106 protein-coding genes, 1 tRNA gene and 1 pseudogene (1 of these 108 running past the window's edge) are annotated in these 115,343 nt (G+C 61.0%); 61 read left to right on the forward strand and 47 right to left on the reverse strand.

Features of this window, described 5'->3' with window-relative positions; translation table 11 throughout:
• Positions 1-136: 136 nt before the first annotated feature.
• From NCS00_RS00005 to NCS00_RS00030, 6 genes and pseudogenes are all read right to left on the reverse strand, one after another.
• Positions 137-244: pseudogene (locus tag NCS00_RS00005) on the reverse strand (glutamine amidotransferase); the annotation flags it as partial.
• Positions 245-397: 153 nt separating this feature from the next.
• Positions 398-1,042 (reverse strand): MarR family winged helix-turn-helix transcriptional regulator, encoded by a 645-nt coding sequence (locus NCS00_RS00010; RefSeq protein ID WP_008352413.1) that lies wholly within the window; start codon positions 1,040-1,042, stop codon positions 398-400.
• Between the two features lie 734 nt (positions 1,043-1,776).
• A complete protein-coding gene (locus NCS00_RS00015) occupies positions 1,777-2,889 on the reverse strand; it encodes a YbdK family carboxylate-amine ligase (protein WP_008352412.1) in 1,113 nt (370 codons plus the stop codon).
• 40 nt (positions 2,890-2,929) lie between these two features.
• The gene (locus NCS00_RS00020; protein ID WP_008352411.1) at positions 2,930-4,132 is read right to left on the reverse strand and encodes a cation:proton antiporter; all 1,203 of its coding nucleotides are present in this window, start codon (positions 4,130-4,132) and stop codon (positions 2,930-2,932) included.
• 802 nt (positions 4,133-4,934) lie between these two features.
• Complete coding sequence (mnmC, locus tag NCS00_RS00025) at positions 4,935-6,746, reverse strand: bifunctional tRNA (5-methylaminomethyl-2-thiouridine)(34)-methyltransferase MnmC2/FAD-dependent 5-carboxymethylaminomethyl-2-thiouridine(34) oxidoreductase MnmC1 (protein WP_250438572.1); 1,812 nt, start codon at positions 6,744-6,746, stop codon at positions 4,935-4,937.
• 18 nt (positions 6,747-6,764) lie between these two features.
• Entirely contained in the window at positions 6,765-7,799 is a 1,035-nt protein-coding gene (locus tag NCS00_RS00030) for a VTT domain-containing protein (RefSeq protein WP_250438574.1), read from the reverse strand.
• 298 nt (positions 7,800-8,097) lie between these two features.
• On the opposite strand from NCS00_RS00030, the gene NCS00_RS00035 reads away from it, so the two are divergent.
• A complete protein-coding gene (locus NCS00_RS00035) occupies positions 8,098-8,376 on the forward strand; it encodes an HU family DNA-binding protein (protein WP_008352404.1) in 279 nt (92 codons plus the stop codon).
• A gap of 80 nt (positions 8,377-8,456) precedes the next feature.
• Here the strand turns inward: NCS00_RS00035 and NCS00_RS00040 are convergent, their stop codons facing one another.
• A complete protein-coding gene (locus NCS00_RS00040) occupies positions 8,457-9,713 on the reverse strand; it encodes a GTP-binding protein (protein ID WP_250438577.1) in 1,257 nt (418 codons plus the stop codon).
• Between the two features lie 139 nt (positions 9,714-9,852).
• Positions 9,853-10,296 (reverse strand): lytic transglycosylase domain-containing protein, encoded by a 444-nt coding sequence (locus NCS00_RS00045; RefSeq protein WP_033536472.1) that lies wholly within the window; start codon positions 10,294-10,296, stop codon positions 9,853-9,855.
• A gap of 603 nt (positions 10,297-10,899) precedes the next feature.
• Here NCS00_RS00045 and gspD point away from each other — a divergent pair.
• From gspD to NCS00_RS00105, 12 genes are all read left to right on the forward strand, one after another.
• Entirely contained in the window at positions 10,900-13,287 is a 2,388-nt protein-coding gene (gene gspD, locus NCS00_RS00050) for a type II secretion system secretin GspD (RefSeq protein WP_008352397.1), read from the forward strand.
• Positions 13,284-14,771 carry a type II secretion system ATPase GspE gene (gspE, locus tag NCS00_RS00055; protein ID WP_008352395.1) on the forward strand — a complete coding sequence of 496 codons (1,488 nt, stop codon included), beginning with the start codon at positions 13,284-13,286 and terminating at the stop codon, positions 14,769-14,771. Before gspD ends, gspE begins: the two co-directional genes overlap by 4 nt.
• Positions 14,772-14,775: 4 nt before the next feature.
• Positions 14,776-15,993, forward strand: a complete 1,218-nt coding sequence (gene gspF, locus NCS00_RS00060; protein WP_008352392.1) for a type II secretion system inner membrane protein GspF — start codon at positions 14,776-14,778, stop codon at positions 15,991-15,993.
• Complete coding sequence (locus tag NCS00_RS00065; protein WP_175979674.1) at positions 15,993-16,406, forward strand: general secretion pathway protein GspC; 414 nt, start codon at positions 15,993-15,995, stop codon at positions 16,404-16,406. The genes gspF and NCS00_RS00065 overlap by 1 nt, the downstream gene beginning before the upstream one ends.
• 152 nt (positions 16,407-16,558) lie before the next feature.
• The gene (gspG, locus tag NCS00_RS00070) at positions 16,559-17,029 is read left to right on the forward strand and encodes a type II secretion system major pseudopilin GspG (protein ID WP_008352390.1); all 471 of its coding nucleotides are present in this window, start codon (positions 16,559-16,561) and stop codon (positions 17,027-17,029) included.
• 16 nt (positions 17,030-17,045) lie between these two features.
• Positions 17,046-17,519 (forward strand): GspH/FimT family pseudopilin, encoded by a 474-nt coding sequence (locus NCS00_RS00075; RefSeq protein ID WP_008352389.1) that lies wholly within the window; start codon positions 17,046-17,048, stop codon positions 17,517-17,519.
• The gene (gene gspI / locus NCS00_RS00080) at positions 17,519-17,905 is read left to right on the forward strand and encodes a type II secretion system minor pseudopilin GspI (RefSeq protein WP_008352388.1); all 387 of its coding nucleotides are present in this window, start codon (positions 17,519-17,521) and stop codon (positions 17,903-17,905) included. The genes NCS00_RS00075 and gspI overlap by 1 nt, the downstream gene beginning before the upstream one ends.
• A complete protein-coding gene (locus NCS00_RS00085) occupies positions 17,883-18,557 on the forward strand; it encodes a PulJ/GspJ family protein (protein ID WP_075583517.1) in 675 nt (224 codons plus the stop codon). The genes gspI and NCS00_RS00085 overlap by 23 nt, the downstream gene beginning before the upstream one ends.
• On the forward strand, positions 18,554-19,675 hold the full coding sequence (gspK, locus tag NCS00_RS00090) for a type II secretion system minor pseudopilin GspK (RefSeq protein WP_250435367.1): 1,122 nt from the start codon (positions 18,554-18,556) through the stop codon (positions 19,673-19,675). The genes NCS00_RS00085 and gspK overlap by 4 nt, the downstream gene beginning before the upstream one ends.
• A 36-nt stretch (positions 19,676-19,711) precedes the next feature.
• Positions 19,712-21,058, forward strand: coding sequence for a type II secretion system protein GspL (gene gspL / locus NCS00_RS00095; protein WP_008352385.1), 1,347 nt, complete (start codon positions 19,712-19,714; stop codon positions 21,056-21,058).
• The gene (locus tag NCS00_RS00100) at positions 21,055-21,558 is read left to right on the forward strand and encodes a type II secretion system protein M (RefSeq protein ID WP_008352384.1); all 504 of its coding nucleotides are present in this window, start codon (positions 21,055-21,057) and stop codon (positions 21,556-21,558) included. The genes gspL and NCS00_RS00100 overlap by 4 nt, the downstream gene beginning before the upstream one ends.
• On the forward strand, positions 21,555-22,334 hold the full coding sequence (locus tag NCS00_RS00105) for a type II secretion system protein N (protein WP_008352383.1): 780 nt from the start codon (positions 21,555-21,557) through the stop codon (positions 22,332-22,334). Before NCS00_RS00100 ends, NCS00_RS00105 begins: the two co-directional genes overlap by 4 nt.
• Here the strand turns inward: NCS00_RS00105 and NCS00_RS00110 are convergent, their stop codons facing one another.
• Positions 22,335-23,867 carry an efflux transporter outer membrane subunit gene (locus tag NCS00_RS00110; RefSeq protein WP_034472334.1) on the reverse strand — a complete coding sequence of 511 codons (1,533 nt, stop codon included), beginning with the start codon at positions 23,865-23,867 and terminating at the stop codon, positions 22,335-22,337. It lies immediately after the preceding gene.
• Positions 23,868-24,053: 186 nt separating this feature from the next.
• A complete protein-coding gene (locus NCS00_RS00115; protein ID WP_008352380.1) occupies positions 24,054-24,329 on the reverse strand; it encodes a hypothetical protein in 276 nt (91 codons plus the stop codon).
• A 206-nt stretch (positions 24,330-24,535) separates the two neighbouring features.
• On the opposite strand from NCS00_RS00115, the gene NCS00_RS00120 reads away from it, so the two are divergent.
• A complete protein-coding gene (locus tag NCS00_RS00120) occupies positions 24,536-25,030 on the forward strand; it encodes a MarR family winged helix-turn-helix transcriptional regulator (RefSeq protein ID WP_250438579.1) in 495 nt (164 codons plus the stop codon).
• Between the two features lie 119 nt (positions 25,031-25,149).
• Positions 25,150-26,712 carry a DHA2 family efflux MFS transporter permease subunit gene (locus tag NCS00_RS00125; RefSeq protein ID WP_033536461.1) on the forward strand — a complete coding sequence of 521 codons (1,563 nt, stop codon included), beginning with the start codon at positions 25,150-25,152 and terminating at the stop codon, positions 26,710-26,712.
• 1 nt (position 26,713) lies between these two features.
• Here NCS00_RS00125 and NCS00_RS00130 read toward each other — a convergent pair whose 3' ends face one another.
• From NCS00_RS00130 to NCS00_RS00185, 12 genes are all read right to left on the reverse strand, one after another.
• Entirely contained in the window at positions 26,714-27,265 is a 552-nt protein-coding gene (locus tag NCS00_RS00130) for a hypothetical protein (RefSeq protein WP_008352375.1), read from the reverse strand.
• Between the two features lie 133 nt (positions 27,266-27,398).
• Positions 27,399-29,018 (reverse strand): glutamate--cysteine ligase, encoded by a 1,620-nt coding sequence (gshA, locus tag NCS00_RS00135; RefSeq protein ID WP_175979677.1) that lies wholly within the window; start codon positions 29,016-29,018, stop codon positions 27,399-27,401.
• 251 nt (positions 29,019-29,269) lie between these two features.
• Positions 29,270-30,352, reverse strand: a complete 1,083-nt coding sequence (gene ada, locus NCS00_RS00140; protein ID WP_008352371.1) for a bifunctional DNA-binding transcriptional regulator/O6-methylguanine-DNA methyltransferase Ada — start codon at positions 30,350-30,352, stop codon at positions 29,270-29,272.
• Positions 30,353-30,687: 335 nt separating this feature from the next.
• A complete protein-coding gene (gene hslU / locus NCS00_RS00145; RefSeq protein WP_008352370.1) occupies positions 30,688-32,040 on the reverse strand; it encodes an ATP-dependent protease ATPase subunit HslU in 1,353 nt (450 codons plus the stop codon).
• Between the two features lie 12 nt (positions 32,041-32,052).
• Positions 32,053-32,589: an ATP-dependent protease subunit HslV gene (gene hslV / locus NCS00_RS00150; protein ID WP_008352368.1), complete on the reverse strand. Its 537-nt coding sequence runs from the start codon at positions 32,587-32,589 to the stop codon at positions 32,053-32,055.
• A 356-nt stretch (positions 32,590-32,945) separates the two neighbouring features.
• On the reverse strand, positions 32,946-33,362 hold the full coding sequence (gene dksA / locus NCS00_RS00155) for an RNA polymerase-binding protein DksA (RefSeq protein ID WP_008352366.1): 417 nt from the start codon (positions 33,360-33,362) through the stop codon (positions 32,946-32,948).
• Between the two features lie 568 nt (positions 33,363-33,930).
• A complete protein-coding gene (locus NCS00_RS00160; RefSeq protein ID WP_008352364.1) occupies positions 33,931-35,004 on the reverse strand; it encodes a CobW family GTP-binding protein in 1,074 nt (357 codons plus the stop codon).
• Between the two features lie 110 nt (positions 35,005-35,114).
• On the reverse strand, positions 35,115-36,314 hold the full coding sequence (locus tag NCS00_RS00165; protein ID WP_008352362.1) for a class I SAM-dependent rRNA methyltransferase: 1,200 nt from the start codon (positions 36,312-36,314) through the stop codon (positions 35,115-35,117).
• A gap of 35 nt (positions 36,315-36,349) precedes the next feature.
• The gene (xerC, locus tag NCS00_RS00170) at positions 36,350-37,276 is read right to left on the reverse strand and encodes a tyrosine recombinase XerC (protein ID WP_239294365.1); all 927 of its coding nucleotides are present in this window, start codon (positions 37,274-37,276) and stop codon (positions 36,350-36,352) included.
• Positions 37,277-37,278: 2 nt separating this feature from the next.
• The gene (locus NCS00_RS00175; RefSeq protein ID WP_008352358.1) at positions 37,279-37,998 is read right to left on the reverse strand and encodes a DUF484 family protein; all 720 of its coding nucleotides are present in this window, start codon (positions 37,996-37,998) and stop codon (positions 37,279-37,281) included.
• 15 nt (positions 37,999-38,013) lie between these two features.
• Positions 38,014-38,895 (reverse strand): diaminopimelate epimerase, encoded by an 882-nt coding sequence (gene dapF, locus NCS00_RS00180; RefSeq protein ID WP_008352356.1) that lies wholly within the window; start codon positions 38,893-38,895, stop codon positions 38,014-38,016.
• A gap of 50 nt (positions 38,896-38,945) precedes the next feature.
• Positions 38,946-39,830 carry a lipid A biosynthesis lauroyl acyltransferase gene (locus NCS00_RS00185; RefSeq protein ID WP_008352354.1) on the reverse strand — a complete coding sequence of 295 codons (885 nt, stop codon included), beginning with the start codon at positions 39,828-39,830 and terminating at the stop codon, positions 38,946-38,948.
• Between the two features lie 254 nt (positions 39,831-40,084).
• Between NCS00_RS00185 and metK the strand changes: the two genes are divergently transcribed.
• Entirely contained in the window at positions 40,085-41,272 is a 1,188-nt protein-coding gene (metK, locus tag NCS00_RS00190) for a methionine adenosyltransferase (protein ID WP_008352353.1), read from the forward strand.
• A 124-nt stretch (positions 41,273-41,396) separates the two neighbouring features.
• Positions 41,397-42,512 (forward strand): alkene reductase, encoded by a 1,116-nt coding sequence (locus NCS00_RS00195; RefSeq protein WP_250435376.1) that lies wholly within the window; start codon positions 41,397-41,399, stop codon positions 42,510-42,512.
• A gap of 13 nt (positions 42,513-42,525) precedes the next feature.
• On the opposite strand, the gene NCS00_RS00200 is transcribed toward NCS00_RS00195, so the two are convergent.
• Positions 42,526-42,876, reverse strand: a complete 351-nt coding sequence (locus NCS00_RS00200; RefSeq protein WP_174447735.1) for a hypothetical protein — start codon at positions 42,874-42,876, stop codon at positions 42,526-42,528.
• A gap of 317 nt (positions 42,877-43,193) precedes the next feature.
• Between NCS00_RS00200 and NCS00_RS00205 the strand changes: the two genes are divergently transcribed.
• The gene (locus NCS00_RS00205; RefSeq protein ID WP_008352350.1) at positions 43,194-43,970 is read left to right on the forward strand and encodes a phytanoyl-CoA dioxygenase family protein; all 777 of its coding nucleotides are present in this window, start codon (positions 43,194-43,196) and stop codon (positions 43,968-43,970) included.
• Between the two features lie 20 nt (positions 43,971-43,990).
• Here the strand turns inward: NCS00_RS00205 and NCS00_RS00210 are convergent, their stop codons facing one another.
• Both NCS00_RS00210 and NCS00_RS00215 read right to left on the reverse strand, forming a co-directional pair.
• On the reverse strand, positions 43,991-44,194 hold the full coding sequence (locus NCS00_RS00210) for a DUF3185 family protein (RefSeq protein WP_008352349.1): 204 nt from the start codon (positions 44,192-44,194) through the stop codon (positions 43,991-43,993).
• 60 nt (positions 44,195-44,254) lie between these two features.
• Positions 44,255-44,998, reverse strand: a complete 744-nt coding sequence (locus tag NCS00_RS00215) for a mechanosensitive ion channel family protein (RefSeq protein WP_250438587.1) — start codon at positions 44,996-44,998, stop codon at positions 44,255-44,257.
• A gap of 288 nt (positions 44,999-45,286) precedes the next feature.
• On the opposite strand from NCS00_RS00215, the gene mgrA reads away from it, so the two are divergent.
• The 13 genes from mgrA to NCS00_RS00280 all read left to right on the forward strand — a co-directional run bounded on the left by mgrA (position 45,287) and on the right by NCS00_RS00280 (position 59,974).
• Positions 45,287-46,330, forward strand: coding sequence for an L-glyceraldehyde 3-phosphate reductase (gene mgrA / locus NCS00_RS00220; protein ID WP_008352347.1), 1,044 nt, complete (start codon positions 45,287-45,289; stop codon positions 46,328-46,330).
• A 498-nt stretch (positions 46,331-46,828) separates the two neighbouring features.
• Positions 46,829-47,599 (forward strand): ferredoxin--NADP reductase, encoded by a 771-nt coding sequence (locus NCS00_RS00225; protein ID WP_008352345.1) that lies wholly within the window; start codon positions 46,829-46,831, stop codon positions 47,597-47,599.
• A gap of 344 nt (positions 47,600-47,943) precedes the next feature.
• On the forward strand, positions 47,944-48,807 hold the full coding sequence (locus NCS00_RS00230) for a sensor histidine kinase (protein ID WP_250435379.1): 864 nt from the start codon (positions 47,944-47,946) through the stop codon (positions 48,805-48,807).
• A gap of 10 nt (positions 48,808-48,817) precedes the next feature.
• On the forward strand, positions 48,818-49,471 hold the full coding sequence (rqpR, locus tag NCS00_RS00235; protein ID WP_008352341.1) for a response regulator transcription factor RqpR: 654 nt from the start codon (positions 48,818-48,820) through the stop codon (positions 49,469-49,471).
• Between the two features lie 157 nt (positions 49,472-49,628).
• A complete protein-coding gene (gene bcaP, locus NCS00_RS00240) occupies positions 49,629-51,050 on the forward strand; it encodes a branched-chain amino acid transporter BcaP (RefSeq protein WP_008352338.1) in 1,422 nt (473 codons plus the stop codon).
• Positions 51,051-51,276: 226 nt separating this feature from the next.
• Entirely contained in the window at positions 51,277-51,753 is a 477-nt protein-coding gene (locus NCS00_RS00245; RefSeq protein ID WP_008352336.1) for a (2Fe-2S)-binding protein, read from the forward strand.
• Between the two features lie 57 nt (positions 51,754-51,810).
• Complete coding sequence (locus NCS00_RS00250; RefSeq protein WP_250438595.1) at positions 51,811-54,192, forward strand: xanthine dehydrogenase family protein molybdopterin-binding subunit; 2,382 nt, start codon at positions 51,811-51,813, stop codon at positions 54,190-54,192.
• Between the two features lie 12 nt (positions 54,193-54,204).
• Positions 54,205-55,005, forward strand: coding sequence for an FAD binding domain-containing protein (locus NCS00_RS00255; RefSeq protein ID WP_008352333.1), 801 nt, complete (start codon positions 54,205-54,207; stop codon positions 55,003-55,005).
• A 6-nt stretch (positions 55,006-55,011) separates the two neighbouring features.
• Positions 55,012-55,908, forward strand: a complete 897-nt coding sequence (locus NCS00_RS00260; RefSeq protein WP_008352332.1) for an AAA family ATPase — start codon at positions 55,012-55,014, stop codon at positions 55,906-55,908.
• Positions 55,905-57,098, forward strand: coding sequence for a vWA domain-containing protein (locus tag NCS00_RS00265; protein WP_241814029.1), 1,194 nt, complete (start codon positions 55,905-55,907; stop codon positions 57,096-57,098). Before NCS00_RS00260 ends, NCS00_RS00265 begins: the two co-directional genes overlap by 4 nt.
• On the forward strand, positions 57,089-57,634 hold the full coding sequence (locus NCS00_RS00270) for an SRPBCC family protein (RefSeq protein WP_008352328.1): 546 nt from the start codon (positions 57,089-57,091) through the stop codon (positions 57,632-57,634). The genes NCS00_RS00265 and NCS00_RS00270 overlap by 10 nt, the downstream gene beginning before the upstream one ends.
• The gene (locus tag NCS00_RS00275; protein WP_175979682.1) at positions 57,607-58,626 is read left to right on the forward strand and encodes an XdhC family protein; all 1,020 of its coding nucleotides are present in this window, start codon (positions 57,607-57,609) and stop codon (positions 58,624-58,626) included. Before NCS00_RS00270 ends, NCS00_RS00275 begins: the two co-directional genes overlap by 28 nt.
• Positions 58,627-58,753: 127 nt before the next feature.
• Entirely contained in the window at positions 58,754-59,974 is a 1,221-nt protein-coding gene (locus tag NCS00_RS00280) for a PepSY-associated TM helix domain-containing protein (protein WP_250438605.1), read from the forward strand.
• A gap of 17 nt (positions 59,975-59,991) precedes the next feature.
• Here NCS00_RS00280 and NCS00_RS00285 read toward each other — a convergent pair whose 3' ends face one another.
• The 3 genes from NCS00_RS00285 to NCS00_RS00295 all read right to left on the reverse strand — a co-directional run bounded on the left by NCS00_RS00285 (position 59,992) and on the right by NCS00_RS00295 (position 62,175).
• Positions 59,992-60,720, reverse strand: coding sequence for a PepSY-associated TM helix domain-containing protein (locus NCS00_RS00285; protein WP_250438608.1), 729 nt, complete (start codon positions 60,718-60,720; stop codon positions 59,992-59,994).
• Between the two features lie 176 nt (positions 60,721-60,896).
• Complete coding sequence (locus tag NCS00_RS00290; RefSeq protein ID WP_250438610.1) at positions 60,897-61,928, reverse strand: serine/threonine protein kinase; 1,032 nt, start codon at positions 61,926-61,928, stop codon at positions 60,897-60,899.
• Positions 61,929-61,962: 34 nt separating this feature from the next.
• The gene (locus NCS00_RS00295; protein WP_008352308.1) at positions 61,963-62,175 is read right to left on the reverse strand and encodes a hypothetical protein; all 213 of its coding nucleotides are present in this window, start codon (positions 62,173-62,175) and stop codon (positions 61,963-61,965) included.
• Between the two features lie 324 nt (positions 62,176-62,499).
• Between NCS00_RS00295 and NCS00_RS00300 the strand changes: the two genes are divergently transcribed.
• Positions 62,500-63,726, forward strand: coding sequence for an MFS transporter (locus NCS00_RS00300; protein ID WP_250438612.1), 1,227 nt, complete (start codon positions 62,500-62,502; stop codon positions 63,724-63,726).
• Between the two features lie 226 nt (positions 63,727-63,952).
• Positions 63,953-64,138 (forward strand): hypothetical protein, encoded by a 186-nt coding sequence (locus NCS00_RS00305; RefSeq protein WP_008352305.1) that lies wholly within the window; start codon positions 63,953-63,955, stop codon positions 64,136-64,138.
• Between the two features lie 41 nt (positions 64,139-64,179).
• Here NCS00_RS00305 and NCS00_RS00310 read toward each other — a convergent pair whose 3' ends face one another.
• Entirely contained in the window at positions 64,180-64,884 is a 705-nt protein-coding gene (locus NCS00_RS00310) for a dienelactone hydrolase family protein (protein WP_008352303.1), read from the reverse strand.
• 539 nt (positions 64,885-65,423) lie between these two features.
• Here NCS00_RS00310 and NCS00_RS00315 point away from each other — a divergent pair.
• On the forward strand, positions 65,424-66,569 hold the full coding sequence (locus tag NCS00_RS00315) for a branched-chain amino acid ABC transporter substrate-binding protein (RefSeq protein ID WP_008352302.1): 1,146 nt from the start codon (positions 65,424-65,426) through the stop codon (positions 66,567-66,569).
• Positions 66,570-66,630: 61 nt separating this feature from the next.
• Here NCS00_RS00315 and NCS00_RS00320 read toward each other — a convergent pair whose 3' ends face one another.
• The gene (locus NCS00_RS00320) at positions 66,631-67,854 is read right to left on the reverse strand and encodes an MFS transporter (RefSeq protein ID WP_250438614.1); all 1,224 of its coding nucleotides are present in this window, start codon (positions 67,852-67,854) and stop codon (positions 66,631-66,633) included.
• A gap of 156 nt (positions 67,855-68,010) precedes the next feature.
• On the opposite strand from NCS00_RS00320, the gene NCS00_RS00325 reads away from it, so the two are divergent.
• Both NCS00_RS00325 and NCS00_RS00330 read left to right on the forward strand, forming a co-directional pair.
• Positions 68,011-68,682 (forward strand): HugZ family pyridoxamine 5'-phosphate oxidase, encoded by a 672-nt coding sequence (locus NCS00_RS00325; RefSeq protein WP_250438615.1) that lies wholly within the window; start codon positions 68,011-68,013, stop codon positions 68,680-68,682.
• 369 nt (positions 68,683-69,051) lie between these two features.
• Entirely contained in the window at positions 69,052-69,354 is a 303-nt protein-coding gene (locus tag NCS00_RS00330; RefSeq protein ID WP_008352299.1) for an H-NS histone family protein, read from the forward strand.
• A 503-nt stretch (positions 69,355-69,857) separates the two neighbouring features.
• Here the strand turns inward: NCS00_RS00330 and NCS00_RS00335 are convergent.
• The 3 genes from NCS00_RS00335 to NCS00_RS00345 all read right to left on the reverse strand — a co-directional run bounded on the left by NCS00_RS00335 (position 69,858) and on the right by NCS00_RS00345 (position 71,701).
• The gene (locus NCS00_RS00335; protein WP_008352298.1) at positions 69,858-70,316 is read right to left on the reverse strand and encodes an Lrp/AsnC family transcriptional regulator; all 459 of its coding nucleotides are present in this window, start codon (positions 70,314-70,316) and stop codon (positions 69,858-69,860) included.
• Positions 70,317-70,421: 105 nt separating this feature from the next.
• On the reverse strand, positions 70,422-71,048 hold the full coding sequence (locus NCS00_RS00340) for a 3'-5' exonuclease family protein (protein WP_175979687.1): 627 nt from the start codon (positions 71,046-71,048) through the stop codon (positions 70,422-70,424).
• Positions 71,045-71,701 (reverse strand): MBL fold metallo-hydrolase, encoded by a 657-nt coding sequence (locus tag NCS00_RS00345; RefSeq protein ID WP_250435385.1) that lies wholly within the window; start codon positions 71,699-71,701, stop codon positions 71,045-71,047. Before NCS00_RS00345 ends, NCS00_RS00340 begins: the two co-directional genes overlap by 4 nt.
• Before the next feature lie 665 nt (positions 71,702-72,366).
• Here NCS00_RS00345 and NCS00_RS00350 point away from each other — a divergent pair.
• Positions 72,367-72,975, forward strand: a complete 609-nt coding sequence (locus NCS00_RS00350; protein ID WP_033536464.1) for a septal ring lytic transglycosylase RlpA family protein — start codon at positions 72,367-72,369, stop codon at positions 72,973-72,975.
• Positions 72,976-73,028: 53 nt separating this feature from the next.
• Here NCS00_RS00350 and rsmI read toward each other — a convergent pair whose 3' ends face one another.
• The gene (gene rsmI, locus NCS00_RS00355) at positions 73,029-73,910 is read right to left on the reverse strand and encodes a 16S rRNA (cytidine(1402)-2'-O)-methyltransferase (RefSeq protein ID WP_175979689.1); all 882 of its coding nucleotides are present in this window, start codon (positions 73,908-73,910) and stop codon (positions 73,029-73,031) included.
• Between rsmI and NCS00_RS00360 the strand changes: the two genes are divergently transcribed.
• The 7 genes from NCS00_RS00360 to NCS00_RS00390 all read left to right on the forward strand — a co-directional run bounded on the left by NCS00_RS00360 (position 73,909) and on the right by NCS00_RS00390 (position 78,555).
• Entirely contained in the window at positions 73,909-74,343 is a 435-nt protein-coding gene (locus NCS00_RS00360; protein ID WP_250438621.1) for a YraN family protein, read from the forward strand. The genes rsmI and NCS00_RS00360 overlap by 2 nt on opposite strands.
• A gap of 102 nt (positions 74,344-74,445) precedes the next feature.
• Positions 74,446-75,033 carry a phosphoheptose isomerase gene (locus NCS00_RS00365; protein ID WP_175979691.1) on the forward strand — a complete coding sequence of 196 codons (588 nt, stop codon included), beginning with the start codon at positions 74,446-74,448 and terminating at the stop codon, positions 75,031-75,033.
• Positions 75,034-75,056: 23 nt separating this feature from the next.
• A complete protein-coding gene (locus NCS00_RS00370; protein WP_008352287.1) occupies positions 75,057-75,857 on the forward strand; it encodes a BON domain-containing protein in 801 nt (266 codons plus the stop codon).
• Complete coding sequence (locus NCS00_RS00375; protein ID WP_008352285.1) at positions 75,854-76,198, forward strand: c-type cytochrome; 345 nt, start codon at positions 75,854-75,856, stop codon at positions 76,196-76,198. The genes NCS00_RS00370 and NCS00_RS00375 overlap by 4 nt, the downstream gene beginning before the upstream one ends.
• 67 nt (positions 76,199-76,265) lie before the next feature.
• Positions 76,266-76,341, forward strand: a tRNA-Ala gene (locus NCS00_RS00380).
• A gap of 382 nt (positions 76,342-76,723) precedes the next feature.
• On the forward strand, positions 76,724-77,932 hold the full coding sequence (locus tag NCS00_RS00385; RefSeq protein WP_250438630.1) for a tyrosine-type recombinase/integrase: 1,209 nt from the start codon (positions 76,724-76,726) through the stop codon (positions 77,930-77,932).
• Between the two features lie 29 nt (positions 77,933-77,961).
• A complete protein-coding gene (locus tag NCS00_RS00390) occupies positions 77,962-78,555 on the forward strand; it encodes a hypothetical protein (RefSeq protein ID WP_250438632.1) in 594 nt (197 codons plus the stop codon).
• A 377-nt stretch (positions 78,556-78,932) separates the two neighbouring features.
• Here the strand turns inward: NCS00_RS00390 and NCS00_RS00395 are convergent, their stop codons facing one another.
• Complete coding sequence (locus NCS00_RS00395; RefSeq protein WP_250438634.1) at positions 78,933-79,361, reverse strand: PRC-barrel domain-containing protein; 429 nt, start codon at positions 79,359-79,361, stop codon at positions 78,933-78,935.
• Between the two features lie 448 nt (positions 79,362-79,809).
• On the opposite strand from NCS00_RS00395, the gene NCS00_RS00400 reads away from it, so the two are divergent.
• From NCS00_RS00400 to NCS00_RS00435, 8 genes are all read left to right on the forward strand, one after another.
• Positions 79,810-80,013, forward strand: a complete 204-nt coding sequence (locus tag NCS00_RS00400; RefSeq protein ID WP_250438636.1) for a helix-turn-helix transcriptional regulator — start codon at positions 79,810-79,812, stop codon at positions 80,011-80,013.
• A 902-nt stretch (positions 80,014-80,915) separates the two neighbouring features.
• Positions 80,916-81,095 carry a hypothetical protein gene (locus tag NCS00_RS00405; protein ID WP_250438638.1) on the forward strand — a complete coding sequence of 60 codons (180 nt, stop codon included), beginning with the start codon at positions 80,916-80,918 and terminating at the stop codon, positions 81,093-81,095.
• Complete coding sequence (locus NCS00_RS00410; protein ID WP_250438640.1) at positions 81,088-81,375, forward strand: hypothetical protein; 288 nt, start codon at positions 81,088-81,090, stop codon at positions 81,373-81,375. Before NCS00_RS00405 ends, NCS00_RS00410 begins: the two co-directional genes overlap by 8 nt.
• Complete coding sequence (locus tag NCS00_RS00415; protein ID WP_250438642.1) at positions 81,368-81,601, forward strand: hypothetical protein; 234 nt, start codon at positions 81,368-81,370, stop codon at positions 81,599-81,601. Before NCS00_RS00410 ends, NCS00_RS00415 begins: the two co-directional genes overlap by 8 nt.
• A gap of 2 nt (positions 81,602-81,603) precedes the next feature.
• Entirely contained in the window at positions 81,604-81,828 is a 225-nt protein-coding gene (locus NCS00_RS00420; RefSeq protein ID WP_250438645.1) for a transcriptional coactivator p15/PC4 family protein, read from the forward strand.
• Positions 81,825-82,160 (forward strand): hypothetical protein, encoded by a 336-nt coding sequence (locus NCS00_RS00425; RefSeq protein WP_250438647.1) that lies wholly within the window; start codon positions 81,825-81,827, stop codon positions 82,158-82,160. Before NCS00_RS00420 ends, NCS00_RS00425 begins: the two co-directional genes overlap by 4 nt.
• Positions 82,157-84,871: a DUF927 domain-containing protein gene (locus tag NCS00_RS00430; protein WP_250438649.1), complete on the forward strand. Its 2,715-nt coding sequence runs from the start codon at positions 82,157-82,159 to the stop codon at positions 84,869-84,871. Before NCS00_RS00425 ends, NCS00_RS00430 begins: the two co-directional genes overlap by 4 nt.
• 507 nt (positions 84,872-85,378) lie before the next feature.
• Complete coding sequence (locus NCS00_RS00435; protein WP_250438652.1) at positions 85,379-86,044, forward strand: LuxR C-terminal-related transcriptional regulator; 666 nt, start codon at positions 85,379-85,381, stop codon at positions 86,042-86,044.
• Positions 86,045-86,361: 317 nt separating this feature from the next.
• Here the strand turns inward: NCS00_RS00435 and NCS00_RS00440 are convergent, their stop codons facing one another.
• Positions 86,362-87,690, reverse strand: coding sequence for an NAD(P)/FAD-dependent oxidoreductase (locus NCS00_RS00440; RefSeq protein ID WP_250438653.1), 1,329 nt, complete (start codon positions 87,688-87,690; stop codon positions 86,362-86,364).
• 1,487 nt (positions 87,691-89,177) lie between these two features.
• Here NCS00_RS00440 and NCS00_RS00445 point away from each other — a divergent pair.
• The 6 genes from NCS00_RS00445 to NCS00_RS00465 all read left to right on the forward strand — a co-directional run bounded on the left by NCS00_RS00445 (position 89,178) and on the right by NCS00_RS00465 (position 97,338).
• The gene (locus tag NCS00_RS00445) at positions 89,178-91,085 is read left to right on the forward strand and encodes a YadA-like family protein (RefSeq protein ID WP_250438688.1); all 1,908 of its coding nucleotides are present in this window, start codon (positions 89,178-89,180) and stop codon (positions 91,083-91,085) included.
• 212 nt (positions 91,086-91,297) lie between these two features.
• Positions 91,298-92,251, forward strand: coding sequence for a DUF535 family protein (locus NCS00_RS33445; protein ID WP_350029716.1), 954 nt, complete (start codon positions 91,298-91,300; stop codon positions 92,249-92,251).
• 595 nt (positions 92,252-92,846) lie between these two features.
• Positions 92,847-93,914: an efflux RND transporter periplasmic adaptor subunit gene (locus NCS00_RS00450; RefSeq protein ID WP_250438689.1), complete on the forward strand. Its 1,068-nt coding sequence runs from the start codon at positions 92,847-92,849 to the stop codon at positions 93,912-93,914.
• A gap of 1 nt (position 93,915) precedes the next feature.
• The gene (locus NCS00_RS00455) at positions 93,916-94,557 is read left to right on the forward strand and encodes an ABC transporter ATP-binding protein (RefSeq protein WP_250438692.1); all 642 of its coding nucleotides are present in this window, start codon (positions 93,916-93,918) and stop codon (positions 94,555-94,557) included.
• Positions 94,533-95,930, forward strand: coding sequence for an ABC transporter permease (locus tag NCS00_RS00460; protein WP_250438695.1), 1,398 nt, complete (start codon positions 94,533-94,535; stop codon positions 95,928-95,930). Before NCS00_RS00455 ends, NCS00_RS00460 begins: the two co-directional genes overlap by 25 nt.
• A 10-nt stretch (positions 95,931-95,940) precedes the next feature.
• Positions 95,941-97,338 carry a TolC family protein gene (locus tag NCS00_RS00465; protein WP_250438706.1) on the forward strand — a complete coding sequence of 466 codons (1,398 nt, stop codon included), beginning with the start codon at positions 95,941-95,943 and terminating at the stop codon, positions 97,336-97,338.
• A gap of 678 nt (positions 97,339-98,016) precedes the next feature.
• Here NCS00_RS00465 and NCS00_RS00470 read toward each other — a convergent pair.
• Genes NCS00_RS00470 through NCS00_RS00495 form a run of 6 tightly spaced genes read right to left on the reverse strand, consistent with a single transcriptional unit; the run spans position 98,017 to position 105,138 of the window.
• Complete coding sequence (locus NCS00_RS00470; RefSeq protein ID WP_250438708.1) at positions 98,017-98,619, reverse strand: LysE family translocator; 603 nt, start codon at positions 98,617-98,619, stop codon at positions 98,017-98,019.
• A 30-nt stretch (positions 98,620-98,649) separates the two neighbouring features.
• On the reverse strand, positions 98,650-99,261 hold the full coding sequence (locus tag NCS00_RS00475) for a cupin domain-containing protein (protein WP_250438709.1): 612 nt from the start codon (positions 99,259-99,261) through the stop codon (positions 98,650-98,652).
• Positions 99,258-100,907, reverse strand: a complete 1,650-nt coding sequence (locus NCS00_RS00480; protein ID WP_250438712.1) for a B12-binding domain-containing radical SAM protein — start codon at positions 100,905-100,907, stop codon at positions 99,258-99,260. Before NCS00_RS00480 ends, NCS00_RS00475 begins: the two co-directional genes overlap by 4 nt.
• A 27-nt stretch (positions 100,908-100,934) precedes the next feature.
• A complete protein-coding gene (locus tag NCS00_RS00485; protein ID WP_250438714.1) occupies positions 100,935-103,130 on the reverse strand; it encodes a radical SAM protein in 2,196 nt (731 codons plus the stop codon).
• Positions 103,127-104,260: a radical SAM protein gene (locus NCS00_RS00490; protein ID WP_284508097.1), complete on the reverse strand. Its 1,134-nt coding sequence runs from the start codon at positions 104,258-104,260 to the stop codon at positions 103,127-103,129. The genes NCS00_RS00485 and NCS00_RS00490 overlap by 4 nt, the downstream gene beginning before the upstream one ends.
• A gap of 17 nt (positions 104,261-104,277) precedes the next feature.
• Complete coding sequence (locus NCS00_RS00495) at positions 104,278-105,138, reverse strand: phytanoyl-CoA dioxygenase family protein (protein WP_350029714.1); 861 nt, start codon at positions 105,136-105,138, stop codon at positions 104,278-104,280.
• A 914-nt stretch (positions 105,139-106,052) separates the two neighbouring features.
• Here NCS00_RS00495 and NCS00_RS33450 point away from each other — a divergent pair.
• Both NCS00_RS33450 and NCS00_RS00500 read left to right on the forward strand, forming a co-directional pair.
• Positions 106,053-106,406, forward strand: a complete 354-nt coding sequence (locus NCS00_RS33450; RefSeq protein ID WP_350029717.1) for a 2OG-Fe(II) oxygenase — start codon at positions 106,053-106,055, stop codon at positions 106,404-106,406.
• Positions 106,357-107,334, forward strand: a complete 978-nt coding sequence (locus NCS00_RS00500; protein WP_250438719.1) for a class I SAM-dependent methyltransferase — start codon at positions 106,357-106,359, stop codon at positions 107,332-107,334. Before NCS00_RS33450 ends, NCS00_RS00500 begins: the two co-directional genes overlap by 50 nt.
• A 40-nt stretch (positions 107,335-107,374) precedes the next feature.
• On the opposite strand, the gene NCS00_RS00505 is transcribed toward NCS00_RS00500, so the two are convergent.
• From NCS00_RS00505 to NCS00_RS00525, 5 genes are all read right to left on the reverse strand, one after another.
• Complete coding sequence (locus NCS00_RS00505) at positions 107,375-108,133, reverse strand: class I SAM-dependent methyltransferase (protein ID WP_250438721.1); 759 nt, start codon at positions 108,131-108,133, stop codon at positions 107,375-107,377.
• Positions 108,126-109,007, reverse strand: coding sequence for a TauD/TfdA family dioxygenase (locus tag NCS00_RS00510; protein WP_250438723.1), 882 nt, complete (start codon positions 109,005-109,007; stop codon positions 108,126-108,128). The genes NCS00_RS00505 and NCS00_RS00510 overlap by 8 nt, the downstream gene beginning before the upstream one ends.
• 1,073 nt (positions 109,008-110,080) lie before the next feature.
• Complete coding sequence (locus NCS00_RS00515; protein ID WP_250438725.1) at positions 110,081-110,416, reverse strand: HU family DNA-binding protein; 336 nt, start codon at positions 110,414-110,416, stop codon at positions 110,081-110,083.
• 1,081 nt (positions 110,417-111,497) lie between these two features.
• A complete protein-coding gene (locus tag NCS00_RS00520; protein WP_250438727.1) occupies positions 111,498-112,688 on the reverse strand; it encodes a hypothetical protein in 1,191 nt (396 codons plus the stop codon).
• 26 nt (positions 112,689-112,714) lie between these two features.
• Positions 112,715-113,740: an NHL repeat-containing protein gene (locus tag NCS00_RS00525; protein WP_250438737.1), complete on the reverse strand. Its 1,026-nt coding sequence runs from the start codon at positions 113,738-113,740 to the stop codon at positions 112,715-112,717.
• 610 nt (positions 113,741-114,350) lie between these two features.
• Between NCS00_RS00525 and NCS00_RS00535 the strand changes: the two genes are divergently transcribed.
• Positions 114,351-115,343, forward strand: partial view of a phage major capsid protein gene (locus tag NCS00_RS00535; protein WP_250438740.1) — the beginning only. The gene runs 1,023 nt beyond the window's last position; only the first 993 of its 2,016 coding nucleotides appear in the window; it begins with the start codon at positions 114,351-114,353; the stop codon falls past the right edge of the window.

A 115,343-nucleotide genomic window follows, 5' to 3' on the forward strand; every position in this document is an offset into this window, starting at 1 on the left:
CGGCGGTGGGTTTAGCGACTACCTAGCGCGGCGGCTGTTGTTGTTTATTGGTGTCTTAAAACAACCCGGGGACGGCGGGGCGTCGACCGGAACCGGGGGGGGGGGGGGGGGGGGGGGCCCCCCCCCCCCCCCCGCGCCCGACGTCCAGATACCGCACCGGCAGGCCGCGATCGCCGAGCACGAGTTCGAGGCTGCCCAGATCTTCGAAATAGACGTGGCGAATCGCCAGGACTTCATGTTTCATCGGCGGCTTTCCGTAGGTCGAGCGCGTGTGGCCCGGAACGAAGTTGTGACGAGCCGCGCCTCGCGGTGAGGCGCGACGGGCACAGTCTAACCGACTCGCCGCGGCCCCACAGCGCCGGATGACGCCGAATGGCTTGTACGCCGTCCGCCCGGATCAGGCGACCTGGGCGAAGACCTTCCAGCTTTTCTTCTGCGTGGCGACGTCGGCTTCTTCGTATACCGAACAGTCGAGACGCAGATCGGTGTCCGCCATGTCGATCTGAAGAAGCGAGCAGTGATGCGGCGTCTTCTTGGGATTCTTGCTCGCTTCGAAGTGCGAGCAGGACAGACACATGCGGTGCGCCGGAATCTGCTGTTGCGATTCGAGCTGACGGATGGTCTTGAGCAGCGTGCGGTAGAACGCAACCTGCTCGTCCTCGCGCAGCGTGCCGACCGCCTTCGCGAGGAAGTCCGGCCATTGCAGCGCCTTCTTCGCGGCCGTGCGGCCACGCGCGGTCAGACGAACCGCGAGCGCGCGGCCATCGTCGAGCGCGCGGCGCTTTTCGACGAGACCCTTGCCTTCGAGCGTGCTCACCGCATCGCTCGTCGTGGCGGCGGTCAACGCCGTTTCACGCGCGATCTCGCCGAGGCGCATCGGCCCCTTGCGCTGCATCAGCAGAACGAGAATTTCACCCTGGGTCGGCGTCAGCCCCGCGCCTTCCGCCCATTCCCATGCCTGGCTGCGCATCGCGGTGCTCAGCCTCAGCAGGCCGTGGGTCACCCGCCCCGTCGCCTGCTCTCCGTAAACGCCTTCACTCATAGTCTTTCGCTTGTTGTTCCGCTTATGTGTTTGACGGCACGTTCGCGCCGACCGCCGCGAACACCTCGTCCGAAACGCCGTCCGCAGAAGAGTACTCCGAACCCCTTGCGAACTGCACTTCGTTCTCGGTCCCCGCCGTCTCAAAATTCAGGCGTGCCAAGCCAATTAGCGGTGCCTGATTGGGGACATTGCAACCCTCTTCGTTTTGCGCCTTCTTATGGTCCTGCTCGTGGCGCTGTTTTCCTGCCGACTATAACGCTACGCCAGCAAAGTCGCCATTCTAAGCGACCTAGAACAAACGTACACCTTAATTATCCACGCAGAACTGTGGATAACCCGTGGAAAAACGTCTTCTTTGTTTGTGGACGTATTCTTGATAACACTGCCGGCGCGTCGCACGCCCTTCGGTTGTCCAGAATTTCGTATCGCGACGAGCGCATGATCCACATGGTTATCATCGCGCTAGCACGTTGACTCTGAACCTCTTTTTGACGTTTTCCACAGCGACGCGCGGGGCTTGTTAACTACTATTACGGATGTATACGGATTCTTCGAAGTAAACCTTAGCGACGTCGAATCGGTTCTTTTTCAAACGTTGCCGTGAGCGCGTTATTCCCGTTGCTCGTCAAGCACATGTTTCATTCGGCTCAAAAACAAAGGCCGCTTCGGAATAGTTCGAAGCGGCCTTTCGTCATGATTCGCTGAATTGCATCAGCGTAAGCGTAAGCGCTGCGTTATCGACGCCATTGCAGACATTGCTGTCTGACTGCCTCGTGCAGCGACTTCTCCTTGTCGACCACGCCGCGCAGCCACGTCGCGTCGTTCACGCCGCGCGCGATGTCCGCGACTTCCGCCAGCGCGGCCTGCGAGCCGAGCGCTTCGGCGTGCGGCGCGAGCACGTCGAGCGTTGCCAGAATGTCCTCGCCGATGGTCTGCCGCTCGCCCGTCTGCGGATGGATGCAGGTGCCTTCCAGCCCGAAGCGGCACGCCTCGAAACGGTTGAACGTGTAGACCAGATAGTCGTCCTCCCGCGGCGTCAGCGGCTTGTCCAGCAGCAGATAGCGCGAGAGCGTCTGGATGTAGCAGGCGATCGCCGCGGCACGGTCGACGGACAACGGCGTGTCCATCACGCGCACTTCGATCGTGCCGAAGCCGGGCTTCGGCCGGATGTCCCAATAGAAGTCCTTCATGCTATTGACGACGCCCGTGTTGACCATCTTCGAGAAATATTCCTCGAAGCCGTCCCAGGTCAGCACGAAGGGCGCGCGTCCCGACAGCGGAAAAGCGAATACCGAGTTCAGACGCGCCGAGTGAAAGCCCGTATCGACGCCCTGAATGTAAGGCGACGACGCCGAAAGCGCGATGAAATGCGGGATGTAGCGCGACATCGCATGCAGCAGGAAGAGCGCGCTGTTCGGATCGGGACAGCCGATATGTACGTGCTGCCCGAACACCGTGAACTGTTTGGCAAGGTATCCGTACAGCTCGGAAATGTACTGAAAGCGCGGCGCGTCATAGATCTGGCGATCGCTCCATTGCTGGAACGCATGCGTGCCGCCGCCCGCAAGCCCGACGTTCAGCTGGTCCGCCGCGGCGACGAGCACGTCGCGGATCTTGCGCAGATCGGTCACGGCCTGCTCGTGCGTCGTGCAGATGCCGGTCGACAGCTCGATCATGCTTTCGGTGATTTCGGGCGTGATGTTGCCCGGAATCTTTTCGTCCTTGATGAGACGCATGAGGTCCGACGCGGCGCGCGTCAGATCGTAGTCATGCGTGTTGACGACCTGGATCTCCAGCTCGACGCCGAACGTGAACGGTTCGGAGTTGATGAAAGGTTCGAGTGCCATGGCGCCTCTTGAATGAACAATGCTTGAAGAGTACGGGCGCTTACTCGCGCCGCTCGCCCACCGCCGACAGGCTACGGTACACGACGAAAGGCGAGACGATCTGCAACACGACGATCGAGCACATGACGATCGCGCGCAACGTCGGGTCGTAGTCCGGATAGAGCACGTACATGTCGTCGACGAGCAGATACGCGAGCGCGGACATCGGCGTGAGCGCGACGCCGAGCGCCGCGCCCTGCTTCCAGTTGAGGCCGCTCGGTTTCGCGAAAATCAGCACGCCGACCAGCTTGCCGACGAAACGCGCAACGATCAGCCCGACCGCCGCAACGCCGCCGAGCGCGATGTCGCGCCAGTGAAACGATGTCAGCGTCAGCGCGAACAGGATCACGGTGAGCAGCCATCCGGCGGAACCGAAATGCGACGGCCACAGTTGCGGGCGTTCATCGGCGTTCTTCACGATGATGCCCGCGGCGAGCAGCGCGAGAATCGTCGACAGCTTGAAGATGTGCGCGATCGCGATCGCCAGCAGCACGAGCCCGAAGAGCGCGACGAACGAATGCTCGTCGTTCGCGGGCAGGCGCCGCACGAGCATGTTGCACGCGCGCGCGAGCAGGAACGCGAGCACGAGCGAACCGATCAGCAGATAAAGCGGCTGCAGGATCGTCGCAAACGCATTGCCGTAGATTTCCTGATGCAGCACGCCGGCCGCGAGCTTCTCGACGACCACCGCGTACATGCTGTTCAGCGCCGTCAGCGTCAGGAGGCGCTGCGTGACCTGGCCTTCCGCGCGCAATTCGGTCTTCAACTGGATGACCATCGCGGGCGACGTGGCCATCGCGATGGATGCGATCACGACCGAAGGCATCGTCGGCACGTTGAGGAGCGTCAGCGCGATCAGCACGAGGCCGAACGTGAGCGTCGATTCGGCGATGCTCGACAGAATCAGATACGGATTGCGGCGAATCCAGCGCAAGTCGAGCCGTCCGCCCAGTTCGAAGAGCAAGAGCCCGAGCGCGACATCGAGCAGCGGCCGCGACAGTCCGCCCGCGCTCGCGTCGATGACGCCGAGGCCCGCGTTGCCAGCAATCAGCCCGATCACAGCGAAACCCGTGATGCGCGGCAAGCGCCACGCGCGCCACAGCAACTCGCCGGCGAGGCCCGCCGTGACGAGCGCGAGGCCGGCCCAGAGAATCGCGTCGGGTTCGAGCGGCCAGGCGGGCAAAAATGAAAATGCCGAATTCATCGTATGGGATTCTCCTTCGGTGCTGCAGCAGAGCGTGCACGTTCCGTTGCGTGACTCGCATCGGCGGCGCGCGCTCGCGGACGAGGCGCATCCGCCCGGCTACGCGAGCGTTGGTTCATTCAGGCGAATCGAAATGCGAACGAACACGGCGTCACGGCGGAACCGTGCACGAATTAGACGACGCGTCCGGCTGACCACGAGACGCCTTGCATGCCCTCAATGTCGCACCGGACATCTCCGATCCGTGTGACATGAGTGGCGCATGCGGCGCCCGCTCGGATGCCGGGCCGAACGCAGCAAACGACGGTTGCGGCTTCGTTGATCAGATTCTTGGCTCGCAACCATCGTTCCATTGAAGCGGACGCCATCTTGGAGAGGGCGCAACGCAGGAAGAAGCGCGATTGTGCCATACCTCGCGTCGCCCGGCAGAAAGTCCAAGCTCATGATTCTTATGAAGTAAAAGCGACTGCCAGGCTCGACGCGAATGGCAAACCTGACCGGCTACCGGCTTGCCCGGCGACCGGACTTCCACGTTTACGGCCGGCCGATGAACTCGCCGTCAGGTGTTTACAGGTTTACTGTATATAAACGTAGTAGTGGTTAACAAAGCAACGCCTTTTCTGTGGATAACATGGGTTTTGTCTTTTCATTCAATCATTTGGAGAAAGCAGAAGCGGGCCGTAAACATGTTGGCGCCGCGCGGTGAACGCGGAACAACTTTTGGCCGCGTAAACCGGACGCCTCAGTTGTCCCGTTTACGTGCACAACGCGTTCACACGACTTTCACACGCAATTCGACGGCTTATCCACAACTTGCCGGGGATATCTCGCCGTGCCTCAACGCCTTCAGCAAAAAGCGGGCTGGATCGATGGCTTCGGCCAGTTCGCGCTCGATGGGCCAGGGTTCACCTTCGACGAGCGAAGCGATCAGCTCGGCCGCGAGCGTCGCCCAGACGAGTCCGCGCGAGCCGAACGCAAACGCGCCATAGAGACCCGGGATGCGCGGCAGATCGAGCGGCCACGCGCCCGACAGTTCACGCGCATCGCGGCGCGCGGCGTGTTCGTCGGCGAGCTGGCCGATCATCGGCATGCGGTCGCTCGTCACGCAGCGAAACGCGACGCGACCCGCGCGTACTGTGCCCGGCATCAGCGCGAGGTCCGGCAACATGCCCGCCACGCGCCCGATGTTCTCCCGATGTCCGGCCTCGCGGATCGCGCGATCGGGATCGTCGATGTCATACGTCGCGCCGACGAGCGTGCCACCCGCGCCGAGCGGCACCGCGTAGCCTTCGCCAATCACCGGCATGCGCAGAGGATCGAGCGCGCAGCTATCGAGCACGGTGAGTTGGCCGCGCACGCTGCGCGTCGGTTCGCCGTACAGGCCAGCGAGCCGCGCCGCATCGTGCGCGTTCGCAAGCACGATGACCGGCGCGCTCGCGATCTCACCGCCGCTCGCGTCGAGCGCGCGCCAGATGCGGCCATCGTGTTCGATGCGCGTCACTTCGGTATTCATGCGCGCCGTGATCCGCGCCGAAGCGTCATCGATTTGCGCCGCGCACACGGCCGCGGGCGAGATCGCACCGCCGCGTGGAAAGAACCAGCCGCCGCGCGCGACATCGACGCCCGCGATGCGCGATGCATCCGCGCGCGTCATAGCCTGCACGTAGTCGGATGGATACGCGAATCGCGCGATGGCGGCGGCGAGCGCATCGGCGTCGTCGGCCGTATCGGCGATCTGAAGCAGACCCGCGCCGCTGCGATGCAACTCGTGATTCGCGTCTTCCAGCGCGCGCCATCGGCGTAACGCGTAGAGAAATGCCGCGCGCGTGAGGCGTGCGGCGACGCTGTCGTCGCGCCAGACGATCGGATGAAACACGCCCGCCGGATTGCCCGATGCATCGCGCGCGGAGACCGCATGACGATCGATCAGCGTGATGTGCCAGCCGCGCGCGGCGAGCCGCGAACTCACCGCGCAGCCCGCGAGCCCCGCGCCGATGACGATGGCTTCGCGCGAGCTCGCGTCGCAACGCAGCGGCGGTTCATGACGACGCACACGCCAGCGCGGTGCGAAACACGCAACGAGCGGCGCATCCGTTGCGTCGGGCGAGCAGTCGAAACCCGACGATGCCAGCGCGCGCCGCAACGTCGGACGATGCGCCGGAGAGGCGTTCGCGCAAACCGTCGCGCCGTCGCCGGCAAAGCGCGCGAGCGTCTTGCACAGCTTGCGAGGATCGTCCGGCGCATCGAGATGAAACGCGTCGGCGCGCAGCCAGAGTTTCGCGAGCATCTCGTGGACGTCATCGCCGATGGCGAGCGTCAGCACGACGCGCCCATCATCGAACTCGAGGCGATGCACGCCCGGCACGCGCACCGGCCAGGCGCGCGCGAGTTCGGCGGCGAGCGGCGATGGATCGTCGGCCGAAGGCGGTTCGTTCAGCGCATTCGGCTGCGCGATAGCGACGACATGCAGCCGCTCGCAACGCGCTTCGTCGTCGCGCCAGCGTTGCCAGAGCGGAAGGAAGGCGCTGAACGTCGTATCGACGAAAGTGAAGATGCGTTCATGCCGCCAGCGCACGGGCAGATCGTGCGGCGCGAAAAGCAGGGATTCGGTCATGCGAAAGATTGGGAAACATCAAGCCGAAGATGACTTGGCGATGGCCGGCGCCATGCCGTTCGCGGCGTCTTCGATCATCAGCGGTTCGAGCGCGTAGCCCGCCGCGCGCCATGCTTCGAGGCCGCCGAGCAGCGGCGCGACATCGGTGAAGCCGTGCGCCGTCAGCTCTTTGGCGGCGAGCGCGGCCGATACTTCGCTCGGGCAATCGCAGTAGGTCACGAGCTTGCGATCGCGCGATATGCCGGCGAGTTGCGATGCGGCGTCGTCGTGCAAGAGCAGCGCGCCGGGAATCGCGAACGGATCCATCGCGCGACGTTCGCGTCGGCGCACGTCGATGACGAGCGGCGGCGGCTCGCTTTCTAGCAGCGTGCGGAGCATTGCTATATCGATGCGCGCCATGCGCAGCCTGCGCAACAGCGACACGCGCTGCCACCAGCGCACGGCGAGATAAAGCGCGAGCGCGATGACCGCGATCGCGATCACGCCGCCTCCGAACAGGTCGAGCCAGGCGAGCACGCTATCGACGAGATCGGCGAACATCGCGCCGAACGCGACGCCGATGCCGGACCACAAGAGCGCGCCGAGCGCGTCATAGAGAAGGAAGCTGCCGATGCCGATACCGGTCGCGCCCGCGACGGGAATAGCCAACGTCGACAAGCCGGGAATGAACTTCGAGACCGCGAGAATGCGTACGCCGAAGCGGCCGAAGAAGTCGAGGCTGCGGTTCACGCAGGTATCGCGCGAGATCGAAAGCTTGCACATGAAGGCGAGCACGCGGCTGCCGTAGCGGCGCCCGAGCCAAAACCAGAGCGCATCGCCGATGAGCGCCGCGATGCTGGCCGTGGCCACGATGGCCGCGAGCGCCTCCCACACCGCCGATGGAAAGCTCGTTGCAAGCCCCGAACCCGACGCCGAAGCGAAGCTCGCGGAGACCGCGATCGCTCCCGTCAAAACCAATGTGGGCAAGGCTGGGAGCGGCAAGCCGAGGCACTCGAGCAGAACGTTGGCAAAAACCAACGGCAGGCCGTATTCGATGATCAGCTCGCGTAGCATGGTTCGCGCCCTGGTGTTCTACGCCCAAAAAAGCGGCCGGGAGCCTCAAAAATATAAGGGTAAATCTTTGAAACCCTTATCCTGATTGGGTTTGCGCTGCGCTATCATACCAAGCGCCGCGTATAGAGGCGGCGCGAAGGCGACGAAGTGAAGCAATGCCGGTGAGATGCCGCGCAAGAACGCCGAATCGTCGGGGAGGCACGCCAGAAGGCCGTCCCTACTCGACTGCACGGTTTGCGCACGTATAATCGGCGCGTTCGCGCTGTTCGTGTCAACCTAAACTGATAAAGGAACCTTAATGAACAAACAGGAACTGATCGACGCCGTAGCCGCGCAGACCGGCGCCAGCAAGGCTCAAACCGGCGAAACGCTGGACACGTTGCTCGAAGTGATCAAGAAGGCTGTCTCGAAAGGTGACGCAGTGCAGTTGATCGGCTTCGGCAGCTTCGGCTCGGGAAAGCGCGCAGCGCGCACCGGCCGCAATCCGAAGACCGGCGAGTCCATCAAGATTCCGGCCGCGAAGACGGTCAAGTTTACGGCTGGCAAGGCATTCAAGGACGCAGTGAACAAGCGGTAAGCATCTTGCCGATTGTGCGGCTACTCGAAGTAGCCAGATGTACATGACCCGCCCTTCGGCGGGTTTTTTTTCGTCCGGCATCAATGCCGATGATCGTCGCAATCGCAGTCGGGACCGTGGTCGTGCTCATGATCGTGGTCCTCGACTTCCCACGCGGGGAACGGATCGGCGAAGCTTCGCCAGGCGTCGGGACCGCGCGCCCATTCGTCGTCGGTGAGCAGACATGCGTCGAAGCGGTCTTGCCAGACGGCAGGATCGAGATTCAATCCGATCAGCACCAGCTCCTGCCGGCGATCGCCGATGCTGTTGTCATCCGGATCGCCATACCATTCCGCGACGATTTCGGCTTCGAGCTCGGGATCGTCAGTCGGCCATTCGCTGCGATCCTGCGCGGCCCACCATAGTCCCGCCGGTCCATGCCGGACCGTTCCGCCCGCTTGCGACAGCGAGCCGCCTACATCGCTTCGCGTCGCGAGCCAGAAGAAGCCCTTCGCGCGCAGCACGTCGGGCCATTCCTGATGCAACAGATTCCACAGACGCTCGGGATGAAACGGCCGGCGCGCGCGATACACGAAATGGCCCACGCCGAACGCATCGGGTTCGTCGGCCGACGGATGTTCGCCGTTCAGGATCGCGAGCCAGCCGGGCGCGCTCGCGGTCGCATCGAAATCGAAACGGCCGGTGTTCAGCACGTCGCCGATGGGAACGTCGCCCGATTGTGCCCGGACCTGGAGCGCGCGCGGATTGAGACCATGCAGGATGCGCGCGACCTTTTCGATTTCATCCGCGCTGGCGAGATCGATCTTGTTGATGACGATGACATCGCAGAATTCGATCTGTTCGATGAGCGTCTCGACGACCGTCCGATCGTCTTCGTCGTCATGGCCTTCCGGCGACAGACCGCGCTCGGTGAGCGAATCCGCGGACGCGTAATCGCGCAGGAAACTCGCGGCATCGATCACGGTGACGAATGTGTCGAGATGCGCGTGGCCCGCGAGCGTCGCGTCGTCGTCGTCGCCGAACGCGAGATGCTCGGCGATGGTCATCGGCTCGGCGATGCCCGACGTTTCGACGACGATCGCATCGAAGCGCTGCTGCTCCGCGATCCAGCTGATCGCGCTTTCGAGCGCTTGCATCGACCGGCTGCCGAGTGTCAGAAGCAGGCAGCCGTTGGGCAGTTCGGTGGTTTCGCGATCGGCGCCGGAAGCGGCTTTGCTGCACGTCACGGCGCCGATGCGCACGCCTGCGGCGTTCGCGAGCAAGGCATCGACGAGCGTGGTCTTACCCGCGCCGGTGAGTCCCGATAGCACGGTAATGGGCAATGGCATCTGATTCATCGCAATGGAGCGTGACAGGGAACGGAGCGCACGAGCGCGAACCCGCGCTGCCGGTCGGGCGGCGCGGGCGATCGAATAGGGGATTTTGCATCAAATGCACGCCGTGCGCGGCGCACATGCGGAAAAGCGCGGGCGAAGGTCAGCGCGTAGCCTGAAGCAGCTTCCAGCGACGCAGGATCTCGATGATCTGCGCCGAGTACTTGTCGCGCAGCGCAGGTGTTTCGGAATGGTAAGCACCGACCGCCTGCCACGAATTGCCATACTTGTTCATCTTCTGACGCAGATGCCACGCGGCCACATAGACGCTCTTGCACGGCTCCATCAGCGTGCCGCTCGAGATGCCGTACTGGGCGAGCGTGTTGAGATGGATCGAGTTGATCTGCATCAGCCCGTAATCGGTCGAACCATTGGCGTTCTTGTTGATGGCGTCGGGCTTGTTGTGCGATTCCTGCCACGCGATCGCGCGCAGGATGAGCGGATTGACCTTCTGATACTTCGCCGCTTCGTCGAAGCAGTCTGCGTGCGCGGCCGCGGCCGCCATGAGCGGCCCGCATATCGCCAGTGATCGCAATATTCTCTTCATTTTCCTTCTGCTCCATCCGCACACGCGGAACGTCATGCCGCCGTTGCGGCGCCTTGGCGCCAACGCCAACAAATCAACGTCCGCGGCCGGGCGTGCATGGGGAAAACCCACCCTTTCTGTAACCGCCCGGAATGCGGAACCGACCGTATCATACCGGCTGACGAATCCGCCCAAAAGTTGGCTATCAGACATACGCCCGTTTCGCGCTCCGAAACCCGCATGCGCGCGAGGCGCACCGGCCTATTGATCGGACTTGTTCTAAATGTCTGAATAATAAGACTTCTGGACGTTGTACAATTCGGCTCCCGCGTACATCGGCCGAGTCTCGGAATCGTTCAGATACGGTCTATCGGCAAGTTATTCGAAAGCTTGAGAGCGCTGGATTTTGTATCGCACGTGGCAGCCTAGGGCAACGTGATCCGGAACGAATTGGCACAATTCCGTTACACAAAGCTGCTATCGTCATATTTTTTAAAATAACCGCGAGGGGTCGGGCCCGCCCGTTCCACACCGCGGTTGGCGGCGCTCTCGGCTGACGAGCGGGGCTGCCTCAGCCGGCTCCGAAGACCCGGCTCTGACATCAAACCCATGAGAAGACAACCTATGGCACTGCGTCGTCTGGCGACGGCAATGCTGGCGGCGGGACTTATCGTCGCCCAAGCCGCGCACGCGCAGGTGACGTTGAATTTCGTCAACGCGGATATCGACCAGGTCGCGAAAGCGATCGGCGCCGCTACCGGCAAAACGATCATCGTCGATCCCCGCGTCAAGGGGCAACTCAATCTGGTTTCGGAGAATTCGGTTCCCGAGGACCAAGCGCTGAAGACGCTCCAGTCGTCGCTGCGCATGCAGGGCTTCGCGCTCGTGCAGGATCACGGCGTCCTGAAGGTCGTGCCCGAAGCCGACGCCAAGCTGCAGGGCGTGCCCACGTATGTCGGCAATGCGCCGGCGGCGCGCGGCGATCAGGTGATCACGCAGGTCTTTCAGTTGCACAACGAATCGGCGAACAACCTTCTGCCGGTGCTGCGTCCGCTGATCTCGCCGAACAACACGATCGCGGCGTATCCGGCGAACAACACGCTCGTCGTCACCGATTACGCGGACAACGTGCGCCGCATCGCGGGCATCATCGCGGGCGTCGATACGGCGGCGGGCCGCTCCGTCGACATCGTCACGCTGAAGAACGCGAATGCGATCGACGTCGCCGAGCAGATGAACAAGCTGCTCGATCCCGGCGCGATCGGCAGCACGGACGCGACGCTGAAAGTCACCGTCACGCCCGATGCCCGCACCAACTCGCTGATGTTCCGCGCATCGAGCAGCTCGCGCCTCGCCGCGGCGAAGCAACTGGCGCAGAAGCTCGACGCGCCCACGACCCAGCCCGGCAACATGCACGTCGTGGCGCTGCGCAACGCCGACGCGACGCGTCTCGCCAAGACGCTGCGAGGCATGCTCGGCAAGGGCAACAACAGCTCGGACAACACGTCGAACACCAGCTCGAACACGTTCGGTCAGAGCGGCGGCGGTCTCGGCAATTCGTCGATGTCCACCGGAACGTCCGGCACGCCGCCGCTGCCGGGCGGACTCAGCGGCAGTTCGGGCAGCGGCAGCAATCCGATGTCGGGCGGCACCGGCAACAAGGACTCGAGTTTCTCGTCGAATAAGGACAACGATTCCGGCAACGACCAGGGCGGCGGCATGATCCAGGCCGATGCCGCGACGAATTCGCTGATCATCACCGCGGCGGATCCGGTTTATCGGAACCTGCGCACCGTGATCGACCAGCTCGACGCGCGCCGCGCGCAGGTGTACATCGAAGCGCTGATTGTCGAACTTTCCGCGACGAGCGGTTCGAATCTCGGCATTCAGTGGCAGGGCGCGCTGCTTTCCAACAGCGGCAACAACGCGCTCTACGGCAGCTCGAGCTTCGGCGCCGGTAATACGAACATCGTCGATCTGACCTTGCAGGGCAACGCGATCGCGCAGAATCCGTCGTCCCTCACGTCGACGTCCGGCCTGCTCGCGCAAGGCTTGAACATCGGCCTTTTGCACCGCTTCGGCAATCTCTTCGGTCTCGGCGGACTCTTGCAGGCGCTGTCGACATCGGCGGATGCGAACATCCTCTCGACGCCTAACCTCATCACGCTCGACAACGAGGAAGCGAAGATCGTCGTCGGCCAGAACGTGCCGGTCGTGACGGGTTCGTACGCGACGCCGACCGCCAACGCCGCCACGTCGGTCACGGCGTTCAACACGTTCGACCGCCGCGACGTCGGCGTGACCCTGCACGTCAAGCCGCAGATCACCGACGGCGGCGTGCTCAAGATGCAGATCTATCAGGAAGATTCGAGCGTCGATTCCACGACGAAGAACGATCCGGGCGGCGTGACGATCAACACGCGCTCGGTGCAGTCGACGATTCTCGCGGACGACGGCGAAATCGTCGTGCTCGGCGGTTTGATGCAGGATCAGTACAACAACAACAACAGCAAGATTCCGCTGCTCGGCGACATTCCGTTCATCGGCAGCCTGTTCCGCAGCGAAGGCAAGACGCGCACGAAGACCAACCTGATGGTGTTCCTGCGTCCGGTGATCGTGCGCGACCAGGCGACGGCCACGCAGATCGCCAACACGCGTTACGACTATCTGCGTCAGCAGCAATACGGCTCGACGACGGATAACCGCATCATCAAGGATCAGAACGTGCCGGTCATGCCGCCGAAACCGCTCGGTCCTTCCGAAGGCGGTGGACCGCCGGCCCAAAATCTGCTGGACTGGAGCGATACGACGCGCGGTCCCGGCCCGAGCACGACGCTGCCACAGAATCCGGATGCCGGCCCCGCGCCGCAACCGACGCAGACCGCGCCGCAATCGACGCTGCCGCCGCAAAGCACGTATCCGGCGCCGTCGAACGGCGCGACGAACGCGATTCCGGCCAATGGCGCGACCAACGCCATGCCGGGCAATGCCGCAACGGGAGTCCATCCGTGAGCACGGTCAACGATGCAGTCGAGAGCGCGAGCACCGCGGCGTCGCCGCTGGCCGCCCGGCTCGTGCCTTACGGCTTCGCGCGCAGCGGGCAGATTCTGCTCGCGCATCAGCACGCGGACAGCATCGAAGTCTGGATAAGCGAGCGCACGACCGACGCGGCGCTCGCGGAAGTCGCGCGTAATTTCGGCGCGCTGTCGATCATCCGCAAGCCCGCCGACGAGCTCGCCGCGGCAATCAACTCGGCCTACGCGCGCAACGACGGCAGCGCCGCGCAGGTCGTCGGCGAAGTGGAAGGCGAAGTCGATCTGTCGCGCCTGATGCAGGACATTCCGGAAGTCGAAGACTTGCTGGAATCGGAAGACGACGCGCCGATCATCCGCATGATCAACGCGCTGCTCACGCAGGCGGCGCGCGAACAGGCATCGGATATTCACATCGAGCCGTTCGAGAACGCGTCGGTCGTGCGCTTTCGCGTCGACGGCACGCTGCGCGACGTCGTGCGGCCGAAGAAGGCGCTGCACGGCGCGCTGATCTCGCGTATCAAGATCATGGCGCAGCTCGATATCGCCGAAAAACGTTTGCCGCAGGACGGGCGCATCACGTTGCGTGTCGGCGGCCGTCCGGTCGATGTGCGCGTGTCCACGCTGCCGACCGGCCACGGCGAGCGCGCGGTGCTGCGTCTCCTGGAAAAGGACGCGCAACGCCTGAATCTCGAAACGCTCGGCATGGCGCGCGACACGCTCGTCCAGTTCGACAAGCTGATCGGCCGCCCGCACGGCATCGTGCTCGTGACCGGCCCGACCGGCTCCGGCAAGACGACCACGCTGTACGCGTCGATGTCGCGCCTCGAGACGACGACCACCAACATCATGACGGTGGAAGATCCGATCGAATACGACCTGTCGGGCATCGGCCAGACGCAGGTGAACGAACGCATCGGCATGACGTTCGCGCGCGCGTTGCGGTCGATTTTGCGTCAGGATCCGGACATCATCATGATCGGTGAAATCCGCGATCTCGAGACCGCGCAGATCGCGGTGCAGGCTTCGCTCACCGGCCACCTCGTGCTCGCCACTTTGCACACGAACGATGCCGCTTCCGCCGTCACGCGTCTCACCGACATGGGCGTGGAGCCGTATCTGCTCGCGTCGTCGCTGCTCGGCGTTCTGGCGCAGCGGCTCGTGCGCCAGCTCTGTCCGGTGTGCAAGGAAGAGCGCGTCGAGGAAGACGGCACGAAGCATTACCATCCGGTCGGCTGCGACCGATGCGGCCAGTCGGGTTATGTCGGCCGTCGCGGTGTCTATGAGCTGCTGCTGATCGACGACGCGATCCGCCCGCTCATCCATCGCAATGCGGCCGATGCCGAGATTCTCGAGGCGGGCCGCAAGCAAGGCATGCGCACGCTGCGCGAGGACGGCGATCGCTGGCTCGCGGCCGGCGTGACGTCGCTGGAAGAAGTGTTGCGCGTGACGGGCGGAGAATAAGCAGATGCCGGCATTCCGTTTCGAGGCGATCGATCACGCGGGCAAGACGCAAAAAGGCGTGCTCGACGCCGACAGCGCCCGCGCCGCGCGCAGCCAGTTGCGCACGCAAGGGCTGACACCGCTCGTCGTCGAGGCGGCGGGCTCGCGCACGCGCGGCGAGCGCCAGCAGCGCCTGTCGCTCGGGCGGCGGCTGTCGCAGCGCGAACAGGCGATTCTCACGCGTCAGCTCGCGAGTCTTCTGATCGCGGGCTTGCCGCTCGGCGAGACGCTCGCGGTGCTGACCGAGCAATCCGAGCGCGATTACATCCGCGAACTGATGGCCGCGATCCGCGCCGAAGTGCTCGGCGGCCATTCGTTCGCCAACGCGCTCGCGCAGCATCCGAAGGACTTTCCGGAGATTTACCGCGCGCTCGTCGCGGCGGGCGAGCATACCGGCAAGCTCGGCCTCGTGCTGTCGCGTCTCGCGGACTACATCGAACAGCGTAATGCGCTGAAGCAGAAGATCATTCTGGCGTTCACGTATCCGGGCATCGTGACGATCATTGCGTTCGGCATCGTCACGTTCCTGCTGAGTTACGTCGTGCCGCAGGTCGTGAACGTGTTCGCGAGCACGAAGCAGGCGCTGCCCTTCCTGACCGTCATGATGATGGCGCTCTCCGCCTTCGTCCGAAGTTACTGGTGGGCCGTGCTGATCGGCGTCGTGATTTTCGCGTGGCTCGTGAAGACGATTCTCGCGCGGCCCGGGCCGCGCATGTCGTTCGACCGCTGGCTGCTGGGCGCGCCGCTCATCGGCAAGCTGGTGCGCGGCTACAACACCGTGCGCTTCGCCAGCACGCTCGCGATCCTCACCGCCGCCGGCGTGCCGATCCTGCGCGCGCTGCAGGCCGCGGGCGAAACGCTCAGCAACACGGCGATGCGCGAGAACGTCGACGACGCCATCGTGCGCGTGCGCGAAGGCTCGTCGCTGTCGCGCGCGCTCGGCAACACGAAGACGTTTCCGCCGGTGCTGGTTCACCTGATCCGCTCGGGCGAAGCGACCGGCGACGTCACCACGATGCTCGACCGCGCTTCCGAAGGCGAAGCGCGCGAACTCGAACGCCGCACGATGTTCCTCACGAGCCTGCTCGAACCGCTGCTTATCCTTGCGATGGGCGGCGTCGTGCTCGTGATCGTGCTCGCGGTGATGCTGCCGATCATCGAACTGAATAATCTGGTGCAGTGATGAACGCCCTTCAAACTCGCTTACTGACGCTCGCCGCGCTCGCGCTCTTTTGCGTGACGGTGACGTATTGGGTCGTCACGCTGACTTCGCGGCAAACCGCGCCGCTGCCCGCCGCGGCGGCGACGCGCCAGCCGTCGGTCGAGCAGGCTGCGACCATTTTCGGCGGACGGCTGGAGCGTCAGGCCAATTCGGACGTGCATCTGTTCGGCATTCTCGCGCTGCAGGGCGGCGCGGCGGCCATCGTGAGTTACGGCGGCGAGGCGGCGAAAGCCGTGTCGCTGGGCGGTCCGCTCACGCAAGGCGTGAAGCTTTCGGAAGTGCGCGCGCGCTCGATCATCATCGAGCGCAACGGCGTCAAGTCGGAGATTTTCCTGCCGCAGAATCCGCCCGGCCCGACGATCTGGGTGCGCTGAACGCGACGCGATGCCTCGCTTGCGGCCGAATCACGCGACGAAAGCGGATCGATAGAATGACCGGCGGCTTCGGCAAGGCGGAAAGCCGCGCGATTTTTGTAATCACCGGGCAAGACCCGGAAACAATATTTTCAATTCAAGAGGTAGCAGTCATGCAATTGTGGACCCAACGCCGCATGCGAATTCAACAAGCTCAGGCGCAAGGACGCCGCCAGCGCGGCTTCACGCTGATCGAAATCATGGTCGTGATCGCGATTCTCGGCATTCTCGCCGCGCTGATCGTGCCGAAGATCATGAGCCGCCCGGACGAGGCGCGCCGCGTCGCCGCGAAGCAGGACATCGGCACCATCATGCAGGCGATGAAGCTGTATCGCCTCGATAACGGCCGTTATCCGACGCAAGAGCAAGGCCTGCGCGCGCTGATCGAAAAGCCGACGACCGAGCCGGTGCCGAACAACTGGAAAGACGGCGGCTATCTCGAGCGCCTGCCGGCCGATCCGTGGGGCGGCCAGTATCAATATCTGAATCCGGGCGTGCACGGCGAAGTCGACGTGTTCAGCTACGGCGCGGACAACAAGGCCGGCGGCGAAGGCAACGATGCCGACGTCGGCTCCTGGCAGTAAATCGGCGGCTTGAATCGTGAACGGGCATTCGGCGGCGCGGCGTCAGGCAGGCTTCACGCTGCTCGAAATGCTCGTCGTGCTGGTGATCGCGGGCCTGCTCGTGTCGCTCGCGTCGCTGCAACTCACCCGCAACCCGCGCACCGATCTGAAGGAAGAAGCGCAGCGTCTCGCGCTGCTGTTCGAATCGGCGGGCGACGAAGCGCAGGTGCGCGCGCGGCCGATCGCGTGGCAGCCCATCGACGGCGGGTATCGCTTCGACATCCGCACCGAGGACGGCTGGCGTCCGTTGCGCGACGAACTCCTGCGTCAGCGGCGCTGGGAAGGCGGCGTGACCGGCGTATCCATCCAGTTCCTCGATTCGGACAAAACGGCGGGCCGGCTCGTGTTCGGCACGGAGGCCATCGACTCGCCCATGGAAATCACCTTGTTCTCGGCGGTAGGCCGCGTGACGATCGTCGGCAGCGGCAACGGCCGCTATCAGGTGCAGTGATGCGCCAGCGTCGTCATCAACGCGGCTTCACGATGATCGAAGTGCTCGTCGCGCTGGCGATCATCGCGGTGGCGCTCGCCGCCTCGGTGCGCGCGGTCGGCTCGCTCGCGACGGGCGAAGCGGAGCTTCATCGGCGGCTGCTCGCGGGCTGGAGCGCGGACAACGAACTCGCGCAGCTCAGGCTCTCGCATCAGTTTCCGGCGATCGGCTCGCGCACGTTCGACTGCTCGCAGGGCAATCTGAAACTCTCGTGCACGCAGCGCGTGAGCCAGACGCCCAATCCGATTTTCCGGCGCGTCGAGATGCTGGTCACGACGCCGGGCCGCTCCGGCTATCTGGCGCAAATGGTCACGGTGGTGGCGAATGAAACGAACCGCTCGCTCTGACCGCCGCGCCAGTCAGCGCGGTTTCACGCTGCTGGAAATGCTGATCGCCATCGCGATTCTCGCGGTGCTCGCGGTGCTGTCGTGGCGCGGGCTCGATTCGGTGATTCGCGGCCGTGCGACCATCGAGAACGCGATGCAGGACGAGCGCATCGTCGCGCAATTGTTCGACCAGATGCGTATCGACGCGCGCCAGGCCGCAACCGACGACGAAGCCGGCCAGCCCGCCGTGCAGATCGGCAATGGCTCGCTGCAGATCGTGCGCGGCGTCTTCGCGCCCGGTACGGCGCCGCGTCTGCAAGTGGTGCGCTACAGGCTGTCGAACGGGCGGATCGTGCGCTATGCATCGCCGCCGCTGTCGAATGTCGGCGAAGTGCGGCGCGCGTTGCAGTCGGGCGATTCGGGCGACGGCTGGACATCGATTCCGCTGATGGGCGGCGTGGCGTCGCTCGCGACGCGCGTCTACATTCCGGAAAAAGGCTGGACGACGCGCATGGGCGACGTGTTCGCGCAGATCAACCAGAACGACAACAACCTGAAAGTGCCGCAACTGGGCAACGCGCCGCTGGCGCGCGCCGTGTCGGGCGTTCAGGTCGCGGTCGGCGCGCGCACGCTGGCGACGCCGATCACGCGCGTCTTTCTGGTCGGAGAATGAACATGCGCGCTCCGAACCGGAAGAAGCAGCGCGGCGTCGCGATCATCAGCGCGCTGCTCGTCGTATCGCTCACGGCGATTCTCGTCTCGGGCATGCTGTGGCGTCAGCAGGTGCAGATTCGGCGCATCGAGAATCAGCGGCTGCTCGCGCAGGCGCAATGGATTTCGCGCAGCGCGCTCGACTGGACGCGTCTCATCCTGCGCTCGGAAGCCGATACTTCGCCGACGGTCACGTATCTCGGCGGCGTGTGGGGCGTGCCGATCGCGCGGACGAAGCTGTCGGATTTTCTCGGGCAGATCGGTGAAGTGCGCGCGCAGCAAGGCGCGTCGACGTATCTGTCCGGCTCGATCGAGGACGCGCAGGCGAAATTCAACCTGCGCAATCTGGTGTCGACGCCGACGCCCGGCGTGCTGACGATCAACGTCGCGCAGATTCAGGCGTTTCAGCGGCTGCTGACGATGCTCGGCATCAACGGTTCGCTCGCGAAGACGGTCGCGCTGCAGATGCGCGCCGGCCTCGCGCGCTCCGCAACGCGCTTCCAGACGCAAACGGGCAACAGCGCGACCACGGCGAGCGGCCAGAACAACGAATCGACGACGCTCGCGGCGATCGCGCAGGGCGGCGGCGCGGCCGGCGGCGGCAATTTCACCGACGATCCCGGCCTGAAGGACGCGGACAGCAACGCGCCGGTCGCGCCCTTGCAGATGATCACCGTCGATTCGCTGCTCGACGTGCCGGGTTTTTCCGCGGAAGCGGTCGCGAAGCTGAGGCCGTTCGTCACCGTGCTGCCGACGACGACCGCCGTGAACATGAACACCGCGCCCGCCGAAGTGATCGCCGCGCTGATCCCGGGCATGAATCTGTCGCAGGGACAAGCGTTCGTCGCGCGCCGCGAGACGGTGTTCTTTCACGACATCGGCAACGTGCAGCTCGCGCTGACCGGCGCGGGCGTCAAGACGGTCTCGATCGATTCGAACGAGATGGACGTCACGACGAAGTATTTCGTGATCCACGGGCGCGTCGAACACGAGCGCGCGCAACTGGAGCGCACGACGCTCGTGTATCGCGATCCGACGACGCATACGACGCGCATCGTCTACACGCGTGATTCGCTGTAGAACCGATGCGCTGTTATTGATGAGAGGAAGTGGCCTTTGAGCACACTGATCGTTTTGTTACCGCCGCGCGATCCCGCGGTGCGCTCGGAAGAGTGGCATCTGCCGGATCTGCCGTTTCTGCTGCTCGACAAGCGCGGCGAGCCGCAACGCATCGGCCGCGCGGCGATCGGGCTGTTGCCGCGCGCGAGTGCGACCGTGCTGATCGTCGCTGCGCGCGACACGCTTCTGCTCGCCGCTGCCGTGCCGCCACTCAAGGGGCCGCGCTTGCGGCAGGCGCTGCCGAACGTCGTCGAGGATCAGCTGATCCAGGATCCGCAGACGTGCCACATCGCCGTCGATCCGGTCGCCCTCGCCGATGGCAAGCGCGTCGTCGGCGTGATCGATCGCGGCTGGTTCCGCTTCGTGGTCGGCGCGTTTTCGGGCGCGGGACATCGCAATCTGAAGGCCGTGCCCGCGATGCGCTGCCTGCCGGTTCCGGCCGCCGTGCCATTCGATGAAACCGGCGAAGCCGAAGAGATCGAAGCGCCGCCGCAGCCGTTTATCGCGGGGCTGCTCGGTCATGTCGTGTCGACCGCGCCCGCGCTGATCGGCGAAATGGCCGCGCCCTCGCCCGCCGCGCTGGGCGCACCGCGCATCGAGGTGGCGATTGCGCGCGGCGAACGCGCGGCGCTCGGCGAAGGACTCGCCCTGCCCGCCGATTCGATCGAGGCAACGCTCGCCGCGCTCGCCGGCGATCAACCCGTGACGCTTTATTCGCTCGCCGATCTGCCCGGCGACGAACCGCGCCTGTCCGGTTCGCGCAATGCTGCGGCGGCCATCGCCGGCGCGCATCCGATCACGTTCGAGGCGCTCGCGCGCAACGCGCTCGCGTGCCGCTTCGACCTGTGCCAGTTCGAATTCGCCGCGCAACCGTGGCGGCTCGACCGCGCGACGATGCGGCGTCTGCGCGTGCCGATCGCGCTCGTGGCGGCGTCGGTGGTCGTGTCGATCATCGGCATCAACGTGCAATGGCTGCAGCTTGCGCGTCAGCGCGACGCGATCAGCGCGCAGGAAACCGAGCTCCTGCTCAACGCCTTCCCCAAGACGACGACCGTGCTCGATGCGCCCGACCAGATGACGCGCAATCTCGATCGTCTGCGCGTGGCATCGGGCGAGCTGTCGCCGTCGGATTTCCTGTCGCTCGCCGACGGCCTCGCGCGCTCGCTCGGTCCGGTGCCGGTGAACGGCGTCGCGGGGCTCGATTATCGCGAGCGTCGGCTGGAAGTGACCTTCAAGCCGGAGACGAAGGTCGATCCCGATCTTTCGAAGCGCCTCGCCGCGAACGGCCTGAACGGATCGATCGATACGAACACAGGCAAATGGACGATCAGGAGCGGCCAATGAAAGCGGAAATCGGACGTTCCCTGTCGGAATTCTGGGAAGCGCGCACGCCGCGCGAGAAGACCATTCTCATGTGGGGCGGCATCGCGGTCGGGCTCGCGCTCGTCTATCTCGTGCTGTGGGCGCCCGCCTATGAAGGCCGCGCGCGGCTGCGCGAATCGCTGCCGACGATGCAGCGCCAGCTCGCGACGATGACCGCGCAGGCCAACGACGCGCGCTCGCTCGCGCCCGCCGCCGAAGGCGTGATGCCGACCGGCGCCGCGCTGCGCGATGCGCTCGCGAAGTCGCTCGCCGACAACGGCATGCAGCCGACGCAGGTTCAGGTGATCGGCGCGGCGGTGCAGATTCAGTTGAAGAACGCGTCGTTTCCGAACTGGACGGCGTGGCTCGACGACGCCCGCAAGCAGTTCAAGGTGCAGGTCTCGGAGGCGCACGTCACGGCGCTGAAGCCGGATGGCCAGGTCGATCTGACGGCATCGCTGCAACCGGCCGGCACGAAATGAGTTACTGGACGCGACGAATCCGGCTCGCGTTGCCGGCGCTTTTCGTGATCGTGATTTCGGTCGCCGGCACGCTGCTCGCGATGATGCCCGCCGCGTGGATCGTGCCGCAGTTCTCGAAGGCAACGGGCGGCCATGTGAATCTGGTCGATCCGGCGGGCTCGCTGTGGAGCGGCTCGGCCACGCTGATGCTCGCCGCGGGCAGCGACGGCGCGGGCGCGACGCTCTTGCCGGGGCGCATCGAATGGACGACGGCGTTTCTGCCGCTCTTCACCGGCCGCGTTCACATGACCATGCGTCAGACCGAAGCGATGCCCGATGCCGTGATCGTCGACGCCACCACGCGCGGCGCGGTCATCACCGCCGGCCAGATCGCCGTGCCCGCGACGTTGCTCTCGGGCCTCGGCGCGCCGTTCAATACGCTCGATTTCGACGGCAGCGTGCGGCTCTCGTGGACGGAGTTCCGCCTGCTGAACCGCAATGCGTACGGGCAAGTGGTCGTCACGCTCGATGACATGGCTTCGCGCGTCTCGCGCGTGAAGCCGCTCGGTTCGTATCGCGTCGCGTTGCAGGCGCAGGGCGCGTCCGCGACCATCGATCTTTCGACGAGCAAAGGTCCGCTGATGCTCACCGGCAACGGCGCGATCTCACCGGAATCGACGTCGTTCCAAGGCACGGCGACGGCCGCGCCGGACCAGCGGGAAAACCTCGCGGGTCTGCTCAACCTGCTCGGCCGTCACACCGATCCGGACACGGTCGCCCTGACCTTCATGCGTTGATCAGCGGCTGGCGGTTTGCGCCGGACTCGACGCGGGCGCGGGCGCTTGAACCGCGCCCGTTTCGCGATCCATCTGCCCGACATCCCAGCCGCCGCCGAGCGCCTTCACCAGTCCGACCGACGACACCATCCGCTGTCCCGCGATGTTCGCGAGCTTCTGCTGCGCGGTGAATGCAGTCGTCTGCGCGGTCAGCACGCTGATGAACGCGACCGTTCCCGCCTTGTACTGATTGTTGATGATCGCGAGCGCCTGCTGCGCCGATTCCACGGCCTGCTGCTGCACGACGATTTCCTTCTCCAGAATGCGCAGCGACGCGAGATTGTCTTCGACGTCCTGGAACGCGGTCAGCACCGTCTGCCGATACGTCGCGACGTTCTGGTCGTAAGTCGCGCGCGCGGCTTCGGTGCGTGCGGAGCGCAGGCCGCCGTCGAAAATGGTCGCGGCGATGTCCGGCCCGAGCGTCCAGAAGCGCGACGGCGCGCGCAGCAATTGCGACAGCACCGAGCTTTCGAAGCCGCCTTGCGCGGAGAGCGTGAGCGTCGGGAAGTACGCGGCCATTTCGATGCCGATCTGCTCGTTCGCCGCCGCGGCCTTGCGTTCCGCCGACGCGATGTCGGGCCGGCGCTCGAGAATCGCGGATGGCATCTGCACGGGAACGGTCGGCGGCGTGGCGTCGAGCGGAATCGGCGGAATCGAAAACGTGGAAGCGGCCTCGCCGACGAGCACCGCGATCGCATGTTCGTATTGCGCGCGCGCGACGCCGTTATCGATGGCCGATGCCTGCGCCGACTGCAACTGCGTCTGCGCCTGAATCACGTCCGAACGCGCGACGATGCCCTGCGCGTACTGATTCTGCGTGAGCTTGAGCGATTGCTCGTAGGCCGCGACGGTGTCGTCGAGGAGCCTTTGCTGCGCGTCGAGCGAGCGCAACTGGAAATAGGTTTGCGCGAGCGTGGCCTGCGCGGACAGCCGCGCGTTGGCGAGATCGGCGGCGGCGCCTTCCTGGCCGGCCTTTTGCGCGGAGACCGTGCGCGACACGCTGCCCCACAGATCCGGTTCCCACGATGCGTCGAGCGCAAGGCTGAACTGGTTGGTGACGGCACCCGTCTGCCCGAGGCTGGAGCTGCTGGTCGACCGGTTGCCCGCCCCCGTTCCCGAACGCGCCGCCGAAGCCGATGCGCCGATCGTCGGGAAATACGCCGCGCGCGCCTCGCCGACGAGCGCGCGTGCCTGACGATACGCGGCCGCGTATTGCGCGATGGTCTGGTTCGATTGATTCAGGCGCGCTTCGAGATCGTCGAGGCGCTCGTCGCGATAGATGCTCCACCATGCGCCGCGATCGGCCTGGTCGGCGGGCTGGGCGACTTTCCAGCCTTCGGGCGCTTCCTTGTAGCTGGCCGGGACCGCCGTCGTCGGGCGCTGATAATCGGGCCCGACAGCACAGCCGGCGATGAACATCGCGAGCATGGCGGCGAGCGCCGTCGTGGTCAGGCGCGCGGCGGCGGAAGCGGGAAAGGCGGGGCGATACGGCATCTGCTTGTCGGAATTCCTGTCGGCGCCGCGCCGTTCGATATGACGCACGCGGCAAGCCGAAATGGTAACGGAACGCAACGGGCGCTCGTGCGGCGCGCGCGTCAGGCAGACGTTAGCGTAACGGGTTCGCCGTAAGGCGGGTGTTACGCAGCGGGTGGAATCGGTTACGACGCGTTACGGTGACGATTATCGTCCGCTACCGGGACACGGCGAGCAGGGCGCCGAGAGCAACGGTCGCGCCGGCGCTTTCGCGGGCGCGGCCGCCGCCTTGCGACGCTGCCGGTTCTCGAACCATCCCATGCCCAAGACGACGAACGATCCGCCCGGCAGCAGGAACACGATCAGATACAACGCGAGTTTCCACGAACTCAGCTTCGGCGGGACGAAGTGACGGGAGGCGTCGGCGATCTTGCTGCTGATGGGGCCGAAGCGTCGGCGGGCGGTACGGACAAAGCGGGTCATCGAAAGGTCCTTCGGGCGTCGGCGAGCGACGGCGGGCGATCAGAACATGGTCTCGGGCGGCGCATGAAGCGCGTAACTCGTTGCATAGAATAATATTGACTGTGCAACTACTTTTCAAGATACTGCTGATTGCTTTTCGCAATTGTTGCCTTTAGGAGACGCGGCGCAGTGTCACACTTTTGCATCCGCGGTTTGACCGATGTCGCATGAACGGCGAACCGCTTTACGATCCCGCGACGATCCAGCTCGAAACGAGCCTCGGCTACTACCTCGCGAAGGCGCGCAACGTGCTCGTCATGCGAACCGATCAGGCGTTGAAGCCGCTCGAACTCACGTCGCCGCAGATCGGCGTGATTCTGCTGCTCGCGTCGGGGCGGGCGCGCACGTCGCTGGAACTGTCGCGCGAGCTGTCGTACGACAGCGGCTCGATGACGCGCATGCTCGACCGGCTCGAGAAGAAGGGTTTCGTCAGCCGCGCGCGTAGCGAAGTGGACCGGCGAATCGTCGAACTCAGTCTGACGGAGCGCGGACGTGACGCGGCGGCGCGTTTGCCGGTGATCGGCGCGGCCGTGCTCAACGAGCAGTTGCACGGCTTTACCCGCGCCGAGCTGGATCTGCTGATCGCGATGCTCGCGCGCATCGTCGGCAATACGCCGATGGGCGACTGCGCGCCATGCATGCTCGACGACGACTTGCCCTGATTCATCGGAATTAACCTGCATTTCTGCGCCGATTTCACTGTCTGAGCAGAGAATGCCGCGACAAGAAATAGTTTGCGTGCGATGCGCGTTTCGAGCGCCGCGCGCCGGAGAAACCTTCGATGTCCACATCCACTGCGGGCACGCCCGCCACGCCGCCCACGCCCGTGCCGCTCACGGGCGGCATCCTCGCCCTTTTGACGATGGGCCTCGCGCTCGGCACCTTCATGGAAGTGCTCGACACGTCGATTGCGAACGTCGCCGTGCCGACCATTTCGGGCAGCCTCGGCGTCGCGACGAGCGAAGGCACGTGGGTCATTTCGTCGTACTCGGTCGCTTCGGCGATTGCGGTGCCGTTGACCGGCTGGCTCGCGCGGCGCGTCGGCGAGGTGAAGCTCTTCACGATTTCCGTGCTGCTGTTTTCGATCGCGTCGGCGCTGTGCGGGCTGGCTCACAACTTCGAATCGCTGATCGCGTTCCGGCTGCTGCAAGGCCTCGTCTCCGGCCCGATGGTCCCGCTGTCGCAAACCATCCTCATGCGCAGCTATCCGCCCGAAAAGCGCGGCCTCGCGCTCGGTCTCTGGGCGATGACCGTGATCGTCGCGCCGATCTTCGGCCCGGTGATGGGCGGCTATATCACCGACAACTACACCTGGCCGTGGATCTTCTATATCAACGTGCCGATCGGCGTGTTCTCGGCGGCGATCGCGTACTTCCTGCTGCGCGGCCACGAGACGAAGACGACGCAGCAGCGCATCGACGGTGTCGGATTGGCGCTGCTCGTGATCGGCGTCGCGAGCCTGCAGATGATGCTCGACCTCGGCAAGGACCACGACTGGTTCAACTCGAACTTCATCGTGACGCTGGCGATCGTGTCGGCGGTCTCGCTCGCGTTCATGTTCGCGTGGGAGTTGACCGAGAAGGAACCGGTGATCGACCTTTCGCTCTTTCGCGACCGCAACTTTGCGATGGGCGTGCTCATCACGTCGCTCGGCTTTCTCGCGTTCTTCGGCTCGGTCGTCGTGTTGCCGTTGTGGTTGCAGACCGTGCTCGGCTACACGCCGTGGCTCGCGGGTCTCGCCACCGCGCCGGTGGGGATTCTCGCGCTGGTGCTGTCGCCGATCATCGGGCAGAACATGCATCGGCTGAATTTGCGCGTGGTCGCGAGCTTCGCGTTCCTCACGTTCGCGTTCGTGTCGCATTGGAACTCGACCTTCACGCTCGATACGCCGTTCGACCAGATCATCTATCCGCGCTTGATTCAGGGCATCGGCGTCGCGTGCTTCTTCGTGCCGATGACGACGATCACGCTCTCCAGCGTCTCCGACGAACGGCTCGCGGGCGCCGCGGGCCTGTCGAACTTCCTGCGCACGCTGTCGGGCGCGATCGGCACGGCGGTCAGCACGACGTTCTGGGAAAACGACATGATCCGCCATCACGCGCGTCTGACCGAATCGGTCACGCCTTATTCGGCGGGCACGAACGCGTATTCGGACCTGCTGTCGGGACTCGGCTTGTCGGGACAGGCGCTGACCGCGCAACTGGATCGCGTGGTGTCGGCGCAGGCGTACATGATGTCGACCAACGACTTCTTCCGCATTTCGTTCTATGCGTTTCTCGTGCTGGCCGCGATGGTCTGGCTGACGCGGCCGAAGAAGGGCGCGTCAGCCTCGATGGGACACTGAACTACTGAGGCGTGAGCGGCGTGACCGACTGCCCCGGCTGGTTTTCCAGATTGAGCGGGACCGGCTGATCCAGCGGGCTGACCTGCACGCCGCTCGGCGCGGGTGCAGGCGGGGTCTGCGTGGCTTGCGGCGTTTCGGTCTTGCGCAGTCCGGGGCCATTCTTGATGAACTGCTTGAAATCCGCGCCCGCCTGCCACGGATTCGGCTGGCAGCCGAGCGGATTATCGCAATGCGCGGCGAAACCGATCGTCGCGGTGCCTTCGTTGGTCGGCGTCTTGGTGATCTGATACGCGAGCGCGCGCTTGCCGCTCGACGGCCCCGCCGTCTGGATGATCGAATCGGTGACGGTCTGCAGCTTGTATTCGGAATGGTTCGTCACCCAGACCTGGGCGCGCGCCCACCACGCGTCGCATTCCGGCTTGCTCATGCAGGTGAGCGGTTGCGTGGCCTGCTCCATCGTCGTGCTGCTGACCTGGTCCTGCACGGCGCAGCCGCTAAAAAGGGCGAGCCATGCAGCCCCAAGCGCGGCGGCGGCGAAGTACTTCTTCTTCATTACTCCCCCGATCGTCGAAAAGTCGGCCATATTTTGACCCCTCAAATCGGATGATGTGATGACGCGTTTCCCTCTGTTGCATAAGCCGGAAACAATTTCCGCCGCGCGCTGACACCGCAGCGGAAAAATCGCCTCACGCGTTCGCGGGGTTCAGCTTGTAGACCTGATACGCCGCAACGAAGGCGTCGAACGTTTCGGTGTCGCTGCTTTCGACGACCGCCTGTTCCACAAGCGATTTTGCCGCAAGCTCGTCCATCGCGCGCTCTTCTGCGACGGAAAGCGGACGCGCACGAAAATCTTCCGCGTGACGCGCGCTGAGATCGAGCGCGAACTCGTCGAAGGTTTGCTGCTTGTCGCGCATCGTTTGCAGCACGCGCGCGGACGGCGTGAGCGACGCGTCGGCGATGCGCGGCCGCAGCGCTTCCAGCGCGCGCGTGTGATCGCCGTTGCCGTTTAGCGTGTCGAGCGTCTTCGCGACCGGTTCGATTGCATCGAAGAGTTCTTCGGCCCATTGCTGCATCGGCACGCTTGCGCCGTCGCGTTGCAGCGCGAGACCCGGCTTGCGCCCTTCCTTCGACACCGTCATGAAATTCGCGTTGGCTTCGATGCTCGCGCCGGGCGGCAACAGCGGGCTGTCTTCCAGTGCGCAATAGAGCAGATACGCATCGAGAAAGCGCGCGGTTTCGAGCGAGATGCCCGTCGGCACGAACGGATCGATGTCGAGGCAGCGCACTTCGATGTACTGCACGCCGCGCTCGGCCAGCGCATGCAGCGGACGTTCGCCCGAATGCGTGACGCGCTTCGGGCGGATCGTCGAGTAGAACTCGTTTTCGATCTGCAGCACGTTCGTGTTGATCTGCACCCATTCGCCGTCGCGCTGCGTGCCGATGGCTTCATACGGCGCATACGGCTGGCTCACGGCTTTGGCGAGCACGTCGAGATACGCGTCGAGATTGTCGTAGCTCGGCAGCAGATCGGCCTGCGCCGGATTGTTGGTGTATCCGAGATCGCTCATGCGAAGGCTGGTCGCGTGCGGCAGATAGAACGTGTCGGCATCGAACGTTTCCAGATGATGCTTCTTGCCGGCGACGAAGCGCTTGTTCAGCGCCGGCGACGCGCCGAACAGATACATCAGGAGCCAGCTCGTGCGACGGAAATTGCGGATCAGCGCGAAGTAGCGCTCGGACTGAAAGTCTTTCGCGGACAGCGTGCTCGTCGCATCGAGCGCCTGCCAGGCGCGCCATACGTTTTCATCGAGCGAATAGTTGTAGTGGATGCCCGCGATGCATTGCATCGTGCGGCCGTAGCGCAGCGCGAGGCCGCGCCGGTACACCGTCTTCAACATGCCGATGTTCGACGTGCCGTAATAGCCGAACGGAATCTCGTCCTCGGGCGGCAGCGAGTTGGGCATCGAATTGTTCCACAGCAACTCGTCGCCCATGTGCGCGTACGCGAAGCGATGCAGCGCGTCGAGGCGATCGAGCGTGATCGCCACATCCGATTCGGCGGGCGTGATGAGCTCGACGAGCGCCTCGGAGTAATCGGTCGTGATGAGCGGATGCGTCAGCGCGGAGCCGAACGAGCGCGGATGCGGCGTCATCGCCAGCTTGCCCTGTGGCGTCACGCGCAAGCTTTCTTTTTCGATGCCGCGCAAGCCTTGGCGCAACGCGTCGGCATGCGGACCGGACGCGAGCGCGGCAAGCCTGCGCTCGAAAGCGCCGGCCTTGGTGTGAGCGGGATTCTTGTTTGCCATTGAAGCGTTCTGCGAGGAGCGCGAGCGCGTGTGCGCGCGGTCGTATTTTTAGGGTAGCGGGCACTTTAACATCTCGGTGTAAGGCGTGCTTGGGCCCAGACCAGGCAAGGGATTGCGGGTTTTTCGGGAGATTCGCGGGAGATGCGCGGGAGATCCGCGGAATACGCGGCGGTGCGCTTTGGAGCCGCTTGGAGCGGCTCGCGAGGACATTGAAGCGCTCGCGCGTCATGTCGACGGCGAGCGCGCCTGCTTCATGCAACCTTGTTGGTTTCGTTACGCGCGCGTTCGGTTTCGAGCAGCGTTTCCTTGCGCGGCGTGCCCCAGCGATAGCCGGCGATCGCGCCATCCTTGCCGATGACGCGATGACACGGAATCGCGAGCGCCACCGGATTCGACGCGCACGCATTCGCCACCGCCCGCACCGCGCGCGGCGCGCCGAGCGATTCGGCGATCTCGGTGTAACTGCGCGTCTGCCCATACGGGATGCGCCGCAACGCGTCCCACACGCGCCGTTGAAATGCGGTCGCGCCGATGTCGAGCGGCAAATCGAAGCGCTCGCGCGTGCCTTGCAGATACGCGCGAATCTGCGCGATGAACGGCTCCAGTTTCGCGGCATCCTCGACGCGTTCGGCCTGCGCGAAATCGGCGGCGAGCTGATCGACGAGCGTGGGCGCGTCGTCGCCGAATGCGATCTTGCAGACGCCCTTGTCGGTCGCGGCGATGAGCACGGCACCCAGCGGCGTCGCGGCGGTCGCGTAACGCACGGTCAGCCCAGCGCCCTGACGCTTATACGCGGACGGCGTCATGCCGAGTTCCGCGGGCACGGCCTCGTACATGCGCGACGGCGAGCCGAAACCGGCGTCGTGCGTCGCGCGCGTGACGTCGCGGCCGCGCTGCAACGCATCGCGCAGCACGCCGGCACGCTGCGCCGCCTGATACTGACGCGGCGAAATGCCGACGATTCGCGAAAACAGGCGCTGCAGGTGAAACGGGCTGACGTGCACGGCGTCGCTCAATTGCGCGAGCGTCATGCGTTGCTGCGGATCGGCGTCGAGCACCTTGCATGCGCGCTCGACGATCGCGAGTTCGCGCGGCAGGCTCGTCGGCTGGCAGCGCTTGCACGCGCGGTATCCGGCTTGTTCGGCGGAGTCGGTCGTCGGAAAGAATTCGACGTTCTCGCGACGCGGCGCACGCGACGCGCACGACGGTCGGCAAAACACGCCGGTCGTGCGAACGGCGAAGAAGAAGGCACCGTCGGCGCGCTCGTCGCGATCGACGACGGCTTGCCAGCGGCTTTCATCGGAGGAAAAAACAGGGTTCGTGACGGTTTTCATGACGACCTCGATGGCTCTTGGGTACGTGACCACTGTAGAGCCGCCCAACTGAGGTTACGCGCCGATTCTTGCTCTGTCATCGGTCCGCGAAATCCGAAAAGTGACGCTCAGATACCACAAAGGGACGCCATAGGGGTTTTTACCGAAATTTCTATTGCGTCGCATCAAGTGGCTGTGTATGATTGGAACTGTCTCCTCCATGTCTCCTCCTGATATGGATTCAGCCCGCCCACTAAGGCGGGCTTTTTTTCGTCCGTGGTTTTTGCGTGTTCGAAACGTCAGCGCGAAAAAAACCGGGCGCGTGGCCCGGTTTCTCGTAGACGATTCCGCCGCCGTTACAGCACGTAGCGCGACAAATCCTCGTCTTGCGCCACATCGCCGAGCGCTCGTTCCACATACGGCGCGTCGATTCGCACAGGCTTGCCGGCATGATTGCCCGCCGCGAACGACACTTCTTCGAGCAGCTTCTCGATCACCGTATAAAGCCGCCGCGCGCCGATATTCTCGGTCTTCTCATTCACCGAAAACGCGATTTCCGCGAGACGCCGGATGCCGTCTTCCGCAAAGTCGAGCTCGACGCCTTCGGTCGCCAGCAGCGCCTTATACTGCTTGACGAGACTCGCATCAGTCGAATTCAGGATCGATTCGAAATCGCCGACGGACAGCGAATCCAGCTCGACGCGAATCGGAAAGCGCCCCTGCAGTTCGGGAATCAGATCGCTCGGTTTGGCGAGATGAAACGCGCCGCTCGCGATGAAGAGGATGTGATCGGTCTTGATCATCCCGTACTTCGTGTTGATGGTCGTGCCTTCGACGAGCGGCAGCAGGTCGCGCTGCACGCCCGCGCGCGAGACTTCGGCGCCGCCCGTCTCGCTGCGCGACGCGATCTTGTCGATCTCATCGAGAAACACGATGCCGTTCTGCTCGACGTTCTGCACCGCCTTGCTCTTGACCTCTTCGTCGTTGAGCATCTTGCTGGCTTCTTCGTCGGTCAGCAGCTTGAGCGCTTCCTTGACCTTCACCTTGCGACGCGTCTTCTTGCCGCCGCCGATGTTCGCGAACATCGAGCGAATCTGTTCGGTCATGTCTTCCATGCCCGGCGGCCCCATGATGTCCATGCCGACTTGCGGCATTTCCACATCGAGCTCGATTTCCTTGTCGTCGAGCGCGCCTTCGCGCAGCCGCTTGCGGAAGGTTTGACGCGTGGCGTTGTCGCCGCCTTCGCTGCCCGAAGACTCGATCGCGTTCGTGGCGCCGAATCCGACCGGCCGCGCCGTCGGCAGAAGAATGTCGAGGATGCGGTCTTCCGCGCGATCTTCGGCCTTCGTGCGGACTTTCTTCATCTCGGATTCGCGCGTCTGCTTCACGGAAATCTCGATCAGATCGCGCACGATGCTGTCCACGTCGCGGCCCACGTAGCCCACTTCGGTGAACTTGGTCGCTTCGATCTTGATGAACGGCGCGTCCGCGAGCTTGGCGAGACGCCGCGCGATTTCGGTTTTGCCGACGCCCGTCGGCCCGATCATCAGAATGTTCTTCGGCGTGATCTCCTGACGCAGCGGCTCGGCGACCTGCTGACGGCGCCAGCGGTTGCGCAGCGCGACGGCAACCGCCTTCTTCGCGCGCCCCTGGCCGATGATGTGCTTGTCGAGTTCGGAGACGATTTCGGAGGGAGTCATGGTGGTCATCGCAAAAGTCCTTTATTCGATCGTCTCGATGACGCGATTGTGGTTGGTGTAGATGCACATGTCGCCGGCGATGGTCAGCGCCTTCTCGACGATGTCGCGCGGCGAGAGATCGGTGTTCTCAATGAGCGCCTGCGCCGCAGCCTGCGCATAGGCGCCGCCCGAGCCGATCGCCGCGATGCCGTGCTCCGGATCGAGCACGTCGCCGTTGCCGGTGATGACGAGCGTGTTGTCCTTGTCGGCGGTGATGAGCATGGCTTCGAGGCGTCGCAGCATGCGATCGGTGCGCCAGTCTTTCGCCAGTTCGACGGCGGCGCGCGTCAGATTGCCCTGATGCTTCTCGAGTTTGGCTTCGAAGCGGTCGAGCAGCGAGAACGCGTCGGCCGTGCCGCCGGCGAAGCCGACCAGCACCTTGCCGCCATAGATGCGGCGCACTTTCTTCGCGCCCCCTTTCATGACGATATTGCCGAGCGTCACCTGACCATCGCCGCCCAGCGCGACCTTGCCGTCGCGGCGCACGGAGACGATGGTCGTGCCGTGAAATTGTTCCATGTGCGTTCCTTGGATAAACAGACGATGCGTGGCGATGAAAGTCCGCCGCGCAGTCGAGAATTCGATGGAGTGCACGGCGCGGGGTTCCGTCGGGCGTGAGGCCCGAGGCGGACGGCGCCGCGCTCGCGCTTGCCGCGATGAAGCTTTTGCGGCGCGCGTCGGATTCATTTTAGGGCGACGCCGGATTTATCAAGGCGTACGGTATCGGCGCTCGCCGTTTTTACCGGGCACAAAGCAAAAAAGGCATCCCTTCGTTGGATGCCTTTTTGCCGATGCGACTGCTTCTGCACAACTTTTTGCGGCGGCGTCTTCCCCGTTGCGGGCGGTCCCGCGACGCTCGCCTGCCGACAGCGATTTCAGTCGCCGAACAGCTTCTGACGCAGTTCGCGGCGTTCCTGCGCTTCGAGCGACAGCGTGGCGGTCGGACGCGCGAGCAGGCGCGGAATGCCGATCGGCTCGCCGGTCTCTTCGCACCAGCCGTAATCGCCGGACTCGATGCGCGCGAGCGACTGCTGCACCTTCTTCAGAAGCTTGCGTTCGCGATCGCGCGTGCGCAGTTCCAGTGCATGTTCTTCCTCGATGGTCGCGCGGTCCGCCGGGTCCGGCACGATCACCGTTTCCCGCAGGTTCTCGGTCGTCTGGCCGGCATTCTTCAGAATGTCCGCTTGCAACTGTTCGAGCCGGTTCTTGAAGAAGGCGAGTTGATCCTCGTTCATGTAGTCCTTCTCGCTCATCTTCAGGATTTCGGCTTCGGTCAAGAGTTTCGTTGTCATCAGCTTGCTTCTTCAATGTAGGGCGATGTCTTCGCAACGCCCGCACTTGCGTTACCCGCATTCAGCGCATCCGTACGCTAGGGGCTACGCGACACGTCGATGCGGGGCCGAACTCCTCTGGAAACCGATATTGGATGATGCTCCGGAAGACCGGGCGCATTCGCATGGCCCCGGATTTCCGGCCCCGGTGCTTTGACTTGATTTGCCTTCCCCCGGCAAATCGAGGCATCGTCCCGACGGGACATCCCTTCTCCCAAGATCCGCTGGCCGAGCGCCTCGAAGACGCGCATTCAGCGGAACTGCCCTTCTCCAGTGGGGCTGTATTGTAACTGAACCGCAAATTCCAACTAAACCTACGGAAAACCCTGTCGATTTGCGCCGGAATTTCAAAAATATAACGCCTGAACGCGCAAAAAGCGATGACGCTTGGTGGGCGCGACTACATACGCGCACCGAAAGTCGGACATGAAAAACGCCGCGCGCGAGCCCTTCGCGGCGGCGTTCTGTGTCAGTGCCCGTTTTGTCGCCCCGCGTGATTCGCGGCAATCCAAGCGAGATGCATGCCGGATTACTTCACCAGGCACGCGTCGAGGCCGTCGGTGATCAGATCCTTCGGCAGTTCGATGCCGATGAACACCATCTTGCTGTTCTTCTTCTCGATCGGCATCCACTTGCCGGCGAGATCGCTGCCCATCATCTGATGCACGCCCTGGAACACGACCTTGCGATCGACGCCCTTCATATAGAGCACGCCCTTGTAGCGCAACAGGCGCTCGCCATAAATCTGCAGAATGCCGCCGAGGAAGTCTTCGAGGCGGTTCGGATCGAACGGCTTGTCGCTGCGATACACGAACGACTTGATCTTGTCGTCGTGATGCGCGTGATGATGATGGTGATGCCCGTGCTCGTGATCGTGGCTGTGGTCGTGACCGCAGGTCGAATGATCGTGATCGTGATCATGGTCATGCGCGTGGTCATGATCGTGATCGTCTTCCGCGAGGAAATCCGGATCGATCTCGAGCTTCGAGTTCAGATTGAAACCGCGCAGATCGAAAATTTCCTTGATGTCTGCGTCGCCGAAATTCACGACCTTGATCGCCGCGCGCGGGTTCATGTGCAGCAGGCGATGCTTCAGCGCTTCGAGTTCGTCGGCGGAAACGAGATCGGATTTCGTGATGAACAGGCGATCCGCGAAGCCGACCTGACGCTGCACCACTTCGTGCTGGTCGAGCTGCGCATTCGCGTGCTTCGCGTCGACGAGCGTGATGATCGCGTCGAGCAGGAATTCGTCGGCGACGGTGTTGTCCATGAAGAACGTCTGCGCGACCGGACCCGGATTCGCGAGGCCGGTGGTTTCGATCACGACGCGGTCGAAATCGAGCGTGCCCGCCTTCTTGCGGTTCGCGAGGTCTTCGAGCGCGCGCGCGAGGTCGCCGCGGATCGTGCAGCAGATGCAGCCGTTGCTCATCTGGATGATCTGCTCGTTCGTCTCCTGCACGAGGATCTCGTTGTCGATGTTCTCTTCGCCGAACTCGTTCTCGATCACGGCGATCTTCATGCCGTGCTTCTCGTTCAGGATGCGCTTGAGCAGCGTGGTTTTGCCGCTGCCCAAAAAGCCGGTCAGGATGGTTACGGGAATCATGGTGTCGCCTTTTAAGTTCGGGGAACGCGCGGAATCGAATATTGGAACATATTTGCGGAGCCGACGCTTCGTGCGCCCTTCGCTCGCGAATCGCCCTTAACTGAGGCCGATCACGCGATTTGCAACAGCAGCCCTTTCAGATACTCGCCTTCCGGAAACGCCGTCAGCAACGGATGATCCACGCCCGCGCCGAGCCGCTTGAGGATGCGCGCATCGGCGCGTGCGTCGGCCGCCGCGCTCGCGACGATCTTCTGGAACAAGTCGGCATCGATCGCGCCGGAACATGAGTACGTGAAAAGCAGGCCGCCTGGACGCAGCAACTTGAAGCCGCTCAGATTGATGTCCTTGTACGCGCGCGCGGCGCGATCGACGGTTTCCTTCGACGGCGCGAACTTCGGCGGATCGAGCACGATCAGGTCGAAGCGACGGCCTTCGTCGTAGAGACGGCGCAGCGTCTTGAACGCATCGGCGTCGAGCCATTCGGCTTTCTCCGCGTCGAAGCCGTTGGCCTTCACGTTCTCCCGCGCGAGCGCGAGCGCTTCGCCCGATGAATCGACGGAGACCACGCGCGTCGCCCCGCCTTTCAGCGCGGCCAGCGAGAATCCGCCCGTGTAGCAGAAGCAGTTGAGCACTTCGCGGCCTTGCGCGTTCTGCGCAACGAGCACGCGGTTGTCGCGCTGATCGACGTAAAAGCCCGTCTTGTGGCCATTGCGCACGTCGACGTGATAGCGCACGCCGCATTCGTTCGCGATGAGCGTCGCCGGAGGCGCGTCGCCGGCGAGCACGCCGGTCGTCTGTTCGAGACCTTCCTTCTGGCGGATCGACACGTCCGAGCGCTCGTAGACGTTCGCGCAACCGGTCGCATCGACGAGCGCCTGCACGATCGCCGCTTTCCATGACTCGACGCCCGTCGCCATGAACTGGCAGACGAGCTGTGCGTGATCGCCGGTATCCGCGACGTAGTAATCGACGATCAGGCCCGGCAAGCCGTCCGCTTCGCCGAATATGAGGCGCGTCGCGCCGGTGTCCTTGACCATCGTGCGCCGATGCGCGACCGCGCGCTGCACGCGGCGCTTGAAGAACGCGTGATCGATGGGCTCGCTTTCATCGAACGTCCAGACGCGCGCGCGAATCTGCGATTGCGGGCTGTACGACGCGCGCGCGAGAAAGCGTCCGTCGGCCGCGCGAATGACGACCGTCGCGCCCGGCGCGGGATTGCCGTCGATGCGCGCGATGGCGTTCGCATAAATCCACGGATGGCGGCGGACGAGCGACTTGTCCTTCGCCGGTTTGAGCGTGATGGTGTCCATTGCAAGCCGAGGCGGCGCGCAGGGCGCTCGCGGAGTTAATCGCGCTTCTTCGCGCGCGGGTGCGCCGCATCGTAGACGCGGGCGAGATGCTGAAAATCGAGCGATGTATAAATCTGCGTGGCCGTGATGCTTGCATGCCCGAGCAGTTCCTGCACCGCGCGCAGGTCGCCGCTCGATTGCAGGACGTGCGTGGCGAACGAATGCCGCAGCACGTGCGGATGCACATTCGACGGAATGCCCGCGAGCAGCGCGAGCCGCTTCACGCGTTCGCGCACCACGCCGGGCGACATGCGGTTGCCGCGCACCGAGAGAAAGAGCGCGTGCGGTTCGAGCTTGACGAACTCGTCGCGCACGGCGAGCCAGGCGCGCAGCGCTTCGACCGCCTTGCTGCCGACCGGCACTTTGCGCATCCGCTTACCTTTGCCGAGCACCGTGACTTCGGCGCCTTCCAGATCGATCCAGCCTTCGGACCGGTGTTCGGCAGTGTCGACGTGGCGAACGTCCAGCCCGACCAGTTCCGCGAGCCGCAGACCCGACGAGTAGAACAGTTCGAGTATCGCGTGATCGCGCAGCGCTTCGGTCGTATCGGCTTGCGGCGCGTCCATCAGCCTCGCGGCGTCATCGACGGAGAGCGCCTTCGGCAGCGTCTTTTCGCGCTTGGGCGCGCGCACCGTCGCGACCGGATTCGCGGGCATCTCGACGCGCTCGGCGAGCCATCGATAGAACGCGCGCCATGCCGACAGCCGATGCGCGATCGAACGCGACGATAATCCGCTCGCGTGCGCGCGCACGACCGCGCCGCGAATATCGGCGGATGTGAGCGATTCCAGTGGACGATCCTTGGCGAGCGCGCGCAGCTCGCTCAACTCGTGCGTATAGCCGCGCAGCGTGTGCTCGGAAAGATGCCGCTGATGCTCGAGCATCGCGAGATAGTCGGCGATCACGTCGGCGGCGGCGTTCATCGTCAATGCGGCAGCAGGCGGGACAGCGCGGCGCTCGCGAGCGCGCCGATCTGCGTGAGGAAATCCGTCGCCATGCCGTCGTGGAAGCGGCGCGGATCGGGCGAGCCCATGACGAGCAGGCCGAAGCTCGGCGCATCCGGGCCGGCTTGCGGATCGCGCAGCGCGATGAGCGACACGGATTCGATCTTGCGGTCGATGTCGGACGGGCCGTCGCTCGGCGCGACCGTCGCCGATGCCGAGTTCGCCGCGCCCAGCCACTGCGCGGCGGCGAAGCCGGTATTCACGCCGCAGTACGGCGCGGCGAGACCGGTCGTGAAAAGGCGTACTTCCTCGCCGACCTGACGGGCGAAATCGGCTTGGCGATACGCTTCGTCGATATCCCACACGCGCAGCGCGGCGTGCGGCACGTCGAAGATTTCGCACAGCCCCTTGCTGATGGTCGCGGGCAGCGCGTACGGATCGCGCTGCGAGATTACGCGCACGGTCCAGCGATTGAACTTGGTCGAGATGCTGTCGTTTTCGTGGCCGTAGCGCAGCAATTCGGCGAGACGCCGTTCGAGCTGCTTGTTCTTGTCGCGCAGCATTTCCATCTGGCGTTCCTGCAGCGACACGGCCGCTTTGCCGTGCGGATTCGAAAGCCGGATGGTGCCGAGCAGTTCCGCGTGCTCGACGAAGAAATCAGGGTTGTCGAGCAGATAGTCGGCGACTTCGCGTGGATTCATGGTGACGTGTATGCGTTAAACGATGCGATCGAGCTCGATCTCGCCTTCGAAGACCGTTGCGGCGGGCCCGGCCATGAAGAGCGCGGCGGTTTCGTTCTTCGCGCCGTCCCAGCTGATCGTGAGCGTGCCGCCGTGCGTCTCGACGCGAACGGGCGAATCGAGCCGGCCGCGGCGAATGCCGGCCGCCACCGCCGCGCACGCGCCCGTGCCGCACGCGAGCGTTTCGCCCGCGCCGCGCTCGTAGACGCGCAGCTTCACCGAATGCCGATCGACGATCTCCATGAAGCCCGCATTGACGCGCTTTGGAAAGCGCGCGTGACGTTCGACGAGCGGACCTTCGGTCAGAACGGGATACGCCTCGACGTCATCGACGATCTGGACCGCGTGCGGATTGCCCATCGACACGACGGAAATCCAGCGCCGGTCGTTGATCGAGCCGTTCACGTCGAGCGGCCAGAGCGTGTCGTTGCCTTCCTTCCGGCCTTCGAGACCTTGCGCGTCGAACGGCACTTTCGGCGGATCGAACACCGGCGTGCTCATATCGACGACGACTTCGCCGTTCTCCTGCATCGTCAGCGTGATGACGCCGTTTTGCACCTGCACGCGCACCGTCGATGCATCCGTCAGACGCCGGTCGCGGACGAACTTCACGAAGCAGCGCGCGCCGTTGCCGCAATGCTCGACTTCACCGCCATCGCAATTGAAGATGCGGTACTTGAAGTCGACGCCTTCGATCGTCGGCTTTTCCACGAGCAGCAACTGATCCGCGCCGACGCCGAAATGACGGTTCGCGAGCGCGCGCACCTGTTCGGCGGACAGATCGAGCGCCTGCGTGTAGCCGTCGAGCACGACGAAGTCATTGCCCGCGCCCTGCATTTTTGTGAATTTCAGTTTCATGGCCGCTATTGTATGTGAGCCGCGATGCCGCGTTTCGCGCGATTCAGGCGTCAATAAAAGCTCGGGTCGCCCGGCGGGCGCGTCTTGAAGCGCTTGTGCACCCAATAATATTGCTCGGGCATGCGCGGAATCTGCTCTTCCAGAAACGCGTTCATGCGGCGCGCGTCGGCCTCGTCGTCGCCGCTCGGATAATTTTCCCAAGGTTTGAAGACTTTCAGCCGATAACCCTTGTAGTTCGGCAAAACTTCTCCGATGAAGGGCACGACCTGCGCCTTGCCCGTCTTCGCGAGCCGGCCGACGGCGGTCAGCGTGCACGTCGGGATGCCGAAGAACGGGACGAACGTGGAGTTGCGCATGCCGTAGTCCATGTCCGCGCCGAGCATCACGGGTTTGCGATCGCGCAGCCAGCGCAGCACGATGCGCGCGCTGTCGGCGCGGCTCGCCATGTCGGCGCCGAAACGGGCGCGCTGTCTCTTCGCCAGTTCCTCGATCTGCGGATTCGAAAACGGCTGATACAGCGAACCGCAGCGCCGATGCAGCGAGTAGTTGAGGAAGATCGAGCCCGCCTCGATGCCGACGAAATGCAGTCCGAGAAAGAGCGTGGGCGGAAGATCGGGATCGGTGAGATCGATGGCGCTATCGACTTCGATCAGCTTTTCTAGCTTCTTCGCGGAGCCGAACCATTGCACGCTGCGCTCGACGTAACTGCGGATCGCGTGCCGAAAGTGCTTCTGCGCGATGTCCTCGCGTTTTTCGTCGGACCACTCGGGGAAGCACAGCTTCAGATTCGTATGGACGATGCGCTTGCGACGGCTCGGAATCTGATAGAGCAGCCAGCCGAGGCCGTCGCCGAAACGCGCGGTGATGCCGTATGGAATCACCGCGAGGAATTTGAGAAAACCGATGGCGAGCGCCACGCCGATACGACCTAGCATGACTCGCTCCGGCGGGCGGACGAGTGGAGCGGGACCGAGGAAGTCAAAAGGGTCAATTCTGTGAAAACTAAGGAAACCGGTATAATAAAACCTTCGCCGAGTTAATGGACAACTTGCGGGGCGAAGCGGGTCGGAGTCTTCTTACTTTCGAGAAGCGCCGGCCTGGAAGCACATCCGCTAAAGCGTCGCCGCTTCAGACTCCAAAAGAAGACGGCTACGTGAATATCAACCGTACTTTTATTGGAGTCTGAAGCGTGTCGAACGACTACCTCTTTACTTCCGAATCCGTTTCCGAAGGCCACCCGGACAAGGTTGCCGACCAAGTCTCCGACGCCATCCTCGACGCCATTCTGTCGCAGGACAAATATTCGCGCGTCGCCGCGGAAACGCTGTGCAACACCGGTCTCGTCGTCCTCGCGGGCGAAATCACGACCACCGCCAACGTCGATTACATCCAGGTCGCGCGCGACACCATCAAGCGCATCGGTTACGACAACACCGACTTCGGCATCGACTATCGCGGCTGCGCGGTTCTCGTCGCGTATGACAAGCAATCGCCGGATATCGCGCAAGGCGTGAACAAGGCGCACGACGACAATCTCGATCAGGGCGCGGGCGACCAGGGCCTCATGTTCGGCTACGCCTGCGACGAAACGCCCGAACTGATGCCGCTGCCGATCCACCTTTCGCATCGCCTCGTCGAGCGTCAGGCAAACCTTCGTCGCGATGGCCGTTTGCCCTGGCTGCGTCCGGACGCGAAGTCGCAAGTCACCGTGCGTTATGTCGATGGCCGCGCGCATTCCATCGATACGGTCGTGCTGTCGACGCAACATTCGCCGGACATCGACCTGCCGCAACTGCGCGAAGCGGTGATCGAAGAAGTCATCAAGCCGACGCTGCCGAAGGAACTCATCAAGGGCGACATCAAGTTTCTGGTGAACCCGACGGGCCGCTTCGTCATCGGCGGTCCGCAGGGCGACTGCGGTCTGACGGGCCGCAAGATCATCGTCGACACGTACGGCGGCGCGGCTCCGCACGGCGGCGGCGCGTTCTCGGGCAAGGATCCGTCGAAGGTCGACCGCTCGGCGGCGTACGCGGGACGTTATGTCGCGAAGAACATCGTCGCGGCCGGTCTCGCATCGCGCGCGCTGATCCAGGTTTCGTACGCAATCGGCGTGGCACGTCCGACTTCGGTGATGGTGAACACGTTCGGCACGGGCCGCGTGTCGGATGCCGAAATCACGAAGCTCGTTCTGGAGCATTTCGATCTGCGTCCGAAGGGCATCATCCAGATGCTCGATCTGCTGCGCCCGATCTACGAAAAGACGGCGGCATACGGTCACTTCGGCCGCGAAGAGCCTGAATTCTCGTGGGAAGCCACCGACAAGGCGCTCATGCTGGCCGAAGCGGCGGGCACGGAGCCGGTCGCAAGCGTGGCGTAACGCCATTCGCCGAACGCGCGGGACAAGAACCGGCAAGCATCGCGCTTGCCGGTTTTTTTTCGCCTGCGCGGCGCGTTTCTTGCGACCGAACCGGACGGCAAAACCGATCATCCACGGAGCCGTCATGCCGTTCGAAACGCTTCTTTCTCCCGTCACAATCGGCAATCTCGAACTGCCGAATCGCGTGGTGATGGCGCCGCTCACGCGCAATCGCGCGTCGCAGCCCGGCGATGTACCCAGCGAAATGAACGCGCACTATTACGCGCAGCGCGCGGGCGCGGGACTCATCGTGACCGAGGCGACGCAGGTTTCGCGGCAAGGTCAGGGTTATGTCGCGACGCCCGGCATCTATTCCGACGCGCAGGAAGCCGGATGGAGAGCCGTCGTGGGCGCGGTTCACGCGCGGCACGGGCGCATCGCGTCGCAGCTGTGGCATGTGGGGCGCGTGTCGCATCGATCGCTGCAGGAGGGCGATGCGCCGCCCGTCGCGCCGTCCGCGATCCGCGCGCGCGACACGCAAGTGTTCGTGAGACACGATGACGGTACCTACGGCATGACCGACGCCGACGAACCGCGCGCGCTTGAGATCGGCGAGTTGCCGGGCATCGTGCTGCAGTTCGTCGATGCCGCGCATCGCGCCAAGCGCGCCGATTTCGACATGATCGAAGTCCACGCGGCCAACGGCTATCTGCTGCATCAGTTCATGGCGACGGGCACCAACCATCGCACCGACGAGTACGGCGGCGGCATCGAAAATCGCGTGCGGCTGGTCGTCGATGTGCTGGAGGCGGTCGCGGGCGTGATGGGCGCGAATCGCGTCGGCATCCGGATATCGCCGAACTTCACGGGATTTGATCTGCACGACGATGAAGGCGAAGCGTCATCGCTGTATCTGGCGCGCGAGCTGAAGCGCATCGGCATCGCGTATCTGCATCTGGCGGAAGGCGATTGGGCCGGCGGCGCGCCGCTTTCGGACGGCTATCGAGACGCGCTGCGCGAGGCTTACGACGGCGCGATCATCGTCTGCGGCGAATACACCGCGGAAGAAGCCAATACGCGCATCGAACGAGGCGAAGCCGACGCCGTGGCTTTCGGTCGCGCGTTTCTCGCGAATCCGGATTTGGTCGAGCGCTTCAGGATGAACGCGCCGCTCAACGCGCCCGACGAGGCGACGTTCTACGGCGGCGGAGAGAAAGGCTACACGGACTATCCGACGCTCGACGAGGCCGAGCGCAAGTGAGGGATTGCGCGATTCAGCGCGCCGCGAACGCGTACCAGCCGGCGCTCGTCGCCGACACGCGACGCGGACGACGGCTCGTCAGCGCAGCCGCTTTCGGCTTCGGCGCGGGCGCGCGCAACTGCACCGGACGGCGCAACAGCGCGCGCAACGACACCCGGCGCGAGGCCGCGCGCACGCGCAGATTGAAGAAGAACCCGCGGAACCACGACCGGATGCCGTCGACCGGATGCACGTTCTTCAGTTGCTCGGCGAGCAATTGCGTGCGGGTGGAGTGATGGCGCAGCGCGCGGATCATGCCGCGGCGCGCAGGACGCGCGGCTCGCGATGCGACGCGAGTAAGTCCGATAGCGATTCGGTGGTTCATGTCGGCGGGAAAGGTCGGTTTGCGTGGAAGCAGACTCGACGATAGTCGTCTCAAAAATGAAGTTCAACGCTTCGATTCAACAGCAATTGCGAAGTTGCACCGAATTGATGCGGATCAATGTACAGGACCCGTATTACCCGGGTAAGTCCGCGTTTTCCCTGCCGTTTCATGAAGCGGCTGCTTATAAAAATCGGCGGAAGCGTTCTCGCATGGGCCTTCCTGCGCTGCCGGATTTACAATCCCCGTATTCGCCCCAATTCCGGATATAGCGTCGACGGCATGAATAAATTCGAAAGCCGCCGGAGCCAAGAACTGAAATGTCTGATCAAAACCTGCTGAAATCGAAGAAGGAACAGGTGCACGAGCTGCGTCGAAACGGCTACGTGATCGTGAAAGGGCTGGTTTCGCAGGAACGCCGCGACGCGATGCTCGAAGTCGCGCGCCGGCAACTCGCCGAGGCCGCCGCGCCGGTCGAGTTCGAGGCCGATCTGAAATACCCCGGCGCGCCGGATTCGAAGGACGCGCCCGGCGGACACACCGTGCGCCGCCTGCTCGACGCCTACGCGCGGCATCCGCTTTACGCGGAGTTCGCGACATCGCCGGAAGTGCGCGGATGGATGGAGTTGTATTTCGGCGAGACGCCGTATTTGTCGCGCGCGCATCACAACTGCATGATGACGAAGCACCCGGCGTACGGTAGCCTGACCGGCTGGCATCGGGACGTGCGCTACTGGGCGTTCGAGCGCGACGATCTCGTTTCCGCGTGGGTCGCGCTCGGCAACGAAACGGTGGAAAACGGCGCGCTGTGGTTCGTGCCGATGTCGCACAAGCTGCCGTTCACATCGGATCGCTTCGACGACGCGAAATTCTTTCGCTCCGACTTGCCCGAGAATGCCGCGCTGATCCGCACGGCGGTGTCGCCCGCGCTGGAACCGGGCGACGTCGTGTTCTTCCACTGCAACACGCTGCATTCGGCGGGCAAGAACCTCACCGATCAGGTGAAGTTCTCGCTCGTGTTTACGTATCGCGGCGCGAGCAACGCGGCGCTGCCCGGCACGCGCTCGGCGTCGAAGCCGGAAGTGCCGCTCGTCTGACGTCTGAGCGTTTGAGCGTTTCAGCGTTTCGACGGAATCGTGAGGCCGATCAGCCCGGCGAGCGACGCGACGATGCCGCCCGCGATCAGCCAGATGGTCTTGTTCGTGGGCGAGCCGGTGAAGAAGCGCGCGACGTCGCTGGAGAGCGAATGAAACGACTGGCCGCCGAAATACAGCAGCACGACGCCGCCGACTAGCAGCGCAACGGAAATCGCTCGGGTCATGGCGTGGTCTCTTGGCTGGAAAAGCGCGTCAGGTTAGCGGGTCGGCGCTCGCGCGTCCACTCACGCCGCCTGCGCCTGCTCGCGCGTGTACGGCTGAATCTTGCGCAGGAGGTCGGCCATCACGTACTGATGATCGCTTCTGCTCGTCCACGCGCCGAGGTTGTATTTGACGCCGGTGTCCGTGTAATCGGTCACGGCGACCCACGGCGCCGACGGCCCGTCCTGCACGATGCGCGGATCGTCGCTCATCAGCTTGCGCAGTTCCTCGAGCACACGCTCGACCTTCAGCCCATGCTGTGCCTGAAAGTTGATGACGACGCGACGCCGATCGTTCGCGCTGTAGTTCGTGATGGCGTTCGCCCAAATGAGGCTGTTCGGCACGAACATGATGATGCCGTCGGCTTTCGTGAGGCGCGTCGTGAAAAGTCCGATCTCGTTGACCGTGCCCGCCGTCGTCCCGACGCCTTCGATGTAATCGCCGACGCGAAACGGGCGCAGCAGCAGGAGCATCAGGCCGGCCGCGATGTTTTGCAGCGTGCCCTGCAGCGCGAGGCCGATGGCGAGGCCGGCGGCGCCGAGCACGGTCAGGATGCTGGCGGCGGCAATGCCGAGCTTGCCGAGCGCGGCGACGATCGCGACGACGCGGATCGCCCACAACGCGAGGCTGGCGAGCACCGGGGTGAGCGTGGCATCGACATTGGTGCGAGCGAGCGTGCGGCGCAGGGTGTTCGCGACGGCGTTCGAAATCCACCAGCCGACCGCGAGAATCAGCAGCGCCAACAGAATATCAATGCCGTAAGTCACGGCAATTGCACTAAACGAATCGTAAGCGGGGCGAAGTCTGTCGATCGAATCCATGGGTAGCGGTCCTTCAAAACGAATCTGCTTTTGTCCGCGATCGCGTTGGATCGTTCCCCTTGCTGGCCATCCGGCCTATACCGAATAGCGGGACGGCATCGCGTGCCGTGCGCGCCCAGCCCCGATTGGCTTACCATTGACGCCCTCGACAGCGTGCGTGTCCGCGCGTGCCGCGTGAAAGGCACGTTGTCCGTTCCAGTCCGTTCAATTCGCCATCCGCAGAGGAAATCCGTCATGGCCTACGAAGCAGCCTCCGAGCGTTACACGCAGATGCAATACCGCACTTGTGGCAGGAGCGGGTTGAAACTTCCTGCGCTGTCGCTCGGTTTGTGGCACAACTTCGGCGATACGACGCCGATCTCCACGCAACGTGAAATTCTGCGCACGGCGTTCGATCTCGGCGTCACGCATTTCGATCTCGCGAACAATTACGGCCCGCCGTACGGCAGCGCCGAAACGAACTTCGGGCGCATCTTCAAGGACGACTTCCGCCCTTATCGTGACGAACTGTTGATCTCCTCGAAAGCCGGCTGGGACATGTGGCCCGGTCCGTACGGCCAAGGCGGCGGCTCGCGCAAATACGTGCTGGCGAGCCTCGACCAGAGCCTGAAGCGCATGGGCCTCGATTACGTCGACATCTTCTATTCGCACCGTTTCGACGCCGATACGCCGCTCGAAGAAACCGCTGGCGCGCTGGCGACGGCCGTGCATTCGGGCAAGGCGCTTTACGTTGGCATCTCGTCGTACTCGGCGTCCAAAACACGCGAGATGGCCAAGCTGCTCGCCGAGCACAAGGTGCCGCTGCTGATCCATCAGCCGTCGTACAACATGCTGAACCGCTGGATCGAAGAAGACCTGCTCGACACGCTCGACGACATCGGCGCGGGAAGCATCGCGTTTACGCCGCTCGCGCAAGGTCTGCTGACCAGCAAGTATCTGAATGGCGTGCCGCAGGACGCGCGCGTCAACAAACCGGGCGGCGGCTCGCTCAAGCAGGAACATCTGAGCGATGCGAACCTCGCGCACGTCCGCAAGCTCAACGATCTCGCGCAGAAGCGCGGCCAGAGCCTCGCGCAGATGGCGCTCGCGTGGGCGCTGCGAGGCGGGCGCGTGACCTCGGTGCTGATCGGCGCGAGCCGCGCGGAGCAAGTCGTGGAGAACGTCGGCGCACTGAAGAATCTCGATTTCTCGAAGGAAGAACTCGCGGAAATCGATCAGCACGCGAAGGAAGGCGGCATCAACCTGTGGGAAAAACCGTCGACGGATCAGCGCATCTGACACGCGTGCGGCCTTTCGCCAGAAGGGTATTTCGAGATACGCGCGGCATCCGTTGCTATCATGCGGACTCGGCGGCTTTTCCGCAGCGATAAGAGTTGCCGCCGAGGCCGGCCACCGGCCGCGCAGTCAGCCGAAAGTGCATTTCTTCTGCACGCACGTTCGCCCACGAGGCGCGCGTGCGCGCCACCGCCGCCGTATCGACGTTCGGACCGCGAAACGACTATCGGGTTAAAATAGCCGATTGCGCCGGGCTGTCAGTTTTTTTGCGCGAAGTTCACGCGTGGCGCGGCGTGAATCGCTGTCCTCGCATCGCGGGTTTCGGATCAATCGGCGACCTTCACCATTCGATCGTCCCGTTCGGACAGCGCAGCGCCCCTCGTTGCGCCCTCGTAGCGCGCTTTGTTTTCGACATCGGCCCGGCGTGGCATCCGCCGCCAGCCAGGCGCGAGCGTCAGAGCGTCACCGCTTTCGCACAGTTAGAGCACAGTTCAAGAAGCCATGAGCAACCTTAATTCTCAAACCGTTCTGAGCGTCCATCACTGGACCGACACGCTTTTCAGTTTCACCTGCACCCGCGACAGCTCGTTCCGCTTCGAGAACGGCCAGTTCACGATGGTGGGTCTCGAAGTCGACGGCAAGCCGCTTCTGCGCGCGTACAGCCTCGCGAGCGCGAACTACGAAGAGCATCTCGAATTTCTGAGCATCAAGGTTCCGGACGGCCCCCTGACCTCGCGCCTGCAACATCTGAAAGTGGGCGATTCCGTGCTGATCGGCAAGAAGCCGACGGGCACGCTCGTCGCCGACAATCTGCTGCCCGGCAAGACGCTGTGGCTGCTGTCGACCGGCACGGGCCTCGCGCCGTTCATGTCGATCATCAAGGACCCGGACGTCTACGACCGCTACGAGAAGATCGTGCTGACGCACACGTGCCGTTTCGTCGACGAACTCGCGTACAAGGATTTCATCACCGAGCACTTGCCGGCGCATGAGCATATCGGCGAAATCGTGTCCGAAAAGCTCGTCTATTACCCGACGGTCACGCGCGAGGAGTTCGCGAACCGTGGTCGCATCACCGATCTGATCGAGACCAAGAAGCTGTTCGCCGATCTCTCGGTCGAGCCGTTCTCGGTCGAAAACGACCGCGTGATGCTCTGCGGCAGCCCGCACATGCTGCGCGACACGCGCGAACTGCTCGACGCGATGGGCTTCCAGGAAGGCAGCAACAACCATCCTGGCCACTACGTCGTGGAAAAGGCGTTCGTCGGATAAGCTGTCTCGACGTCGCGATTGCACAAAACCGGAGCCTCGCGCTCCGGTTTTTTTTCGCCTCGACGAAATCACCATACGCGCGTCGCTGTTACAAATTGACCACGGTCGGTAGGTCTTTTTCCTACGCATTATGCGCAGTGGACTTGGCAAACGACATGAAGTTCGACCGCCGAAGCCTTGCGCGACATGGATTTATCATTTTTTTGAGATATGATGCGTTTACTTTTTGACGGCGCAGGCCATCCCGTAGTCCGTCAACGATGTTACTGAGTGTAAATTCGGTTACGCCGCTCGTGAGTTACCCGAGGACGTAGCTCCAGTTGCGCTCGAAGCGAGGATAGTGAATGAACCCGTCGGCCACGATCACGCTCGATGAGAACCCGATTCGCCGCGCTCCGCTGCGCGCGGTTCCGTCACCGTCGCCGGAATGCTCCGGCGCGTCGTTTGCCTCACCCTATTCCGCGCTGATCGACGCCAAGCTCAAGGGCGACCGTCAGATTCAGCGTCTCACCGCCCGCGTCCAGGAACTCGCCGCGCTGCTCGCCGCCACGGAAGAGCGCGCGCGTCAGGCGCTCGCGCAAGACCTGCACGACGCGAGCGGCGCCGCGCTCACCGTCGCGAATATCGCGCTCGCTCGGGCCGAGCACTGGCTGCCCGCCGATGCGCCCGCCGCGCTCGACGACGCGCTGCATCAGGCGCGCGCGGCGCTCGCGGATGTCTGCGAGACGAGTCATCGCATCGTCGAGGGATTGCAGACGCCGACTTTCGATGCCAACTTCGCCGCCACGCTGGCCGGCTGGATCGCGGATTTCGGCGCGCGCACGGCGATCGCCGTCGATTTCTCCTGCCCCGACGATGCGCGCCTCGATCGCATGTCGCACGACATGTCGCTCGCGCTCTTTCGCGTGATGCAGGAAGCGCTCGGCAACGTCGCGCGTCACGCGCACGCCGGGCATGCGCGCGTGTCCGTCGCGCTCGACGGACAAGGCGTGATCCTGCTCGTCGAAGACGATGGCGTCGGCATCAGCGCGGCGGCGCGTCGCAAGAGCGGACGCTTCGGCCTTTCCGGGATGCGCGCGCGCTGCGAGGCGCTCGGCGGCAATCTGCGCGTCGCGGCGGCGAAGCCTGCCGGCACTTGCGTGCGCGCGCGTTTTCCGTGGGCTGCGGCGGGTCCGGGCCTCTTCACGCTCAGCGTGGTCAACGCCTGAGGCCGCCGCGATGCTCAGAATCCTGCTCGCCGACGATCACGGCATCGTGCGCCGCGGCGTCGCGCAATTGCTGCTGGAACGCGGCGTCGCATCCGAAGTGCTGGAGGCCGAGACCGGCATGCAGGCGCTCGCGCTCGCCGCGCGTCGCCCGCTCGATGTCGCGATGCTCGACATCTCGCTGCCGGACATCAACGGCATCGACGTGTTGAAGCGTCTCAAGCGCGAAAGCCCGCGTCTGCCGGTGCTGATGTTTTCGATGTATCGCGAAGATCAATATGCGGTGCGCGCGTTGAAGGCGGGCGCGGCGGGCTATCTGTCGAAGACGGCGGACCCCGCGCTGATGATCGGCGCGATTCAGCAAGTCGCCGCAGGCCGAAAATACGTGAGCCCTGAAATGGCCGAAGCCCTCGCAACCTACGTTTCGCTCGATACGGACCGGTTGCCGCACGAGAAACTATCGGACCGCGAATATCAGACGCTGTGCATGCTTGCTTCGGGAAAACGGCTCACTGATATCGCGAACGCCTTATCGCTTTCGGTTAAGACCGTAAGTGTTTATCGCGCGCGGTTGCTGGAGAAAATGAAGCTCGCGAACAACGCAGAGCTTACGTTCTATGTGATGAGCAACCGTCTCGTCGACATGAATCCCGCCATCGCCGGGTAGGTTTTATCTCGTGCTAGATAAAACGGGTGGATCGTAACAAATTGCCGCAATTCTGCGTTGCATGCTCAATGGATAGGCAATCTCTGAGTCTCCGATAAAATATCGGGTTTTCCCGAGGTAACGGCCGCTCGCGCGCGCCAGAAGGAGACTCATCGCAATGTCGTTGTTCCGCAAGAAAAACATCGAGCACATGCTGGCCGGCGCGCACAGCACATCGCTCAAAAAGACGCTCGGCGCCCTGGATCTGACGTTCCTCGGAATCGGCGCGATCATCGGCACGGGCATTTTCGTGCTGACCGGCACCGGCGCCGTCCAGGCCGGCCCGGCGCTCATGATTTCGTTCATCATCGCGGCGATCGCGTGCTGCTTCGCCGCCCTCGCCTACGCGGAATTTTCGTCGACGATTCCGGTTGCCGGTTCCATCTACACGTATTCGTATGCGACGCTCGGCGAACTCGCCGCGTGGATCATCGGCTGGGATCTGATGCTCGAATACGGGCTCGCGACGTCCGCCGTTTCGGTCGGCTGGTCGGGCTACTTGCAGTCGCTGCTCGCCGGCTTCGGCATCTCGCTGCCGACCGCCCTCACCGCCGCGCCCGGCGCGTTGCCCGGCGAGGTCACGTTCTTCAACCTGCCCGCGTTCCTCGTGATGATGGCGATCACCTGGCTGCTTTCGGTCGGCGTGAAGGAATCGACGCGCCTGAACAACATCATGGTCGCGATCAAAGTGACCATCGTGCTGCTCGTGATCGCTGTCGGCGTGTTCCATGTGAAGCCGGCAAACTGGCAGCCGTTCATGCCGAACGGCTGGTCCGGCGTGTTCGGCGCAGCGGCCGTCATGTTCTTCGCGTTCATCGGCTTCGATTCGGTGTCGTCGGCGGCCGAGGAAGTGAAGAACCCGAAGCGCGATCTGCCGATCGGCATCATCTCGTCGCTCGCGGTGTGCGCCGTGCTGTACGTGGCGGTCGCGGCCGTCGTGACCGGCATCGTGCCCGCGCCGCAGTTCGCGAACAATCCGCATCCGGTGTCGTTCGCGCTGCAAGTCGCGGGTCAGAACTGGGTCGCGGGCTTCATCGATCTCGGCGCGGTGCTCGGCATGCTCACCGTGATTCTCGTGATGAGCTACGGCCAGACGCGCATCATCTACGCGATGTCGCGCGACGGCCTCTTGCCCGCGCGGCTTTCGAAGGTGCATCCGCGCTACGCGACGCCGTTCCTCACGACGTGGATCGTCGGCATTTTCTTCGGTCTGATCGGCGCGCTCGTGCCGCTCAACGTGCTCGCCGAGCTCATCAACATCGGCACGCTCGCCGCGTTCTCGATGGTCTCCATCGCCGTGCTGATCCTGCGCCGCACGCATCCCGACTTGCCGCGCGCGTTCCGCTGCCCCGGCGTGCCGGTCGTGCCGATTCTGGCGGTGGCGTCGTGTCTGTTCCTGATGGTCAATCTTCAGGCGATGACGTGGATCGCGTTCGTGCTGTGGCTCGTGATCGGCCTCGCGATCTATTTCCTGTACTCGCGACGCCATTCGGTGCTCGGACGTCGAACGCACGAGCAGCGAGAGACCGTGACGCACTGAGCGTCCTTGCTCGACACAAAAGCGCCGCCCTCGAGGCGGCGCTTTGCATTTGCAGCGGCAAAACCTTGAGTTTGGGACGGACGTTCGCGCCGATAGCGACGCCCGCCGATTTGTGTTTTACTCATTGTCACAAACACATAACACCAATTCCGGCTGAACGCTCACGGCGGCAGATGGCAGGTGCGTGGCGTGAAGCTGGATCGTCCTCACTTAGGAGACAGTGAAAATGGCGCTCAGCATCAGCCTGACGGTCAATGGGAAACCGGTGACCGCCACCGTCGAACCGCACGTTCTGCTCGTCCAGTTTCTCCGCGATCAACTCAGGCTCACCGGCACGCATATCGGCTGCGACACGGCGCAGTGCGGCGCGTGCACCGTCCATCTCGATGGCCGCGCGATCAAGTCGTGCAACATCCTCGCCGCGCAGGCGGACGGCATGGAAGTCACGACCATCGAAGGCATGGCGAAAGACGGCCAGCTTCATCCGATGCAGGCGGCGTTCAGGGAATGTCACGGCCTTCAGTGCGGCTTCTGCACGCCGGGCATGGTGATGAGCGCGAGCGCGCTGGCTGCGCAATCGCCGAATCTCTCCGAAGAAGAAGTGCGCGAGCAGCTCGACGGCAATCTGTGTCGCTGCACGGGCTATCACAACATCGTCAAGGCGGTCTTGCAGGGCGCGCAAAACATGAAAGCGGGCGCCTGATTCCGCGTCAATCCACATTCCACACGATGTATCGCGCCTTTGACCAAGGAGATCGCGATGAATGCCCCTGAGCAACAGAAACTGATCGGCGCTGGCGTGAAGCGCAAGGAAGACTATCGATTCCTGACGGGCGCGGGCCAGTACACCGACGACGTCGTCATGCCGCAGCAAAGCTACGGCGTGTTCCTGCGTTCGCCGCACGCGCACGCGAAGATCGCGCGCATCGATATCGAAGCGGCGCTGAAGTCGCCGGGCGTGATCGGCATCTTCACCGGCAAGGACATGGCGGGCGAGAACGTCGGCGGACTGCCGTGCGGCTGGCTCATCCACAGCACCGACGGCTCGCCGATGCACGAGCCGCCGCATCCCGTCATCGCGCACGACAAGGTGTTGCACGTCGGCGATCAGGTCGCGCTCGTCGTCGCCGAATCGGTGAAGGAGGCGAAGGACGCGCTCGAACTCATCGAGGTCGATTACGACGAACTGCCCGCGACGGTCGATACGGCGAGCGCATCGGACGCGGGCCAGCCGCTCGTGCACGACAGCGTGCCGAACAACGTCTGCTACAACTGGGGCCACGGCGACAAGGCCGCGACCGACGCCGCGTTCGCGAAAGCCGCGCACGTCACGACGCTCGATATCGTGAATCAGCGGCTCGTGCCGAACGCGATCGAGCCGCGCGCGGTCAACGCGAGCTATTCGAAGCACGACGACAGCTACACGGTCTACGTCGCGAATCAGAACCCGCACGTCGAGCGCTTGCTGATGGCGGCGTTCGTGCTGTCGCTGCCGGAATCGAAGCTGCGCGTGATCGCGCCGGATGTCGGCGGCGGCTTCGGCTCGAAGATTTTCCTGTATCCGGAAGATGTCGCGCTGACGTGGGCATCGAAGAAAGTCGGGCGTCCGATCAAGTGGGTGGCCGAGCGCTCCGAAGCCTTCCTCTCCGACGCGCACGGCCGCGATCATGTGACCAAGGCCGAACTCGCGCTCGACAAGGACAACAAGTTCATCGGCATGCGCGTGCATACGACGGCGAACATGGGCGCGTATCTGTCGACGTTCGCATCGTCGATTCCGACCGTGCTTTACGCGACGCTGCTCGCGGGCCAGTACACGACGCCCGCGATCTACGCCGAAGTGAAAGCGGTCTTCACGAACACGGTGCCCGTCGATGCCTATCGCGGCGCGGGCCGGCCGGAAGCGACGTATGTCGTCGAGCGGCTCGTCGAGACGGCGGCGCGCGAGCTGAACATCGATCCCGTCGAATTGAGGCGGCGCAATTTCATCCGCGAGTTTCCGTACGCGACGCCGGTCGGTCTCACGTACGACATCGGCGATTACGACGCGTGCCTGAATCGCGCGCTGGAACTCGCGGATGTCGCGGGTTTCGCAAAACGGCGCGACGAATCGAAGCAGAAGGGCAAGCTGCGCGGCATCGGCTATTCGTGCTACATCGAAGCGTGCGGGCTCGCGCCGTCGAACGTGGCGGGCGCGCTCGGTGCGCGTGCGGGTCTCTTCGAAGCGGGCGAAGTGCGCGTGCATCCGACCGGCTCCGTCACCGTCTTCACCGGTTCGCACAGTCACGGACAGGGCCACGAAACGACGTTCGCGCAAGTGGTCGCGGACCGGCTCGGCATCGCGATCGAGAACGTCGAGATCATTCACGGCGATACGGGGCGCATCCCGTTCGGCATGGGCACGTACGGCTCGCGTTCGATTTCGGTCGGCGGCTCCGCGATCATGAAAGCGCTCGATAAAGTCGAAGCGAAGGCGAAGAAGATCGCGGCGCATCTGCTGGAAGCGTCGGCGGAAGATATCGAGTTCACCAACGGCGTGTTCCGCGTGAAGGGCACCGATCGCACGAAATCGTTCGTCGACGTCTCGCTCGCCGCGTACGTGCCGCACAACTTCCCGCTCGAAACCATGGAGCCGGGCCTCAACGAAAACGCGTTCTACGATCCGACCAACTTCACGTATCCGTCGGGCGCGTATGTGTGCGAAGTCGAGGTCGATCAGGACACCGGCGAAACGCGCATCGAAAAGTTCACGGCCGTCGATGACTTCGGCAACGTCATCAATCCGATGATCGTCGAAGGGCAAGTGCATGGCGGGCTGGGGCAGGGCATCGGCCAGGCGATGCTCGAACGCTGCGTCTACGATGACAGCACCGGCCAGTTGCTCTCCGGCTCGTTCATGGATTACGCGATGCCGCACGCTAGCGATCTGCCGAACTTCACCGTCGAGACCGCGAAGGGCACGCCGTGCACGCACAATCCGCTCGGCGTGAAGGGCTGCGGCGAAGCGGGCGCAATCGGTTCGCCGCCGGCGGTCATCAACGCGATTCTCGATGCGCTCGCGCCGCTCGGCGTGAAGGACTTGCAGATGCCCGCGACGCCGCATCGCGTGTGGACCGCGATGCATAACGCTCAACGCGCCTGAGGAGACCGGCAAATGTACTCATTCGACTATCAGAAAGCGGACGAAGCGAAGGCGGCGGTCGCGGTGCTTTCCGCCAACGGCGACGCCAAGTTCCTCGCGGGCGGCCAAAGCCTCTTGCCGACGATGCGCCTGCGGCTCGCACAGCCCTCGGCGCTCGTCGACGTGACGCGCATCGCGTCGATGAAAAACGTCACGCTCGACGGCGACAAGCTCACGATCGGCGGCGCGGTGTCTCATGCGGCGGTCGCATCGAACGCGGATGTGCAGCGCGCGCTGCCGGGGCTCGCGGATCTCGCGGGACGCATCGGTGATCGACAGGTTCGCGAGCGCGGCACGATCGGCGGCTCGCTCGCCAACGACGATCCGGCGGCGTGCTATCCGTCAGCCGTGCTCGCGCTGAACGCGACGGTCGTGACCGACAGAAGGCGCATCGCCGCGGACGATTTCTTCATCGACATGTACACGACCGCGCTCGAACCCGACGAGCTCATCACGGCCGTCGAGTTTCCGCTGGCCGAGCGCGCGGGCTACGAGAAGTTTCGCAATCCCGCGTCGCACTTCGCGCTCGTCGGCGTGTTCGTTGCGAAGTTCAAGGACGGCGTGCGCGTCGGCGTGACGGGCGCGGCGTCTTCGGTGTTTCGTCCGGCGGAGCTGGAAGCGGCGTTGTCGAAGGACTTTTCGGTGGCATCGGCGCGCGGCGTGACGATCTCGCCCAACGAGCTGAACGCGGACATGCACGCGAGCGCCGAATATCGCGCGCATCTGATTCCGGTGCTCGCGGGCCGCGCGATCGAGCGCGCGATGTCGTTCTAGTCCGCGATGACGGAACAGGCGCCGCAATCCATCGACGAGACGCTCGCGCGCTTGCGCGAGCATCGCTACTTCGCGAACCGCGAGCTCGCGACGGCGCTTTTTCTCGCGCTGAAGATGCAGCGGCCGCTCTTTCTCGAAGGCGAGCCGGGCGTCGGCAAGACCGAACTCGCGAAGGCGGCGGCGGGCTTGTGCGGCACGACGCTGCTGCGCCTGCAATGCTACGAAGGGCTCGATACCGCGAGCGCGCTATACGAGTGGGACTATCCGCGGCAGATCATGGCGCTGCGGCTCGCGGAGGCGTCGGGCGAAACGCCGTCGAACGATTCGCTGTATCGCAGCGAGTTTCTGCTGAAGCGTCCGCTGCTTCAGGCCTTGCTGCCCGATGCGTCGAATCCCGACGCGCGCCGCGTTCTGCTCATCGATGAAATCGACCGCGCCGACGAGCCGTTCGAAGCGTTTCTGCTCGAATTGCTGTCGGACTTTCAGGTGTCGATTCCGGAGTACGGCACGGTGCGCGCGGCGCAACCGCCGCTCGTCGTGATGACGTCGAACCGCACGCGCGAAGTCCACGATGCGTTGAAGCGGCGATGCCTCTATCAGTGGATCGGCTATCCGCAGCGCGATGTTGAACTGGCGATCGTCGCGGCGCGCGCGCCCGAAGCGGGGCAGGCGTTGCAGCAGCGCGCCGTCGCGTTCGTGCACGAGCTGCGCACGCTGGATCTCTTCAAGGCGCCGGGCGTCGCGGAAACGATCGACTGGTGCCGCGCGCTCGCAGCGTTGTCGGTGACGGAACTGGATCCGCAATCGGTGCAGAACACGCTCGGCGTGCTGCTGAAGTATCAGGACGATCTCGCGCGCATGGACGCCGATACGCTCGCGCAATGCCTCGCGGCCACGCCATGACGACCACGATGGAACCGTTCGCGCGCAACGTCGTGCATTTCGTGAGGCTTCTGCGCGGCGCGGGGCTCGGCATGTCGCCGGCGCACGCGGTCGATGCGCTCGACGCGTTGCGCTTCGTCGATCTGAATCGCCGCGACGATGTGCGCGCGACGCTCGCGTGTTTGCTCGTCCACGCGAGCGACGAACGCGACATCTTCGATGCGGCGTTCGATCTTTTCTGGCGCGATCCCGACTGGGAAGGCAAGCTGCGCGCGCTGTTGCTGCCGAAGGTGAAGAGCGGCATGCCGCCGCCGAAGCGCAACAACCGTCTCGCCGATGCGTTGGCGACGCGCGCGGCGGCATCGTCGACAACGCCGCCGCGGGAATCGAAGCCGGAAGAGGCGCACGCGCGCATCACGTTCAGCGCGCAGGAACGCTTGAGCCATCGCGATTTCGACACGCTCAGCGCCGACGAATGGCGCACGCTGCGGCATCAGATTCGCGCGCATCGGATGCCGCTCGCGACGGAGCCGACGCGCAGGCTGAAGGCGGGCTCGCGCGGCACGCATGCCGATCTCAAAGCGAGCGCGCGACACGCCGTGCGCTCGGGCGGCGACTGGACCGTGTGGAAATATCGCGCGGCGGTCGAGCGCAGACCGCCGCTCGTGTTGCTGCTCGACATTTCCGGCTCGATGAGCGCGTATTCGCGCGCCGTGCTCTACTTCTGTCACGCGCTATTGCAATCGCGCGAGCGTCTGCAAGTGTTCCTGTTCGGCACGCGGCTCACGAACGCCACGCGCGCCTTGCGCGAACGCGATCCCGATGTCGCCATTGCCGCACTCGGACAGAACGTCGCGGACTGGTCCGGCGGCACGCGCATCGGCGCGACGCTCGCGGAGTTCAATCGGCGCTGGGCGCGGCGTGTGCTGGCCGGTCGGGCGACGGTGCTGCTCGTCACCGATGGCCTCGATCACGAAGCCATCGACGTGCTCGATGCCGAGATGCAAAGACTCAGGCGTTTCGCGCATCGGCTGGTGTGGCTCAATCCGCTGCTGCGTTTCGCCGATTTCACGCCGCGCGCGCGAGGCGTGCGCGCGATCCTGCCACACGTCGATGCAATGCTCGCGGCACATAACCTCGACAGCCTCGGCGCGGTCGGAGCCGAACTGGCCGCGCTGTCACGGCACACTGGAGACACGAGATGGAACTGACCGAAACACACACGTTGCCGGTGCCGCAGGCGCGCGCGTGGGAAGCGCTGAACGACACGTCGATCCTGAAGGTCTGCATTCCGGGCTGCGACAGCATCGACGCCGATGGCGAGAACGCCTACAACGTCGCGATGACGGCGGCGGTCGGTCCGGTGAAAGCGCGCTTCAAGGGAAGAATGGAGCTGACGAATATCGACGCCCCGCATACTTACACGATCGTCTTCGAAGGGCAGGGCGGCGCGGCCGGCTTCAGCAAGGGCAGCGCGACCGTGAACCTCGAACCCGGCGACGAAGCCGACACGACGAAGCTCAGTTACAGTGCAAACGCGCAGGTCGGCGGCAAGCTTGCGCAGATCGGCTCGCGGCTCGTCGACGGCGCGGCGCGCAAGATCGCGGGAGAATTCTTCAAGCGATTCAGCGCGCAGCTGCAAGGCGGCCAGGAATCGCAAGATGCAGCCGCCGACCAAGACGAAAGCGGCGCAGAAGAGAAGGAAAAGGGAAAGAAATCATGGACAGCGTGGATCTCGAAGTCCTGAAGAACAGCGCGCGATGGCTCGAAGAGGGACATCGCGTGCTGCTCGTGACGGTCGTGAAGACATGGGGCTCGTCGCCGAGACCCGAAGGCGCGATGCTCGCCGTGCGTGACGATGGCCACGTCGTCGGTTCGGTGTCGGGAGGATGCATCGAGGACGATCTCATCGATCGCGTGCGGCAGCGGGGCATCGAGCAGACGAAGCCGGAAGCGGTGAAGTACGGCATCAGCGCGGAAGAGGCGCATCGCTTCGGCTTGCCGTGCGGCGGCACGATCCAGCTCGTGCTGGAGCCGCTGACGATGGAAAGCGGCATCTCGGAATTGTGCGCGGCGGTGGAAAGCGGCAGGCTCGTCGCGCGCACGCTCGACATGGCCACGGGCGCGGCGCGCCTCGAACCGGCGCAGGCCACCGACGGCGTGCTCTTCGACGACGCGCATCTGCTGACGATTCACGGCCCGCGTTACCGGATGCTCGTGATCGGCGCGGGGCAGTTGTCGCGCTATCTGTGCAGTATCGCGGTCGGGCTGGATTATCAGGTGACCGTGTGCGATCCGCGCGAGGAATACACGGAAGAGTGGAATGTGCCCGGCACGACGATCGTGCGAACCATGCCCGACGACACGGTCATGGAGATGAAGCTCGACGAACGCTGCGCGGTCATCGCCCTCACGCACGATCCGAAGCTCGACGATCTCGCGCTGATGGAAGCGCTGAAGACGCCCGCGTTCTACGTCGGCGCGCTCGGTTCGCGGCGCAACAACGCGGCGCGGCGCGAGCGTCTGAAGGAGTTCGATCTCAGCGAGGCCGAACTGGCGCGGTTGCATGGGCCGGTAGGCATTTATATCGGCAGCCGGACGCCGCCGGAAATCGCGGTGTCGATTCTCGCGGAAGTCACGGCGGCGAAGAACGGCGTGTCGTTGCCCGAACTGTTGCAGGTGGAAGGCGCGAAAGCGGCGCGCGAGGTTGCCGGAAAAGGCGAAGTCTGCGGCGTCTGATTATTACAAAATCCTGACGAAACGCGGCCCGGACGGGCGCGACGGCTATATAATAATCATTCTCATTTGCGTGGCCGGCTTCGGCTGACGCGCAGCCGTTTCCCTTTCAGCTCAACGATTTAGTCGAATGCCCGGCAAGTTTTTGACCGGCGATGACCAGCGCGCAGCCGCCCGCGCCGATGCATCGCCCGACTCGCGCTCGTCCGCGAACAAGCGCCACATCAGCCAGCGCGCGCTGCGCGTATGGTCGATCGTGCATCGGTGGACGAGTCTCGTCTGCACGGCGTTCATGTTGCTGCTGTGTCTGACCGGCTTGCCGCTCGTGTTCGGCCACGAACTCGACATCCTCACCGGCGATGCGATCGAAGCGCCAGCGCTGCCTGCATCGCAGGCGAATGCGCGCGCGAGCTACGACGCGGTGTTGCGCGCGGCGCTGACCGAGCATCCGGGCCATGTGCCGCAATACATGATCTGGGAGCCGGACGATCCGCTTTTGCCGGTCGTCGTCACCGCGCCGAAAGCCGACACGCCGCCCGACGATACGCTCAGTACGACCGTCGATGCGCGCACCGCCCAGCCCCTCGGCATGCCGCCCGGCAAAGGCTCGCTCAAGTTCGTGCTGCTGAAGTTGCACGTCGACATGTTCGCCGGGCTCTTCGGCAAGCTCTTTCTCGGCGCGATGGGCGTCGTGTTTCTCGCGGCGATCGTGTCGGGCATCGTCGTGTATCTGCCGTTCTGGCGAAAGGTCGGGCTCGGGCGCGTGCGCCTGAAGAAGAAGCGGCGGATCGTGTGGCTCGACTGGCATAACGCCATCGGCATGTTGACGCTCGCGTGGGCGTTGCTCGTCGGCGCGACGGGTTCGATCAACACGCTCGCCGATCTCATGCTCGAAGCATGGCGCAACGATCAGCTCGCGCAGATGGTCGCGCCGTATCGTGACAAGCCGCCGGTCGTCGTGCGCGCTTCCATCGACGATGCCGTGAAGACAGCGCAACGCGTCGCGCCCGAGATGATTCCGTCGTTCGTCGCGTTTCCGGGGACGCGCTTCGCGAGCCCGCATCACTATGCCGTGTGGATGCGCGGCGACGGCATTCTGACGACGCGGATCATGCGACCTGTGCTCGTCGATGCATCGACGGGCGCGCTCACCGATTCACGCGAGTTGCCGTGGTATCTGAAGGTGCTGCTCGGCTCGCAGCCGCTGCATTTCGGCGATTTCGGCGGCATGCCGCTGAAGATTTTCTGGGCCGCCTTCGATGTGCTGACGATCGTCGTGCTCGGGAGCGGGCTTTATTTGTGGCTGACGCGGCATAACCCGCGGAAGGGGAAGGGGACGTCGGCCGCGTGATCGACGTCCCGAATCCCTCAAATCAACCCGCAAACAATCGCCGCAATCAGCGACGCCGCCACGATCACCACGCCCGCCGTGCGCTTCTTGTTCAGCTCGGTCCACAGCAGCACGCCGGTAAGCGACAGCAGGATGATGCTGCCCGCGAACGTATCGATGAGCAGCACCCAGCCCACGCTTAGGCCAACGCCCTTGTGCAGGTTGGTCATCATCGCGAGGAAGGTGTTTTCGGTGCGCTTCACCGACACGAAATTGTTGCCGACCCAGTACTCCGCCATCACGCTGCCGCCCGGCGATGCCACCATCACCGACCATTGTTCCGGCTGCATCGTGCTCTTGTCGCCCCAGCCGACCGGATGCGCCGGTTCCTTGCGCGCGCGTCCGAGATTGCCGTCGATCTTCAGTTCCTTCTTCAGCCACGCGCCCATGTCGCGCGGCGACTTGAAGCCTTCGGCGGGCAGCGGCATCTGCATCTGCGAAACCTGCGGCTCGCCGGTCGAAATGCGCAGCGGCGGCGCGCGGTGATTCAGCAGAAAACCCGTCGCGCCGAACAGCAGGCCCAGCAGCGCGCCCCACAAGCCGACCCAACCATGCACCTTGCGCAGCCACTTCAGGAAGGTCGAGCGGCGCGAGCGATTCTTGCGGACGATCTGCTCGGTATCGTCGATGAGACGCCCATGCGGACGGTAATGCGTCGAGCCGCCCGTCGCGGACGGCGGCGTATTGAGGGTTTCAGGCGCGTTCACGCGTCTCTCCAGAATTCGGGCGTTGGCAGGCAAAGCCGCGCCCCGATCGCTAAACGCGCACGCGCGCGCGGCGATCGATGTCAGGCGGGCAAATGAGAATTGTTATCATTACATGCCGAAAAGCGCTTTTCAACGCTTTGCGATCGCCTGACAGTCCGCGAATGTCACAAAAAATTTCAAACGGGCCAAAGCGGGCCTTCCTGCATTGCGCCGACTTGCTCGCGCAATTCGAGGATTCGGTCTTCCCAGTAACGTTGCGTGTTGAACCACGGGAAGGCGGCGGGGAACGCCGGATCGTTCCAGCGGCGCGCGAGCCACGCCGAATAATGAATCAGCCGCAGCGTGCGCAGCGCTTCGATCAGATGCAGTTCGCGCGGATCGAACTCGCAAAAATCTTCGTAACCGGCGAGCAGATCGGTGAGCGCGCGCGATGCATCCGCGCGTCCGGCGGGCAAGAGCAGCCACAAGTCCTGAATGGCCGGGCCCATGCGGCTGTCGTCGAAATCGACGAAATGCGGGCCCGCGTCGGTCCACAGCACGTTGCTCGGATGACAGTCGCCGTGCAGACGCACGTGCCGCACATCGCGCGCGCGCTCGAAACATTGCGCGACGCCTTCGAGCGCCATCGACACGACGGCTTCCCACGCTTCGCGCACATCGGCGGGAACGAAGCCGTGCGTCAGCAGGAACTCGCGCGGTTCATAGCCGAAAGTGTCGATATCGAGCGTCGGCCGCTCGCGATACGGCTCGACCGCGCCCACCGCGTGAATCCGCCCGATGAAGCGCCCGAGCCATTCGAGCGTGTCGCTGCGATCGAGGTCGGGCGCGCGTCCGCCGCGCCGCTCGAAGATGGAGAAGCGAAAGCCGTCGAATTCGTGCAGCGTCGTGCCATCGAGCGCGCGCGCGGGCACGGCCGGAATCTCACGCGCGACGAGACTCGCGACGAACGCGTGCTCTTCGAGAATCGCCGCATTCGACCATCGTTTCGGCCGATAGAACTTCGCGACGATCGGTGCGCCGTCCTCGACGCCCACCTGATAGACGCGGTTTTCGTAGCTGTTGAGCGGCAACAGGCGGCCATCGGTGCGCGCGCCTGCGGGCATCAGCACGCGGTCGACTGCATCGAGTACGCAATCGGGCGTGAGGCCGGAGAAGGGCGGCGCGTCGTCGGCGGGCGCGCCCTGGGAGTCGGGATGGATCGAGTTCATCCCGGCATTGTGCCGCAATGCGGCGCGTCGCTTCTCAGTGCACGACCGTGTTCGACGGGCGCACGACATCGCCCGTATCGATCAGGTCTTCGAGAAAGAACGGCTCGGTATTGAGCAGTTTGGTTACGCCAGGCTCGCCCGCGTACCAGGCGACCATGGCCATGTCGCCGAGAATGCGCATCACGATGCCGCGCGCGCCCTGAGGCACGGCAATATGCACGGAGCGGACAATCGAACCGATTTGCATGATGAATCCCCGTTTCAACGCCGGCTGGGATTGAAGCGCCGGTCATATGTTTTCACCAAGCACAGGCTTTTCACGGCTCGTGCACCAGACAATCGCCGCGTCGCTGTTGCGGGAAGCGCGACACGCGCGGCTTTCATGAACGATTGTGCTCTAACTTTAGCGCATGGCGGCGCGTCGGCGCGACGCCATTCGCTTCGTTATGTTGCCGATCGCAGACGAATAGCAGCAATTAATGGGCTACGTGGCCGGATCGCGGCTTGCTTATCAGGCAAAACCCTGAGGATCGGCGTATCGTCGAGAGTTTTTTCAGCAGAGACTTCATTCGTGGATGCTAACGCAAACCGGGCCGCCGATGCCGCTCGGTATCTCGAACGCGGCTCGCGCGCCTATTGGCGTGCTTCGCTCGCGTTGCTGTTCGCCGGTTATGCGACTTTTTCGCTGCTCTACTGCGTGCAGCCGTTGCTTCCCGAGTTCACGAAGGCGTTCGGCGTCAGTCCGGCGGTCAGCGCGCTCGCGGTGTCGGTGAGCACGGCGGCGTTGGCGATCGCCATCTTCATCGCGGGATTCGTCTCGGAAAGCTGGAGCCGTCATCGGCTGATGACGCTTTCGCTGCTCGCGTCGTCGGTGCTGACGGTGATCGCCGCCGTGCTACCGGACTGGCACGCGCTGCTCGTCGTGCGCGCGCTCGAAGGCTTCGCGCTCGGCGGCGTGCCCGCGGTCGCGATGGCGTATCTCGCGGAGGAAGTGCATCCCGAAGGCCTCGGTCTCGCGATGGGACTCTACGTCGGCGGGACGGCCATCGGCGGCATGGCCGGGCGCGTGATCAGCGGCATCCTCGCGGATCTTTTCGGCTGGCGCGTCGCTATCGGCGGAATCGGGCTGCTGGGTCTGCTCGCCACGCTCGCGTTCCGCTCGCTGCTGCCGCCGTCGCGACGCTTCAAGCCGCGGCGCGGCGTCGGGTTCGCGCATCATCGGCGCTCGCTCGGCGGGCATCTGCGGCATCGCGGTTTGCCGTTTCTGTTTCTCATCGGCTTCGTGCTGATGGGCAGTTTCGTCACGCTTTACAACTACGTCGGATATCGGTTGCTGGGCGCGCCGTTCGACCTGAATCAGACGCAGATCGGCGCGATCTTCACCGTGTATTTGACGGGCGTGGTCGCGTCGCCGTGGTCCGGCAAGATGGCCGATGTCTTCGGGCGCGGCCGCGTGCTGATCGCAAGCCTGGTGCTGATGATGCTCGGCATCGCGTTGACCTTGTCGAACGCGCTGCCGGTGATCATTGCGGGTATCGCGTGCCTGACGTTCGGCTTCTTCGCAGGGCACTCGGTCGCGAGCGGCTGGGTCGGACGGCTCGCGATGCAAGCGAAAGGCCAGGCGGCCGCGCTCTATCTGCTCGCGTATTACATAGGGTCGAGTCTGATCGGATCGTACGGCGGACACTTCTGGACCGCGTTCGGATGGAAGGGCGTCGCCGGGTTGATCGGCGCGCTGCTGCTCGTCGGGATTGCGGGCGCGGTGCAGCTGAACCGGCGCGAGCACGCTGTCGTCTGAACAATCGAAAGCCGATTGAAATAAGCCGAAGCTAAGGGTTTTTCCGCGTCCGCTTAAAAATAGGTGCCTGCAAGTCCTTGTCGCGCAAGGCTTTCGTACGTTTTCGTGGTTTGCCGTCGCACGAAGTTGGGCTAACGCCTTCGTTGGCGCGGCCTATACTCGAATCGTCGATGCAGCTTTTCACAGGCGACGATAAAGCCAGAAGCAGGACGATGGGAGACGCACCATGACGACGTATTTCACGATCGGCGACTTCATTCTGATCATCCCGATGGCGCTCGCTGGCGCGCTGTTCCTCGGGGCCATTCCCTGCGCGACGCATCTGAGAAACAACGTACTGCGCGTGTTCGGCGCATTGCTCGGTGTGCTCGCCGCCTTTCTGCTCGTCGAAGGATTGCCCGCGCTGATATAGCAAGCGCGCCGTTCAGGGCGCGCTTGCGAAAGGTGCTTCTATTACAGATGAGCGCCGAGGAAGGTCAGCGTGCGTCCGTGCGCGAGCGCCGACGCCTTCCCGTTATACGACGCGCGATCGCCGCAGTTGAAGCCGTGGTCGGCTTGCGCGTAGACATACAGTTCCGAATCCTCGCGGCCCGCGAACTTCTGACGGACGGCATCGACGGCATCGGCGGGAATGTGCGCGTCGAGTTCGCCGTAATGGAACTGCATCGGCACCTTGACCTGATCGGCCTTGTCGAGCGCGTTCTGAATGCCGCCGCCGTAATAGGCCACCGCCGTATCCACCGAACCCTCGGCCGCCGCGAGATACGCGAGCCGGCCGCCGAAGCAATAGCCGATCGCCGCGATCTTGCCCGTCACTTCGGGCAGCGCGCGCAGCGCTTTCGCAGCCGCGCCGACGTCCGCGACAGCGGCATCGAGCTTGGTCTTTTGCAGCAGTTCCATCGCCTTTTCGCGATCCGCGCCTTCGTAACCCAGCTCGACGCGCGGCTGCGTGCGCCAGAAAACATCGGGTGCGAGGGCGACGTAGCCATCGGCGGCGTATTGATCCGCGACGCTGCGAATGTGGCCGTTCACGCCGAAGATCTCCTGCAGGATGATCACGGCGGGTCCGGTGCCCGTCTTCGGCAGCGCGAGATAGCCTTGGAAGCTGCCGCCATCGGCCGGAATGTCGATCCAGCGTGAAGTCGTGGAAACGGTCACGTCAAACTCCTTGTGTGTGGGAATGCAGGCGTGTGAGTTTGCCAGCTTTCCCTTTCAGTCGCCCTGAACGTCCGCGCGCCCTCTGGCACGCGCTTTGAGGCGCAGCCGGTTTTTAGAGGCGCCGATCTAAATGCCAGCTAAAAACAGTCATTAAAAAACAGGCTAATGGTGCCGATGGGCAGGGATTATCGGCGCGCGTCTGCCGGACTCGAATGACGGCCAAACCTTTGCGCGCCGATGTCGCGCAAACCCGCATGCACAGGGCTTCTTCACGCGAACGCCACCACAAACGGCGGCGCATCACAACTGGCCGTTAATTGGTAGTGACACCACTATCTTAAAAAACTTCCCTAAATTAATTTGACAACCCTACACTTGCGCGCAGTGCGGATGGCGGCTGCCACGAACGGCCTGCCGGAAGGACTTGCCAAGTGCATGACGATGCATCCGGCGTGGTCGTCCACGGGACTGAGCGATCGTGATGAAAGACGGGGCACAGGGCGATTACGTTGTTTTTGGGACCGAAACTGGAGACTTACATGAACACCAAGCTTCACAAACTGTTGCCGATCAGCGCCGCAGCCGTGCTCTTCGCGACGTTGGCAACGTCCGCAGCAGCCGACCAGGTCGTCAAGATCGGTCACGTCGCTCCGCTGACCGGCGGCATTGCTCACCTGGGCAAGGATAACGAAAACGGCGCGCGGCTCGCAGTCGAAGAGATCAACGCCAAGGGCCTGACGATCAACGGCCAGAAGGTCACGCTCGAACTCGACGCGCAAGACGACGCGGCCGACCCGCGCACGGCGACGCAAGTCGCGCAGAAGCTGGTCGACGACAAGGTCGTGGGCGTCGTCGGTCACCTGAACTCCGGCACGTCGATCCCGGCGTCGAAGATTTATAGCGACGCGGGCATCGTGCAGATTTCCCCGTCGGCGACGAACCCGACCTACACGCAGCAAGGCTTCAAGACGACGTACCGCGTCGTCGCGACCGATGCGCAGCAAGGTCCGGCGCTCGCCAACTACGCCGCGAAGAACCTGAAGGTGAAGAGCGTCGCCGTGGTGGACGACTCGACGGCATACGGCCAGGGTCTCGCGAACGAGTTCGAAAAGACCGCCAAGTCGCTCGGCCTGAAGGTGATCTCGCACGACGCGACCAACGACAAGGCCGTCGACTTCCGCGCGATTCTGACGAAGATCAAGGGTGAGAACCCCGACGCCGTGATGTACGGCGGCATGGACGCAACCGGCGGCCCGTTCGCCAAGCAAGCCAAGCAGCTCGGCCTGCGCGCCAAGGTTCTCGCGGGCGACGGCGTCTGTACGGAGAAGCTGTCGGATCTCGCAGGCGATGCGACCGACAACGTCGTGTGCTCGGAAGCGGGCATGGCGCTCGAGAAGATGGACGGCGGCAAGCAGTTCGCGGAGAAGTTCCAGAAGCGCTTCGGCCAGCCGATCCAGATCTACGCGCCGTTCACGTATGACGCGGTGTACATCATCGTCGACGCGATGAAGCGCGCCAACTCGACCGATCCGGCGAAGATCGTCGCCGCGATGCCGAACACGGACTACAAGGGCGTGATCGGCGAGACGACCTTCGATTCGAAGGGCGATCTGAAGCACGGCGTGATCTCGCTGTACAACTACAAGGGCGGCAAGAAGACGCTGCTCGACGTCGTGAAGATGTAATTTCCTTCGGACTTCTCGAAGTCCAGAGAAGCGCGCGGTTCCGAAAGGACCGCGCGCTTTTTCATATCTTCCAGCGCCTGAGAATGCGCGGTCCGATGAGCGTGATGACGAAGCAGCACGCCGCGACGACGCACAGCCCGATCGGCAGATTGCTGACCTGTGCAACGCCGCCGATCAACACCGGCCCGAGCAGCAGCCCGAAATACGCGAGGCCCGCGACCTGCGCGAGCCCTTCCGCGGGCGTCACGCCCTCGACGCGCGCCGCTGCTGCGAACAGCACCGGCATCATGTTCGCGAGGCCCAAGCCCATCAGCGTGAAGCCGGTCATCGTGACGATGGTGTTCGGCAGCAAGAGCGCCATCACCATGCCGATGAACGCAAGCCCCGCGCTGCCGAAGATCAGTTGCGGCGCGCCGAAACGCGCGCGCACCGCGTCGCCGCCGAAGCGGCCGGCCGCCATGCCGCCCGAGAACGCGGCGTAAGCGGCGCTCGACACCGACGGCGTGGCTTCGACGACATCGCGCATATATACAGTGGCCCAGTCGTACATCGCGCCTTCCGCGATCAGCGCGACGAGCGCGAGGCCGCCGAGCGCCCACAGCGCGCCCGAGCGCCAGCGATTCGATGACGACGCCTTCGCGTGCTCGTCGTGATGCGGAACGTGCGGCAGCACGGCGGGCATCGATACGAGCAGTACGAGCAGGCTCACACCGGAAGCGAGCGCGAGATGCGCCGCCGGCGCGAGTCCGTGCGCGAGCAATGCGCCGCCCGCGGCCGCGCCCGCCATCCCGCCGATGCTGAACATGCCATGCAGCGACGACATGATCGGCTGCGCCAGAGCCTGCTCGACCGCGCTGGCCTCGGCGTTCATCGCGACATCGAGCGTCGCCATGCCGAAGCCGAAAATCGCGAGCACGACGAGCAGCATCCAGTAAGAAGGCGTCACGAGGATCAGCGAGCCGCAGATCATCATCGTGATGCCGCCCGCCATGCACGCGGTGCGCGTGCCGGCGCGCGCGATCCACGATCCGGCGGTGAGCATCGCGAAGATCGAGCCGCACGCGACCGCCAGCAACGCGAACGAGAGCATGCCGGGACTGAGTGCGAACTTGTCGCGCACGGTGGGAACGTGCACGCCCCAGGAGGCGTACATCATGCCCGCGATGAAGAAGACGGCCATCGTCGCGTAGCGCGCGCGTACGCGTGTGGCATGCGGAAGAGTGCGATGTAGCGCGAGCGTCGGATTGGATTCGCAGGCGGCGGAGGCAGTGGTCGAATCGGACACGAATGAAATCGTTCTTTGAAGTTGCGCGGGATGCGATGACAACCGGACATGTTGCCATCGAACGCGAAGGCTTTCGATTCTATCGAACGGCCAGGCGACACGCTCGGACCTGCTGCATTACCATCGTCCGACCATTCACCCACGCACGAGGCCCGGATGAACATCCCGTCGCAAGCGCCGCTGAATCTGCTGCATCGCGTCTCCGAAGGCACGCTCGCCACGCTTACCCGCGAGCCGCGCGGCTTTCCCTATCCGACGGCGCTGCCGTTCGCGCCGACCGAGCGCCATGTGCCGATGGTGCTCATCAGCCATCTCGCCGAGCACACGCGCAATCTTCAGGCCGATGCGCGCGCGGGGTTTCTGGTTTCCCACGCGGCGGATGGCGGCATGCTGGAAGGCCAGCGCCTGACGATGCTCGGCAGTTTCGCGCCCGCCGCGCCCGAAGATCGCGAAGAGCTCGCGCGGCGCTATTTGCGGTATCACCCGGATGCGGCACGCTATCTGGAACTCGGCGATTTTTCCTTCTGGGTGATGTCGCTCGAGCGCATGCGTTATATAGGCGGATTCGGCGCGATGGGATGGCTCGGCGGAGAAGAACTGGATTCGCTGCCGCCGCTTTCGGCGGACGACGAATCGTCGTTATGCAAATATTTCGATGCTTACAGCGGCCGTCCGGAGAATCTCCGATTATTGGGGATAGACCGGTACGGCTGCGATTTGCTGCTCGCCGACATCCGCAATCGTTTTACATTCGATTACCCGAAACTGACGAACGAGGATTTGAAGGCCGCGGTTATCGATTGTTTTGAGCGTCAACGTAATATTTGAACGAGATAAATCCGAGACGTTGCGACCCGATTTCAACCGCATGGAACGCGCTGCAGAGCGGCTTTTTCGTGGCAAGTTGCCATCTCATGAAACTTTGCGACTGACTCGTTTGTCTTTGTTTTCATCCGATGCCATCGTCGAGTCGTCGTCGCGACTGGCAGAGCTTTTTAAGTCCGAAGAGCGAACAAGCGAACCTTCTGAGCTTTCGGCAATTGTTACGAAGAAAATTGCTAAACTTTTAATAAGTGGCGATTCGCACATGCCGCGTTATTGGGAACTGTGTTAATCTGCGTGCCAGTCCGAGGCTATACTGATAACTGAAAGCGAGCGCGCCGATTCGCAAGTCAGCAAACCACTTAGGGAATTGCCATGCCTTCATACAAGGAACTCCTCGCACAACGCGAGTCTCTCGAACGTCAGATTGAAGAAGCGAAGTCGCGCGAATACGCGGAAGTGCTTAATGAGATCAAGCAGAAAATGTCGGATTATGGCATCACGCTTCAGGAACTGGCTGGCGGCCGTGGCGCAAAAGGCGCGAAGGCCGCGCGCAGCCGCTCGGGCGTGGCGCCGAAATATCGCGATCCCGAAAGTGGCAGCACGTGGTCGGGTCGCGGCAAGCCGCCGAAGTGGATCGCCGGGCAGGATCGGGATAATTTTCTGATCGGCAAGTAATTGCAAAGCATCAATCGATGCATTCGAAGAGCCGCGTTACGTGACGCGGCTTTTTCATTTGTGCGATCAGATGAACGGTGTTTCGTCATTTGCCGAAGTTCGAAGACGGAGACACATTACACCGCGCTTGCGTCAACAGCGCGCAGGCCGAAAAACCGGGACGTCTCCTGAAGGAATATTGCGCCAGATAGCGGACTTGCGGCAACTCGGATCATCGTGGTTCTGCCGTCGAATTTCGGCGTTAATTTCCTCGGCGGATTGCTGTTCACGGTTCGCGCCGCAATGCCGGCTCGCGAGCGAACCGGGATCGCCAACCATCAGGATATTTCGCCCGTATCAGGCCGGGCGTGCTGGGTAGTTTGATTTTTATCGACTGGCTGAAAGGGAATTGGATGCGCGTTCGCCCATTGCATTACAAGGCTCTTCCAACGGACGCACCGATTCCGCGCGCTGGAACCAACGGTCCAAGCGCGCATTAGAAACGCGGCGCTAAACGCAATCCGTCAGAGCGGCAATTGCGTGTCGAACTTGATCTCTCGGAGCACAACGCTCGTTCGCACCTGAGCGACGGCAGGAATCTTGAAGATGCGATCGTGGAGAAAGGCGTCGTAAGCCTTGATATCGGGCGCGACGATCTTGAGGATGTAATCGGATTCGCCGGTCGTGCTATAGCACTCGGTGACTTCCGGGCAAGTGGCGATTTCGCGTTCGAATTGCTCGACGCCGCCTTCCGTATGCCGTGTCAAATGAATATGCGCGAGCGCGCAGACATGCAGACCGAGCTTTTCGCGATCGAGCAGCGCGGTATAGCGCTGAATGACGCCCGATTGCTCCATGTCCTTGATGCGACGCCAGCACGGCGTGCTCGACAAGCCGACCTGGTCGGAGATTTCCTGAACGGAGCGGCGTGCGTCCAGCTGCAGGAGACGCAAGATTTTTTGTGAGAATGTATCGAGAGTCAACTGCGCCTCCGTTCGGTCGCGATTTGACTCTCATAGTAGAGGCGTCGAAAAAGAAACGCAATGCAAACGCGCCCGCACTGAGGGAGTTTCCCTAACTCCCCCGCCTCAGGGCGCGGTTTTACCTTCAGTGTCGTCGCCGGATTCCTTCGCAAGCCTGGCCAGCTTCTCCTGCGAGATCCGCAGGTCGGCCAGCATGTTGCAAAAGAGTGCGCCTTGCTCGATTGCGTCGTCCAGCGCGACGTGCGTATGCGGCAGCTCGTCGAACCAGTGTTTCGGCAGACGCGGCTTGATGGCCTTGCGATACGGCAGGCCGGTCATCGCAAAGGCGAGCGTCTTGATGTCGAGCGCCGACCACGAAAACGGGCAGCGCTCGGCAAAGCGCATCATGTACCAGAACATATGCGTGAAGTCGAAGCCCGCCGGATACGCGACGAACACGGGCTTGCCGGGCAGCGCTTCCACCCATTCGACATAGGCCGGCAAGGCTATTTCCGGCTTCTGCAGATCCTTGCGGCATGCGGCCCACGCGTCGGGCTGCGTCTTCCACCAAGCCGCCTGAACCGGATGCGGCGTCGCGCCCTCGAGCGTTTCGAGATTCGCGGAGAAGGTGCCGATGAGCTGCTTGTCCGCGGTGTAGGCCGCGGACGCGAAGCTCAGCATCGAATGCGGTCCGGGAATCGGGCCATCGGCCTCGACATCGGTGCTGACGTAGATTTCGGGAATTGCGTTCACGCTGTCGCACCCGTTGCCGCGCCGTCGCGCACGAAAGGATTGCTGCGCCGTTCCTCGCCGAACGTCGATGCCGGGCCGTGTCCGGGAACGAAGGTGACATCGTCGCCGAGCGGCCAGAGCTTTTCGCGGATCGAGCGGATGAGTTCCGCGTGATTGCCGCGCGGGAAATCGGTCCGGCCGATCGAACCGGCGAACAGGACGTCGCCGACGAACGCCAGATTGTGCTCCCGACTGAAAAATACGACGTGACCCGGCGTGTGGCCCGGGCAGAAATAGACTTCCATCGACTCGTTGCCGAACTGCACGGCGTCGCCGTCGTCGAGCCAGCGTTCCGGCGTAAAGGCTTCGGCGTTCGAAAAACCGAAGCGCTGAGTCTGCGCGGGCAACTGATCGATCCAGAACGCATCTTCGCGATGCGGTCCCTCTATTTGTATACCGTAATGGTCCGCGAGCGCCTTGGCGCCGCCGCAATGATCGAGATGGCCGTGCGTGAGAAGAATCTTGTCGACGGTCACGCCTTGGCGTTCGACTTCCGCGATGATGCGTTCGATGTCGCCACCCGGATCGACGATGGCGGCGCGCTGGGTCGCTTCGCAGATCACGATCGAGCAGTTTTGCTGAAAGGGCGTTACGGGAACGAGAATGACTTTCATATGACTGACGTCGATGCGCGCGGGCCTGTAAAAACGTTCATTGTACCGGTGCGACCACGGGTCCGACGGCAGCGCGCGCCGCGACGGCGTTGCTCAAAAAAGCGGCAATTCTTACGCTCATAGCGAAAATCAATGACAATCCGATGGGTCGGATGAGCCGGACCACGGTTTTTTTGTATAATGGCACTACTTGTGCATGGATCAAACCATGCCGTCATTGGGCGAATGCCAAAACGCTAGTGCGTTTTTACAATCGCTGTCAGTACGCTGTTGGGGGCCAAAAGCCTCGCAATTGCAACTCACGCACCTCCAGTAGGTGCACACGTCTTGTCCGGCCAGACGCCGCGCGTCTGTCAGATGGCCTTTGCCGCCGTCACGCCGGATGGGGCCTACGCCGCCGTTCCTGCGCTCACTTGGCTTCACCAGCGCACGAACGTGATGCCACGTTCGATGGCGGCTTGTGGGGTCTGGTCAGGCTGCCGGGGACAGGTTGCGCCAGACGTGAACAATAACCGGGCGTTTGCGGCACGAGTGCGCCGCAGCCGAGCACAGTCCACCGTTCGCTTCAGCGAGCGGCGTTCTGCTTTGCACGGCAAAGCCTCGAGCAGCCTTGCGCGCGCCGACCAGCGCAGCGCGGCCGCTCCTTTATCGTTGAAAACACGTCTATGAATGCTCGATTTATTCGACATGTCGGGAGCCTGCTAGCAGTTGGCGTGCTGGCGGGTTGCGCCGCGCCGGGTTCGGGCGATGTCGCATCCAATCCTCAGAACACAAACTCCTTCAGCACGAGCAGTGCCCGCTCGACGGCGCCGCTCGCCTTCGATTCGCACCTTTCCGCGCTGCCCGCCGAGAAGCCGGCGCAACCGGCGCAGTCGCTTTCCGACGCCGAGCCGATCACGACCGGTCCCGACGCCAGCAACTTCGAGCAGAAGGGCAAGGCGTCGTGGTACGGACGTATGTTCCACGGTCGCAAGACCGCGAGCGGCGAGAAGTTCAACATGAACGCGATGACCGCAGCGCATCGCACGCTGCCGCTCGCGTCGTGGGTGCGCGTGACGAACGAAGCGAATCACAAGACCGTCGTCGTGAAGATCAACGATCGCGGCCCTTATGTGCACGGACGCGTGATCGATCTGTCGTATGCAGCGGCGGCGGTGCTCGGCATGCGCGGCGCCGGCACGCAGAAGGTGAAGATCGAAGGTCTCACGCAGCAGGAAGCGCGTGCGGCGCGCGAAGAGCAGGCTCAGGCGCTGGCCGACGACAGCGTGAACTGATCTCGCCGACAGCTTCGCAGAACCCGACGGGCCGTTATCGCAACGGCCCGTTTTTATTTCTCGTCGCGTTTGGCGAGCTTCAGCGCGCGTTCATACAGCGCATTGCGCGACGCGCCCGTCAATGTCGCCGCGATGCGCGCCGCGCTTTTCACCGACAACTCTTCCAGCAGCGTCGACAGCAGCGCGTCGTGGGCGTCGTCGGCGTCGTGCGCTTCGGGCGCGCCTTCGACGACCAGGACGAATTCCCCGCGTTGACGATTTGCATCGGCTTCGAGCCACGTTGGCCCTTCGGCCAGGGTGCAGCGATGCAGGCTCTCATGTAACTTCGTCAGCTCACGGGCGATCAGCAGTTGCCGTTCGCCGCCGAACGCGTCGCCGAGCGCGCGCACGGTTTCGACGATGCGATGCGGCGCCTCGTAGAACACCAGCGCCATCGGAAGACTTGCGAGTTTCTTCAGCTCCGACGCACGTTGCTTCGCCTTCGTCGGCAGGAAGCCGATGAACGAGAAGCCGCCGACGAACGCGCCCGCCGCGCTCAATGCGGTCGTGAGCGCGCTCGCGCCCGGCAGCGGGATGACCGGCAGGCCGGCCTCGCGCACGGCATCGACGAGACGCGCGCCGGGATCGGAGATACCGGGCGTGCCCGCGTCGGATACGCACGCGATGCGCTCGCCGTTCCTGAGATGCTCGATCACGCGTTCGGCGGCGCTGCGCTCGTTGTGCTCGTGCACGGCGATCGACGGCTTCGAAATGCCATAGCGCGCGAGCAGTTGCGCGGTGTTGCGCGTGTCTTCGGCGGCGATGCGATCCGCGAGTCCGAGCACGTGGAGCGCGCGCACGGTGATGTCCGCCGCGTTGCCGATCGGCGTTGCGACGATATACAGCGCGCCTGTCGGATAGTGCTGCCCAGCGGCGAGTTCGGAGATCTGAAGCATGAGCGCGGGCGTCGAAGGAAAGGTCGTCATTTTGCCATGCGCGATTCGGTGGCCCGCCGACAACTTTTACGGAGGAGCCGTGTCCAAAACGCTCGGCGACGCTTTCGAGTCGCACGCGCTCGCGTTCCTGCAGCGGCAGCGCATGCGTCTTGTCGCGCGCAACGTGACGTGTCGCGGCGGCGAGATCGATCTCGTGATGCTCGATGAACGCGGCGCGCTCGTGTTCGTCGAAGTCCGCGCGAGAAGAAGCAGGCGTTACGCGAATGCCGTCGCAAGCGTCGATGCGAAGAAGCGCGCGCGCCTCGTACATGCCGCGCAGCATTTCCTGACGACATGGCGCGGCGCGTTGCCTGCGTGCCGTTTCGACGTCGTCGCGTTCGATGCGGGCCGCATCCATTGGCTGCCCGATGCGTTTCGCGCCGACGAGGCGTGACTGCGGTTCATCGCATGATGCATGCGGTAAACTGCGCAACAACCGACGCCTTGAGCGTTCAAGCCACACACCGCGCACGTCGCGGCCGATGATCGAGAGTCGATGTCAGTCGAACGCATTCAACAGCAATTCCGCGACAGCGCGGCACTTCAACTCGAAGCACTCGACGCGCTGGCGGTTCCGATCGCGGCCGCCGTCGATACGCTTTTTGGCGCGCTCGCGAACGGCAACAAGATTCTCGTTTGCGGCAATGGCGGCTCGGCTGCCGATGCGCAGCGCTTCGCCGCGCAACTCATCGGCCGCTTCGAACGCGAGCGTCCGGGCTTGCCGGCGATTGCGCTGACCACGGACACGTCGATACTCACGGCCATCGGCAACGACTATGCGTTCGAGCAGATCTTCTCGAACCAGGTCCGCGCGCTCGGCCAGTCGGGCGACGTGTTGCTTGCGATCAGCACGTCGGGCAACTCGGTGAACGTGCTCGCTGCGATTCAGGAAGCGCACGAGCGCGAGATGATCGTGATCGCGTTGTCAGGCAAGGGCGGCGGCGCGATGTCCGACGTGCTCGCCGAAACCGATATTCATATCTGCGTGCCGGCCGAACGAACGGCGCGCATCCAGGAAGTCCATCTGCTGACCATTCATTGTCTGTGCGACGGCATCGATGCGATGCTGCTCGGCGACGACTGAAACTGAAAGGGGGAACGGAGTTGATGAACAAGACACGCGTCAAGGCGACGCTGGCCCAGGCCACGCTGATGGTGGGCATGTTGTCGGGAGTTGCATTGACGTTGCAGGGCTGCGCGCTCGCGGTCGTCGGCGCGGCGGCCGGCGGCACGTTGATCGCCACGGATCGCCGCACGCTCGGCGCGCAGACCGAAGATCGCGAGATTCAGGTGAAGGCGCTTTCGCGGATCAACGAGAACGTGCCCGATACGTCGCATGTCAACGTGACCGTGTTCAACCGGCGCGTGTTGCTGACGGGCGAAGTGCCGGACGACGCATCGAAGGCGAAGGCCGAGGCGGTGGTGCGCGACATCAATAACGTCGGCAGCATCGTCAACGAGCTGTCGGTGCAGGGCGCGAGTTCGTACTCATCGCGCGCGAACGATTCCTACCTTGAAGGACGCGTGAAGACTGCGATGGTCGGCGAGAAGGACTTGCACGCGAACGACTACAAGGTGGTGTGCGAGCGCAGTGTCGTTTATCTGATGGGGCTCGTCACGCCGGACGAAGGCGCGCATGGCGCGGATGTCGCCGCGCGCGTGCCGGGCGTCGAGCAGGTCGTGAAGGTGTTCCAGTACATCAAGCCTGAAGAGGCGCAAGCGCTGGAAGCGGCGGCCGCGTCGGGCACGAGCGTGGCGCCGGCGGCAAGCGCGCCGGCTGAGGCGACGGTTGGCACGGTGCCTGATTCGGGCGTGACGTCGCGTCCGCTCGATACGCAATCGCCCGCGCCCGTGAAGAACTCGGATGTGCGTCCGGGGAATGCCAATCCGGCTTCGACGGTGAAATGAACATGATGCGTTCGATTGTCGGCGCGGTGATCGTTGCCGCGTCTTTTGGTGTGTCTGCTGCGGAGCAGACGGGTTCATCCGCGAATGCGATGGCGATCGCGCGCAGCAACGCGTGCATGGGTTGTCATGCGATCGATCGCAAGCTTGTGGGGCCGTCGTTTCAACAGGTCGCCGAGAAGTACAAGGGCGATCCGCAGGCGAGCACGATGCTTGAAAAGAAGGTGAAGAACGGCGGCGCGGGGGTGTGGGGCTCGATTCCGATGCCTTCGCACCCGAAGATGAACGACGCGGATATCAAGACGGTCGTGTCTTGGATTCTGGCGGGGGCGCCGCAGAAGTGAGCGTTGATTGAAGTCGTCTGAAGGCTTGCCTGACGGCGATTTTGCTGTGGTACAATTTTGATTCGTTGGGGGGGTAGCTCAGCTGGGAGAGCGTCGCGTTCGCAATGCGAAGGTCGGGAGTTCGATCCTCCTCCTCTCCACCAACAAACATTCCAAGCACGTCCGAAGAAGTCCCGAAACCCCGCAGCCAGTAAGGCTCGCGGGGTTTTTTCATTCCAGTGTCATCCAACATAATCCGCTGTCATGCAACGTCATAGGGGGCATCTCCTGGGGGCACGCAGAGCCGCGGCGCAAGCGATGCCCCCAGCCACGATTTCTCGACGCGTCGACGCGCTCTTCAGCCCACTGAATCACGGCTTAAAAGATTAAGCGTCTCCCCGCTCAGGGGGAGTAGGCACCCACGTCCATGAGGCACCCGCGTTATATCCCGATACAAAAAAGTTCTAACGCGCGCCGTGCAAACCCTTGACCTCTGTAGGGATTTCAGCCGATTCTACCTAGCCGATGTTTGGTATGAGGAATGCGGTGTCATTGACGGATGTTGCTATAAGGAACGCGCGCTCCAGGGAGAAGGCATATCGACTCACCGATGGTGCTGGGATGTACCTGGAAGTTACCCCATCTGGCGGAAAGCATTGGCGGCTGAAATATCGATTTTCTGGAAAGGAAAAGCGACTGGCTCTCGGCTCGTATCCGTTGGTCTCGCTAAAAGACGCCCGTCGGCGCCGTGACGACGCTCGCCGTTTATTAGCAAACGGCATCGATCCAGGCGCTGAGCGTCGTATTCAGAAGGCGGCCGCTGTCGCTCGTTCGGCCAATAGCTTCGAAGTTGTTGCCCGTGAGTGGTTTGCTCGACAGGCTCCGACGTGGGCCAAGTCGCACGGCGATAAGGTCATTGCTCGCCTTGAAAATGACGTTTTTCCGTGGCTAGGTGGCCGGCCAATCGCCGATATCGCCGCACCGGACGTGCTCGCTGTTCTCCGCCGCGTCGAGAAGCGCGGAGCCGTGGATACGGCTCACCGTGTCCACCAGAACTGTGGCCAGGTGTTTCGCTACGCAATAGCGACAGGACGTGCATCGCGAGACGTGTCTGCCGATCTACGTGGGGCTCTGGCGCCTGCGCAACACACGCACTTCGCGGCTATTACGAATCCACAGCAGGTCGCTGAGCTCTTGCGCGCGCTTGACGGTTTCCAGGGCACCTTTGTTGTGCAATGCGCGCTTCGGCTTGGTCCACTGCTCTTCGTTCGGCCGGGAGAACTGAGAACCGCGCAATGGAGGGACTTCGATCTCGAACGCGCGGAGTGGCGCTACAACGTCTCCAAGACAAAAACCGACCATCTTGTTCCGCTTTCTGCCCAGGCAGTGAGCATCCTCAGCGATCTTCGTGCGCTCACAGGTCACCGGCAGTTTGTGTTCCCCGGACGCGACCCCTGTAAGCCGATGAGCGGCGCGGCGGTCAATGCCGCGCTTCGGAGACTTGGCTACGACACGCGAACGGAGATCACAGGACATGGATTCAGAGCGATGGCTCGAACCATTCTTCATGAGCAGCTCCGATTCCCGTGCGAGGTGATTGAGCATCAGCTCGCCCATAGAGTCGCCGACAACCTGGGAACAGCCTATAACCGGACGAAATTCATCGACGATCGCGTGCGGATGATGCAGGTTTGGGCAGATTATCTTGACGAGCTCAAGGCAGACGCGCCCACCGCGGCCGACGCAGCACGCTAGGCTCATCACAGCTATGCGTGGGCATGCCGATGGACCTCATCGACTATCGCTATTGGGTAGCGCTCGACAGGTGGACCGTCAAGGAAGCGGCGCTCTTGCTCGACGCGAAGGATCCTCGTCAACATGCCGCATTTTCCATCCGCTCTAAGACAAAGCAGCCCGAGTACGAGCACGCGAAGCAAATCGCCACTGTAATAAAGCGAACTAATTGGGGGCAGCGCTACGGAATCTGCAAGTGGCAAATAAAGGAGGATCCACTTTACATTTGCGATGCAGTTCGACGTGCCGGTTTCATTTTGCCGCCACAGTTGGTTCGTGAGCTCGCGAAGCGTCAGACGCGCGCGAAGTCACGAGTTGCACCGCGATTCGACGACGAAAATGAAAATAAAAGCGCGGCGACGAAGGAGCGTCACGCCATGTTGAAGTTAATCATTGGGCTTGCCATGGGTGGTTATAGGATGGATCCAGATGCGCCTCGAAATCTACACGCGAAGGAGATGAGGATTGACCTTGAGCATGCAGGCGTTCCCTTGGACGACGCAACCATCAAGAAGTATCTTGATGAGGCGCGTCGGCTCAGGAAATCGATCATCGACGACGGACAATCGAAGGAGCGACCCTGATATAAGCTCCTACTCGATCTGACACATCGAACTACGCTTCTGCCGAAGACCCGTGGATGCTCCAACGCCTCGGACAACGAACGAGGCATTGCTTGGAGAGGTCCATATTGTCCATGGTGAAGGCGACTGTTTGTCAGCATCGCTGGACGTTGGGTGAGAGATTACGTCCGGCGTGAATTAAGTTCGATTCGACTCGGGTGTCCCGAGGTCCGGAACGTCGCCCCGGTAGGGCCGCGTTGTTGTGCATCGGCCGGTGTTGCTGATGCGGCAGTTGGGTCAAACGGGTCTGACGGCATCCCGTATCTCCGAGAGCGACACGATAGTGGGTGCACGGCCAACGCTTTACGACGCAGCCGGACATCGGAGCCTTGCTCGACTTAGTCCGTCTTGACCTTATGCGGCTTCGGCGGAGCCTTCACCTTGTTGTATTCAAACTCTGGCGTGTCCTTCAGCGCCTGCTTAGTCGCGCCTGCAAGATAGAAGTTGCCCTGGCGATTCTCGAGAGACGCAACCGGCACCGCGACGTCGTGTGTTGCTACTCCGAGAAAACCGCCAGCGGCGATCACGACCGCAGACACTGTGGCATCAGGCGTAACGATGAGGTCTTTGATCGCGCCGATCTTTTCGTTCTTGTCGTTGTAGACAGCCTTCCCAAGAATCCCTTTCTTCGCGCTCCAACCCTGCAGCAAAGCCTCTGATTGTTGGACAGTGACGCTAAGCGGCTGGGTCCCTGCTACCTGCGCATGAGCAGAAATGCCGGCTGCGCTGATGATTGTTGCTATTGCAAGTTGGTAAGACACTCTCATAAGTCGCCTCCCTCACTGGAAAAGCTCTCCGAGTTGCAAATCCTGGGCCCGGAACCTCCCGTCCCGTGTCAGCGCGCGCCGCGCATTCGCCGTGTAGAGATCAAGGCACGGGAGCCGTGCGACTTACCAAGAGGTGGTCGTCAAACATCAGTTTCATTCTGTCCGAGTCAGACCCCTCTCGCGTCCTCGCCAACGCGCGTGATTCCGTGCGGCTGAGATAGATCCGCGTATCTGCACTCGCAGCATTTGTACGAATAGCGAAATTTCCACTTAACCAGCAACCCGGTCGGTCGTGCACTTCATGGCGCTGAGCCATACAACATATCGACCATCATCCGAATTCGGACGCGGACTGCGTCCTATTGGGACAAGTTCGAGGCCTGCAAAGCGAAGCTGTCGCCTGGCGTTCCGGATTGGCTGGAACACATGCTCCCGAAGAGGCAAGGCGATGAAATTTCAGACTTCACAAGCGATCCTGAGAAGGAAGCAGGTCGAAGAGCTAACAGGGCTTTCGCGATCCACCATCTACGCTCGAATAAGCGAGAGAACATTTCCCGCGCCGATCGCACTTGGGCCGCGCGCTGTCGGTTGGCGTCTGGGCGACATAGAGGCGTTTCTCGTCGCGCCCGCGACCTACCGTGCGGGGGACTGAACATGCCTAGAAGCTTAGCTTCGGCGGAAACCTTGCTTCGAGCGCGTCGGCAACCGGCCGTCGAAACGCGCCGTTGTGAAGCGCCGGCGGTCGACGCAACGGAATACGAGATGCGCGTCAGCGCGTTCATCCTCAAGCACGGTAAGAGCGAGGTGAGCGTGCGCGTCAGCGTGTCACATCGGGCGAAAAGAAAAAGGACCGGCGCAATGGCCGGCCAAACTGACAACCCCCATGAGGATACTAGTCGAGCAAGAGCGCACAGGCTATTGGTCAAGTACGAAAATGCGCGTGGCTCAACGGAGGGGGCGTGGCGCGCTGGTGCTCGAAGTGCGGTGCTCGAAACACCGCAATCAACAGTTCATCGAATCCGGCGCTCAGTGGCGGTTTTTCCCGCTATTGGCTTTGCTTTGGTCGGCGAAGGCAAAGCGGACTATCGTTCTCCGTTGATCAACGATCGCTCATTGCGCGATGTCGTGCGTGGCCAGTGCGCCGTCGTCCGGAGTTACGGAGCAAAAAAAATGGCTGGCCGCGAGGCCAGCCCAAGTGCTTTCCGAAGGATGCGTTTGCATCTTACGTGGGGCACGCGATCAAGACTATCAGTCGCGTACGAAATTGCGATCGGCTTGACGGACGCAGAAACGATCGTCTATCCTCGAAAGCGTGGGAGGAGACACCTCCCACTCGGGATTGGCGTCTCGAAATGTACAAGGCGGACAACCGCCGACCGGCGGTATTTTTTCGTCCGCTGCCATGCGTTCGCCTTCAATGGCCGGGCCTTGGTGGGGGAGCGCTCGCGCTCGCCGGTTTCCTTGTACGCCGGTACGCCAACCCTATCTTGTGCCTGGCCACCCCAATTGGCGTTGGGGGCTAGGTTCGTCGAACCTGTACAAGGAGGCCTTAGCATGCGCCCCGCTATCCCCGCTCGTTCTGAGCAACGACAATCCCTGCTGCAAATCCAAATCATCAATCGTGCGTTGCGTGACGCAGCGCTCGCGCCCAGCGCGAACGAGGCGCTCGACTGCTGCGCCGACGCGCTTCTTCACCTCGCTGAACTTGCTCGCGCGGAGGTGGCACATGGCTAAGGAAATCGACCTCAAAGAGATCGCCTCGCTGATTGGAGCTGCTTCGGTTGAACTCGATTGCGCCTCTCAATCATTCGCTGACATCTCGGCGCTGTTCAATGCCCTCGGCGCGCTCGCTGATAACCCCACGCTCGTACACCAGCTCTCCGCTCTCGGCGCTCGTATGAGCGAGGCGAATGCCGCCGCCTACGAGGAGGAATGCGCAACCTATCGGGAGCACGGCGTTAACTTGGCGGAACAGATCCGCTCAGTCGATAGTCAGGAGGCGAAGCATGCATGACATCTACGAGTTTTCCGCAAGAGCATGGCAGATCCACGATGTGCTTCAGACGCTCTTCTCAGCACTTCCTGAGGACAAAGAGAACAGTGCTGTGCCCGTTTCCGGTGTCGTGGGCTTGTTGACGACCCTATCGCGCGAGCTTGCGAGCGAGCTCTCCGACGTCAAGGCTATTGAGCCGATTTCGCATGACGAGCGCGCTCAGTACTCCTCATCAGGAGATGTTTGACTATGGAAAATCAAGAACACGTCATTCTCGATATTCAGAAGAGCCCAACGCAGCGGATCCGCGTTTCGCATCGTTGGTTCAAGGGTCGCCAGTACGTTGATGTCCGTCTTCTGGTGGTGAATGCCGCAGGTGACTTTGTCCCGACGCAGAAGGGGCTCATGGTGCGTCCGGAGTTGCTGCCGCAGGTAATTCAAGGCCTGACGCTCGCATCACAGGAGGCGCTATGAACGAAAACTACGAACTCGGCATTCCCATCGCTGAAGGCGAGTACGCGAGCCCTACTGAATGCGTTCTGATGTGCGGCTTCCTTGTGTTCCACGCAAAGAAGGTTGACGACGACGTACGCCAGTTTGCCCGCCGTGTCCTCGATGTTGTCTTAGCAGCAGCTGCCGAACGCGGTTTTCACCGCGTCGATCTGCTCGAAACGCTGATGGCCAAGGGCGATCCTTCGTCGCGCGTGGGCAAGCTTGCGCGACAAGCGACCGCGGCGATCGGCGACAACCTCGCCTTTGCTCGCGTGATTGCACAGGCAGGCGTGAGTGCGGGAGGTAAGAGATGAGCGCTGTCTTTGACAATCGCCAGCGGATCCTCGAAGCCCTTTCGTTCATCCCGCCGGACGTGGAGCGCGATGTGTGGTTCCGCGTTGCTGCCTCATTGAAGCATGAGGAAGGCGACGCAGGCTTCGACACTTTCGATCAATGGAGTCAGGGAAGTCCGAGTTACGCTGCCGCCGACGTTCGCGACACATGGCGCTCGATCCGTCCCGACGGCGGCATCACCATTGCGACCTTATTTGCTATCGCGAAGAGATACGGTTACAACCCGCGCGCGAAGCCGGCCACCGCCGTTGATCCGGCGGAAGTCGAACGCCGCCGTGCAGAACGCGACGCCCGGACGCAGAAAGAGGAGCTCCAACGGGCGAAGGACTGCAAGCATGCAGCCGCACTGGCGATCACCGTCCTCGAGAAGGCACAGCCCGCACGCGACGATCATCCGTACCTCCTGCGCAAGGGAGTTACTGCTGTCAGCACGCTTCGCGAAATTGACGCGCTGAAGCTTCAGAGGCTCCTTGGCTATCGCCCGAAGTCCCGCGGCGCGCAACTCGAGGGGCGAGTCCTCATCGCGCCAGTGACGATCGACGGTGCAGTCTCGACAATAGAGATGATCGACGAAAGCGGGCGCAAATCGGCGCTAGCGGGCGGCGCAAAGGCCGGCGGCGGCTGGTTCGTGGCCGATATCAAAAGAGACTGCGGCCGTATCCTGATCGCGGAAGGTGTGGCAACCGCGCTGTCAGCTCATCTTTGCACGAGCCATGCCACGGTGGCTGCGCTCTCTGCTGGCAACCTCATGAAGGTCGCTCAGAGGATGCGAGCTGCCTTTCCCAATGTCGAAATCGCCGTCCTTGCCGACCTCGGAAACGGGCAACAAAAGGCGTTTGAAGCGGCGAGAGCCGTCGCGGGCGCCGTCGCCCTGCCCGATTTTGGCGATAAACGCTCCAAGGACGATACCGACTTTAACGACATGCACACGCGGTTTGGAGCGACGGCTGTCGCCGCGCAGATCGGAAGGGCTTCGAGCCTTGGTGGCGGGGATCAGTCCGATAAGGGTCGTGTGCCGCGCGGCTTCTCCGTAAGAAAGGAAGGCGTGTTCTACACGGACGACGACGGCATGCGGCACTGGATCTGCTCGCCCCTTCACGTTCGTGCACTGGTACGCGATCGCGCCTCGGAGAACTGGGGTCGGCTGCTCGAATGGAGCGACGCCGATGACCATCCGCACAGGTGGGCGATGCCGATGGAAATGCTGCGTTCGGACGGTGCAGACATGCGAGGCGAACTCGCTCGGCTGGGTCTGGACATCTCGCCGAGTTTCCGCGCCCGCAACAAGCTGACGGAGTACGTGACGACGGCCAAGCCGAAAGCGCGAGTTCGATGTGTGACGCGTACGGGCTGGCACAACGGCGCGTTCGTGTTCCCAGACCGGACGATTGGTGAAGCGGATGAGCAAGTGTTGTTTCAGTCGGAGGTTGTGATGCGAATGTATTCGCAAACGGGAACGCTGGAGGAGTGGAAGCGAGGTGTCGCAGCTTACTGTTCGGGCAATTCCCGGATGCTCGTGGCGGTGTCGACCGCGTTTGCCGGGATGATGCTTGCCTTTTCGGGGCAGGAATCTGGTGGGCTGAACTTCGTCGGCGACTCGTCGACCGGTAAGACGACGGCCCTTCGTGCGGCCTGCAGCGTCTACGGAGGTCCGGATTATTTGCTGCGTTGGCGTGCGACGTCAAACGGCCTCGAAGGTCTTGCCGCACTTCATAACGACACACTCCTTGTGCTCGACGAGCTGGCTCAGGTTGACCCGCGTGAGGCAGGCGAGATCGCCTACATGCTGGCAAACGGCACAGGCAAAGCGCGCGCGGGGCGAAGCGGCTCGGCGCGCGCACGTCAGTCATGGCGGTTGCTATTTCTGTCGGCTGGCGAGATCGGACTCGCGCAGCACATGCAAGCGGGTGGGAAAAAGGCGAAGGCGGGCCAGGAAGTACGTTTGGTTGAGATACCCGCTGATGCTGGTCAGGGCTTTGGTCTCTTCGAGACCGTGCACGGGCAAGCCGGCGGTGCGCAGCTGTCGGCGTTAATCAATCAGGGCTGCGCAAACAGCTATGGCGTGGCGGCAATCGAAATGCTCAACGCAATAGCAAAGGAGCCAGATGTGATCGAACAGTACCTGCGCCGCGAAACGATCAAGTTTTTGGCCGAGAACCTACCGGCAGACGCGAATGGACAAGCGCATCGCGTCTGCCAGCGGCTTGCCTTGATCGGTTTGGCGGGCGAATATGCGACGGATCGTGGGATCACTGGGTGGCAAGGTGGCGAGGCGTCGTCCGCGGCGGCCATTTGCTTCAGAGCGTGGCTAGAAAATCGAGGCGGCTCGGGTAATCACGAGCATGCCGCGATTCTCTCTCACGTCAAAGCGTTCTTTGAAGCGCACGAGGAATCCCGATTTACGGACCTGAATGATGTTTCGGACCGACCGACCAGCAATCGAGCAGGATATAAACGATTAGCGGCGGGTGCGCCGGAGTACCTCGTTTTTCCGGAGGTCTTCAAGCGCGAGGTGTCTCAGGGCTTCGATCCAAAAAGTGCGGCAAAGGTGTTAGTAGATGCAGGTTGGATTCGCATTTCACCTGACGGAAAGTATCAGCGTGTTGAACGCATTCCAGGAAAAGGAAGCACACGCCTTTATGTATTTACCTCTCGCGTCTGGTCTGCATAACGTTTCTCTCACGATCATTCAAAAGTCGGTGTAACAGGTGTAGCAGGTGTAATCCATCCCGCAAAGTCTTGTCCCATAACCTTTCCAGCGTTACACCGACAACGCCGTTGCGTTACACCGTTACACCGGCGCGGCTGACCGATGAGGCCTGCGTTACACCTCTTGGTGTAACGCAGGCGAGATGTAACAGAAGAGGTGTAACGCTGGGAGGCCCGCCCAGCTTCAGTTCGCGGAAGGCGTTACACCTGCTACACCGGTTACACCGAAAGGCATGATGGAGTAGACGGAGTGCAAAGCAGCCGAGCGTTTGTTAGGAGGAGTGTCATGAATGGATCGTGGTATTCCCATTCGAACGTTCATGGCGGCTCAGTAAGTGCCCGGTGCCTCGGCGGCGCAAGCGGCAATTGAAAGTCTAGACTAGCGGCCTAAAACGAATCTTACTTATCCGATTGTCCGATGACGTCTCCTTGACTAGTCTCGTCCGTTCTGATTGATCCGGAGATTGCGATGCGAATAAGAGTTGTCTGTGCCGGCGGCCATCTGATTAGCGCTTTGGGAATCGGGGCGGCCGTTCGACAGTGCGCAGGAATCAGGCCGATTGCTACGACGCATTACGCTGATACGCTGGCGAAACTCGCTTCGGATTGCGACGTCATCGTTGCTGACCTGCAGAGCATCTTGTCTCGGGACAATTTCATCGGCGAGCCATTGCTGACACGCATACGGGCGGGTCATATCGACGTAGGCTTGGTCCTGCATTCTCGCAATAAAAATCCGTCATATCTTGCAATGCTCTCTGCTATGAAAGGCGTGCATTCTGTGCTCAACGAGGAAGACGTCGGTATGGAGCTGGAGGCTGCCATCGATGCAGCGCACATCCGCCGCAAATTCGTTTCTTCGTCGCTTAGCAGGTACGCGGCTAAGATGCCCAGGCGTGGCCAAAGTTATCAACCGCTAACAGCGTGTGAGATCGATGTATTGAAAGCCACGTTGGCTGGCAAATCACTGACGGATATTGCATTGGCACGCCACCGCTCTAAGCAAACTATCTGCACCCACAAAACGAACGCTATGCTCAAGCTAGGTGTGGCGACGACCGCGGAGCTTTTCCGGCTGTTCTCCGAAGAAGACGTCTGCATTCTCCACGACAGAGCATTGCCATTCACAATGTGAAGAGCCCCCGCATTCGGAGCTTCCGAATATTTGCTTCCCGCACGAGAAATGGATTGAAAGACCATTGTCGACGAGTTTGGTGCCACGCTAGCATTCGGCTACACGTAGCAGCCGTCGGTTGTTGACCTCGCGCCGAACGCGAGCGGCGCTCTGTCCGCAAGTATGGTAAAGACCGGTTGTCCAATGGCGCCATATTGGGCCAGTGCGTTTGCACATGCGCTAGGTCGAACGCGCGTTCTCAAAAGAGGAGAGCGACGCGAGCCAGAAGGCTTTCGCAAGCGAGACCAAGCATATCTCCACGAGAAGCGGACATCGACTTACATCATGTCGGGGCTGATCAGCTTCGTTCCATCGGTAAAGCGGGCCAGTCTATAGGGGTAAATGTCGAACGGCGGCGCTTCGTCCATGACCAACCGACTCACAAGCATGCCGGCGCCCGGCCCCAATCCGAAGCCATGTCCGCTAAAGCCGGACGCGATCACGAGGCCGGGCTTCGCATCGATTTTCGAAATGACGGGGACGAGGTCAGGCATTGTGTCGATCGCGCCAGCCCATGCGTGAGCGATCCGCATGTGCGACAGCTCGGGAAACACGCGGGCCACGTTTTGCAGGGCACGTTCGAGCCATTCGGTATCGGGGCGCGGATCCAGGACGCGTGTTTCCTCGAATGGCGAGACATCGTCGTCGCGCCAGGTTGCGCTTGCCTCCGCTCCACGGAAGAAGCTTGCGCCCACGCGCATCTTCAATTTTTTCTTCAGCCTGCTGCGAAACATGCTGCGGAATTTCAACGAATGGCGCAAATTTTGCGGCGCGAGTTCGACCCGCCCGTGACCGGGAACAGCGATGGTGTAACCGCGGTCCAGTCGTCGCCTCAGCGCAAAGTCAGGTCCGGAGAAACAGCCTTCAATGACGGCCGGCGCTTCGGCGGTCCGCAACGCCGTTCCCACCACATTTATGGCAGGCAGATCGATGCCATGACGCTGGCAGAATAACGCGCTCCAGGCGCCTCCAGCTAGAACGACCGAATCGGCTGCAAGTCGACCGCACTCCGTCCAGACCCCGGAGACACGTCCTGCGCTCGTATCGAGACTGCGTACCGCACATTCTTGGTAAATCTTAGCGCCAAGACGTTGCGCGCCCCGAGCGATCGCAGGTGCAGCTTTCGACGGCTCTGCTCGCCCATCCGTGACCGACCACAGACCCCCAGCCCAGTTCGCCCGTCCAGACGGAATGCGCGCCGCAAGTTCGTGCGCGGTGAGGATTTCGCTGTTGAAGCCGACTTCGCGCGCGCGGGCAAGCCATGATTCCCACTGCGCGATGTCGGATTCGTGTTCCGTGCCATAAAGGATGCCCGCTTTTCGGAAGCCGATATCGTCGCCCAGTTCATCGCTGAGTTCGGCCCAGCGCTTTAGGCTTTGCATGGCGAGCGGCAATTCATGCAGGTCGCGGTTTTGCTGACGCACCCAACCCCAGTTGCGACCAGACTGCTCGCATCCAATCACGCCTTTTTCGAGCAGAGTCACTTGAACTCCGCGTCGCGCCAGTTCATAGGCGGCGCTGACGCCGACGATTCCGCCGCCTATGACCACGACGTCGGATCGCTCGGGGAATCCTTGGCTATTTGTTACTTCGTCGATCCTTAGCATTTCGCCGCCGTTGGTTGCGCTTGCGGTTGTTGACTGCAGTCGAGCGCTTCGAACGGCGCGCCTGTCACAACGACTGCGCCATCCAAAGAATGGCTGCAATTTTGAGCATTTCAGCCCCTTTGTTGATAGGACGATCTTGCTGTGTTCGAAGGGATTGAATATGACGACATCAGATTCGATCGACGTTCGCCGGAGTTCCGCCTTTATTGGCGGCAGTGAAAGAAGTACTTTATGGCCGCGGGTTGCCTAGGCGCGACAGTTGTCGAAGGCGAGGCATTACCCATTCGGCCGGTCAGGACCCGGTACGAGCGCGTGGAGTTTCTCCGCGCTGAAGCGCTCGCGCATGGATTGTCGTCGATCGGTGTAGTGAACTTCGCGACTGCAGCGAGCGAGCTAGCTAGTAACGCGCAGATTCATGGCGGCGCTGGCGAGATGCGTTATCTGTCACTTCAATGCCATGGGCGCCGCGGTGTCTAACACGAGTTCGTCGACCACGGACCGGGTATTGCTGATATCCAGCGAGCGCGCACCGATGGATTCACTTCTGGCGAAGGAATGGGCGTGGGACTTGGCGGCTCTAAGCCGTCTCTAATGATTCTGAAATCCGGTCTACCCCCCGGCGAGGGAACCCAAGTCTCCAATGCCTTCTAAGAGAAAAAAGTCAGTATCAGATGTGTAGAGGCCATCGTATAGCTCGACGCATTTGACCGCAGACTACTTCGCAATGATTCACCAAGATTCGTACACGTCCAATATGAGAACACGAAAGAGCTTCCTAGAATCGAGGTCCACGATTCAGGGGGCGAACGGATGGGAATAACTTTCCTTAGACTACTCATTGCATCAAATTTCGCATATCCATTCACAACGAGCGCAACGACGTCGAGCTTGAGATTGCACGCTGGTGTTGTAGCGCTTGGCCATTTGACCCTTGTCGGGGCGCAAATCGACGCAACGCCATCCTGGATCGACAGCGATCGGCAAGCGGTGAAGCGTAGACGCTGGGTAATAGAGCCGAGCAAACCTGCAATCCCGATTCACTGTCTTTCCGCTGGGGCTGAAAAGCTAAATGGGCAAAACCGTAGCGTTGCTTGCACAGCCAGAAATTCTCTGCGCCTGAAGCGAATTAATCTCTAATCACGCGATCAATGCAAAACGAACTGCGTTCGCAACTGGCGCACCTGCGGACTTGTTTTCGGCCTCAGGATCCAATTCAGTACAAACTTCAGAAAGGTGTGTGATTGATGGCCATTAATATAAACAGGTTATTGTTGTCGACCATAATGGGAGCATCCGTTTCGACTGGTATGGCAGCAGTACAACCCGGTCCCACCCGCCTTTACGCGACTGTCGCGCAAAGTCAAGGGCTGAGGGCTCGCGGACCTTCAGGCGTCGCTGAGTACATACGGCGTCCATCTACTTCAGCCGGCCGGCCGCAAGCGCACAGACGGCGGCGCACACCGCCACTCGAGCGTGGTGCCCGTTTGATGAATATTGGAGACCAGCAAGCCAGCTCCGGCAGGAGCGATGGTGGCGACACGGTGAGTGGTCTTTCGCAAAACTTTGGATTTCTCGACAAGATCGGCGTTGGAAAAGGAGCTGATGCGACGCTCGACGGCGACATCGCCATCGGCGTGAGCGCGAAGGCGGACGGCGGAGATTCCCTGGCGATGTCCCGGGGCGCTCAAGCGAGTGGGGGACAGTCGATAGCGATTGGAGTTGGTGCACACACGGCCCGGAATGGACGTGGTTCTGTAGCAATCGGTAGAGGCGCTGCGGCAGAACACACTGGCGATATAGCTCTTGGGAACGAAGCTTCGGCTGCCGGCGGATCGGAGGAGTCGATCAGTTCTGTATCAAATCACGTAGTGTCGTTTGGCTCAGCGCTCGCGATCGGAGAACATGCCGCAGCCAAAGGAGCCGATGATCTCGCGCTTGGAGGGCACGCGACCGCTTTCGACCGTCGTGCCACAGCGCTGGGTAGCGGCGCGGAAGCCCGAGGTAACAGCTCACTTGCAGTTGGATCGTTTGCGGTCGCAGCGGCGCATCGATCAGTTGCTTTGGGGGCTGATTCTCGTGCTGATCGGCCCAACACTGTTTCCGTCGGCACAGCCAACATGGAGCGGCAAGTCGTGAACGTCGCGGCGGGCTCAAGGGAAACCGACGCTGTGAATGTCCAGCAGCTCAAGGATCTGGGAGCGAGCTTCAAACCAGACGGCACCGCGTCGAACGGCTTCATTGCGTACGATGACAAATCGGCTACTTCCGTCACTTTGCGAGGTGCGGCAGGATCTCGGTTGACGAACTTGTCGGCAGGTGTGCTGACGTCGGACAGTTCTGACGCCGTGACTGGCGCGCAACTTTTCCATACAAATGAAAGCGTCAAGGCAGTCAGCGACGGGATGCTCGACGTGAAGACGAGCGTTGACGCGATTGCGAAAGGCGGGGCCGGAAAGTACTTCAGCGCGAATTCGGCACGGTCCGCCGCGCGGGCGGCGGGAGCAGATGCACTGGCGATAGGAGCCGAGTCGAGTGCTCGGGGGGAGCACGCGATCGCAATCGGCCTGCACGCGCACGCAGAGTCAAACAACGCGATTGCGCTAGGAAGCGATTCTGTGGCGGACCGAGCAAACGCCGTCTCGGTAGGCAACCAAACGACGAAACGGCAGATCACAAACGTCGCAGACGGAACAGACGATACGGATGCGGTCAATTTGTCCCAGCTTCGGAAAGTGGGACTCATCGATAAGAAGGGAGGCGTTCTCGACGCTGTTGTTTACGACGCGGGATCTCACAGGTCGTCCATCACTCTCGGCGGCGTTGGGGCCACATCCGCGATTGCTCTAACGAACGTTTCGGCAGGACGGATCAGTGCGGAAAGTACGGACGCGGTCAATGGTAGCCAGTTGTTCGCATTGTCGTCGCGGGTTGATAAGCTGGAGAAGCCATCCCATCTACCTAAGCCAACGCCCGATGACACCCGTTCGAGGCCGATGAGTGCGCTCGACGCGGGCAACCATGTGGTCCCTAATGTTGCTGCGGGCATCGCTAAGAACGACGCTGTTAATGTCGGGCAGCTCAATGCCGCGATGAAGGCGGGGATTGACGCCGCTCGCGCGCACACCGACTCAGAAGTTGCGCGGGTTCGCACGGAAATGGATCACGACCGCAAAGATGCTTCTGGGGGCTCGGCGTCCGCGATCGCGATTGCCAATCTTCCGCAAGCTTATCCCGGAGAAAGCATGCTCTCGGTCGCCAGTGGTACGTTCGGCGGTCAGTCATCAGTCGCTCTAGGCTTATCAACCGCCACCGACAGATGGAGCTTTAAAGTGTCCTTCAGTGGCAATACTCGCGGTTCTTATGGTGGCGGCGCGGGGGCTGGATACCGCTTTTAAACCCGAGGCCACCGGTTATTCAAGAGCGATGATCTAGACGTCTTGTCGCCTCCGCTCCACCGTTTCAGAGCATCTAATTAGATTTATGCCCGGGTCTCCGGTTGAGAGGTATCTCGACCGACCCTCTGTATGCCTCCATGACTAATACCATTAACGCAAGAAACGTCGAACGGTTAACCGACGTGGTTCGCCGCACGCGTTTTTTCAGGACGATGCTAATAGCAGGCGCCTGGCGTGCATACCCAGACAACACGTGTTTTGCTCGTCGCAGAAGGATTCGGTTCTTCATGCGGGCGGCGCTATCGCTGAAAACCACCGCTATTTGGTTAGACGCCTGTTCTGCGTCGATTTACCCTGGGCTGGTTGCCCAAGGGGCGTGCTGCGTGGAGCGCGTCCACCGCCCGTTTCTACATAAAGGACTTTCGCCTCGAGAAATTCTGCGGGTGAGCTTAGAACATCAAAAGTATGTGTATCGCCTCTTACCCTCCATTGCGACGGACATAGCAAAAAGTAAGAGTGCGCACATCGCATCGTTCTCAGTAGGCACCGAGCGATGGCGGGTCGCACTGGAGGTGCTCGACCAATTTCGGAAAGAGGGGGACTGGACACTGTGCATAAGAGACGAGAACGGTATTCGCATAGCTTCGTGCTCTTTTTGCATAGCGAGCTTAAAAGGCAAGATTCCTCGACCGAGGATTCTAATTGGGTGCGTCCAAGAGCCCGATAAAAGTATGAACGGGCGCGAACTGTTTCGGTCGTTGACGCGTAAATGGCACGGATTGCGGCCTAAGCATCTAGCTATCTACTTGCTGCAGCTGATCGCTAGGGAGATCGATGCGCATAGCGTACTCATCGTATCGAATCACGCGCACGTTTATTCCAGCTGGCGTTATCCGACTTCCAGATGTCGCATTGCCGCAGACTACGAGACCTTGGCGGTCGAGTGCGGTGCGACTAGGAACTGGCGTGGTTGGTTCCTTTTGAAAAAGGCAAAGCATATGAGTGACGATTTATGCGCTGGCCAGGCGACGACGCGTTGGCATAGACGCAAACTTCTTCTCGCACACTTGGATAAGCAAGTTCGAGGCGCCGTCCGTTCCAAGCACGCCGCCTTCGGTTCGACGAGCGTCGGCATCTCGCCCACGGCGCACAAGAACTCGTTTTGATCGTCAAGCTTGGTCTCTTGAGTCACTTTCGTACTGGTCATATTTCGGACGAAGATCTACGTAACTAAAATAGTGATCTACAACCAGCGAAAAAGATTGGAGTTACCAAGACTCATCCGACAAGCTGCGCTCGCGGCGGTGAGGTGTGTCGTCGGGGCAGTGCTGCTCGATAACGTCTTAGCGCGTCAAGAGGAGTACTGCATAGAGCCAAATACAATTCTTCGGCGGCCGCGCTCGACGTTGTGGCCGGCAAGTCTGCCACGTATTTGAGGTCGGAAGGGCTCTCGGCGCGGGTTGCTCTCCCAGGGCAGGAATCGATTGATTCAGTCGCCACTCAATCGTGACTTGAATTGGACAGAGTTTTTCGCTTGCTTACGTTCCCATGTAGACGCCGGCTTTACATGAGGATGTGCGCTAGCTTTCGGAGCCCGTACTGCGCGCCGGGTGCGCTTTGAGGAGGGTTGTTGCTTTGCTAAAGGGCGCAGTGTCGACTAAGTGGTCTTTGTTAGTTGTATTGAGTGTGTTCTTCGTCGCCATTCTAATCGCGGGAACGATGTGGCAGAGCTGCGACAAATCGCAACATCGTGGGGTGCCTGTGGAAGAGGGAAACGTCGAGGATGTAGTTTTGGCCTACGGGACGTTAGATGGAAGAGTGCAGGTCGACGTAGGCGCACAGGCGTCTGGCCAAGTGAAATCTTTGAAGGTTCGAGTAGGAGACAGGGTGACGAAAGGTCAGCTTCTTGCGGAGATCGACCCTACTCTTGCGGAAAATGAACTTAAAGAAGAGCGGGCCCGCGAAGATGATCTCGTTGCAAAAAGGGCGGCCGTATACGCGAGTCTGTTTCAAGCCGAGATGGCGCTCCGTCGTCATCGAATAATGCTTGCGGCAGATGCAATCTCACGCGGAGAGTACGTTGCGGCCGAGGCCGAATACCGACGCCAAAAGGCAAATCTTCAAAGCATCGAGGCAGAAATTAGTGGTGCTCACACGAAAAAAGAGACCGCGAAAGCTCATCTGGACTTGACGAGAATCGTTGCGCCGTGCGACGGAGAGATCATAGCCATCGTCTCGCGAGAGGGACAAACGGTAAATGCACGCCAACAGACGCCAGTCATCGTGAAGCTCGCAGACCTTGACACGATGACGGTGAGCGCAAAGGTTTCTGAGGCGGACGTGCAGAAGATAAGCCTTGGCCAGAACGCATGCTTCACAACTTTAGGTGAGCCGCAGCAACACTACTGCGGAAAGCTAAGGTCGTTGGAGCACGCTCCACGGGAATATCTTGAATCCTCTGGTCAGCGAACTAGTGGCGGGGCTTCCAGCCATCATGCCATCTCTTACAACGCGCTTTTCGATGTGCCTAATCCAAACCACAGGCTCCGAATCGGAATGACTGCGGAGGTTATTGTAACCATCAGGGTGGCAAAGAGAGTTCTGACCATCCCATCGGAAGCGTTAGGCACTAAGATGCTTGACGGACGTTACGAAGTCCAAGTCATCAAAGATTGCGGTGAGATTGTACGACGTAGTGTAATGATCGGGCTAAACAACAATCTGAAAGCGGAGGTCCGCCATGGTCTTTCAATCGGGGATAGAGTGATCGCAGACGGCGGACCGGCATCGAATGCGTCCACAAACTCGGATAATTCGACGGGCATCTGATATGTCAGGGCCACTTATCGAGCTGGTCAGCGTTTCCCTTCACTACCAGGCGGGCGACGAGATAGTGCCTGTTCTTAATGAGATAAATTTAAAGATCAATGCCGGCGAGTTCGTGGCTATCGTTGGTGCGTCCGGTTCGGGTAAGACAACCTTATTGAACATTATTGGGTGTCTCGCTCGTCCGAGCACAGGAACATATAGACTCAATGGCAGCAGCCTGCTTGAGGCCGACCGGGAGACATTAGCGCGCCTTCGAAGGGAATACTTCGGGTTTGTCTTCCAGCGTTACAACCTCCTGCCGCACCTAAGCGCGACAGAGAATGTGGAAGTCCCTGCAGTGTACGCAGGCTCGCCAATCCTCAGGCGACGATGTCGCGCTCAAGAGCTGCTAACTAGTCTCGGCCTGGACCATCGAGCCGAGCATCGCCCCAACCAACTTTCCGGTGGTCAGCAGCAACGTGTGAGTATTGCGCGAGCGCTCATGAACGGGGGAAAGGTTCTGCTCGGTGACGAGCCCACCGGCGCGCTGGACTCGACGAGTGCTCGAGAAGTCATAGGGACATTTAAGTCACTTCATCGTCAGGGACATACGGTAATTCTGGTCACTCACGACGAGAAGTGGCCCAGCATGCCCATCGAATAATCAAAATTGACGGCGGCGTCATCGTCGACGACAAGCCAACTTACAGGGTAGAGATTGAAGACACCGGGGCTTCTCCGATGGTGGGCTCGGAGAACGTCAATCTAGAGGCCATCGCCGAGCAACCTAGTTCAGTTGCTTGCGCCGCGATTTGCGAACGCGAGCGGCCCCTAGGCTTGCTTTGTCTCATGAGGACAAGCGTTGCAATCGCTTTGAGAAATTTAGCGGCCAACCGACTGCGTACCGCTCTGACTATGCTCGGAATCGCGATAGGCGTTGGGGCCGTCGTGTCGATAGTCGCGCTTAGCGCCGGCGCAGAAGCGCGCATGCTCGACATGATACGCGCATTAGGACCGAACACCATAACGTTCTGGGCCAGCGCCGACTCGAATGATGACAAACAATCCTTCCGAAACTCGCTGACGCTCCCGGATCTCAACTTTATGTCCACACAGGGCGAGGTGGACAGCGCGACTGCTGAAATCGAACGAAGTGTGCTAATAAATTACCAAGGTGCCCACGGCCGCGGAACACTAGATGGTGTCAACAAAGAGTATTTCAGGGTGCGTGGATTGCGCTTCGTAGGAGGGCGGGGATTCGACGACGACGATATAGCGAAGCATTCACAGGTGGCTGTCCTTAGCGAAAAAGCACAGCGACAGTTGTTCGGTCCTTACGGTGACGCCATAGGCAAGATCATCGCCATTCAGGACGTGCCAGTGAGAGTGGTCGGAGTGGTCGAAGAGAAGCGCGGGATGTTCTCAGACCCGACTGCTATCAATGTTTGGATGCCTTTCACAGCAGCCACGACCCGGATCATAGGGAGTGGGCCTCCTGATCGAATCATCGTGCGTATCAAAGAGGGTTACCGCTCGGATGACGCGGAAGCACGACTCAGTCGAGCCCTTACGAAACGCCATGGCCGGCAGGACTTTGCTACGTTCAACGCCAACAGCTTTGCCAAGCTTTTCAATAGGACGCAGCACATCATGTCGATTCTTATGGTCGCCGTAGCGATAACAACGCTGGGTGTCGGCGGGATCGGTGTCATGAACATGATGCTCGTGTCGGTAAATGAGCGCACCCGCGAAATCGGAATCCGAGTCGCAGTCGGAGCTCGAAGGAGCGACATACTGCAGCAGTTCCTTACGGAGGCAGTTTTCTTATGCGTCTCGGGTGGACTGATTGGGCTGATTCTTTCCATTGGCATAAGCGGTTTCGTGTCTTGGATTGCTGAAGATTGGAGGATGTTGCATTCCTCGCTCACAGCGGCGACCGCATTCGGATCCTCGACGCTCATAGGAGTTTTTTTTGGGTTGTTGCCGGCGCGCCGCGCTGCTGGGCTCGACCCTATCGACGCACTCGCATGTGCATAGGAGCTAGCCAGTGCAAGTCCGCGAGCGGTCTAGCAAAATTTCGGTAATCTTGATAGGGACGCTGTTGACTGCATGTGCCACGCAACGATCCTCGGAGGTCGCTCCAGTCGAGGTTCCCACAAGTTGGATTTCCCCGACAGCGAGCAACGGAGCGAATGTTGGGAGCGATTGGTGGCGGGACTTTGGAGATCAACGTCTTGATCAGATGGTACGACGCGTGCTCGAGTCGAACACTGATCTGCTTGCTGCAGCTGAACGCTTGCGCAAAGCGGATCTAGAGGCTAGGTCCATCTCGACGAACATGACCCCAGATATTAGCTTGGGAGCAAGCGTCGACTGGAGCACAGATCCCGATAAAGTCCATGGAGTGCTTCGGGAGGGCGGAAGAGTTACTTCGACGCTGAGTTATGACTTAGACGTTGGCGGAAGGCGAGCAGCGGAACGCGATCTCGCAAATGGGAATGTCAAGGAAACCGAGAGTGACGTAGATTGGACCCGACTTCGCATAGTCAGGGAAAGTCTGCTGAAGTATTGGAAGCTTGGCGTTCTCGGCGAGCGTTTGACGTTCGCCGGCGAGAGGTTAGCCCTAGCCAAGCGGATCCAAGGGATAGTGCAAGCGCGCTACAAAACAGGATACGCATCTAAGATCGACCTCGCTGAGGCGCAGCAGAAGGTGCTTGCTGAAGGCATAGCTATAGGACGCCTCAAAGGCGAGGTGCTACAAAATCGAAATGCCCTTGCTATCTTACTTGGCGGTCCGCCAGAGACGACATTCAGCATGCCGGGCGACCTTTTTTTCCGACCTTTGCGGCCGGTGGCTGCGGGAATACCTGCGGACGTTATACACCGTCGCGCCGACGTCCGTGCAGCCGAATGGCGACTGCGGCAAACCCTTGCGAACATTGATATTGCGCGTGCAAGGTTATATCCCTCGCTGACGATCACCAGTTCCTTGGGCACATCGAGCGTAAGTTTGGAGCGCTTCCTGAGTAACCCGATCGCAAATCTCGGCCTCGCGGTCGCGTTGCCTTTCCTGCAATGGAACAGCACGCAATTGCGAATCAAAGTATCTCAGGCAGAATTCGACGCGGCCGCCCACGCCTTCCGTAAGACGGTCTACGTTGCACTTAGAGAGGTCGAAGATAACTTAGCGGAAAGCGGAAAGCTTGAGCAAGAAGAGTCTCAACTGCAGGAGCAGCTGGAAACGGCACGCCGGGCAGCACACCTCGCCGAAGTGCGTTTTATCGCGGGCGAAACGGCCATACAGCCGTGGCTGCAAAGCCAGCAGTCGTTGACGGACGCACGGGAAGCCGTCACACAAAATCACCTAGATTGCCTGACAAATCGTGCCGATCTCTTGGTCGCACTCGGAGGCGGCACACAGGACACCAGAGGAGCGGACCTCTAGGGCTTCTGTGCCGAGCGGCGGGAAAAGAACCGTTACTCATCTCGCTCCGAGACCGGCCTACGTCAACCTGTCGCGGCGGCGGCCTTCGATTGGTCCTCGTATGGCAGAAGCCGACCCTCTACGGCCAGTCGCGCTGGCGCGAGCTCTCTGGCTGAAAACTGAGTGGTCCGGACGTTCAAGCCGGATTCTCTGGGACAGGCGATCGGCCACTGTAGTCGATCGGGGACCGGAATTGTTTACGCGGTCCTCCACCTTTGCATACGGCTGGCACCTCAGCCTGAAAATGAGTGGTCGACATCCGAGGATTCCGGGAGCGCGATTTCAAGGATGGCCGGTCACGACACGTTATTGCGGGCGCCGCAGCGTGGAACTGGTCGCTTATAGTCGACCTTAGAACTGAGAGCTTTCATCCCTCCCCGCAGCGCTTCGGGTATTCAACATCTGAGTGACACCCAAGCGATTCAGCAGGACCTCCGCAACGGGTGCTCTAAGCTGCGGCGACGTCAGTTTCAACGTTTCAACGTCCTGGGCTAGTGTTTGGAAGACGACTTCGACTGCGCGAGCTGTTAGCCATTCAGAAAATGCACGAGCCACCTCGCCAATCAGCCGAGAGCCGTCTTGTTTCAGAGTTTGTATGGCGTCTTGGATGTGGTGTTGAAAGGACTCGACCAGGAGAACTCAGCGAATTAGACCATACGCAAGAAAAATTGCAAACGCGCCTAACACGATCGATGCGCATCGTTGGACACGCTCAGGACACAGCCTCGACGACGGCGACCGGTCGCGATTAAGCATAGCGCCGAGCGAAATCCAGCCGATGCCAATAGGAACTAGGATAATCGCAAAAATGCTCATTGACTTTGTGTAGACCGCTAGGTCCAAAAATGCATCCCTCGGAAAAATGGTTCCGGCAAACAGCATCGCCTTCGGATTGGATAGTGTTGCGAAGAATATCGTAGAAAACCCGAAATCGCGCTGTGCCACAGAAATGAGTCCCGCTGTACGCCACATTCTAATTGCTAAAAGCGCTATATATCCACTGCTGACGCATCGAACTGAGAAGGATATCCATGAGAGTGAATTTGGAAGATTCTCTATGAGAAGTCCCCACGCCGAGATGGACGTTAAATAGCCAAGAAGCTCGCTGAATGGAAGTATTGCCGAGCGCCTGATGCCGCACCGAAGCCCCCCAGCCGCGAGTAACGTATTCGTGGGCCCAGGTGTCAGCAGCAACGCTATTGATCCCAATACAAAGAGGATCGGACTCGAACCCGCAAGCATTTTATCGACCAAAATTCAACCAGTAGTTAGTCAACGAACTCCATCAACCAAGGCTGCCTCCAGTTGACGCCGCGCACTACGTGCTTGGTCAATACGAAATTCCGGGTCCCCGATATGCGGCATCGAAAAGAGCGGTCGCCCTCGTATCATCAAAGTTACGGTCGAGTCTTCCGGCTCCATGACGCTATGAAATGTCGGATACGGCAGTTCGATTACTTCTCCCTCCCTGAACCAGCGGCCACTAGTGAGCATCAAAGAAGGCCTTATAGGTTCTCCAGCGTTTTGGAAAACTAAATGATAGAATCGTCCCCTGAGGATCCTAGAGCAAAAAGAAAAGTGATGGTAATGAGGCGAAACATAACCTCGCTTTGTGAGATCATCGAATTCAAACTTTGAGTACAGGTTAAGAACGACAGAAAATTGTCCGGCCTCAACGTGTATCGGGAACACGCATGGTTGAACGTTATGCACTCTGGTTGCAGCAATGTTTTTTTGCAACTTTTCGTCCGAGAGTGAGGATAGCCCGACTCGCGCGATTTCTAGCCAATCTCCAGGCTGCCGCAGAATCCGGCTCGCTGAAGCCACGAAATCACCATGGTCGTTTTTGCGTAAACGCATTATAAAATCTTCAAATGAATTCATGTAAATTCCGCAGATTGACCACCTCTATTCACTGTGCAGCGGCTACTCCAATACCGTATATCCCCCTCGACAGCTTCCAAGTGTGTGACGACCAGTCCCTCAAGCAGACGAGCATCATCGACGACTCTCTTGAGTTGACGCTCGGCTACCTGCACCACTTCCTGCAAACCAGTCTTCTCATGAAGTCCAACAAGTGCGTCTTCAAACACTCCTGTGAACAACCCATTGACCTTCTTTTCAAATGTGTCCAGCAAATGCTGTTCAGCCGGTCTACGAGTAGGATTCGGCCGTCGCCACTCGAAAGTGACCGATGACTGAACAGCCCCTATGAAATTCATGAATGGTTGATAGGCTTCAGCACACATTTCGGCAACCAGTTTTGCGGTCTTTATCCCATCATTAACGTACTCTAAACTGAGCCGAAGCTCGTCGTCTCTTAAGATGCCGTTCCGTCTAAACGATTCAATTAGCGGCGCACCGAAATGTGGATCAACGGCCGAATTTACAGTAACCGGCTTCAATTCCCCTATCTCCTTCAAAAATTTCACGTTTTCGGAGAGATCTTGCAGAGTGCTTCGCGGATTGAAGAGCATAAACCCCGCCTGAAACGTCAATCCCAGCGACTTCACCGTCATGGCTGCACGACGATTTTGATCAACCGTGTGTGCTTTACCATAGAGTCGAAGATCGCGTTGAGAGCCTGCTTCGATCCCAACAAAAACATGCGACAGGCCAGCACGCTTGAGATCTTGCATTATCTCTGTTCGAACATTTTCTGCTCGACACGATATAGCGAACGACAGACCAAGATTTCGTTCCGCAAGCATGCGGGCGAAAACTCGCGCCCGTTCGAAACCTTCATCTGTTCCTCCGAAGAACTCATCGTCGACGATCAAAAGCTCTCGGAGAGCAAAGTGGGAATGAAGCCACTCGATCTCGTTGACTACGTCGGCGGGCTGTCGTCGAAGCCAAGTGCCCGGCGCATAGGAACGACCTTGATTCAGCCCATAAAAGCGAGGAACCGAACAAAAGGAGCAGCGCGCATAGCAGCCGCGACTTGTGGATATGCAAGGAACACCGTCTAGGCGGATGATCTCCGCTGTTGTGTCTCTGGCAGCCCAAGGGAGGGTGGTTAGATCGTGGATACGCTCTGGATGCAAACGCTTCACGTGCCCATGCTCGCCTCTCGTGGTCAAGCCGGGAACTAGGCGCCAGTCACCGCCTTCCACGAGCAGGCGCGCAATCTGACGAATGGCAGCCTCTCCCTCACCGCTAAGGACCGCGTCCACACGTTCGACGTTATTAAGCACGCGTTCCGGAAAGAAAGAAACAGCGTGTCCCCCGACTATGACTACCCCTCCGACTTCACCTTCGTTCATTTTGGTGAGAAGCCGAACCAACCGATCTGGAAAATGATTTAGGACAATCGTGAAGCCAATTAAGTCAGGCGACAGCCTCTCGATACGCTCAAGTGTCTCGTCTTCCGACCAGTCGTACAGCATCGCATCCAAAATAGTTACTTCGTGACCGTCGAGCCGTAGAGCGGCGGCGAGATATGCAATCCCAAGTGCTTCAACGGGCTTCGAGAACTTATGGAGAACATCAACAGAGGGACGGACAAGTACCACGCGAAGCACCTTGGCCATGCTCGTGCCTCCTTATCTAAACAGTAATTAGTATGCAAAGCGAGTGACAGAGAATAGGCGGATAGGAATCCCGAAGTGGCGCTCCAGGTCCCCCCAATGGCGTCCCTCAAGATCCCGGCCAAGCCGATTGAACCCGCTGTCCGCTATAAGTATGAGATCTGGGGGCACATTTGAAGTTCTTAGGTCCTTTTCTATTGTGTGAGCGATGTCCCCGATGGTACACATATCCATCACGGAGATATTGCCCCCCAAGAATTCGTTAGTAGCAACAATAAATCGCGTCCTATGGCTTAGCTGAGGCGCGAAGCGCCTAATTAACGCTTTGCCAGCACGTTCCATTAGAGGCGATGTAATTATGGCGACATTCCTCGCTCCGTATCGAGATGTGAGCTCAGCGATCTCGTCCGCGTTACGTCGCGACAATGATGGAGACATCACGACGCCGGCGGGGAAAACGTATTTGCACAAGATATGCCCGTCGTATGGGAACTGTCCTCTGCTGCTTGGGTTCAGCGTCAAAATGACAGAGGTGCTGTCGTCTCTTTTAACCTCGATCCGAACGTCTTTTTGGGCTAGGAGCAACATCGAGAAAGCATCGGCTCGCGTAGTCATGCAAAAATCATTAATCTTCAGGATCGAGTCGCCCGGTCTAAGTCCAGCCTCGGCGGCTGGTGATCCGGGTACGACGCCTACTATGTGCGGCGCAAGCGGATCCGTTTTTTTGTTTTCTTCATATGCACTAGGGATGACGATTAAAGGGGTCACGACGTCGGAACGAAGCGCGGCGATGTGGCGGGTGACGCGGGACCATTGGGTTTCCGTGTTCATCGCGCCAGAATACGGCAATAGGCGAGTGAACCCGGGGAGATTTACCCGCACGAATGCGGCCGGAAGATCCGATACAACGTGGATTGTGCGAGCTAAATCCTGCAAGGAGAATTCAGGGAATGCCGCAAGACTTATCCCAAATGGAATCTTGCGGTCAACTAATTCCTTCAAGGCGGAAAGAGCAGTAGCGGTCTGAGATCGCCGTTCACGCATAACGCCACTACGAAGATCCTCATCCAACGTATTTAAAGACACAATTAAGTGAACTGGCCTCACCCTGTCGAGAAGATTGAGCACCCTCTCATTTAAGGGGCTGCCGTTTGTGATGAAGTAGAACGGCTCGTCGGTCATCGCCCGAAGTTCAGGAAGCACTTCATAGATCTTCGGGTCCACAAGGAATTCGTTGATCTCCCACTGCGCTGCAAAAAGCGATTGCTGCTTAATCGGATCGTAGAAACGCAAGCGGGTGGCCATTTCATCTTTACTGATGACCTTAGAACCCCGGGCAACTGCGATTGAACCGGGATTACCGTGGAGATAACAGAATTTGCACGAGACGTTACACACCCGAGCAAGATATTCGTAGACTTCAGACGGATGTCCGTAGCCTGGAACCACCCAATCGCCAGCGCGACGCAAACGCATCCCAATTATTGGCGGCGGCAAAGCTGGTCGGCCGCCTGGCGAGGACTCAGTCGATGCGAGTTTCAGAAAAGACGCAAGTAACCCCCAGTGACGCGCGAGGACGACTATCGCGGGTTCACTTGCGCTGACGCTGTGAAGCGGATGTCTGTGACCAGTTCCTGGTGGCCCGTCCGCACGCGATCCAATTTCGTCAAGTCGTCGCAGATCTTGATATTTGACGGACATCGAGTTACCGAGAAGGATCTCATCGGGAAGTACCCTCTCGCCTCGCTCATAAACGTCAACCGCGTCAAGAAGAATGGACAGCGTGGCTTGAAGGTACTCTAAGCGATCATTTGGAGGGGACGACCGCACCACCGGGAATCGAAATACGAAGTCAATGTCTGGGGGCAGATCTACCTGGAACCTACCATTTTCCGCCGGTTCGAACGAAGCGGTTGTCCGCCATTTAGCTTGAGTCACCCATCGGTCCTCGACTTCCGGCAAAGTGAGCTGCAGAAGCGCGCTGACATGCGCCGCGACCGGCGCATCGCATTGCTGTAGGGTCGCTAACGGTATTGCGCGCATGCCGTCAAGATCGAGTTCTCGCAACGCGAAAGCGTCGATTTGTAGGCGGCGGTTCCCTTGCATAAGCTTTGCGCACGACACAATGATGGCTAGCGTCGTGCGCACGTAATCAACAAACATTGCGCGCGAGCAATCACTGTAGTCAAGCGGCCCGGAGAAGGGGGGGAGTGAATCGTCATTCATAACGACTTCTCTGAAGACGAAGCGTCCGACAGATCGTCAACATCGTTCAAAATATCTGCGACCGCACAGGTACTGTCGCAGAACGGCGGATTTCTTGACCATGTGCAAGAGCAACGACGTATCGCAAAAGTGCAAACGCAACGCCTGCAGATTTTATTCGTCGTGACATCGAGTTGCTGCCGAAATGCAATTGCTTTAGGTCCATTTACCAGTTCGGACAGTCCGCCGTGGTCGAACATGTTCCCGTACGCAGGTTGAAAGAAGCACGGGCGCACGGTGCCGTCATATTCAATGACGGCCGAAATCCAAGGCGCGTTGCACACATTTGGAGAAAACTCCGCATCGCCCAAAAGCGCTGCATAATAGGTCAGTAGACGCTGCCGTAGTTCGGTGGGCGTCTCCAATATGAAGCCGGATTCAAAATCCCGTCGATTCGACTTCTCGAGCGCGTCGAGCTCGTCTTTTAGCTGTGGTAATTCGTCTCTCGACAACGCTAGCCCGGCTGCCTCATTTGAGTCCAAAACCCTCGATCGGTTGAATGCATCACTCGACACGTCCGTCCCAAGGAAACTAATACGATCCAGTCCGATTCGATGAGCCGCATTAACGGTTGCGCGCATATGTTGGAAATTCTGACGATGCACGACGCTCCGCCCAAACACCGGAAAATGCGGTGATATTTCCTTTAGTGCGGCCACGCTTCTCTCTAATTTTTCGAAGGCTCGCGGAATCCTACGTATCGAATCATGCACGCTCGGCGGCCCATCAATACTAAATCTAACGCCGCCAGCACAATATTCAACAATCTCGGCGGAAAATCGATGTAAGGACACCCCGGTGCTGAGCAAGGTGAGTCTCATACCAGCAGCCACCAATGCGCTGCATAGCTCAAAGAACCGGGAGTGCATCAGCGCTTCACCTCCCGTTAGCACGACATTTTTTATCCCGAACAACTCCCAGTCGGATTGCCATCTCAGAACGTCTGCGACGGAGATCTCTGCTTTCGATTTGTTCTTCCATATATCACACATGACACAACGGCAGTTGCAATTGCTATGCGGCCAAAGAAACAAGACAGGCAGCTTGTGTATGGGATCTTCTATGATCAACGGACCGCTTCGGGAGCGCATAAACGCGTCACTCCGACCTAGATGAGCGAAATATTGGAAACTGATAAGATTTTATTGTGACCTGCTTCTGACGTTCCTGCGACCTGAATACATCCCCAATTCGTGATATCAAATCCAGCAGGGTCTCCATTTCGATAAACCGGCACGTCGCTGCTTACGAATCGGCAGGCGAATCCCAAGCGGCGGCGTCGAGACCGATTTGGCAGGGACTTATGAAAAACTAAATTATCGAAAAGCATGCAAGATCCCGGTGGCACAGGAACCGTAACGGCGCTCGAAGGATCTAGCCGACCATCGTATGCCGCCCTTAGACCGAGATTGTGAAAGCCCTCGCCGCGCGGCGCCTCAACATAATTTAAAGGTCCAAGCGCATTGGATCCGGGCGCGAATACTAGAGTTCCGGACTCCTCCGTCGCATCATCAACGGCGATCCAAGCGGTGACATTCAAAGGAAACTTCTTCAGATTATCCTCTCGACTTAACCCTATTGATGGGTACAGCCCTTTCAAATCAACCGCTGGGCGGATGAAATCCATCCCTTGATGCCAATCAATTTCTGTAAATCCTGCCTCCGCAGTATCCGCAGGCGGCTTATGAAATACCGTGGAACGCCAGAGTAGGATGTTGTCACCAAGAATCTGTGTAAGACACGAAATCAAGTTTGCGTTCAAGCACAATTCGAGCACTGCGCGCGAGTAAAGATGTACGTCGCGGTTGCAATGGATTCCGTACACACTACGACTTTGCTCGCTTTCCGTGAGTAAAGCATGCGAAATCGAATCCGCGTTTTTCGACATTTCCGCGGCAGACACTATTTCAACTGGGCCTACATAACCGAGTTTTCGGAATTGGTCTAGCTGTCCTGTGCTTAGAGCCACAACTCCTCCGAGTTCGAATTATTCCAGAGGCTCAAACAGTATTGAAATCCGACGTTATCTTCGATAAACAACAGCCCTCTGTCGGTTGTTTAACCTAGAAGGTCCTATACGACGGAGACATTCGAGATGCCTGCGGCGATTCGCTTGGCCACTAGATCTGCTCGCTTCAGCAGTTCGTCTCTACTCCAATTATGCTTTTTCATCAACGCGTTCGCTTTGTCAACGTCGTTGAGTGCTTCGATTAGTTCGAGCACATTTACATCAGGTAAGTTGATGTTGTCATGCTTAGATCCGCTTTGTGACATTTTCATTCTCCATACATTTTATCAGAATTTACTGCTGGTACGGTCGACACCGGGGCATGCAGGCTTACGCTGACACAGTAGGTGATGTCGAGCGTCGAATCAAGATCGAGTTGCAGCTTTTGTGCGGAACCTACTTGCGGTAGTGAGAGAGGCGTTCTATACCTATGCAAGACCTCGGGTGACAGTGCTATGAGTGACTGGATTGACGCAGTGCACACGTGTGACATGGAGCGTCGGAAAGCTGCCGAAGATTTTCGACGCCATCCACTCAGACTGTTGCGACGCGCCAGCTTTCTGCGACCAGAGAGGGCTCTGCTTATATCGGCTTTTCTGAATAAAACCAATGTTGGTCAGCCGGTCTGTGCGTTGAAGAATCCGGGACAGCCCGTATGTGCTGGTGGGCGACTCGTTGCGCAAAGCGAGTGGAATGACGCGCGGATCGAAAATCGTCTTTTTCGTTTTGAGCGCATTGCACCTTCGTCCTTCCCAGACGCTCGTGAGATAATCCTATTATCGATAATTGAGGAATTATGTGGACATACATTTCGCGAATACATACAGTATATATGCAATGAGCGTTTGGGGCCGTTCCATTTTGAAGGACATCGAATGCGGAACAGTGACTTCGTGGCAGCCCATACGGATGCGCGAGCGGGTCGACGCATAGGCATAGCGATATACTTCTCTCAGGAGTGGGACGCGGAAGATGGTGGAGAGATCGTTTTTAGGGGGCATCATGGAGAGCAAGTTGTACTGACACCGCAATTCAATTCGTTGCTCGTTTTTGATGTTAATGCGCACCGCGATCATGAGGTGAGCGTAGTGCGGGGTCAACGATCCCGACTATCTATAAACGGATGGTGCATGACGGCTACCGATGACATAGATCAACGGCCGTTTCAGGAGCATCGTGATGATCTGGATCAGCGACTTTCGCCTATTAGAACCACAATTTCTATTTAACGACTTTCGACCGTATGAGAACGGTATCGATTCCGATACTCTTGCGAAAGCCTTTAGCGCACTTGATCGCGAAGTTTTAAGCTATCTGTACGCACACATCAATCCTACGCTTCTTCGCAGCATCCCAAAACTGTCTCTAAGACCTTCGCAGCAAGATTTGATAGACGCTCAAATTCGCCTTGTTGCGACTTATTTCTGGGAACTTGCATATCGGAAGTACCCGGAGCAGTATGAACAGTTTTCGAATCTTCAACGCTTCGCGCTTGATAGATTATTTCCGCGGTCAAAGTTCATCGGAAAGATAGTACTCGACATAGGATGTGGCACTGGAAAGTTGCTCGACTATCTCGCTCGAATCTCAACCTTTGTTTTCGGTATCGACCCGTGCGGGCCCATGCTTGAGGTAGCTCGCCGCAAACATGCGGCTTCATCGAATGTTTCAATCGAGAAAGGTGGTTTCGCAAATATCCCATTGCCAGATAGATCGGTCGACGTTGTGGCGTCGAATATGGCATTCCAGTATCACGAACGCAGCGGCGGGATAATTGGCTTGCATGAAATGAAAAGGGTGCTTCGACCAGGTGGCGAGATAAGACTGGTGGTCGGCAATCCTACGACGCAGGATTTTTTGCTTCGCTTAGGGTTCAGGGAACGCTTTGTTCCGCACGGTTTAATTATCCGAGAAGACTGCGATTCCGATGTGACGGTCAAGTGTATGTGCGCTCTTGCATTACAGGGATCAACACATCATTTGAATGTTTCTCGTCATTACCTCTCCGCCGCAGGCGAGTGGCGGTTCAGCTGGACTTTGAGTAACATATGGGCCTGGTTGCGCGGCACCCCATACAGGCAACTGTTCCATCAAGGCAAGCTTCACCTCCCGAGCGGCCTCGCGGTCTATACTTGGAAAGATGGAGCTGATAGATAGATATCGACGTTCTTTTTTTATGCGATACAGCGAGAGACGTCTACTTCCGAACACCGACGGATAAAAGTCTTTTTGAGGCACCGGTGAAAGCTACGCCCGTTTCGTCGCAAGCTTTATAGTTCTCGAGATTCGCTAATTCGAATAAGTTTGTCATCTCTGGAACCCCATATAGACGCACAGAGTACTCAGATCGAGTTATTCGACGATCTCGAACAACCGTTCGCATCACACGCGAGCGCTCGGTAAGCGCATCGTACTCGCGTTCTTCAATCAGCAAGTTGCCCTCACGTTCTATAAGACCGACAGGATTCCAGTTTTGCAATAGCCACGCACGGGAAGGCTGTTCGATAAGAACTTTTCCCCCGGGACGGACTGCATCTACAACCCGCCGCAAGACCTGTAAGTTAACCTGGTCGCCGAAATACCCGAATGATGCGAACCACATAATTGCAGCATCGAATTTCATGTTCGGATTAAACAAACGCATATCGTCGACGCAAAACTCGGTGTTTAGTCCAAGCTCTGTGGCTCTGCTTTGAGCGCTGGATATGCAGGCTGGCATCAGGTCGATTCCAGTAACCTTGAAGCCTCGAAGCGAGAGTTCGGCCGCGATGCGCCCGTCTCCGCATGCTACATCGAGAATCGACGCATGATCTTCTAAGGCAAGCACGCGTTGAATAACCTCAGCTTCAATTGCGTTCCTCTGACTTGTTAAGCCAATTTCGCTGAAATAACGATAATCGTCACCGAACACCGCATAAGCGTCGAAATCTTCTTCTTGAATCCTGGTTTCACCCATTATCGGTCCCCTCAAGGCCCTTTTGTAATTCGTAGTTGCGTTCCGGATGGTTGAAGTTCGAGTGACTAAGTTTTGAGGTAATAGCGTCATTGCATCGGATATGTACGCGTTGCAAGTGTCTCCCCGCACCTGCGGGGAAAGATCTTCGACCATGGAGAATCGCATGATTATTAACTAGAACAATGTCTCCGGCGCTCCAAATATGCGTATAACAGTGTACTGGAGTTGATAGCTGCTCGACCAACGAAAGTAGAGTGGACGTGACGTCGCGGCCGCTTTGATCCCTTGCAGCGATTTCTATTGAGTCATTTCTCCAACCATCGTCCGCTATATTTGCAACCAGCCGAATGGTTTCAAACGTCGAATACATGTCTCTTGCGATGAGCGGTATCGTACGTGCCGACCCGTCGCTTAGCTGATAGATCACTGTAGAGGCCCTGAGCGTCTCTTTGGTTTCCTCCGCGAGTAGTTGAAAAGATCGGACAGTGTCAACATACAAGCCCTCTCCGCCACCGCCACGCAGGGAAGAGCGGTGACAACGAAGCATCACAAGATCCGGGGCCTGTGAACCAAGTGCGCCATCATAGTGCAGTGGAACTGGTGCACTTGAAAATAAAAAGGATTCGAATTGGTTATCGATCTCGCGAATATCGACTATAAGACTAGTGCCTTGTGACATCGGTTCGCCGATAGCCGACGCCAAACGCAGCAACTCGTCAGAGCTTAGTTCTCCAAGTCCGTGCAAGATAAGGAGACGGTATTTTCGGGTCCAAGAAGGAAGTTGTGCGAACACAGCACGGCTCAGGTGTGCGATAGAGATCTCGGCTCCAAACGGAGCAAGAGCTCTTAGATACGATGCTTCTCTCTCGGCCATAATCACCTCCTTTTTTATGGTCCTTCTCCAGAAGTGAAGCGGGCATTCTGCGTGCGGCGGCGACTACGAATTTTCGAGAATACGGTGTTTGGATTCGAAACCGATTGTCCAGTCGGACCGCCCGTCGGAACGTTGAGAAAGGATCCCGGGGAGAGACGCCTAGGATACTCCCCGTTTAAACGATTCTAGTGCGGAAGTTGCGCGGGTCAAGAATACTCTGCAGTTGCGTAGGAAGCTGAAATGCTTCTGTCTGGTGCCCCAAAAGGCGTGATTGCGCCCTATTGACCCGTTCGCAGTTTGTAGTCGCCCGAACAATCCATATCGCCTCCCCGACGGAAAAACGATTGATCGCCTTCCCGCGCGCGCAGTTGCTGTCACGCGCCCTGCCAATCTGGAAGGAACCTTCGTGAGGATAGAAGGTGCCTACAATCGACGCGATATGGTGTTCGACTGCACGCGACTGCAAGCACCCGCGTTGGCGCAGAACTTTCGGTGCGTCAGACGGATCGTGTGGCAGATAGCGCTAGTCATTCTTTTTGCTTACCACAGCTTCACTGCCTTCGCAATAGGATTGATGCTCGATCTATGGGACCACCCTTGGAGATTTGACAGCCTCTATGGGAGAAGCGTTGACACCGCAGCTGAGATACGCGCAATGAAGGTGATCGAGCGAACGATAGACTGTGCATTGTGGGCTGGCATAATAATTGGATGGTTTTTCTTCGTACTTTCGCTTTCCTGCCTAACAAGAATAATCGGTCGATCGATATCTTGGCTGATCAGTTACCCGCGGCGAGGGTTGAAGACCGAGAGGAGCAGGCAAAAGCCATCGGCGTCGGTCGCGCAAGGTTGAGCGCGCAAAGGAAACACGAGGTCGCGCGTCCCTGTTATCGCCGCTTGTATTGGAGTTTCCGAACGCCTTAGATGACGCTCGGATGAGGCGGCGCTACGCCTCATCGAGACTTGCGTCTCAGATCCGAGAGCGGTTCGGCGACCACTTCGCGCCCGTGGATCATCGCTTCGGAGTAAGCGCGCGTAGATCACGTGTCTTGCGCGAGACGACCGGCTGTGCGTTAGGCGTTGGATGCGGCGAGATGCCAAGACAACAGGGCGTCGTAGTCGTCGGCTTTTCTGCGACCGGCTGTGACTTGAACAGCGTGACAAACTAACGCACTTTGCATGTGAACGGGTGCTCGTCGAAATGCTTTTTCTTCGCCAGGACGGCTTACGAGGAAATTCGAGAGCCCCGACAACGGGAAGTCGCCGGCGCTTTCTGGCACCGAGCCAAGGACCGTGTCTTTCAGGGCGCTCAGCACGGTCTTGATGGCCTTTACATCGAGCCTCGTTGCCTCGTTGGCTTGCTCTCGCGTTCGCGCGTCGCCACTTTGCTGGCGCCACAGCGCCTGCAACCTGTTGTCCCCAGACGCTTCCTTCCGCGATCTGAAGCTGGCGGCTTTCAGTGGCGGAGCCGCCGTTCGTACGACCGCTCCTTGAGCGAGCCGAGCGGCAACAAATGGCCGACTGCAGAAGCAGCCCGGACGCGCGCCGTGCCGCTAGTCGAGCCCTCCTCGGTGCACTCACGAGATGGCGGGAGCGCTCAACAGGCCCTTCCGATATATTCACGCCACGCCTGAGCGTACAACGTTACGCCTTGAGGGCGGCCAGGGCAGAAGTCTGGGCGAATGGGATAGGGAGCGACCGCTCCGTCGAATTTCTGTGCTCGCAAAACTTGTAATCTGCTTTGCCGTCCACCACCCCGGACCGTATTGCCAGCTTTAACATCTTTAACACCGCTTTAACATTGCTTTAACATCGTCGAATTAGCTCAAAGGCCCGCCAATAAAGGACTTTCGGTAATTGGGGCCATGTTAAAAACTTTAACATTTTTGGTTGGAGGGAAATTTTTTCTGCGCGTGAGAGAACGGTCGGTGTCCGCGTTGAAAGGTCTGCAGACTTCAAGTGCCCCTTCCCCCCGCTCAACATGAGCCGGCTTGTCCAAAGCGTTCTGTGACCACTGCTGCGGTCCTGTGTGCATGACAGCCGACGCATGCGATTGAAGCTATTGGTGAATCGCGGCAGTTTTCGGAACGCCGCTCTGCCTGCTACAACACGGAGCAACGAGGTTTCTGACGACGACCCTTTCGCGTTAGGCGGCGGCGTTTGTAGTGGACCGTCATTCCCGACCTTCTTCGCAGCGCTCCCGGTGCTCACGGAGAAAGCCCGCGCGTTGATCCTGTCTAAACCCCGCGGCATCGTGGTGACGTGGGAGTCATTAAGCGTGCAGCCCGAAGTTGCGTGGTGACGGCTGTGGCATCGCTCGATGAGTCGCGCTTTTACTGAAAGCGAATCGGAACCGGTCCGGGTGATCGCCGACAGTCTGGAACACTCCCACGGCTGGTCGGCGCCGAAGGCTCATGCGCTTTCCGTTGGACGCTCTTAGCATAGTGGACGGTCTTCCTATGGGTCGTAGCAGCGTGCGCTCCAGCCGAATCAAAGGGACGAGATACCACCGCCGACCGAAGGAAGCGGGGTGAACGATAGCGATCCATCCGGTAATACCGACAGATCGATGCCGATCAGCCGGCATTCGGTAATGCCGAATGTGCTGCCCTGATACGCGCAGATCGAGCGATCGTCTTTGAGGCCTGCGTTGACGTACATCTCGGGACTGGAGAAATCAATGACCTTCTCGAAATCGGGCTGAAAATGCTGCATGTCGCCAGGCTGTTTGATCGACTGATCGAGCGAGCCGGAGAAGAAATGCAGCATGCCTAGCGTCACCGAGCTCAGGATCACTCGATTGCCGAGGCTCGCGATCGGCTGGACGCCGTAATGCACGTATCTGAAACCGAGTTGCGCACCGCCTCGAACGCCACCGCCGAACAGGAACGAGCCAACTTCGAGCGACAGTCGTCGACGACCTTCGACCAGTGCCCAGCTGTTGAGATAGGAAATCGCACGCGATGCGATGACGAGTTCGTATCCGGCCTGCCCGATGCTCGCAACGGTCAGGATCGCCATGCCTGCGGTGAGTGCGATTTCAGTCGCGCTGCTGCGCCCGCCGCCGCCGAGCACGATCGTCTGTTCTGGCTGGGTGTTATCCAGTGTCGGTGCACCCGACACGCTCTCGTCGTACGGCTTCATGCGAGTGAGTTTCCACTCGCTGTCAGGCGGATCGGTAAGTACGTAATGACGCTTGCTCTTCACATTGCCGCTGGCGTCCGTGAGCGTGACGACGAAGCCGCGCGACGACGTTCTCAATTTGCATCCTGCCCCGGCACTGGCCGAAGCTTCGCCGCGAAATGCGATGTGCTGGATCTGTTTGCCGTCGGCGGCAGGCGGAAGACTTTGCGTCGTTCCTGCCATAGTCGTTGACGGAATCGAGTTAAGGAAAGGAAGGTTATAGGTGCTCTGATACAACTGCAGATACGGCTGATACGACTTGTCAGAAGTGATCTTCGAAATATAGCTTGTGTAGTAATCGGCTATGTTGTTGTCATCGTCTGCGCCCGCGTCGTGCCAACATTTCTGAAAGCTGGTCGGAAAGGACACGTCCACTTTGTACGGCGAGAGATTGTTGAGCATTAGCAATGCGTCTACGCCAGCATGAGCTTGGGGCGCGACCGTCGCACCGGCCAGTGCGATCAGCACGGCACACCGCATCGAATTGAGCTGTTTCATAGTTTTTGAACGTTGCATGGATAAGCTCAGAGAGTCGGTTTGAACGCGATTGCCGTCGGCGAAAGAATCGCATCACCGCTCGCGATTTGGCACGACAGAACGGAGCCGTCGCTATTAAGCGCACATACGCCGATCGCGTCTCCAGTGATGCTCGAAAGATAGAGACTCGAGCCATTCACGGTGAGGCCTCCTAGCATTCCCATACCGGGATCGAGCGAAGTAGTCTGGCACGCGGTGAAGTTACCGCTTGAATTGACGGTGCAAGCGTAGAGCTCGGGCCTTGTGCCATTCGTCACATATGCGTGTCCATTTGCGATCGTAAGGCTTGAGAGGGCAGTGGAGCCCGTGAGGCTCCCTACCGCGCCCACAGTACAATTTCCGAGAGAACCAGCCGCGCCTGGCGCGCAACGCGTGACAGTGCTGTTGCCGGAATTCAGTACGAAGACGTGCTTGTCCCACAGCGCGATCGACGACGGGTAGGAGAACGTGCCGCCGCCGTTCTGTGCCGAACAGCCTGACAGTTTTCCCTGTCCGTCGACACTGCAGCCTATGATGTTGCTCGAGTTGTCGCCGATGTACACGCTTGTGCGCGTCACCGCGATGCCCATTGGCATTGTCAGAAGGCCGCCAACGTCGGACGCGACGCAATTGCCAGGCGCGCCATTGGCATCGACGACGCAGGCATCGACGGCCTTTTTTGCGATGTCGAGTAGGTAGACGCGATCATTCGACCACGAGATACCCGCAAGGCTCTGCAGGGAGTCGTCTGGCACGACGAATCGGCACTGAGAAAACAGGCCCGATGCTTCGGTGATACACGAGGTGACTGAATTATCCCCATTCGCCGCGATCATGAACCCTGCTTTGCTCGCGGGTGTCGACGCATCAGAGGGATTGTTGCTATCGCCACATCCGGCGATGAAAGCCGCAGCCGCGATGCAGACGGCGGTGAACAAACGAACTCGATCGATCATGTCGCATTGCCGAAGAAAGAATGCCAACTCTAACGGCAACATTTCAGAAATCTTAACGTCCAGTTGCGATTGGGACACGGAAGGTCCGATTCCAGCCGACAATGTCGGAGTTTGAGCGACTGCGAAGATTTACTGGACCTGTGTCGAGCCCCGAATCAAGCGTTTCGTGTTTATTTGCAAGATGTCGCACGAAGGTTTTCAAGGGCGTCCGCGCTGCGTTCATGCGGCTGCTTGGAATACTGGATGACGCTTTGGGGGAGGGGGGGTGAAAAGTATGGGGCGAATTGGCTAGGGACCGACCGTTCCGTCGAATTTTTACGCCCGCGAAATTAAAAACTCAGGAGTTGGCCGATGAGTGGCGTTGCCACGGTTCCAGGCCGCGGCAGAAAACCTAAGCCGACGGCGCGAAAGATTGCTGCTGGCAACCCCGGCAAACGCCCTTTGAATAAGGAAGAGCCGGATTTCGGCGCCATCGCGTTGAGACGCCTCAGGCCGCCGTGAACCGAATTGCATCCGAAGTGGGTGCATCGCGCGCGCAGCGCAAGCCGGCCCGAAGCGTGGCCGCGCGGGCCGCTGCGATGAACATGCGAAACCTGTACTGACACCGCCTCACCTTTCGATCGACGCGTTCGCGCCTGCAATCGAGCACCGCCGCCTTCGGGCGGCTTTTTAATTGGAGAAACCGAACATGAATATCACTGAACTTCGCCGCGAGCGTGCCGGCATCAATCAGCAGGTGCAAGCGCTGGCTGCGATCGAAGCAGCCGGGACGGCGTTGTCGACCGAGCAGCACACCGAGTTCGCAAACCTCAGCACAAGATTCAGCGAGCTCACGGCGCAGATCGAACGCGTCGAGGCAGCCGAGCGCATGGCTGCCACCGCAGCCGTTTGTGTCGATCCGACGCCGGCGGCCGTCGCCTCTCCGGCCGGGTCAGCCGCATCGAGCCTTCCGGCCCAACCCAAAATCCCGGAGGTGAAAGGCGCAAAAATGGCGCGTATGGTGCGCGCGCTGGCTGCGGCGCGCGGCGACGCGCAGCTCGCATCGAAGCTTGCAATGGAGCGCGGTTTCGGCGAGGAAGTCGCCATGTCGCTCAACACGCTCACGTCGAGCGCGGGCGGAGTGCTGGTACCAACAAACCTTTCGAGCGAGGTGATCGAGCTGCTGCGGCCGAAATCGGTTGTTCGTAGGCTTGGCGCACGCACTCTGCCGCTCTCGAACGGCAACATCACGATCCCGCGGCTCAAGGGAGCCGCGGTGGTGGGATACATCGGGTCCGATAGCAATATCGGCGTGACAAACCAATCGTTTGATGACCTAAAGCTGACGGCGAAAAAACTCGCTGCGCTGGTGCCGATCTCCAACGATCTCATCAAGTACGCGGGCGTGAATCCGAACGTCGATCAGATTGGAACACCCGTCGCTGGAGCGAGGCGTGCATCGGGACGACGGCTTGAGGTCCACGCATTCCGTCGTCGGTGGTCGACCGGTAGTTCGAACATGGCTTTTCTGAAGGAAGAGTGCATCCGGTTCTGCCAGATACTCGTGCTCAGGCGACGCGCCGGAGTTACGTGGGCCGTCCCTAGTCGCGGCAAAGGTGCATGTGGATCTTCAACCTGCTTGCATGGAAGATGCAAGCAGGTTATGCTTGCACAAACTCATGCAAGCACGGGGGTCGTGATG

Origin of the sequence: Caballeronia sp. AZ1_KS37 (assembly GCF_023631165.1) — a bacterium.
Classification (GTDB): Bacteria; Pseudomonadota; Gammaproteobacteria; order Burkholderiales; family Burkholderiaceae; genus Caballeronia; species Caballeronia zhejiangensis.

Excerpts from the sequence above, each read along its gene's own strand:
- NCS00_RS00445 (WP_250438688.1), top strand. The coding sequence starts at position 89,178 with ATGAATATTGGAGACCAGCAAGCCAGCTCCGGCAGGAGCGATGGTGGC.
- mgrA (WP_008352347.1), top strand. The coding sequence starts at position 45,287 with ATGGCCTACGAAGCAGCCTCCGAGCGTTACACGCAGATGCAATACCGC.
- NCS00_RS00115 (WP_008352380.1), bottom strand. The coding sequence starts at position 24,329 with ATGACCCGCTTTGTCCGTACCGCCCGCCGACGCTTCGGCCCCATCAGC.
- NCS00_RS00425 (WP_250438647.1), top strand. The coding sequence starts at position 81,825 with ATGAACGAAAACTACGAACTCGGCATTCCCATCGCTGAAGGCGAGTAC.
- NCS00_RS00415 (WP_250438642.1), top strand. The coding sequence starts at position 81,368 with ATGCATGACATCTACGAGTTTTCCGCAAGAGCATGGCAGATCCACGAT.
- NCS00_RS00485 (WP_250438714.1), bottom strand. The coding sequence starts at position 103,130 with ATGAATGACGATTCACTCCCCCCCTTCTCCGGGCCGCTTGACTACAGT.
- NCS00_RS00255 (WP_008352333.1), top strand. The coding sequence starts at position 54,205 with ATGTACTCATTCGACTATCAGAAAGCGGACGAAGCGAAGGCGGCGGTC.
- NCS00_RS00395 (WP_250438634.1), bottom strand. The coding sequence starts at position 79,361 with ATGAGAGTGTCTTACCAACTTGCAATAGCAACAATCATCAGCGCAGCC.
- NCS00_RS00230 (WP_250435379.1), top strand. The coding sequence starts at position 47,944 with ATGAACCCGTCGGCCACGATCACGCTCGATGAGAACCCGATTCGCCGC.
- NCS00_RS00280 (WP_250438605.1), top strand. The coding sequence starts at position 58,754 with ATGCCCGGCAAGTTTTTGACCGGCGATGACCAGCGCGCAGCCGCCCGC.
- NCS00_RS00200 (WP_174447735.1), bottom strand. The coding sequence starts at position 42,876 with ATGAACCACCGAATCGCTATCGGACTTACTCGCGTCGCATCGCGAGCC.
- NCS00_RS00290 (WP_250438610.1), bottom strand. The coding sequence starts at position 61,928 with ATGAACTCGATCCATCCCGACTCCCAGGGCGCGCCCGCCGACGACGCG.
- hslV (WP_008352368.1), bottom strand. The coding sequence starts at position 32,589 with ATGGAACAATTTCACGGCACGACCATCGTCTCCGTGCGCCGCGACGGC.
- NCS00_RS00350 (WP_033536464.1), top strand. The coding sequence starts at position 72,367 with ATGAATGCTCGATTTATTCGACATGTCGGGAGCCTGCTAGCAGTTGGC.
- rsmI (WP_175979689.1), bottom strand. The coding sequence starts at position 73,910 with ATGCTTCAGATCTCCGAACTCGCCGCTGGGCAGCACTATCCGACAGGC.
- NCS00_RS00045 (WP_033536472.1), bottom strand. The coding sequence starts at position 10,296 with ATGAAGAGAATATTGCGATCACTGGCGATATGCGGGCCGCTCATGGCG.
- dksA (WP_008352366.1), bottom strand. The coding sequence starts at position 33,362 with ATGACAACGAAACTCTTGACCGAAGCCGAAATCCTGAAGATGAGCGAG.
- dapF (WP_008352356.1), bottom strand. The coding sequence starts at position 38,895 with ATGAAACTGAAATTCACAAAAATGCAGGGCGCGGGCAATGACTTCGTC.
- NCS00_RS00125 (WP_033536461.1), top strand. The coding sequence starts at position 25,150 with ATGTCCACATCCACTGCGGGCACGCCCGCCACGCCGCCCACGCCCGTG.
- NCS00_RS00490 (WP_284508097.1), bottom strand. The coding sequence starts at position 104,260 with ATGCGCTCCCGAAGCGGTCCGTTGATCATAGAAGATCCCATACACAAG.
- NCS00_RS00130 (WP_008352375.1), bottom strand. The coding sequence starts at position 27,265 with ATGAAGAAGAAGTACTTCGCCGCCGCCGCGCTTGGGGCTGCATGGCTC.
- NCS00_RS00345 (WP_250435385.1), bottom strand. The coding sequence starts at position 71,701 with ATGAAAGTCATTCTCGTTCCCGTAACGCCCTTTCAGCAAAACTGCTCG.
- gspI (WP_008352388.1), top strand. The coding sequence starts at position 17,519 with ATGCGCCAGCGTCGTCATCAACGCGGCTTCACGATGATCGAAGTGCTC.
- NCS00_RS00110 (WP_034472334.1), bottom strand. The coding sequence starts at position 23,867 with ATGCCGTATCGCCCCGCCTTTCCCGCTTCCGCCGCCGCGCGCCTGACC.
- gshA (WP_175979677.1), bottom strand. The coding sequence starts at position 29,018 with ATGGCAAACAAGAATCCCGCTCACACCAAGGCCGGCGCTTTCGAGCGC.
- NCS00_RS00330 (WP_008352299.1), top strand. The coding sequence starts at position 69,052 with ATGCCTTCATACAAGGAACTCCTCGCACAACGCGAGTCTCTCGAACGT.
- NCS00_RS00305 (WP_008352305.1), top strand. The coding sequence starts at position 63,953 with ATGACGACGTATTTCACGATCGGCGACTTCATTCTGATCATCCCGATG.
- NCS00_RS00405 (WP_250438638.1), top strand. The coding sequence starts at position 80,916 with ATGCGCCCCGCTATCCCCGCTCGTTCTGAGCAACGACAATCCCTGCTG.
- NCS00_RS33445 (WP_350029716.1), top strand. The coding sequence starts at position 91,298 with ATGCTAATAGCAGGCGCCTGGCGTGCATACCCAGACAACACGTGTTTT.
- NCS00_RS00455 (WP_250438692.1), top strand. The coding sequence starts at position 93,916 with ATGTCAGGGCCACTTATCGAGCTGGTCAGCGTTTCCCTTCACTACCAG.
- NCS00_RS00015 (WP_008352412.1), bottom strand. The coding sequence starts at position 2,889 with ATGGCACTCGAACCTTTCATCAACTCCGAACCGTTCACGTTCGGCGTC.
- NCS00_RS00375 (WP_008352285.1), top strand. The coding sequence starts at position 75,854 with ATGAACATGATGCGTTCGATTGTCGGCGCGGTGATCGTTGCCGCGTCT.
- NCS00_RS00260 (WP_008352332.1), top strand. The coding sequence starts at position 55,012 with ATGACGGAACAGGCGCCGCAATCCATCGACGAGACGCTCGCGCGCTTG.
- NCS00_RS00325 (WP_250438615.1), top strand. The coding sequence starts at position 68,011 with ATGAACATCCCGTCGCAAGCGCCGCTGAATCTGCTGCATCGCGTCTCC.
- NCS00_RS00470 (WP_250438708.1), bottom strand. The coding sequence starts at position 98,619 with ATGCTTGCGGGTTCGAGTCCGATCCTCTTTGTATTGGGATCAATAGCG.
- gspD (WP_008352397.1), top strand. The coding sequence starts at position 10,900 with ATGGCACTGCGTCGTCTGGCGACGGCAATGCTGGCGGCGGGACTTATC.
- NCS00_RS00295 (WP_008352308.1), bottom strand. The coding sequence starts at position 62,175 with ATGCAAATCGGTTCGATTGTCCGCTCCGTGCATATTGCCGTGCCTCAG.
- NCS00_RS00250 (WP_250438595.1), top strand. The coding sequence starts at position 51,811 with ATGAATGCCCCTGAGCAACAGAAACTGATCGGCGCTGGCGTGAAGCGC.
- NCS00_RS00010 (WP_008352413.1), bottom strand. The coding sequence starts at position 1,042 with ATGAGTGAAGGCGTTTACGGAGAGCAGGCGACGGGGCGGGTGACCCAC.
- bcaP (WP_008352338.1), top strand. The coding sequence starts at position 49,629 with ATGTCGTTGTTCCGCAAGAAAAACATCGAGCACATGCTGGCCGGCGCG.
- NCS00_RS00360 (WP_250438621.1), top strand. The coding sequence starts at position 73,909 with ATGAGCGCGGGCGTCGAAGGAAAGGTCGTCATTTTGCCATGCGCGATT.
- NCS00_RS00400 (WP_250438636.1), top strand. The coding sequence starts at position 79,810 with ATGAAATTTCAGACTTCACAAGCGATCCTGAGAAGGAAGCAGGTCGAA.
- NCS00_RS00510 (WP_250438723.1), bottom strand. The coding sequence starts at position 109,007 with ATGGCCGAGAGAGAAGCATCGTATCTAAGAGCTCTTGCTCCGTTTGGA.
- NCS00_RS00030 (WP_250438574.1), bottom strand. The coding sequence starts at position 7,799 with ATGCTACGCGAGCTGATCATCGAATACGGCCTGCCGTTGGTTTTTGCC.
- NCS00_RS00160 (WP_008352364.1), bottom strand. The coding sequence starts at position 35,004 with ATGATTCCCGTAACCATCCTGACCGGCTTTTTGGGCAGCGGCAAAACC.
- NCS00_RS00265 (WP_241814029.1), top strand. The coding sequence starts at position 55,905 with ATGACGACCACGATGGAACCGTTCGCGCGCAACGTCGTGCATTTCGTG.
- NCS00_RS00100 (WP_008352384.1), top strand. The coding sequence starts at position 21,055 with ATGAAAGCGGAAATCGGACGTTCCCTGTCGGAATTCTGGGAAGCGCGC.
- gspG (WP_008352390.1), top strand. The coding sequence starts at position 16,559 with ATGCAATTGTGGACCCAACGCCGCATGCGAATTCAACAAGCTCAGGCG.
- gspK (WP_250435367.1), top strand. The coding sequence starts at position 18,554 with ATGAACATGCGCGCTCCGAACCGGAAGAAGCAGCGCGGCGTCGCGATC.
- NCS00_RS00420 (WP_250438645.1), top strand. The coding sequence starts at position 81,604 with ATGGAAAATCAAGAACACGTCATTCTCGATATTCAGAAGAGCCCAACG.
- NCS00_RS00175 (WP_008352358.1), bottom strand. The coding sequence starts at position 37,998 with ATGAATCCACGCGAAGTCGCCGACTATCTGCTCGACAACCCTGATTTC.
- NCS00_RS00120 (WP_250438579.1), top strand. The coding sequence starts at position 24,536 with ATGAACGGCGAACCGCTTTACGATCCCGCGACGATCCAGCTCGAAACG.
- NCS00_RS00475 (WP_250438709.1), bottom strand. The coding sequence starts at position 99,261 with ATGAATTCATTTGAAGATTTTATAATGCGTTTACGCAAAAACGACCAT.
- NCS00_RS00020 (WP_008352411.1), bottom strand. The coding sequence starts at position 4,132 with ATGAATTCGGCATTTTCATTTTTGCCCGCCTGGCCGCTCGAACCCGAC.
- NCS00_RS00245 (WP_008352336.1), top strand. The coding sequence starts at position 51,277 with ATGGCGCTCAGCATCAGCCTGACGGTCAATGGGAAACCGGTGACCGCC.
- NCS00_RS00315 (WP_008352302.1), top strand. The coding sequence starts at position 65,424 with ATGAACACCAAGCTTCACAAACTGTTGCCGATCAGCGCCGCAGCCGTG.
- NCS00_RS00195 (WP_250435376.1), top strand. The coding sequence starts at position 41,397 with ATGCCGTTCGAAACGCTTCTTTCTCCCGTCACAATCGGCAATCTCGAA.
- NCS00_RS00410 (WP_250438640.1), top strand. The coding sequence starts at position 81,088 with ATGGCTAAGGAAATCGACCTCAAAGAGATCGCCTCGCTGATTGGAGCT.
- NCS00_RS00435 (WP_250438652.1), top strand. The coding sequence starts at position 85,379 with ATGCGAATAAGAGTTGTCTGTGCCGGCGGCCATCTGATTAGCGCTTTG.
- NCS00_RS00040 (WP_250438577.1), bottom strand. The coding sequence starts at position 9,713 with ATGAATCAGATGCCATTGCCCATTACCGTGCTATCGGGACTCACCGGC.
- rqpR (WP_008352341.1), top strand. The coding sequence starts at position 48,818 with ATGCTCAGAATCCTGCTCGCCGACGATCACGGCATCGTGCGCCGCGGC.
- NCS00_RS00430 (WP_250438649.1), top strand. The coding sequence starts at position 82,157 with ATGAGCGCTGTCTTTGACAATCGCCAGCGGATCCTCGAAGCCCTTTCG.
- NCS00_RS00500 (WP_250438719.1), top strand. The coding sequence starts at position 106,357 with ATGATCTGGATCAGCGACTTTCGCCTATTAGAACCACAATTTCTATTT.
- gspF (WP_008352392.1), top strand. The coding sequence starts at position 14,776 with ATGCCGGCATTCCGTTTCGAGGCGATCGATCACGCGGGCAAGACGCAA.
- NCS00_RS00105 (WP_008352383.1), top strand. The coding sequence starts at position 21,555 with ATGAGTTACTGGACGCGACGAATCCGGCTCGCGTTGCCGGCGCTTTTC.
- NCS00_RS00035 (WP_008352404.1), top strand. The coding sequence starts at position 8,098 with ATGAACAAACAGGAACTGATCGACGCCGTAGCCGCGCAGACCGGCGCC.
- NCS00_RS00370 (WP_008352287.1), top strand. The coding sequence starts at position 75,057 with ATGAACAAGACACGCGTCAAGGCGACGCTGGCCCAGGCCACGCTGATG.
- NCS00_RS00270 (WP_008352328.1), top strand. The coding sequence starts at position 57,089 with ATGGAACTGACCGAAACACACACGTTGCCGGTGCCGCAGGCGCGCGCG.
- xerC (WP_239294365.1), bottom strand. The coding sequence starts at position 37,276 with ATGAACGCCGCCGCCGACGTGATCGCCGACTATCTCGCGATGCTCGAG.
- NCS00_RS00085 (WP_075583517.1), top strand. The coding sequence starts at position 17,883 with ATGAAACGAACCGCTCGCTCTGACCGCCGCGCCAGTCAGCGCGGTTTC.
- NCS00_RS00505 (WP_250438721.1), bottom strand. The coding sequence starts at position 108,133 with ATGGGTGAAACCAGGATTCAAGAAGAAGATTTCGACGCTTATGCGGTG.
- NCS00_RS33450 (WP_350029717.1), top strand. The coding sequence starts at position 106,053 with ATGCGGAACAGTGACTTCGTGGCAGCCCATACGGATGCGCGAGCGGGT.
- NCS00_RS00165 (WP_008352362.1), bottom strand. The coding sequence starts at position 36,314 with ATGGACACCATCACGCTCAAACCGGCGAAGGACAAGTCGCTCGTCCGC.
- NCS00_RS00275 (WP_175979682.1), top strand. The coding sequence starts at position 57,607 with ATGGACAGCGTGGATCTCGAAGTCCTGAAGAACAGCGCGCGATGGCTC.
- NCS00_RS00210 (WP_008352349.1), bottom strand. The coding sequence starts at position 44,194 with ATGACCCGAGCGATTTCCGTTGCGCTGCTAGTCGGCGGCGTCGTGCTG.
- hslU (WP_008352370.1), bottom strand. The coding sequence starts at position 32,040 with ATGACCACCATGACTCCCTCCGAAATCGTCTCCGAACTCGACAAGCAC.
- NCS00_RS00440 (WP_250438653.1), bottom strand. The coding sequence starts at position 87,690 with ATGCTAAGGATCGACGAAGTAACAAATAGCCAAGGATTCCCCGAGCGA.
- ada (WP_008352371.1), bottom strand. The coding sequence starts at position 30,352 with ATGAAAACCGTCACGAACCCTGTTTTTTCCTCCGATGAAAGCCGCTGG.
- NCS00_RS00365 (WP_175979691.1), top strand. The coding sequence starts at position 74,446 with ATGTCAGTCGAACGCATTCAACAGCAATTCCGCGACAGCGCGGCACTT.
- NCS00_RS00225 (WP_008352345.1), top strand. The coding sequence starts at position 46,829 with ATGAGCAACCTTAATTCTCAAACCGTTCTGAGCGTCCATCACTGGACC.
- NCS00_RS00480 (WP_250438712.1), bottom strand. The coding sequence starts at position 100,907 with ATGGCCAAGGTGCTTCGCGTGGTACTTGTCCGTCCCTCTGTTGATGTT.
- mnmC (WP_250438572.1), bottom strand. The coding sequence starts at position 6,746 with ATGACCGAATCCCTGCTTTTCGCGCCGCACGATCTGCCCGTGCGCTGG.
- NCS00_RS00185 (WP_008352354.1), bottom strand. The coding sequence starts at position 39,830 with ATGCTAGGTCGTATCGGCGTGGCGCTCGCCATCGGTTTTCTCAAATTC.
- NCS00_RS00205 (WP_008352350.1), top strand. The coding sequence starts at position 43,194 with ATGTCTGATCAAAACCTGCTGAAATCGAAGAAGGAACAGGTGCACGAG.
- NCS00_RS00520 (WP_250438727.1), bottom strand. The coding sequence starts at position 112,688 with ATGAAACAGCTCAATTCGATGCGGTGTGCCGTGCTGATCGCACTGGCC.
- NCS00_RS00390 (WP_250438632.1), top strand. The coding sequence starts at position 77,962 with ATGGACCTCATCGACTATCGCTATTGGGTAGCGCTCGACAGGTGGACC.
- NCS00_RS00065 (WP_175979674.1), top strand. The coding sequence starts at position 15,993 with ATGAACGCCCTTCAAACTCGCTTACTGACGCTCGCCGCGCTCGCGCTC.